At 66.5% G+C, this 112178-nt stretch carries 100 protein-coding genes, 2 tRNA genes and 3 pseudogenes (2 of these 105 only partly in view); 50 read left to right on the forward strand and 55 right to left on the reverse strand.

Annotation, left to right across the window (positions count from 1 at the left end; genetic code table 11):
- From parC to AC1Q7H_RS00290, 3 genes are all read right to left on the reverse strand, one after another.
- Positions 1-1383, reverse strand: the 5' portion of a protein-coding gene (gene parC, locus AC1Q7H_RS00280; RefSeq protein WP_492380808.1) for a DNA topoisomerase IV subunit A. 957 nt of this gene lie to the left of the window's left edge; only the first 1383 of its 2340 coding nucleotides appear in the window; its start codon is at positions 1381-1383; its stop codon lies off the left edge, out of view.
- 72 nt (positions 1384-1455) lie between these two features.
- Positions 1456-2253 (reverse strand): lytic transglycosylase domain-containing protein, encoded by a 798-nt coding sequence (locus tag AC1Q7H_RS00285; protein ID WP_013957465.1) that lies wholly within the window; start codon positions 2251-2253, stop codon positions 1456-1458.
- A gap of 115 nt (positions 2254-2368) precedes the next feature.
- The gene (locus tag AC1Q7H_RS00290; protein ID WP_013957466.1) at positions 2369-4360 is read right to left on the reverse strand and encodes a DNA topoisomerase IV subunit B; all 1992 of its coding nucleotides are present in this window, start codon (positions 4358-4360) and stop codon (positions 2369-2371) included.
- A gap of 357 nt (positions 4361-4717) precedes the next feature.
- Between AC1Q7H_RS00290 and AC1Q7H_RS00295 the strand changes: the two genes are divergently transcribed.
- Together AC1Q7H_RS00295 and AC1Q7H_RS00300 are read left to right on the forward strand one after the other, a co-directional pair.
- A complete protein-coding gene (locus AC1Q7H_RS00295; protein ID WP_492378328.1) occupies positions 4718-5929 on the forward strand; it encodes an MFS transporter in 1212 nt (403 codons plus the stop codon).
- Positions 5926-6069, forward strand: coding sequence for a hypothetical protein (locus tag AC1Q7H_RS00300; protein WP_153953659.1), 144 nt, complete (start codon positions 5926-5928; stop codon positions 6067-6069). Before AC1Q7H_RS00295 ends, AC1Q7H_RS00300 begins: the two co-directional genes overlap by 4 nt.
- A gap of 13 nt (positions 6070-6082) precedes the next feature.
- Here the strand turns inward: AC1Q7H_RS00300 and AC1Q7H_RS00305 are convergent, their stop codons facing one another.
- On the reverse strand, positions 6083-8014 hold the full coding sequence (locus tag AC1Q7H_RS00305; protein WP_211980002.1) for an ATP-binding cassette domain-containing protein: 1932 nt from the start codon (positions 8012-8014) through the stop codon (positions 6083-6085).
- A 333-nt stretch (positions 8015-8347) separates the two neighbouring features.
- On the opposite strand from AC1Q7H_RS00305, the gene AC1Q7H_RS00310 reads away from it, so the two are divergent.
- On the forward strand, positions 8348-9526 hold the full coding sequence (locus AC1Q7H_RS00310) for a benzoate/H(+) symporter BenE family transporter (RefSeq protein ID WP_211980003.1): 1179 nt from the start codon (positions 8348-8350) through the stop codon (positions 9524-9526).
- A 17-nt stretch (positions 9527-9543) separates the two neighbouring features.
- Here the strand turns inward: AC1Q7H_RS00310 and AC1Q7H_RS00315 are convergent, their stop codons facing one another.
- Positions 9544-10053, reverse strand: coding sequence for a hypothetical protein (locus AC1Q7H_RS00315; protein ID WP_211980004.1), 510 nt, complete (start codon positions 10051-10053; stop codon positions 9544-9546).
- A gap of 265 nt (positions 10054-10318) precedes the next feature.
- Between AC1Q7H_RS00315 and AC1Q7H_RS00320 the strand changes: the two genes are divergently transcribed.
- Positions 10319-10651 (forward strand): DMT family transporter, encoded by a 333-nt coding sequence (locus tag AC1Q7H_RS00320; RefSeq protein WP_010813574.1) that lies wholly within the window; start codon positions 10319-10321, stop codon positions 10649-10651.
- 2 nt (positions 10652-10653) lie between these two features.
- Positions 10654-10812 (forward strand): annotated as a pseudogene (locus tag AC1Q7H_RS00325) (transcriptional regulator); the annotation flags it as partial.
- Between the two features lie 27 nt (positions 10813-10839).
- Here the strand turns inward: AC1Q7H_RS00325 and AC1Q7H_RS00330 are convergent.
- From AC1Q7H_RS00330 to AC1Q7H_RS00345, 4 genes are read right to left on the reverse strand one after another with little or no spacing between them, the layout of a single operon-like run.
- Positions 10840-11076 (reverse strand): hypothetical protein, encoded by a 237-nt coding sequence (locus AC1Q7H_RS00330; protein ID WP_041228032.1) that lies wholly within the window; start codon positions 11074-11076, stop codon positions 10840-10842.
- Between the two features lie 32 nt (positions 11077-11108).
- Entirely contained in the window at positions 11109-11318 is a 210-nt protein-coding gene (locus AC1Q7H_RS00335; protein ID WP_018313432.1) for a hypothetical protein, read from the reverse strand.
- A 56-nt stretch (positions 11319-11374) separates the two neighbouring features.
- The gene (locus AC1Q7H_RS00340; protein WP_211980006.1) at positions 11375-12100 is read right to left on the reverse strand and encodes a polysaccharide deacetylase family protein; all 726 of its coding nucleotides are present in this window, start codon (positions 12098-12100) and stop codon (positions 11375-11377) included.
- Between the two features lie 18 nt (positions 12101-12118).
- On the reverse strand, positions 12119-13300 hold the full coding sequence (locus tag AC1Q7H_RS00345) for a glycosyltransferase family 4 protein (protein WP_211980007.1): 1182 nt from the start codon (positions 13298-13300) through the stop codon (positions 12119-12121).
- A gap of 457 nt (positions 13301-13757) precedes the next feature.
- On the opposite strand from AC1Q7H_RS00345, the gene AC1Q7H_RS00350 reads away from it, so the two are divergent.
- Complete coding sequence (locus AC1Q7H_RS00350; RefSeq protein ID WP_492380809.1) at positions 13758-14819, forward strand: acyltransferase; 1062 nt, start codon at positions 13758-13760, stop codon at positions 14817-14819.
- Between the two features lie 303 nt (positions 14820-15122).
- Positions 15123-17189 (forward strand): acyltransferase family protein, encoded by a 2067-nt coding sequence (locus AC1Q7H_RS00355; protein ID WP_492380810.1) that lies wholly within the window; start codon positions 15123-15125, stop codon positions 17187-17189.
- Positions 17190-17870: 681 nt separating this feature from the next.
- Here AC1Q7H_RS00355 and AC1Q7H_RS00360 read toward each other — a convergent pair.
- Positions 17871-18293: a hypothetical protein gene (locus AC1Q7H_RS00360; RefSeq protein WP_492380811.1), complete on the reverse strand. Its 423-nt coding sequence runs from the start codon at positions 18291-18293 to the stop codon at positions 17871-17873.
- Between the two features lie 821 nt (positions 18294-19114).
- On the opposite strand from AC1Q7H_RS00360, the pseudogene AC1Q7H_RS00365 reads away from it, so the two are divergent.
- The 8 genes and pseudogenes from AC1Q7H_RS00365 to AC1Q7H_RS00400 all read left to right on the forward strand — a co-directional run.
- Positions 19115-19183: pseudogene (locus AC1Q7H_RS00365) on the forward strand (AAA family ATPase); the annotation flags it as partial.
- Positions 19184-19352: 169 nt separating this feature from the next.
- Positions 19353-20786, forward strand: coding sequence for an AAA family ATPase (locus tag AC1Q7H_RS00370; protein ID WP_492380967.1), 1434 nt, complete (start codon positions 19353-19355; stop codon positions 20784-20786).
- A 17-nt stretch (positions 20787-20803) separates the two neighbouring features.
- Positions 20804-20968, forward strand: coding sequence for a hypothetical protein (locus tag AC1Q7H_RS00375; protein WP_492380812.1), 165 nt, complete (start codon positions 20804-20806; stop codon positions 20966-20968).
- Positions 20965-21168 carry a helix-turn-helix transcriptional regulator gene (locus AC1Q7H_RS00380; protein ID WP_492380813.1) on the forward strand — a complete coding sequence of 68 codons (204 nt, stop codon included), beginning with the start codon at positions 20965-20967 and terminating at the stop codon, positions 21166-21168. The genes AC1Q7H_RS00375 and AC1Q7H_RS00380 overlap by 4 nt, the downstream gene beginning before the upstream one ends.
- On the forward strand, positions 21168-21428 hold the full coding sequence (locus tag AC1Q7H_RS00385) for a hypothetical protein (protein ID WP_492380814.1): 261 nt from the start codon (positions 21168-21170) through the stop codon (positions 21426-21428). Before AC1Q7H_RS00380 ends, AC1Q7H_RS00385 begins: the two co-directional genes overlap by 1 nt.
- A gap of 1 nt (position 21429) precedes the next feature.
- Entirely contained in the window at positions 21430-22125 is a 696-nt protein-coding gene (locus AC1Q7H_RS00390; protein WP_492380815.1) for a hypothetical protein, read from the forward strand.
- 86 nt (positions 22126-22211) lie between these two features.
- Positions 22212-23462, forward strand: a complete 1251-nt coding sequence (locus AC1Q7H_RS00395) for a DNA cytosine methyltransferase (RefSeq protein ID WP_492380816.1) — start codon at positions 22212-22214, stop codon at positions 23460-23462.
- A gap of 79 nt (positions 23463-23541) precedes the next feature.
- On the forward strand, positions 23542-24003 hold the full coding sequence (locus AC1Q7H_RS00400) for a hypothetical protein (RefSeq protein ID WP_492380817.1): 462 nt from the start codon (positions 23542-23544) through the stop codon (positions 24001-24003).
- Between the two features lie 4 nt (positions 24004-24007).
- Here the strand turns inward: AC1Q7H_RS00400 and AC1Q7H_RS00405 are convergent, their stop codons facing one another.
- Positions 24008-24322, reverse strand: coding sequence for a hypothetical protein (locus tag AC1Q7H_RS00405; protein WP_492380818.1), 315 nt, complete (start codon positions 24320-24322; stop codon positions 24008-24010).
- Positions 24323-24395: 73 nt separating this feature from the next.
- Positions 24396-24632, reverse strand: a complete 237-nt coding sequence (locus AC1Q7H_RS00410) for a hypothetical protein (RefSeq protein ID WP_041228036.1) — start codon at positions 24630-24632, stop codon at positions 24396-24398.
- Between the two features lie 32 nt (positions 24633-24664).
- Between AC1Q7H_RS00410 and AC1Q7H_RS00415 the strand changes: the two genes are divergently transcribed.
- Positions 24665-25336, forward strand: a complete 672-nt coding sequence (locus tag AC1Q7H_RS00415) for a hypothetical protein (RefSeq protein ID WP_492380819.1) — start codon at positions 24665-24667, stop codon at positions 25334-25336.
- On the opposite strand, the gene AC1Q7H_RS00420 is transcribed toward AC1Q7H_RS00415, so the two are convergent.
- Positions 25327-25530, reverse strand: a complete 204-nt coding sequence (locus AC1Q7H_RS00420) for a hypothetical protein (RefSeq protein ID WP_441614267.1) — start codon at positions 25528-25530, stop codon at positions 25327-25329. The two genes, AC1Q7H_RS00415 and AC1Q7H_RS00420, sit on opposite strands and share 10 nt — an antisense overlap.
- 14 nt (positions 25531-25544) lie before the next feature.
- Between AC1Q7H_RS00420 and AC1Q7H_RS00425 the strand changes: the two genes are divergently transcribed.
- A complete protein-coding gene (locus tag AC1Q7H_RS00425; protein ID WP_492380820.1) occupies positions 25545-26084 on the forward strand; it encodes a DUF1643 domain-containing protein in 540 nt (179 codons plus the stop codon).
- Between the two features lie 43 nt (positions 26085-26127).
- On the opposite strand, the gene AC1Q7H_RS00430 is transcribed toward AC1Q7H_RS00425, so the two are convergent.
- The 5 genes and pseudogenes from AC1Q7H_RS00430 to AC1Q7H_RS00450 form a co-directional block, all read right to left on the reverse strand.
- Positions 26128-26946, reverse strand: coding sequence for a DUF4062 domain-containing protein (locus AC1Q7H_RS00430; protein ID WP_492380821.1), 819 nt, complete (start codon positions 26944-26946; stop codon positions 26128-26130).
- Positions 26940-27071: pseudogene (locus AC1Q7H_RS00435) on the reverse strand (Arm DNA-binding domain-containing protein); the annotation flags it as partial. The gene AC1Q7H_RS00430 and the pseudogene AC1Q7H_RS00435, both read right to left, overlap by 7 nt.
- Before the next feature lie 163 nt (positions 27072-27234).
- Positions 27235-27309: transfer RNA gene (locus AC1Q7H_RS00440), tRNA-Arg, on the reverse strand.
- A 62-nt stretch (positions 27310-27371) separates the two neighbouring features.
- Complete coding sequence (locus AC1Q7H_RS00445) at positions 27372-27602, reverse strand: hypothetical protein (protein ID WP_013957486.1); 231 nt, start codon at positions 27600-27602, stop codon at positions 27372-27374.
- A gap of 34 nt (positions 27603-27636) precedes the next feature.
- Positions 27637-28128 (reverse strand): lecithin retinol acyltransferase family protein, encoded by a 492-nt coding sequence (locus AC1Q7H_RS00450; protein WP_013957487.1) that lies wholly within the window; start codon positions 28126-28128, stop codon positions 27637-27639.
- A gap of 157 nt (positions 28129-28285) precedes the next feature.
- Between AC1Q7H_RS00450 and AC1Q7H_RS00455 the strand changes: the two genes are divergently transcribed.
- Both AC1Q7H_RS00455 and AC1Q7H_RS00460 read left to right on the forward strand, forming a co-directional pair.
- Complete coding sequence (locus AC1Q7H_RS00455) at positions 28286-28630, forward strand: hypothetical protein (RefSeq protein WP_228772366.1); 345 nt, start codon at positions 28286-28288, stop codon at positions 28628-28630.
- Positions 28631-28704: 74 nt separating this feature from the next.
- Positions 28705-29481, forward strand: a complete 777-nt coding sequence (locus tag AC1Q7H_RS00460; RefSeq protein WP_013957489.1) for a PP2C family protein-serine/threonine phosphatase — start codon at positions 28705-28707, stop codon at positions 29479-29481.
- A 39-nt stretch (positions 29482-29520) separates the two neighbouring features.
- On the opposite strand, the gene AC1Q7H_RS00465 is transcribed toward AC1Q7H_RS00460, so the two are convergent.
- From AC1Q7H_RS00465 to AC1Q7H_RS00500, 8 genes are all read right to left on the reverse strand, one after another.
- On the reverse strand, positions 29521-30837 hold the full coding sequence (locus tag AC1Q7H_RS00465; protein WP_013957490.1) for a sigma-54 interaction domain-containing protein: 1317 nt from the start codon (positions 30835-30837) through the stop codon (positions 29521-29523).
- Positions 30834-33953 carry a peptidase domain-containing ABC transporter gene (locus tag AC1Q7H_RS00470; protein WP_492380822.1) on the reverse strand — a complete coding sequence of 1040 codons (3120 nt, stop codon included), beginning with the start codon at positions 33951-33953 and terminating at the stop codon, positions 30834-30836. Before AC1Q7H_RS00470 ends, AC1Q7H_RS00465 begins: the two co-directional genes overlap by 4 nt.
- The gene (locus AC1Q7H_RS00475) at positions 33934-34686 is read right to left on the reverse strand and encodes a peptidylprolyl isomerase (RefSeq protein ID WP_013957492.1); all 753 of its coding nucleotides are present in this window, start codon (positions 34684-34686) and stop codon (positions 33934-33936) included. The genes AC1Q7H_RS00470 and AC1Q7H_RS00475 overlap by 20 nt, the downstream gene beginning before the upstream one ends.
- A 91-nt stretch (positions 34687-34777) precedes the next feature.
- On the reverse strand, positions 34778-36160 hold the full coding sequence (locus AC1Q7H_RS00480) for a beta-barrel domain-containing protein (protein WP_013957493.1): 1383 nt from the start codon (positions 36158-36160) through the stop codon (positions 34778-34780).
- Positions 36157-38769 carry an FHA domain-containing protein gene (locus tag AC1Q7H_RS00485; protein WP_492380823.1) on the reverse strand — a complete coding sequence of 871 codons (2613 nt, stop codon included), beginning with the start codon at positions 38767-38769 and terminating at the stop codon, positions 36157-36159. Before AC1Q7H_RS00485 ends, AC1Q7H_RS00480 begins: the two co-directional genes overlap by 4 nt.
- A 227-nt stretch (positions 38770-38996) precedes the next feature.
- Positions 38997-40517, reverse strand: a complete 1521-nt coding sequence (locus tag AC1Q7H_RS00490) for an efflux transporter outer membrane subunit (RefSeq protein ID WP_013957495.1) — start codon at positions 40515-40517, stop codon at positions 38997-38999.
- 365 nt (positions 40518-40882) lie between these two features.
- Positions 40883-41311: a DUF4399 domain-containing protein gene (locus AC1Q7H_RS00495; protein ID WP_013957496.1), complete on the reverse strand. Its 429-nt coding sequence runs from the start codon at positions 41309-41311 to the stop codon at positions 40883-40885.
- 57 nt (positions 41312-41368) lie between these two features.
- Positions 41369-41794 carry a DUF4399 domain-containing protein gene (locus AC1Q7H_RS00500; protein WP_013957497.1) on the reverse strand — a complete coding sequence of 142 codons (426 nt, stop codon included), beginning with the start codon at positions 41792-41794 and terminating at the stop codon, positions 41369-41371.
- A 755-nt stretch (positions 41795-42549) separates the two neighbouring features.
- Between AC1Q7H_RS00500 and AC1Q7H_RS00505 the strand changes: the two genes are divergently transcribed.
- Positions 42550-43302: a formylglycine-generating enzyme family protein gene (locus AC1Q7H_RS00505; protein WP_371827425.1), complete on the forward strand. Its 753-nt coding sequence runs from the start codon at positions 42550-42552 to the stop codon at positions 43300-43302.
- Between the two features lie 38 nt (positions 43303-43340).
- On the opposite strand, the gene AC1Q7H_RS00510 is transcribed toward AC1Q7H_RS00505, so the two are convergent.
- On the reverse strand, positions 43341-45392 hold the full coding sequence (locus AC1Q7H_RS00510) for a serine/threonine protein kinase (protein WP_492380958.1): 2052 nt from the start codon (positions 45390-45392) through the stop codon (positions 43341-43343).
- Positions 45393-45864: 472 nt separating this feature from the next.
- Between AC1Q7H_RS00510 and AC1Q7H_RS00515 the strand changes: the two genes are divergently transcribed.
- Together AC1Q7H_RS00515 and AC1Q7H_RS00520 are read left to right on the forward strand one after the other, a co-directional pair.
- A complete protein-coding gene (locus AC1Q7H_RS00515; protein WP_211980010.1) occupies positions 45865-46107 on the forward strand; it encodes a hypothetical protein in 243 nt (80 codons plus the stop codon).
- An 832-nt stretch (positions 46108-46939) separates the two neighbouring features.
- A complete protein-coding gene (locus AC1Q7H_RS00520) occupies positions 46940-48886 on the forward strand; it encodes a DEAD/DEAH box helicase (protein ID WP_041228040.1) in 1947 nt (648 codons plus the stop codon).
- Between the two features lie 82 nt (positions 48887-48968).
- Here the strand turns inward: AC1Q7H_RS00520 and AC1Q7H_RS00525 are convergent, their stop codons facing one another.
- Positions 48969-50225, reverse strand: a complete 1257-nt coding sequence (locus AC1Q7H_RS00525; protein WP_211980011.1) for an SUMF1/EgtB/PvdO family nonheme iron enzyme — start codon at positions 50223-50225, stop codon at positions 48969-48971.
- Positions 50226-50368: 143 nt separating this feature from the next.
- Positions 50369-51466, reverse strand: a complete 1098-nt coding sequence (egtD, locus tag AC1Q7H_RS00530) for an L-histidine N(alpha)-methyltransferase (protein ID WP_211980012.1) — start codon at positions 51464-51466, stop codon at positions 50369-50371.
- A gap of 520 nt (positions 51467-51986) precedes the next feature.
- On the opposite strand from egtD, the gene AC1Q7H_RS00535 reads away from it, so the two are divergent.
- The 3 genes from AC1Q7H_RS00535 to AC1Q7H_RS00545 all read left to right on the forward strand — a co-directional run bounded on the left by AC1Q7H_RS00535 (position 51987) and on the right by AC1Q7H_RS00545 (position 54123).
- Positions 51987-52688 (forward strand): TerC family protein, encoded by a 702-nt coding sequence (locus tag AC1Q7H_RS00535; RefSeq protein WP_013957504.1) that lies wholly within the window; start codon positions 51987-51989, stop codon positions 52686-52688.
- A gap of 143 nt (positions 52689-52831) precedes the next feature.
- Complete coding sequence (locus AC1Q7H_RS00540; protein WP_211980013.1) at positions 52832-53626, forward strand: thymidylate synthase; 795 nt, start codon at positions 52832-52834, stop codon at positions 53624-53626.
- Positions 53623-54123, forward strand: coding sequence for a dihydrofolate reductase (locus AC1Q7H_RS00545; RefSeq protein WP_035815758.1), 501 nt, complete (start codon positions 53623-53625; stop codon positions 54121-54123). The genes AC1Q7H_RS00540 and AC1Q7H_RS00545 overlap by 4 nt, the downstream gene beginning before the upstream one ends.
- Before the next feature lie 66 nt (positions 54124-54189).
- Here AC1Q7H_RS00545 and pmbA read toward each other — a convergent pair whose 3' ends face one another.
- Positions 54190-55557 (reverse strand): metalloprotease PmbA, encoded by a 1368-nt coding sequence (pmbA, locus tag AC1Q7H_RS00550; protein ID WP_013957507.1) that lies wholly within the window; start codon positions 55555-55557, stop codon positions 54190-54192.
- Positions 55558-55606: 49 nt separating this feature from the next.
- On the opposite strand from pmbA, the gene yjgA reads away from it, so the two are divergent.
- Together yjgA and mog are read left to right on the forward strand one after the other, a co-directional pair.
- Positions 55607-56227, forward strand: coding sequence for a ribosome biogenesis factor YjgA (gene yjgA, locus AC1Q7H_RS00555; RefSeq protein WP_013957508.1), 621 nt, complete (start codon positions 55607-55609; stop codon positions 56225-56227).
- Positions 56224-56862: a molybdopterin adenylyltransferase gene (gene mog / locus AC1Q7H_RS00560; RefSeq protein ID WP_211980014.1), complete on the forward strand. Its 639-nt coding sequence runs from the start codon at positions 56224-56226 to the stop codon at positions 56860-56862. The genes yjgA and mog overlap by 4 nt, the downstream gene beginning before the upstream one ends.
- A gap of 62 nt (positions 56863-56924) precedes the next feature.
- Here the strand turns inward: mog and AC1Q7H_RS00565 are convergent, their stop codons facing one another.
- On the reverse strand, positions 56925-57806 hold the full coding sequence (locus tag AC1Q7H_RS00565; RefSeq protein ID WP_013957510.1) for an AEC family transporter: 882 nt from the start codon (positions 57804-57806) through the stop codon (positions 56925-56927).
- 122 nt (positions 57807-57928) lie between these two features.
- Complete coding sequence (gene orn, locus AC1Q7H_RS00570) at positions 57929-58552, reverse strand: oligoribonuclease (RefSeq protein ID WP_492380824.1); 624 nt, start codon at positions 58550-58552, stop codon at positions 57929-57931.
- Positions 58553-58777: 225 nt separating this feature from the next.
- Between orn and AC1Q7H_RS00575 the strand changes: the two genes are divergently transcribed.
- Genes AC1Q7H_RS00575 through AC1Q7H_RS00585 form a run of 3 tightly spaced genes read left to right on the forward strand, consistent with a single transcriptional unit; the run spans position 58778 to position 61332 of the window.
- A complete protein-coding gene (locus AC1Q7H_RS00575) occupies positions 58778-60025 on the forward strand; it encodes a M48 family metallopeptidase (RefSeq protein WP_492380825.1) in 1248 nt (415 codons plus the stop codon).
- Positions 60022-60993, forward strand: coding sequence for a ribosome small subunit-dependent GTPase A (rsgA, locus tag AC1Q7H_RS00580; RefSeq protein WP_013957513.1), 972 nt, complete (start codon positions 60022-60024; stop codon positions 60991-60993). Before AC1Q7H_RS00575 ends, rsgA begins: the two co-directional genes overlap by 4 nt.
- A 33-nt stretch (positions 60994-61026) precedes the next feature.
- Positions 61027-61332, forward strand: coding sequence for a putative signal transducing protein (locus AC1Q7H_RS00585; protein WP_010813618.1), 306 nt, complete (start codon positions 61027-61029; stop codon positions 61330-61332).
- Positions 61333-61362: 30 nt separating this feature from the next.
- Here AC1Q7H_RS00585 and AC1Q7H_RS00590 read toward each other — a convergent pair whose 3' ends face one another.
- Both AC1Q7H_RS00590 and AC1Q7H_RS00595 read right to left on the reverse strand, forming a co-directional pair.
- On the reverse strand, positions 61363-62358 hold the full coding sequence (locus AC1Q7H_RS00590; RefSeq protein WP_013957514.1) for a CobD/CbiB family protein: 996 nt from the start codon (positions 62356-62358) through the stop codon (positions 61363-61365).
- A gap of 179 nt (positions 62359-62537) precedes the next feature.
- Entirely contained in the window at positions 62538-63236 is a 699-nt protein-coding gene (locus tag AC1Q7H_RS00595) for a pirin family protein (protein WP_211980017.1), read from the reverse strand.
- Between the two features lie 153 nt (positions 63237-63389).
- On the opposite strand from AC1Q7H_RS00595, the gene AC1Q7H_RS00600 reads away from it, so the two are divergent.
- The gene (locus AC1Q7H_RS00600) at positions 63390-64310 is read left to right on the forward strand and encodes a LysR family transcriptional regulator (protein ID WP_018311622.1); all 921 of its coding nucleotides are present in this window, start codon (positions 63390-63392) and stop codon (positions 64308-64310) included.
- 11 nt (positions 64311-64321) lie between these two features.
- Complete coding sequence (gene gluQRS, locus AC1Q7H_RS00605) at positions 64322-65248, forward strand: tRNA glutamyl-Q(34) synthetase GluQRS (RefSeq protein WP_211980018.1); 927 nt, start codon at positions 64322-64324, stop codon at positions 65246-65248.
- Between the two features lie 61 nt (positions 65249-65309).
- Here the strand turns inward: gluQRS and AC1Q7H_RS00610 are convergent, their stop codons facing one another.
- The gene (locus AC1Q7H_RS00610) at positions 65310-66812 is read right to left on the reverse strand and encodes a DEAD/DEAH box helicase (RefSeq protein WP_176844223.1); all 1503 of its coding nucleotides are present in this window, start codon (positions 66810-66812) and stop codon (positions 65310-65312) included.
- Positions 66813-67130: 318 nt separating this feature from the next.
- On the opposite strand from AC1Q7H_RS00610, the gene AC1Q7H_RS00615 reads away from it, so the two are divergent.
- Positions 67131-67277: a hypothetical protein gene (locus tag AC1Q7H_RS00615; protein ID WP_013957519.1), complete on the forward strand. Its 147-nt coding sequence runs from the start codon at positions 67131-67133 to the stop codon at positions 67275-67277.
- Positions 67278-67313: 36 nt separating this feature from the next.
- On the opposite strand, the gene AC1Q7H_RS00620 is transcribed toward AC1Q7H_RS00615, so the two are convergent.
- From AC1Q7H_RS00620 to AC1Q7H_RS00635, 4 genes are all read right to left on the reverse strand, one after another.
- Positions 67314-67445, reverse strand: coding sequence for a hypothetical protein (locus AC1Q7H_RS00620; RefSeq protein ID WP_256449251.1), 132 nt, complete (start codon positions 67443-67445; stop codon positions 67314-67316).
- A gap of 83 nt (positions 67446-67528) precedes the next feature.
- A complete protein-coding gene (locus AC1Q7H_RS00625) occupies positions 67529-69157 on the reverse strand; it encodes an acyl CoA:acetate/3-ketoacid CoA transferase (protein WP_013957520.1) in 1629 nt (542 codons plus the stop codon).
- Between the two features lie 604 nt (positions 69158-69761).
- Positions 69762-70115 carry a DUF1428 domain-containing protein gene (locus AC1Q7H_RS00630; RefSeq protein ID WP_013957521.1) on the reverse strand — a complete coding sequence of 118 codons (354 nt, stop codon included), beginning with the start codon at positions 70113-70115 and terminating at the stop codon, positions 69762-69764.
- Between the two features lie 85 nt (positions 70116-70200).
- The gene (locus AC1Q7H_RS00635) at positions 70201-71118 is read right to left on the reverse strand and encodes a LysR family transcriptional regulator (RefSeq protein ID WP_492380826.1); all 918 of its coding nucleotides are present in this window, start codon (positions 71116-71118) and stop codon (positions 70201-70203) included.
- A 179-nt stretch (positions 71119-71297) separates the two neighbouring features.
- Here AC1Q7H_RS00635 and AC1Q7H_RS00640 point away from each other — a divergent pair, with 179 nt between their 5' ends.
- The 4 genes from AC1Q7H_RS00640 to AC1Q7H_RS00655 all read left to right on the forward strand — a co-directional run bounded on the left by AC1Q7H_RS00640 (position 71298) and on the right by AC1Q7H_RS00655 (position 75802).
- Positions 71298-72653, forward strand: coding sequence for a nucleobase:cation symporter-2 family protein (locus AC1Q7H_RS00640; RefSeq protein ID WP_492380827.1), 1356 nt, complete (start codon positions 71298-71300; stop codon positions 72651-72653).
- A 29-nt stretch (positions 72654-72682) separates the two neighbouring features.
- Positions 72683-73192, forward strand: a complete 510-nt coding sequence (locus AC1Q7H_RS00645; protein WP_211980022.1) for a nucleoside deaminase — start codon at positions 72683-72685, stop codon at positions 73190-73192.
- Between the two features lie 142 nt (positions 73193-73334).
- Positions 73335-73526 (forward strand): hypothetical protein, encoded by a 192-nt coding sequence (locus tag AC1Q7H_RS00650; protein ID WP_153953661.1) that lies wholly within the window; start codon positions 73335-73337, stop codon positions 73524-73526.
- A 32-nt stretch (positions 73527-73558) separates the two neighbouring features.
- Positions 73559-75802, forward strand: a complete 2244-nt coding sequence (locus AC1Q7H_RS00655; RefSeq protein WP_211980023.1) for a phosphocholine-specific phospholipase C — start codon at positions 73559-73561, stop codon at positions 75800-75802.
- Positions 75803-75862: 60 nt separating this feature from the next.
- Here the strand turns inward: AC1Q7H_RS00655 and AC1Q7H_RS00660 are convergent.
- Together AC1Q7H_RS00660 and rpoD are read right to left on the reverse strand one after the other, a co-directional pair.
- Positions 75863-75941 (reverse strand) — tRNA-Ile (locus AC1Q7H_RS00660).
- 10 nt (positions 75942-75951) lie between these two features.
- A complete protein-coding gene (rpoD, locus tag AC1Q7H_RS00665) occupies positions 75952-78228 on the reverse strand; it encodes an RNA polymerase sigma factor RpoD (RefSeq protein ID WP_041228047.1) in 2277 nt (758 codons plus the stop codon).
- 19 nt (positions 78229-78247) lie between these two features.
- Here rpoD and AC1Q7H_RS00670 point away from each other — a divergent pair, with 19 nt between their 5' ends.
- Complete coding sequence (locus AC1Q7H_RS00670) at positions 78248-78613, forward strand: hypothetical protein (RefSeq protein ID WP_035815784.1); 366 nt, start codon at positions 78248-78250, stop codon at positions 78611-78613.
- A 95-nt stretch (positions 78614-78708) separates the two neighbouring features.
- On the opposite strand, the gene dnaG is transcribed toward AC1Q7H_RS00670, so the two are convergent.
- From dnaG to AC1Q7H_RS00690, 4 genes are all read right to left on the reverse strand, one after another.
- Complete coding sequence (gene dnaG, locus AC1Q7H_RS00675; protein WP_211980024.1) at positions 78709-80520, reverse strand: DNA primase; 1812 nt, start codon at positions 80518-80520, stop codon at positions 78709-78711.
- 201 nt (positions 80521-80721) lie between these two features.
- Complete coding sequence (locus AC1Q7H_RS00680) at positions 80722-81171, reverse strand: GatB/YqeY domain-containing protein (protein WP_013957526.1); 450 nt, start codon at positions 81169-81171, stop codon at positions 80722-80724.
- A 127-nt stretch (positions 81172-81298) separates the two neighbouring features.
- Positions 81299-81511: a 30S ribosomal protein S21 gene (rpsU, locus tag AC1Q7H_RS00685; RefSeq protein ID WP_013957527.1), complete on the reverse strand. Its 213-nt coding sequence runs from the start codon at positions 81509-81511 to the stop codon at positions 81299-81301.
- 137 nt (positions 81512-81648) lie between these two features.
- Complete coding sequence (locus tag AC1Q7H_RS00690; protein WP_013957528.1) at positions 81649-82914, reverse strand: BaiN/RdsA family NAD(P)/FAD-dependent oxidoreductase; 1266 nt, start codon at positions 82912-82914, stop codon at positions 81649-81651.
- 157 nt (positions 82915-83071) lie between these two features.
- Between AC1Q7H_RS00690 and tsaD the strand changes: the two genes are divergently transcribed.
- On the forward strand, positions 83072-84106 hold the full coding sequence (tsaD, locus tag AC1Q7H_RS00695; RefSeq protein WP_013957529.1) for a tRNA (adenosine(37)-N6)-threonylcarbamoyltransferase complex transferase subunit TsaD: 1035 nt from the start codon (positions 83072-83074) through the stop codon (positions 84104-84106).
- 64 nt (positions 84107-84170) lie between these two features.
- On the opposite strand, the gene folE2 is transcribed toward tsaD, so the two are convergent.
- The 4 genes from folE2 to AC1Q7H_RS00715 all read right to left on the reverse strand — a co-directional run bounded on the left by folE2 (position 84171) and on the right by AC1Q7H_RS00715 (position 88329).
- The gene (gene folE2 / locus AC1Q7H_RS00700) at positions 84171-84974 is read right to left on the reverse strand and encodes a GTP cyclohydrolase FolE2 (RefSeq protein ID WP_492380828.1); all 804 of its coding nucleotides are present in this window, start codon (positions 84972-84974) and stop codon (positions 84171-84173) included.
- Positions 84975-85191: 217 nt separating this feature from the next.
- Positions 85192-87108 carry a 1-deoxy-D-xylulose-5-phosphate synthase gene (gene dxs, locus AC1Q7H_RS00705; protein ID WP_211980025.1) on the reverse strand — a complete coding sequence of 639 codons (1917 nt, stop codon included), beginning with the start codon at positions 87106-87108 and terminating at the stop codon, positions 85192-85194.
- Positions 87109-87133: 25 nt separating this feature from the next.
- Entirely contained in the window at positions 87134-88018 is an 885-nt protein-coding gene (locus AC1Q7H_RS00710; RefSeq protein ID WP_211980026.1) for a polyprenyl synthetase family protein, read from the reverse strand.
- On the reverse strand, positions 88015-88329 hold the full coding sequence (locus AC1Q7H_RS00715) for an exodeoxyribonuclease VII small subunit (protein WP_492380829.1): 315 nt from the start codon (positions 88327-88329) through the stop codon (positions 88015-88017). Before AC1Q7H_RS00715 ends, AC1Q7H_RS00710 begins: the two co-directional genes overlap by 4 nt.
- 392 nt (positions 88330-88721) lie before the next feature.
- On the opposite strand from AC1Q7H_RS00715, the gene AC1Q7H_RS00720 reads away from it, so the two are divergent.
- The 3 genes from AC1Q7H_RS00720 to AC1Q7H_RS00730 all read left to right on the forward strand — a co-directional run bounded on the left by AC1Q7H_RS00720 (position 88722) and on the right by AC1Q7H_RS00730 (position 91855).
- Positions 88722-89825, forward strand: coding sequence for an aromatic ring-hydroxylating oxygenase subunit alpha (locus AC1Q7H_RS00720; protein WP_013957534.1), 1104 nt, complete (start codon positions 88722-88724; stop codon positions 89823-89825).
- Positions 89826-90032: 207 nt separating this feature from the next.
- On the forward strand, positions 90033-90956 hold the full coding sequence (locus tag AC1Q7H_RS00725) for a DMT family transporter (RefSeq protein WP_013957535.1): 924 nt from the start codon (positions 90033-90035) through the stop codon (positions 90954-90956).
- Between the two features lie 41 nt (positions 90957-90997).
- Positions 90998-91855: a sulfurtransferase gene (locus tag AC1Q7H_RS00730; protein WP_211980027.1), complete on the forward strand. Its 858-nt coding sequence runs from the start codon at positions 90998-91000 to the stop codon at positions 91853-91855.
- Positions 91856-91857: 2 nt separating this feature from the next.
- Here AC1Q7H_RS00730 and AC1Q7H_RS00735 read toward each other — a convergent pair whose 3' ends face one another.
- From AC1Q7H_RS00735 to polA, 4 genes are all read right to left on the reverse strand, one after another.
- Complete coding sequence (locus tag AC1Q7H_RS00735; protein ID WP_011615804.1) at positions 91858-92748, reverse strand: ZIP family metal transporter; 891 nt, start codon at positions 92746-92748, stop codon at positions 91858-91860.
- A gap of 121 nt (positions 92749-92869) precedes the next feature.
- Complete coding sequence (locus AC1Q7H_RS00740; RefSeq protein ID WP_211980029.1) at positions 92870-93748, reverse strand: dienelactone hydrolase family protein; 879 nt, start codon at positions 93746-93748, stop codon at positions 92870-92872.
- 158 nt (positions 93749-93906) lie between these two features.
- Positions 93907-95232, reverse strand: coding sequence for an NAD(P)/FAD-dependent oxidoreductase (locus AC1Q7H_RS00745; protein WP_211980030.1), 1326 nt, complete (start codon positions 95230-95232; stop codon positions 93907-93909).
- 157 nt (positions 95233-95389) lie between these two features.
- Positions 95390-98206, reverse strand: a complete 2817-nt coding sequence (gene polA, locus AC1Q7H_RS00750; RefSeq protein ID WP_211980031.1) for a DNA polymerase I — start codon at positions 98204-98206, stop codon at positions 95390-95392.
- Between the two features lie 4 nt (positions 98207-98210).
- Here polA and AC1Q7H_RS00755 point away from each other — a divergent pair, with 4 nt between their 5' ends.
- From AC1Q7H_RS00755 to AC1Q7H_RS00770, 4 genes are all read left to right on the forward strand, one after another.
- A complete protein-coding gene (locus tag AC1Q7H_RS00755) occupies positions 98211-99158 on the forward strand; it encodes an LOG family protein (RefSeq protein WP_228772368.1) in 948 nt (315 codons plus the stop codon).
- Positions 99159-99378: 220 nt separating this feature from the next.
- A complete protein-coding gene (locus tag AC1Q7H_RS00760) occupies positions 99379-99813 on the forward strand; it encodes a membrane protein (protein ID WP_013957541.1) in 435 nt (144 codons plus the stop codon).
- A gap of 131 nt (positions 99814-99944) precedes the next feature.
- Entirely contained in the window at positions 99945-100940 is a 996-nt protein-coding gene (locus AC1Q7H_RS00765; RefSeq protein ID WP_013957542.1) for a homoserine kinase, read from the forward strand.
- A gap of 5 nt (positions 100941-100945) precedes the next feature.
- Positions 100946-101752 (forward strand): BPSS1780 family membrane protein, encoded by an 807-nt coding sequence (locus AC1Q7H_RS00770; protein ID WP_013957543.1) that lies wholly within the window; start codon positions 100946-100948, stop codon positions 101750-101752.
- Between the two features lie 78 nt (positions 101753-101830).
- On the opposite strand, the gene AC1Q7H_RS00775 is transcribed toward AC1Q7H_RS00770, so the two are convergent.
- The gene (locus tag AC1Q7H_RS00775; protein ID WP_013957544.1) at positions 101831-102589 is read right to left on the reverse strand and encodes an IclR family transcriptional regulator; all 759 of its coding nucleotides are present in this window, start codon (positions 102587-102589) and stop codon (positions 101831-101833) included.
- 207 nt (positions 102590-102796) lie between these two features.
- Between AC1Q7H_RS00775 and sauS the strand changes: the two genes are divergently transcribed.
- The 3 genes from sauS (at position 102797) to AC1Q7H_RS00790 (ending at position 107312) form a co-directional block, all read left to right on the forward strand.
- A complete protein-coding gene (sauS, locus tag AC1Q7H_RS00780; protein ID WP_492380830.1) occupies positions 102797-104278 on the forward strand; it encodes an acylating sulfoacetaldehyde dehydrogenase in 1482 nt (493 codons plus the stop codon).
- Entirely contained in the window at positions 104275-105804 is a 1530-nt protein-coding gene (locus AC1Q7H_RS00785) for an acyl--CoA ligase (RefSeq protein WP_211980034.1), read from the forward strand. Before sauS ends, AC1Q7H_RS00785 begins: the two co-directional genes overlap by 4 nt.
- Positions 105805-106019: 215 nt before the next feature.
- Positions 106020-107312, forward strand: coding sequence for an MFS transporter (locus AC1Q7H_RS00790; RefSeq protein ID WP_013957547.1), 1293 nt, complete (start codon positions 106020-106022; stop codon positions 107310-107312).
- 43 nt (positions 107313-107355) lie between these two features.
- On the opposite strand, the gene AC1Q7H_RS00795 is transcribed toward AC1Q7H_RS00790, so the two are convergent.
- The gene (locus tag AC1Q7H_RS00795) at positions 107356-109704 is read right to left on the reverse strand and encodes a UvrD-helicase domain-containing protein (protein WP_211980035.1); all 2349 of its coding nucleotides are present in this window, start codon (positions 109702-109704) and stop codon (positions 107356-107358) included.
- Positions 109705-109923: 219 nt separating this feature from the next.
- On the opposite strand from AC1Q7H_RS00795, the gene AC1Q7H_RS00800 reads away from it, so the two are divergent.
- Positions 109924-112178, forward strand: the 5' portion of a protein-coding gene (locus tag AC1Q7H_RS00800; protein WP_013957549.1) for a valine--tRNA ligase. The gene runs 613 nt beyond the window's last position; 2255 of the gene's 2868 nt are visible here — the first part of the coding sequence; its start codon is at positions 109924-109926; its stop codon lies off the right edge, out of view.

Genomic DNA, 112178 nt, shown 5'->3' on the forward strand with positions numbered 1-112178 from the left:
CGCTTCCAGGCGCGCCAGCTGGCGCAGCCGGATTTCCAGGATGTCCTCGGCCTGGCGGTCGCTCAGGCCGAAGGCCTCGATCAGCGCCGGTTTGGGCTCGTCGCTCTCGCGGATGATGCGGATCACCTCGTCGATATTGAGCAGCACCAGCATCCGGCCTTCGAGGATATGGATGCGGTCCTCGACCTTGCCCAGGCGGTGGCGCGTGCGGCGCGTGACGGTGTTGAAGCGGAACGCGATCCACTCTGACAGGATCTCGCGCAGGCCCTTCTGGCGCGGACGCCCGTCGGTGCCGATCATGACCAGGTTGATCGGCGCGCCGGATTCCAGGCTGGTATGCGCCAGCAGCGTCTGGATGAACTCCTGCTGGCCAATGTTCTTGCTCTTGGGCTCGAACACCAGCCGCACCGGCGCGTCCTTGCCGGATTCGTCGCGCACCGCGTCCAGCACCGCCAGCATGGCGGCCTTGAGCTGCTGCTGGTCCTGCGTCAGCGCCTTCTTGCCGGTCTTGATCTTGGGGTTGGTGATTTCCTCGATCTCTTCCAGCACCTTCTGCGCCGAGGTGCTCGGCGGCAGCTCGGTCACCACCAGCTGCCACTGGCCGCGCGCCATCTCCTCGATGGTCCAGCGCGCGCGCACCTTCAGGCTGCCGCGGCCGCCTTCGTAGATCTGGGCGATATCGGACGCCGGCGAGATGATCTGGCCGCCGCCCGGGTAGTCCGGCCCCGGCATCAGCGCCAGCAGCTCGGCCAGCGTGATATTGGGATTGCGGATCATCGCCACGGTGGCCGCGGCGACCTCACGCAGGTTGTGCGGCGGGATCTCGGTCGCCATGCCCACCGCGATGCCCGAGGCGCCGTTGAGCAGCACAAACGGCAACCGTGCCGGCAACAGCTTGGGCTCCTGCATCGAGCCGTCGTAGTTGGGGGCGAAATCGACCGTGCCTTCGTCGATCTCATCGAGCAGCAGCCGCGAGATCGGCGTCAGGCGCGCTTCGGTGTAGCGCATCGCCGCCGCGCCGTCGCCATCGCGCGAGCCGAAGTTGCCCTGGCCGTCGATCAGCGGGTAGCGCAGCGAGAAGTCCTGCGCCAGGCGCACCAGCGCGTCATAGGCGGACTGGTCGCCGTGCGGGTGGAACTTGCCCAGCACGTCGCCGACCACGCGCGCGGACTTGACCGGCTTGGCGTCGGCGCGCAGGCCCATCTCGTGCATCGAGAACAGGATGCGCCGCTGCACCGGCTTCTGGCCGTCGGCCACCTCGGGCAGCGCGCGGCCCTTGACCACGCTGACGGCGTAGTCAAGGTAGGCGCGCTCGGCGTAGCGCGCCAGCGTCAGCGAATCGGCCGGCTCTTCAGGTTGAAACGTGATGTCTTGTTGTTCCATGGGTAGGCAAGAATTCGGCGCGCCACGTTGAACTGCCGGCGCGCCGGGTTGCTTGTTGTTCGGGTATGCCGGTCAGGGCATGGGGCGGCGCCCGCCGATGACCATCTTCACGCGCGGGCCGTCCGCGCTGGCGCTGGCGCGCTTGAGCACCGCGCCCTGCTGCGGCTGGTACAGCCGGTAAAACTGCAGCACGGTGCTGACATACTGCCGGGTCTCCGGGTAAGGCGGAATGCGGTTGTTGTAGCGCTGCACCGCGCCCTCGCCGGCGTTATAGGCAGCCAGCACCAGCTCCAGGTTGTTCGGGAACAGCTGCATCAGCCAGCTCAGGTAGCGCACGCCCGCGGTGATATTGGTGCGTGGATCGGCCAGCTTCTGCTCGACGGTGCGGCGCGCATCGGCGCTCACGCCGAAGCGCGCGCCGGTGTCGGGGATCACCTGCATCAGGCCGATCGCGCCCTTGGGCGACACCGCGCCCGGGTTGAAACCCGACTCCACCGCCATCACCGCCTTGACCAGCGCCGGGTCGACGTCCTGCTTGCCGGCGATCTGGTGGATCAGCGGCTCGACGGTCTTGATATTGGGATGGTTGACGACGTAGCGGTACAGCTTGTGCTGCTCCAGGTCGATGTCCGCGCCAGCGGCCGCCTGCGACTGCCGCGCCGCCAGGCGCCCGGTATCCAGCTTGCCGCCGTCCTTCATGAACAGCTTGTAGCGCGCATCGAGCTTCTGGTCGGCAAAGTGCGCCACGCCGTCGGCATCGATAAAGCCCCACAGCTCGGCATGCGCCGCCGGCACGAAGGCGAGCCCGGCCAGCGCCACGACGGCCGCCGCCGCCTTGCGCCATGGTTTGCCGGGAGTTCTCTTCGTCATCGTGCGTTCCGGATTGCTGTCAGTTGGCGACCATCGGGAATGACGGCCAGGGAAACTGGGGATTATCTACCCAATCCCCGGCCGACGCTTACCGTCCAGGTGCCGCTCACTTCCCTCAGATATCGGCCTCGACCTCGTTGCCCTTCTCTTCCAGCCAGCTGCGGCGTTGCGCGGCCTCGCCCTTGCCCATCAGCATATTCATCATCTCGACGGTCTGCGGCAGGTCGAATTCGCCCAGCGACACGGGCAGCAAGCGCCGCGTGTCGGGGTTCATGGTGGTTTCCCAGAGCTGCTCGGCGCTCATTTCGCCCAGGCCCTTGAAGCGGGAAATCTGCCACGAGTTTTCCTTGACGCCGTCCTTGAGCAGCTTGTCCTGGATCGCCAGCAGCTCGCCTTCGTCCAGCGCGTACAGCTTCTGCGCCGGCTTCTTGCCACGCGCGGGCGCGTCGACGCGGAACAGCGGCGGACGCGCCACACAGACGTTGCCGGTATCGATCAGCTTGGGGAAGTGCCGGAAGAACAATGTCAGCAGCAGCACCTGGATATGCGCGCCGTCCACGTCCGCGTCGGACAGGATGCAGATCTTGCCGTAGCGCAGGTTGGACAGGTCGGGCTCGTCGTTGGCGCCGTGCGGGTCCACGCCGATCGCCACCGCGATGTCGTGCACTTCGTTGTTGGCAAAGAGGCGGTCACGCTCGGTCTCCCAGGTATTGAGCACCTTGCCGCGCAGCGGCAGGATGGCCTGGAACTCCTTGTCGCGGCCCATCTTGGCCGAGCCGCCGGCGGAGTCGCCCTCGACCAGGAACAGCTCGTTGCGGGTCACGTCGGTGGACTCGCAGTCGGTCAGCTTGCCGGGCAGCACGGCCACGCCGGAGCCCTTTTTCTTCTCGACCTTCTGCGCGGCGCGCGTGCGCGCCTGCGCCTGGCGGATCACCAGCTCGGCCAGCTTCTTGCCGTACTCGACATGGTGGTTCAGCCACAGCTCCAGCGCCGGGCGGCTGAAGGTGGACACGAGCCGCACCGCGTCGCGGCTGTTCAGGCGCTCCTTGATCTGGCCCTGGAACTGCGGATCCAGCACCTTGGCCGAGAGCACGAACGAGGCGCGCGCAAACACGTCTTCGCTCATCAGCTTGACGCCCTTGGGCTGCAGCGCGTGCATCTCGATAAAGCTCTTGACCGCCTGGAACAGGCCTTCGCGCAGGCCGGATTCATGCGTGCCGCCGGCCGGCGTGGGGATCAGGTTGACGTAGGACTCGCGCACCGGCGCGCCGTCTTCGGTCCATGCCACCACCCAGGAGGCGCCTTCGCCGTCGGCAAAGCCTTCTTCGCCGGGATTGGCGTCGGGGTCAGCGAAATGCTCGCCCTCGAACATCGGGATCACCAGCTCGGCGCCACTGCCCTGCGCCAGCGCCTCGACCAGGTAGCCCTTCAGCCCCTGGTCGTATTGCCAGGTCTGGCGCTCGCCGGTCTTCTCGGTCACCAGCGTGACCTTGACGCCCGGCAGCAGCACGGCCTTGCTGCGCAGCAGGCGCTGCAGCTCGGCCAGCGGGATCGCGGCCGAGTCGAAATACTTGGCATCCGGCCACACCTGCACGCGGGTGCCGCTTTTCTTCTCGCCACGCTCGATCTTGCGCGAGGCCAGCGGCACGGTCACGTCGCCGCCGGAGAAGGTCAGCGTCGAGCACATGCTGTCGCGCCACACGGTCACGTCCATCTGCGTCGACAAGGCATTGGTCACCGACACGCCCACGCCGTGCAGGCCGCCCGAGAAGGCATAGGCGCCGCCCTTGCCCTTGTCGAACTTGCCGCCGGCGTGCAGCCGGGTGAAGACGATCTCGACCACCGGCACGCCTTCTTCCGGATGGATGCCCACCGGGATGCCGCGGCCGTCGTCCTCCACGCTGAGGCTGCCGTCGCGATGCAGGGTCACCAGGATCTCGGAGCCGTGGCCGCCGAGGGCCTCGTCCGAGGCGTTGTCGATCACCTCCTGCACGATGTGCAGGGGGTTGTCGGTCCGGGTGTACATGCCGGGACGCTGCTTGACCGGCTCCAGGCCCTTCAGGACCCGGATGGAAGATTCGCTGTACTGACTGGTTTTGCTCGCCATGGAGTCGCTACGAAAGTGATGGTCCCGGCTGCCACGAGGCGCACAACTGTGCACGCGCCGGGGCACCGGGCACTGCATTGTAATGGAAGCGGGCGACGGCAATCCCGCCAAAAAGGCGCTCGCCCTACCAGCCCGCGCCGGCGCCGCTTTGCCGGGCCGCCGCCACTTTTTGCCAGGGCGCCCCAACCCGGCCGGCCTCGCGGGCGGCGCAGTACGCGTTTTCCCGAGCCGGAGTAAACTCGCCACCACCCGGCCCCGGCAAGCCTGATTGCCGTCCCGGCACGGACAACAACAAGCACACACAATCCCTGTCGGCGCCGCCCTACCCGGCGGGACTGCCGCACACCGAGCCAAGACATGCAGAACCGACAACTCTCCCTGACCACCGTCCTCGTGTGCGGTGGGCTGCTCGTCACGCTTTCAATGGGCATCCGGCACGGCTTCGGCCTGTTCAACCTGCCGATCACGCAGGCCCATGGCTGGAACCGCGAGACCTTCGCCTTTGCCCTGGCGCTGCAGAACCTGATGTGGGGCGCCAGCCAGCCCTTTGCCGGGGCGCTGGCCGACAAGTTCGGCGCGCTGCGCATCATGCTGGTCGGCGTGGCGCTGTACGTGGCCGGGCTGGCGGTGATGGCACTGGCCACCAGCGGCACCGCCTTTGCCACCGGCGCCGGCGTGATGATCGGCATCGCCCAGTCCGGCACCACCTACAGCATCGTCTACGGCGTGATCGGCCGCGTGGCCAGCCCCGAGAAGCGGGTCTGGGCCATGGGCATCGCCGCCGCCGCGGGCTCGTTCGGCCAGTTCCTGATGATCCCGGTAGAACAGGGCCTGATCTCCGGCCTGGGCTGGCAGAACGCGCTGTACGTGATGGCGCTGATGGCCTGCGTGATGCTGCCGCTGGCGCTGACACTGCGCGAGCCGCGCGAAGCGGCCCACACCGGCGGCCACCACCAGACCATCGGCCAGGCCGTGCACGAAGCCTTCGGCAACCGCAACTTCCAGCTGCTGACGCTGGGCTACTTCGTGTGCGGCTTCCAGGTGGTGTTTATCGGCGTGCACCTGGCGCCGTACCTGAAGGACCAGGGCCTGACCGACCCGAAAGTCGCCGTCGTGGCGCTGGCGCTGATCGGGCTGTTCAATGTATTCGGCACCTATACCGCCGGCGCGCTGGGCCAGCGCCTGCCCAAGCGCTACCTGCTGTCCGCCATCTATGTGACGCGCTCGGTGGTGATCGCCGGCTACCTGCTGCTGCCGCTGACGGTGGCCAGCACCTGGGTGTTCGCGGCGCTGATGGGCTTCCTGTGGCTGTCCACGGTGCCGCTGACCAACGGCATCATCGCCCAGGTGTTCGGCGTGAAATACCTGTCAATGCTGTCGGGCGTGGTGTTCTTCTCGCACCAGATCGGCAGCTTCCTGGGGGCCTGGCTGGGCGGCTACCTCTATGACCGCACCGGCGGCTACAACACGGTGTGGCTGATCTCGATCGCGCTGGGCGTGGTGGCCGCGCTGGTGAACCTGCCGATCCGCGAGCAGGCGCTGGTGCGCGCGCAGCCGGCGGCGGCATGATGACAGCGGCCCGCGTCCGCGTGGCGAAGGCAGCCGGGCTGGCGGTGCTGGCCGGGCTGCTGGCGCTGGGGTTCGTGGGCTACCTGCGGCCGGGTTTTATGGTCGATCTGACCAATATGGTGTTGGCGTGGTGCGGGTGACGCAGCCAGGCGCTCACACGCCCTCGCCCTTCGACTTCGCTTCCAGCACTTCCCAGCGCTCCAGCGCTTCCAGCAGTTCCATCTCGATCTCGTCGTGCCGGGTGCCCAGCTGCACGGCCTTGGGCGCATCGCTGACATAGAGCGAACCGTCTTCCAGCTGCGCCGAGATCGCCTTCTGCTCCGTTTCCAGCGCGGCAATGCGCTCCGGCAGGCCGTCCAGCTCGCGCTGTTCCTTGTACGACAGCTTGACGGTCCGGTTGGCGCCGCGCGCCTCGCGCGAGTCCTTGCCCTTTACCGGCTCCGCCGCCTTCTGCTCCGGCTTGCGCGCGGCCTGCAGCGCCGCGCTGCGGGCCGACTGCTCGACCCAGTCGGAATATCCGCCCACCGACTCGCGCCACACGCCATCGCCCTCGGCGGCCAGGGTCGAGGTCACCACGTTGTCCAGGAATGCGCGGTCGTGCGAAACCAGGAACACGGTGCCGCTGTAGTCCTGCAGCAGTTCTTCCAGCAGTTCCAGCGTGTCAATATCAAGATCGTTGGTGGGCTCGTCCAGCACCAGCACATTGGCCGGGCGCGCAAACAGGCGCGCCAGCAGCAGCCGGTTGCGCTCGCCGCCAGACAGCGACTTGACCGGCGAGCGCGCACGTTCCGGCGCGAACAGGAAGTCGCCCAGGTAGCTCATCACATGCTTGCGCTGGCCGTTGACCTCGACCCAGTCGCTGCCCGGGCTGATGGTGTCGGCCAGCGAGCGCTCCAGGTCCAGCGCGGTGCGCATCTGGTCGAAGTACGCTACCTGCAGGTTGCTGCCATTGCGCACGGTGCCGCTGTCCGGCGCCAGTTCGCCCAGGATCAGCCGCAGCAGCGTGGTCTTGCCGGCGCCGTTGGGGCCGATCAGGCCGACCTTGTCGCCGCGCATGATGGTGGCGGTGAAGTCGCGCACCACCACCTTGTCGCCATAGGCCTTGCTGACGCCGGTCAGCTCCGACACGATCTTGCCGGAGCGGTCGGCCTGTGACACCTCCAGCTTGACGTTACCCTGGACTTCACGGCGCGCGGCGCGCTCGTTGCGCATCGCCACCAGCCGCTGGATGCGCGACACGCTGCGCGTGCGGCGCGCCTCCACCCCCTTGCGGATCCACACTTCCTCCTGCGCCAGCAGCTTGTCGAACTTGGCCTGCTCGACCTGCTCGGCCGCCAGCATCTCTTCCTTGCGCGCCTGGTAGGCGGCGAAGTTGCCGGGGAAGGACACCAGCCGGCCGCGGTCCAGTTCGATGATGCGCGTGGCCACGCGGTCGAGGAAGGCGCGGTCGTGAGTGATCAGCAGCACGCTGCCGCGAAAGCCCAGCAGCAGGTCTTCCAGCCAGCGGATCGCTTCCACGTCGAGGTGGTTGGTAGGTTCATCCAGCAGCAGGATGTCGGGCTCGGCCACCAGCGCCTGCGCCAGCGCCACGCGTTTCTGCAGGCCGCCGGACAGTGCCTCGACGCGCGTGTGCGAATCCAGCCCCAGCCGTGCCAGCGTAGTTTCGACGCGGGTGCGCAACTGCCAGGCGCCGGCGGCGTCCAACTCGGACTGCAGCCGATGCAATTCGGCCAGCGCGGCTTCGTCGTCGTGGCTCTCGGCCACACGGTCGGCGGCGGCCTCGTAGCGCACCAGCAGGTCGTGCGCATCGCCCATGCCCTGGGAGACGGCGTCGAACACGGTGATGCCCGCCTCGAACTGCGGCTCCTGCGGCACGTAGGCGCTGGTCACGCCGCTCTGGCGCGCGATCAGCCCGTCGTCCGGCGCCGACAGCCCCGCCACGATCTTCAGCAGCGAGGACTTGCCCGAGCCGTTGCGCCCGATCAAACCCACGCGCTCGCCGGCCTCCAGCGAAAAGTCGGTGTGATCGAGCAGGGCCACGTGCCCGAAGGCAAGCTGGGCGTCGGTAATGGAAAACAGGGCCATGGGAGAAAGACGAGACGACGAGAGAAAGGAGGGACGGCCTGGCAGCCAGGGCTGGCGTGGCACGGCAGCCCGCATTGTAGACGACCGGGGCCGGGCCAAGGCTGGCCCCAAAAAAGAAGGGCCCGCGCACTGCGGGCCCAAGAGTCTCTCCTCGGTGCCCTGCTCGCAAGGCACGAAACCAGCATAACAACGCCCCCCTGCCCGCTCCAGTCGGAAAAGTCCGTAAGGGAAAGCCCCGTCAACCGCGATTTCCGGACGCCGCCGCGGCAAATTGGTACGGCCAAGGCACTCATGCGAAGATGTCGGCCGTGCCAATGGCCTGCCGCCAACCTCATGACCACCGCTTCACTGAAATTGTCCGACCTGTCCGTGTCTGCGCTCGTCGCCGGGCTGGTCGCCACGCTCACCGGCTATACCAGTTCGCTGGTGCTGATGATCCAGGCCGGCCACGCCGCCCACCTGACCGATGCCCAGATCTCCTCCTGGATCTGGGCGCTGTCGATGGGCATGGGGATCACCACCATCGGCCTGTCGCTGGCGCTGCGCGTGCCGATCGTGGTGGCCTGGTCCACGCCCGGCGCCGCGCTGCTGATCGCCAGCCTGCCCGGCGTGCCCTACGCGGAAGCCATCGGCGCCTTCCTGCTGGCCGGGCTGATGATGGCCGCGGCCGGCATGACCGGCTGGTTCGACAAGCTGATGCGCGCCCTGCCGGCCAGCATCGCCTCTGCCCTGCTGGCCGGCATCCTGTTCCGCATCAGCGTGGATGTGTTCGTGCAGGCGCAGCACCAGATCGTGCTGCTGCTGGCGATGTTCGCCGCCTACCTGCTCGGGCGGCGGCTGTGGCCGGCCTATGCGGTGCCAGGGGTGCTGCTGACGGGAGCGGTGATCGCCAGCGTGCTCGGCCAGCTCGATTTCTCGGGCGTGCGGCTGGCGTTGGCGGTGCCGGTGTGGACCACGCCGGCGTTCTCGCTGTCGGCCTTGGTCAGCATGGCGGTTCCGCTGTTCATCGTGGCGCTGGCCTCGCAGAACATCCCCGGGCTGGCCGTGCTGCAAGCCGACGGCTACCACGTGCCGGCCTCGCGCCTGATCTCGATCACCGGCCTGACCTCGGCCGTGCTGGCGCCGTTCGGCTCGCACGGCGTCAACCTAGCGGCGATCACCGCCGCCATCTGCACCGGCCCGCAGGCCGACCCCGACCGCAACCGCCGGTATACCGCGGCCGTGGTCTGCGGCGTGGGCTACCTGGTCGCGGGCACGCTGGCCGCCAGCATCGCGGCGCTGTTTACCGCCTTTCCGCAAGCGCTGGTGGTGGGTGTGACCGCGTTCGCGCTGATGGGCTCAATCGCCAACGGCCTGACCGTGGCCATGCAAATTCCGGCTGAGCGCGAAGCCGCGCTGCTGACCTTCATGATCACGGCGTCCGGCATGACCCTGGCGGGTGTCGGCTCTGCGTTCTGGGGCGTGGTGGGCGGCATGCTGGCGTTCCACGTGCTGCGCCAGCGCGCCGCCTGAGCATCGCGCTTGAGGCGCTAGAGCATCAGGAAAGCCACGTCCGCGTAGCTGATATGGTCGGGCGACACGCCCCTGCGGCGCTGGAACAAGACATGCTGCAGCACGCGGTCGCGGTGGGCCGCGAAGGTTTCCGGATCCAGGTTCAAGGCCACGCGCGCGTAGTGCTCGGCCATCAGCTTGTAGACGCGATGGCGCACCTGCAGCATCTCGCTCGCCGCCTGGAGCCGGCTCATTTCCCCCATATGGTCGTCGTCCAGCTGGCGCATGCTGACCACCACCCGGGCATGCATGCCCCGATAGCGATCGACCTCCGCATGGGCCTTGCGCAACTCCTCGCGCAGCGACCGCACTTCCTGCAACAGCTTCAGGTTGTGCTGCACGCCGCGTTGGATGCGCGAGGCCTCTTCCAGTGCGTGGTCCGCCGCGGCGATGGTGTCCTGCCACGGATTCGCGTCCGGTGCGGGCTCCCCGTCCCCGGACTGCGAAGACGTCCAGGCGGACGTGCCGTCGATGCCATTGTGATGCATACCGCTCCCCTTACCCCATGCCCGCCGCCGGCATCGTGAGGTTCGTGCCGGCTTGGTCGGGCTGACTACCGCGACTGCCTTGTAGGACTTTCTTGTGCCGCGGGCCGGCCATGCGCCCGCTTGTTTTCGCCTTTATAGCCACATTCAATCCCCCATTGCCGCTTTGCACAACCACCGCAAGGGAGGGACGCGGCTTTGGCGCAACATGCGGGGGCGCTAAGATGCCGGCTTCGGCCCATTTCGGCCCACCCATTTGTGCGCTCTCATGAACGGATACCTGCTCCTCGCCCTCGCCATCGTCGCCGAAGTCATCGCCACCAGCAGCCTGAAGGCGTCACAAGGCTTTACGCGGCTGGTCCCCAGCGTGCTGGTCGTGACCGGCTATGTGGCGGCGTTCTATTTGCTGATGCTGGTGATGCGGACAGTGCCGGTGGGGATTGCCTATGCGATCTGGAGCGGGGCCGGGATCGTGCTGGTGTCGCTGATCGCGGTGGTGCTGTACCGGCAGGTGCCGGACCTGGCGGCTTGCGCTGGGATTGGTCTGATTATTGCCGGCGTCGCCGTCATTCAGCTGTTTTCGAAGACGAGCGCGCATTGATCGTGGGCGACATGCAACCCTACCTGGGTAACCTAAACCGCGTATATGCAGTTGAAGTGCTCAATGGCAAGCGCGCCCTGAGTCTGGCCATGATTCGGCGGCTGCACCGTGACCTGAAGATTCCTGCCAACGTACTGATCGCCGAGCGCAGTGAGGCGTGAGCACCGGCGCAGCGGCTGGTGCGCGTGCTAGCCAAAGCGCGCATCGATCTGCGTCCTGGCCCAGTCCGAGGCATGCTGCCATGCCTCGCCTTCGCTGAAGAACTGGCCCGGAACAAGATGGTGATCGAAGACCTTGAGCGGCGCTCCATCTGCCGCTTTCGCGCAGATGGTCACCTCACCTTGCCAGGGCCCGCCAACGCCAAGGGACGTTGCCGATGCTTCATACCAGTGGTCGCGGTAATACGTGAACCCTTGGAGATCCATGTCTTTCTCCACCAGTGAGAGCTCAGGAAATACTAGTCGTTGGCGTCGCCTGAAGTGGCCTGGTCAATCTCCCGTTTCGCGGACGCATAGGCGTTATCGATCGCGACCGATTCCGAAGGAGCAAGCGCCCCAGTGTTGTGCCGGTGTCCGTGACCGCGGATGCCATATGACCAGTCCCACTGGCCGCTCGCGTCCTTTTTGGCCTGGATTGAGATCTCTCGGCCCTTGTATTTCAGTTCCATGGCGAGCTCTCCGGAGATTGGAGGATTGTTGGGCAACGGCATGTTGTCCCGGCAGATCAGTCGCCCCGCCGCTTGTCCTCATGCCGCGTCAGGCATTTCTGCAGGAAGCGGAACAGGTTAGTGCCGCAATGCACATGGACACGCGGCAGGCCGAAAGGGTTGTCATCGGCACGCGCCAGCCCGCGCTGCGTCAGCGTGGCGTTGTTGTAGCCGGCCTCGCGCACCATTTCCCGGTGCACCGCCTGCTGTTCGCCATAAGGGTAGCAAAACGCCGTGACCGGCATCGCCACCAAGGCCTCCAGCGCTGCCTTGGAGGTTTCAATCTGCCGGCGGGCTTCCGCCAGCGGCAATGCCGGCAGGTGCACGTGGTCGACCGTATGGGCGCCAACCTCCTGGCCGAGGCGGGCCCATTCCCGCACCTCTTCGGCGTTCATCAGCGGAGCAGGCGGCACGCCTTGGCTGGCGTCCCAGACATTGCTGCCGTCGATCTGGCCGGACACAAAGTAATTGGTGGCACTAAAGCCGAACTCCGCCAGGACGGGCAGCGCATGCCGGTGGACATTGCGGAATCCGTCGTCAAACGTGATCCCGAACACTTTGCCGGTAGACTCGCCCCGAACATAGGGCATGAGTTCGCGCATCGACAGGCCGCGATAGCCCAGCCGGCGCATCCAGGCGATCTGCTGGCGGAACTGCGCGGGACTGACGGTCAGGCCACGAAACGGCGCGCCGTGGGGCGGCACGATATCAATCTGGTGATAGGTCAGGATCGGGATCGACATGACGGGCGAAGCGCGCGGTTACTGGCTGGGGCTCTGGGTCAGCGCGGCTGGCAGGGGTTGAGGCCGCGCTCCCGGCTCGAGAACCGCGTGGTACACGGCGAGTGTGCCGGCGACGAAGGTATCCATGCCAAAGTACGCCCGACTCTTTGACCGGGCAGCCTCACCCATCTCGGCCAGCCGCTCAGGCGCCGACAGGATTTGCTCCAGCCGCGCCCGTAGTGCCGCGATGTTGGCGCATGGCACCACCCAGCCGTCCTGCCCGTCGGTCACGTTCTCAGGCAGGCCGCCGGCATCGGAAACCAGTGCCGGCAGGCCCATCGCCATGGCTTCGCGGCAGGCAAACGACAACGTCTCGCTCCGCGACAGCACAAAGGCGGTATGCCCTGCCGCCAGGGTGGGGCGAACATCGTCCAGCAAGCCCGTAAAAACGACCTGATCGCCGAGTCCCAGCGCCGCGACCTTCCCCGTCATGCATGGCAAGGGCGCTTCGCCAGCCAGGATCACACGCACACCACTACGCAAGTGGGCGGGCAATTGTGCAACGGCTTCCAGCAGGTCCGTCCAGCCCTTCTCGTAGCGGGTACCCGCGGTACTGACGAAGACCGTGCATGCCGAGCCGGCACCGAAGTATCGCGCCCGCAGCGCATCGGCCTCCGCCGGCGCCGGCGGTGCAAAGTGCCCCATGTCGATGCCATGGGACACGGTGGTCACCGGCACACGGCTGTACGGGGAGGTACGCAGCTTCCGGGCGACATAGTCGCTGACCGCAATCACATGGTGGGTACCAAGGCACGCGCGCAGCCAGTTGCCGACACTGTTGCTGCGGTGATCGTTGTGCTTTGTATAGACAACGCGCGGCCGGCGCAAGGCAACCAGGCGCACGAGCATGACCAGCTTGTGATCGGCTGAACCGTTGACATGGATGATATCGAAGCGCCCAAGGGTGATGATCCGCCAGAGCGCCCACAACTCGCGCAGCCAGCGCAGGCCTCTCGGCGCAAAATCAACCGCCGCCACCTCGACGTCTGCGTGCCCACTGGCAAGCCGGAACAGACGGCTGGTCCGGGGAGCCGCCACGGTCACTTCATGTGCCGGCGCCAGCCCTGCCAGCAGGTTGATGACATAGGTGTCATGCCCTCCACCGTTTCCCCGGTGAAAGTTCGTGAACAGCACTCGCAATTCTTTCTCCACCGCCGGCATTCCTTTGTTGCCAGACTAGCATTCAATCATTACAGCAAATTACAGAACCACCCATGAGGGTTCGCCCGAAGCCCCAGCGGGCGGGTCCGCTTTGATCCACATTTTCCGCCTTCTTCGGCAAAAATCGCCAAAACAGCGGCGGGATAGCCATCACATTGCCTCGGGATTGGCAGCTACCAGCATCGCACAGCTATCGATCGTGCCACTGTCGTAACATTCCGTAACGTGTTGAGAATGCTTCTCGTTGACAGCATCTGCAAGCCGCAGATACCGTCCGTTCTAGGCCGGCCACCTCGGCACCGTGCGACTTTTCATCGAGAAGAAGCTGGCCCGCCACAACCGGCACAGCCACTTCTACTGGTCGGCCTATCGGGCCGAACTGGCTGTCTGCCCCCTAATTCGAGGGATGCACAAAACGCGGGATAAAATGGCGGCATCGGCATTCACGAGACACTCCATGCCCCGCAACCTGCAGGTCGAACTCCTACGAATTATGTGCTGCTTCGCGGTGATTATGATCCACGTGTCACCGGAATATGTGCTGACCGGCAAGCACAACCACACCGCACTAGCGCTGCAATCAGTCGTTCGGGCCGGCCTGCCGGTCTTCTTCATCATCAGCGGCTACTTCCTGCTGAACCAGCCAATCACCTCACTTCGCAAGTTCTACGCGAACAGACTGCCTGCTGTGATCGTGCCGTTCCTGATCTATGGCTACATCCACTTCTTCATGGTCCACAATATGTGGCACCTGGCGGGATCACTGCGCGTGTTTTTTGATCCGGGGCAGATCCTCGAATTTCTGCGGCTCGTCGCGCTCGGGCCAGCGTTCAACTACCAGCCGCTAATGAGCCAGCACTTCTGGTTCGTCTACTGGATCGTCGGCCTGTATATCATTACGCCGGGGCTGAAGATCCTGATGGACTCGATCACGCCGAACCGCGCTCTGCCGGCGATGTTCGCCTTGGTGGCCCTTCATGCTTACAACCTGTACGTCAGGCAGCCGGCAGTCTTCCTGCCGAGCATCAACGTCTGGCTGCTCTACTACATTGTCGGCGGGTTGCTGTTCCGGATCGATCGGGAGCGATACAAGTTCGTCGCGCTTGCGCTAATCCCAGCCATGTACGTCGTCACAGCGACGGCCACGGTCTATAGAGCCAAGCACGGACTGCCAGGAGATCTGTACGTGGACGGGCTAAACATGATCGTCCTCACCGCGGCCATCTTCTATTTCTTCAACTCTCTGACGGTCAGCAGATTCCCCAAGGCCATCACATTCCTGTCCGAGCGGACATATGGCATCTACTTGTCGCACATCTTCATCTACTATTTCTTCAACGACAAGGTGAAGGCTGTTTTCGAAAACAGCATGGTATGGGCGCTCGCCACAGGCGTGCTGGTGTTCGTGCTTGCCGCCGCGCTGGCTACGTTAGTCGACCTCCTGATCGTCAGCCCCCTAATCAGGAAAATGAAGATGCTCAGCGCTGCCAATTGCATATCCCGGCTCCGAAACTCCTGACAGGGTGCAGCGCGCAGTTTCCTCAGGCTCTACCCAGCCGACGCCATGGTCGCAGAACCTGATCCTATCCCGCCTCGCGTCGCAAAAACCAGTTGAATTGCCCTATTCGAGCGATGTGGCGAAGCCTGCAACATGCGATTCTCACCCCTTGCCGAGAAATCGGTACCACTTGCGCATTGAGCATTTTTTTTGGGGGTATGGGCGTGCGGCTTCAGGGCTGGCAAGGTGGGAAGATGGCCGTGTGCCCTAAACGTCGAGAGACATTGATACAATCGCGCGTCCCATAACAACAACCTGCCTTCCATGCAACGCAGCCTGCTTGCGGAGTCTGACGCAGCACTTTTCCAAAACACAACAACAAGCGCAGACCGGGCGGGCTTCTCCCACCCCCAATACAGACCCGACATCGACGGGTTAAGGGCAGTGGCTGTTCTGTCTGTGGTCGCCTTCCACGCCTTTCCTTACTGGATGAAAGGCGGCTTCATTGGCGTCGACATATTTTTCGTCATTTCGGGCTTTCTGATCTCCACAATCATCTTCCAGAACCTCGATAGGGGCACCTTCAGCTTCTTCGAGTTCTACGCCCGACGGATCAAGCGGATTTTCCCATCGCTGCTGATCGTACTGATCTGTTGCTATGCCTTCGGCTGGTTTTCACTACTATCGGAAGAGTTTAAGCAGCTCGGCAAGCACATCGCAGCTGGCGCTGGGTTCGTCTCAAATCTCGTTCTCTGGAGCGAATCCGGCTACTTCGACAATTCCGCTGACACAAAGCCCCTGCTCCATCTATGGAGCTTGGGCATCGAAGAGCAGTTCTATATTGTCTGGCCGCTGTTGCTATGGGTCGCGTGGAAGCGGAAGTTCAACTTAGCCACGATTGCCGCGATCATTGGACTTGCATCGTTCTATCTAAATCTGAAAGGAATCAAACACGACGCGACGGCAACGTTCTATTCGCCGCAAACGCGGTTCTGGGAACTGCTTGCAGGAAGCTTGCTGGCGTGGTTCGTTCTCTACAAGAAGCAGGACTGCCAGCAACTCGGCCTGCGCGTCGATCGTGTGCTGGCGCGCATCATCTATTCGGTCGATCGAAAGGATGACGGGACAACGCTTGCCAACGCACTGTCAGTCGCGGGCATATTGCTGCTCTGCTTCGGATTCTGGCACATCAGCAAGGAATTTAGCTTTCCCGGTAAGTGGGCGATCGTTCCCGTGATTGGGGCTGTGTTCATCATTGCCGCCGGACCGAACGGCTGGGCCAACAAGAACTTACTGTCCCACCCTGTTGCCGTCTGGGCTGGCCTGATCAGCTTTCCGCTCTACCTGTGGCACTGGCCACTGCTCTCCTTCGCCCGCATCATCGAGGCCGGCGTGCCATCCCGTGGCATTCGGATCGGTGCGGTGCTAGCGGCGATCGTGCTGGCGTGGCTGACAGTTCAGATTGTTGAGAAGCATGTCCGCCATGGTAGCTTCACGAAACTCAAAGTCTTCGTCCTAGCCTCGCTAATGACTGGCGTAGGATACGTTGGCTATGACGCCTTCGAACAGAACGGCTACAAGGAACGCTTCATCAACGTCATGAACGTCGGCGTCAACGAAGCGCTCTCGTACAACTGGTTTATAGGTTTCCGTTACGGCGAGTGCTTTTTGGACACTCAAAACGACAGAGTCAAGCACTTTGCGGACCATTGCGGATCCAACCGCGACAATCACAAATCGCTGCTGATGATCTGGGGCGATTCGCACGCTGCATCTCTGTACCAGGGATTTGCCAACAATTCCGCATCCCACAACTACAACCTTGCACAGTTCACTGCAAGCGGCTGCCCACCCATTCTCGGTTTCAATGTCAGTCAGAAGAAAGACTGCGTGAATCTGAACGAGTTCACACTAGGGAGGATCCGCGAGCTGAAACCTGACACACTCGTTATGGCCGCAAACTGGTCGATGTACGACGGGGCCAGCACCTGGGAAAAGCTCGATACGAACAAACTGGCAGCGACCATCGACGTTGTCAAACAGGCTGGCGTGAAGAATGTCATCCTCGTCGGCAGCCTGCCCGTATATACGGTCAGCCAGCCGGAGATGCTAAAGCGGGCTCATGTGTGGAGTATGATCGAGACTCGCACCTACCGAAACTTCAACCCCGCGGCGTTATCTACGACCGACCAGATTCGTGCGGTGGCGACGAGCACGAAGGTGCAATTCGTGAACCCGCTGGAATACATGTGCGACAAGAGAGGCTGCCTGCTGTCCCTGTCTGAGGACAAGGTTCTTCCCTTGTCCTATGATTACGGGCACCTCACTACAATTGGCTCTGACTATCTGGTAACGAAGTTCTTCGAGCACAACGCAATCACTGCGGAATGACATCCTCGACACGACGCAAAAGATGCGCCGTGGCTTGTCTACCGTGACTTGGCTTCCACCCGCACACTTTGGCGCCTGCACGGTGGTGGGCCAGAATGACTCCATGTGGACAAGGCAGACGTGCTGACGGACGATGCGGCCAAAGGCACTGCAGTCATGTCGTCACCTCGGCGAACGTCGATTCGGCGCGAAGCCTTGATTTACTTGGGGAAGGAGAACTTTGGCGAACTGCCGCGAACTATTCTGTGGTCCCGCCGACAGGCACCCATGGTTCCTTCCGATCAGGAGGCCGTGGCACTGAACTCCCAGTTCAGCCTAGGCACTTGGGTTTGTGATCACTGACTTTAGAAAGACTCTTGGGCCCCTCTAGCGGCAGGCTCGCCCATTGAAAGATGAACAACAACACCACCGGTAAGAGTCTTACCGGATTTTTTGAAGTCGGCCCAAAACAGACAAGGGGGTACCTTGGCTGGCGTGGAGCGACGAGCGAGGCGACCTTTCAGCCCGTTTGTCCCCTCCCCTCCTCGCATATTGGGCCTTTCTAGTCCCACATCTTCCGAGGATTTCAAATGGTGGATTCGCAACGATCCCAATGGCTTGCTCGGGCGGCGCGGATGCTAGGATGCCCCCCGAGGGTACCTCGTCTCATCCAAGGGGCAAGTACGAACTATTCACGCCACTTTAAGTGGTGCCCAGTTTTTGACCAAGACTCCGCTTAATGCTCTGATCAATGTGCCAACGCGGCAAACTCGCCGCAGTAAGAGCTTCGTCGCTCCAGAGACGTTTCATTTCCTCAAGGCTCCACTTGCCGGTTTGCTTTAGGCCACGGACACTCATAACTGTCTCGATTAATTGTTGCTCGAACCATTCCTGTACCACCTCGCGAACTGATGCGTTGGCCCCTGGAACATGCGCGTACATAATAGCCCACCGATCTACCAAGTCGGTGAACGCCATAAAATCCTCGTTGATAATAAGAAGGTTCTGCTCCATAAGAAAACGAGCCGCGCGATCCTCCAGATCAGGCGGCGTCCGACTTCCATCTGCAGCATTTACCCACTTCACCTCAGGACCATCAAACGAATCGACTGACTTCCCAGTCATTTCTCCGGATTCCGCTATAAGCGCATATATCTCCCCAGATCCCCCCCTTGCCACCCGAGGGGCGATTCCCCACTCTCTTTAAATCACCCGGACGCGACTCACCCCCCACCATCCTTAACTCATCGTTTATTATCACATCTCCGTTATTAGTGGGCCGCGCAGACGAGAATCTAAGCAGGTCCCGAATATCCCTCAAACGCTCAAGAATTTTCTGCTTGTAGTTTCTATCTACATTATGAGATCCGATACTCTCCTGCAGCAATCATATCTCCTCCGGCATGTTAAGCACGAAACTCTGAAGCCCACCGCGCCCAGTCGATTGGCTCATTATTAATCAAGAGATGAGTGCACGCTGTATTTGCTGCAACAAGACAATCCTCAGAAGAATTCTGCTCAATATAAATTACAACACGATCCGACCCAAAGATAACTCCGAACATCTGGAGCCTCGCAACACCACCGCCGCTGCGCAGAACCATCTCATAGAGCTCATTTTGATAGAGAGCTGCAATGTGGCCACCTGAGGCATAGTGTCCCGAGTCTCGGTCCACCTCGGCTTTCAGAATCCACCAATGCGCGGTAGCCCCTGAGATCGTTACATATCCCTTTGATTCTGCGTTTCGATCGAGCCATGGCCCTTGGCCCTCAACGACACGAAGAAAATTATGCTTCGTATCCGATCGAGGGTTCTCCATCCTTCCCGTGCCTGTACCTTTACTCCACGTGGAAAGCGAAAATATCTAGTATTTAAATAGCGAAGAATCCAGCGCGAGCGCATCGCTGTGCCTGGCCGGGCCGCCGACATCAGCCCGGCCACGCCCGTGACGCTGATCTGCGGCCCGAACGGCGCCGGCAAGTCCAGCATCCAGGAAGCCGTGCGCATGGCACTGGCCGGGGAGAGCGTGCGCGTCAGCCTCAAGAAGGAATACGGCCAGCTGCTGCACGACGGAACCGAATCGGGATCGATTGTGATTTCCGTCGGCCCGCAGTCCAACAGCGTGGCCCTGCCCTCGGGCAAGTCCACGCAGGGGATCCCGGCTGACCCGCGGCCTGCCGTTCGTGCTGGATGCGCAGCGCTTCGCGCACCTGGATGTCAAGGAACGCCGCGCTTTCCTGTTCGACCTGATGGGCATCAAGATCGGTACCGACCAGGTGCGCGAGCGCCTGGTGGCGCGCGGCTGCGACACGAAGAAGGCCGAGGCCGTGCTGCCGATGGTGCGCGCCGGGTTCGATGCCGCCGCCAAGGAAGCGCAGATGAAGGCCACTGCCGCCAAGGGCGCCTGGCGAGCCATCACCAATGAAACCTATGGCAGCGTCAAGGCCGCCAACTGGATCGCGCCGGCCCCGGCTGGCGGACCCGCGCCGGAAGACCTGGCCGCTACGATCGCCGAATGCGAGGCCGATATTGCCGACGCCAGTGCATCGGCTGGCGACCTGCAGCGCCAGCTGGGCGAGATCGACGCCGCGGCGCGCCAGCGCGCGCACCGTGAGCGCCAGATATCCGACTTGTCGGCCAAGGCTGATCAGCTGCCCAAAGCGCGGGAATCGGTTGAGCGGGCACAGGCAGAGCTGGACACCTTCCGCCCCAAGGTCGAGGCGCTGCGGGCCGCCGCCGGCGGCAAGGTGGCCGGCATTCCCTGCGCCTGCCCAGATTGCGGCGCCATGCTGCTCTTTCTAGCCGGCCAGCTGGCGAAGTACGAGCCGACCCAAGCCGACCCCGAAGCCGCGGCACGCCTGCCCGAGTACGAACGCAGCCTGAGCGTCCTGGCGAACGCCCTGAAGAGCCGCACGGCCGACCGCGACGCAGCCGACGCCGCGGCCAAGCAGCTTGCCCTGCTGCGCAAGGACGCCGCGGCTGACACAGGTGACGCTGACGGCGAGCTGCGCGCCAAGATCGAGGCAGAACTGAAGATTCTGCAGTCCGCGATCGGCAAGGTCAGCGAGGAACTGGAAGCCGCGCGCGCCGCGCGCCGGGCCATCGCCCAGGCCGCCGAGCAGACGGCCAAGGCTGCCCAGCACCACGCCGACGTTATCGCGTGGGAAGCGCTGGCCGAGGCGTTCGGGCCCAGCGGTATCCCGGCCGAGCTGCTGTCCGAGGCACTGGACCCCATCAACGAGCGCCTGGCCGCCGCGGCAGTCGAGTCCGAATGGATGCGCATCGGCATCGGCGCCGACATGGCGATCACGGGCGACGGTGGCCGGCCTTATGCCCTGTTCTCCGAATCGGAGAAGTGGCGCGTCGACGCGCTGCTGGCCGAGGCCATCTCGCGCCTCACCGGCATGCGACTGCTGGTCCTGGACCGGGCGGACGTGCTGATCGGCACCGAGCGCGACCGGCTGTTCTGGTGGCTGGACGACCTGTCAGCGGCTGGCGAGATCGACACCGCCCTGATCTTCATGAGCCTCAAGGCCCCGCCCGGGCAGCTGCCTGAATCCATCACCGCCTACTGGATCGAGGACCACCAGGTCGGAAGTATCAGGGAGGCCGCGTGATGGTCAGCACAACCACCATGATCCAGCGCCTGGAAGGTCTGCTGGGAACCAAAGACCTCAGCGCCTGGGAACAACAGTTTGTGCGCAGCCTCGCGCAACGCATGCACGCCGGCGAGGTGACGAAGCTCACCGGCAACCAGGTCGAGAAGCTCGACGAACTGCATGGGAGGCATTTCTCATGAACACCCAACCGCAGCGCCGGATCATCCGGCTGCCCGAGGTCACTGAGCGTGTCGGCCTGGGCAAGATCGCCATCTACGAGCGGATCAAAGAACACACGTTCCCGGCGCCCATCAAGCTGGGCCGGGCCAGCGGCTGGATCGAGGAAGAGGTCCAGAAGTGGGTGGACGAACAGATCATCGCGACGCGCGGAGGGCACTGATGCACGCCCTTTCCGCTCTCGCCAGCGACGCCGAGCTACGCCGGCAGCTGATGGCAGCCCAGCATGCCGCCGCGCACGCCGAAGAGGCGCTGGCGATCTGCCGCCAGGCACACGCTGTCATGACGCTGCAGATCGCGCAGCTGGAGAAGCTGGCGCACGAGATCAACCGGGCCGCGGTGAATCACCCGCACCAGCCGCTGTCGCGCTGGGTGAAGTTCGGGCCGATGGCTGGCCTGTTGGCATCGATCAAGGATCAATGAAATGATCGAATCGACCACACCGGCGCAGTGCCGGGACGAAGACTGGAAACTGGCGCGCTACTGCGGCCTGATGGTCGCCACGCCTAGCACGAACGAATGGGATGCGGCGCTGGCTCGCTTTGCTGACGGCATTCGAGCCATGCCTGCCGCAGCAAGCGAAGAGGCCGAGGATACCGCCTACATGATTGGTCATGCGGCGGGTCGCTCAGCCAGCCGGAGCGCAGAGCCGGTGGCGTTGACCGACGCCGCCCCTACGCCGAGCGCATCGCCTGCCGATGAGTGGGAAATCCGCGCCGATGGTCAACGCGTGCGTAAAGACCGCTGGGAAGATGGATTCCGCTCCATTGTGACCATCGTTCGCGGCCCTAGCGGCAGCTTCGAGATTCCGGAAATCATTGAAATGGTGCGTGCGCTGGTGGTGGAAGGTGAGAGCGCATCGCCTGCCGCGCCGACACTGTTTCGCTGGAAAACATCGTGGGGAGATTGGACCTACCGCACAGAGCGTCCTGCGGGATGGAAAGACCTTCGAGGCTTTGAGGCATACAGCCTCTCCGACCCCGAACAAGAGAGCGAGCCGCATGAATGGCAGATCATGAGCAATGACATCAAACGATGCTCATCGCCTGCCGCGCTGACGGATGAGCAGATTCTGGAAATCGGGCACCAGCACTTCAGGCCGGGGCACAACTCAAGCTGAACCTGTGTTTGTCGCGGCGGTGAGCGACGTGCTATCCCGCGCAGAGCTGAAGGCGGCCATGTGCTTCTAACCGGCAAGGCGCAGGCATGATCCGGCGCGAGTACAAGACGTTCGGCTTCTGCTGCGGCCTCGGCGGTGGCGCCAAAGGCTTCAAGAAAGCTGCCTCGCAGGTCGGCAACATGATCGCCACCTGGCACTGCATCGGTGGCATCGATGTCGACCCGGCAGCCGCGCGCGACTTCGAGACGCTGGTGGGCGTGCCGTGCACGGTCATGGATCTGTTCACCCGGCAGCAGTACACGGCCTTCCACGGCAAGGAGCCGCCAGCTGGCTGGCGAGAGGCCATGCCTTCCGACATCCGGCGTGCCGCCGGCAATGAGCGGCCAAACTGCGTGTTCATCTCGTCGCCGTGCAAGGGCGCCAGCGGCCTCCTCTCGGAGGCCCTGAGCCGCACGCCGAAGTACCAGGCGCTGAACGAGCTGACGCTGCGCTGCGTCTGGTTGATGTGCGAGGCCTGGAAGGACGATCCGGCCGAACTGATCGTGTTCGAGAACGTGCCGCGGCTGGCAACACGCGGCCGGCACCTGCTGGAACAGCTCAACCAGATTCTGCGCCACTACGGCTACGCCGTGAACGAGACCACGCACGACTGTGGCGAGCTCGGCGGCCTGGCCCAGAGCCGCAAGCGCTTCCTGCTGGTGGCGCGGCACATGGAGAAAGTCCCGGCCTTCCTGTACGAGCCGGAACTGCGGCGCCTGCAGGGCGTCGGTACCGTGCTTGGCCGCATGCCGCAGCCGGGCGATGCCGCTGGCGGCCCGATGCACCGCGTGCCGTCCCTGCAGTGGAAGACCTGGGTGCGCCTGGCATTTGTCGAGGCCGGCAGTGACTGGCGCAGCCTGAACCGTCTGGAGGTAGTGGACGGCCACCTGCGGGACTACCTGATCATGCCGGAACGCCGCAATGGTGCGCTGGGTGTCCTGAACTGGGATGACCATGCTGGCGCGGTTGCCGGTGAGTCGCTACCGAGCAATGGCACATTCTCCATCGCCGACCCGCGCGGCCCGGCCAATGCCGCGCAATACCAGCAGTATGGCGTCCTGCGCTGGGGCGAGGCGTCGGGAACGATCACTGCTGGCACGAACCCCGGCCAGGGTACGTTCAGCGTCGCGGACCCGCGCCACGCCGGCCCCGCCAAGCACAATAACGAGTTCCGGATCGTGCCGTGGCAGCAGGCCGCCGGCGCCGTCACCAGCGCGCACGGAACCGGCCAGTGCGTGCAGGATCCCCGCGCCTCTACGGGATTCGAGGGCGCCGGCAAGTACCGCATCACCGGCTAAGACGAGCCGGCCGGCACGGTCATCGCCCGCAGCGACACCGGCCAGGGGTGCATATGCCGTCGCTGCCCCGCGTTCGGGAATGCGCCGGGAGCGCGGCGACAACTACCTGACGGGTGGCCATTACGGCGTGGTGAGCTGGGATCAGCCGAGCGGCGCTGTTTCGGCAGCTGCTGGCCACGACAACGGCCGCTGGTCAGTAGCCGACCCTCGGCTGCCGGCGGCGAACGACAAGCTGGTCGCCATCATCCGCGCGCTGGACTTCACCTGGCATCGCCCATTCACCACGCTCGAACTGGCCGCCATCCAGTCGCTGATCGAGCCGGAGGAATACCTCGAGCTGGACGGCTTGAGCGACCAGGCCTGGCGCGAGCGCATCGGCAACGCAGTGCCGCCGGATGCTGCGCAGGCGATCGCCGAGGTGATGGGCACCACCCTGCTGCTGGCCGAGTCCGGCGAGACGTTCATGCTGTCGGCTACGCCCGTATGGGTGCGGCCGGTCGCGGTGGCGCTGTCGGTGGCACAGCAACCGGAGGTTATGTAATGCCCTATCTTCCGACCAAACCGGCCACGGCCACAAATGCGGAAACGAGAGCTATACCGAGAGCCCATTTCGAAATGCGCAGCGCTTGTCGTGCAACCTCGGCTTGGTCCTGCGCCGCCCCCGCTGCCTGCTCCGTCACCAGAAGCGCTCGTTCCTCGCGCAACTCCGCGCGCTGGCTGTCGATCCGATCGAGGTATGCACGAGCGTTCTCTAAACGCCTATCGCCGAACGTATGGCGCTCAACGTGCTGTCGGAATTCGTCCTCGCTGTGTTTAGCAATCCACTCGAGTATTTCGGCATCGGTTTCGAAGTTCGCCATGGCTTGCCTCCTATCGCTCCAAAGAAGCGTAGCACGCGAAGGAAGCAAGGCGGATAGGGATGGCGGGGTAAGCCTATTCCTCCACGCCAAGAATGACATCCACTGCGGCTCTGCCGGCAAGTTCGGCGACCAGGTATGCCCAACGCTGCGAGTACGGCCCGCCGAAGACCTTGATGCGCTTGCCAATGGCCGCGACTCCAGGCGGGCTCATAGGTCCTTCAATCTCGAACCAGACGTTGAACATGTCCTTGGACACCTTTTGGACATCGACATGGATGTCGAATCCACGGTACTCGGTCACGCGTTCCATGGCGGTCTCCAATCCATTCAAGGCATCCTAGCATGACGAAAGAACGCCCCATCCTCTTCAGTGGCGCCATGGTGCGCGCCATCCTGGACGGCCGGAAGACGCAGACGTGGCCCGTGGTGAAGCTGCCGCACAACAATCCGCTCGGCGAGTGGGAAGCCACGACCGTCGGCGGAGAAACGGCGAAGTTCGCCGACGGCACGCCGGCCCCGGAGATGACCGCGGTCTGGCACACGCGGACCGGCGATACCTTGACTTGCCGCCATGGCCAGCCCGGCGACCGCATGTGGGTGCGCGAGACATGGGCTCAGCCGGCGGCACTGGACCCGGGCCCGACCGTCTACCGCGCGGACTATCCGGCGTGCGTGCCGGCCGGCTTCGAGAACATTCCGCCGGCCGAAGGGATCACCTGGAAGCCGAGCATCCACATGCCGCGGGCGCTGTGCCGACTGCGCCTTGAGGTCACCGGAGTGCGCGTCGAGCGGCTGAACGACTGCAGCGAGGTGGACGCAATTGCCGAAGGTATTCAGCCCTATAAGGACGGGTGGGAACGCTTCCATGCTGAGCCGGCCAACACCGAGCACACAGGCGCGACCAAGGATCCGCGCCTGGCCTACAAAGACCTGTGGGAGCAGATCAATGGCGCCGGCGCATGGGATGCCAACCCGTGGGTGTGGGTGGTTGAATTCAGGAGGGTTCAGCGTTGATCCTCGATCCACGCTTTCGCCCATGCGATGCCTGCCGCGACGGCAAATTCGAATGTTGCATAGGAGCCCAGAGGCTCAGACGCCTCCAGAACGAGATGGTCCTTTTGCACCGTGCCAAAGGCTTCGAACGAACCATCAGCCAGTTGCTTCGCAAAGCCACGAACTGTGTAGTCCTTGTAGCTCTCAATGCCCATGGTGGCCCCCTGTTTTGGAGGATCGTAGCACGAAGCACCTGACCACCCAGACCTTCGACGGCGAGGCCGGCTGCATCCTGTCCGACTGCGAGCAGTACCGCTATCGCCTCTGGCGCGAGTGGGATACCAGCCGGCCGGCGCTGGGCTTCATCATGCTCAATCCGTCGACAGCTGACCACCAGGCCAACGACCCAACGATTACCAGATGCCTGCAGCGCGCGCTGGCCGGCAAGTACGGACGGCTGGAGGTGGTCAACCTGTTCCCCCTGCGCTCGACCGATCCTGACGGCCTGCTGTCGCATCCGGAGCCGCTCGGGCGGGAAGACACTACCAACGGTGCGATGATGGACGCGATCGATCGCTGCTCGATGGTGATCTGCGCCTGGGGTGCCCACAAGGCGGCGCCGGCGCGGGCGGCTGAAGCGCTACGCATCGTTCGGATGTGCGGGCGCGCATCGCTGCTCCACCACCTTGGGCTCAATCAGGATGGCAGCCCGAAGCATCCGCTCTACATCGCGGCGAAGAAGCGTCCGGCGCTATATTTGCCCAGTTAGACATCGCTAACGGGACGCGCGACTGGGCTATTTCCGAGCTTTCTCAGCTTCGGGGTCCATAAAAGCCAAGAATGCCAGCCCCTTTTTTGGTCACGAAGCTTCGCCTATACGATGCCCCGGTTACTTTCTCATTATCCATCAGGCCATGCACGGTTAGCTTCGGTGCGATATTGTGATACAAAAAACTCTGAGTCACACCGACGCCATTGCGGTTTGTGATGCCATTTGTGAGTGGGCCCCTCATCCCTTCGAATATATCCAGCAGGGTAAGTACCTTCTCTTCACCACCAGCTGCTTCAGCCGGAACTTTCACATCGACGCTATCCAGCAATTCTCGCAATGAAGGGAATTCTTCGGATTCGTCTCCCGACAGGCTGGATTCTTGCTTTCTCTGCGCGGAACCAGGCGCCTCTTTAAGTTCCACATTTTCCGCACGCAAGGCGGTAATCTCTTGGTATAGAGATTTCGTATCCTCAATATCGTCCGCAGAAATCCAACCCTTCAGTTCCCGGCTTTGAGAGAAATCCGAAAGACTTACCTTCTGCTCAAGGGCATCATCTTTCATGACGACTACAAAGGGCGCTTTCCCTTGCTCTACTGCATAGTCATACTCAAGTTTCGTATAGCTTAGATTAGAAGTCTTCTCCACAGAACCATAACGACCACCAAAAATAAGCATGTAGACGTCAGATTCATCGATCCAGCGCTTGATGATATCCATCTGAGACTTGTCCGCAGCGGTAAATAGCTTCATACGAGCCGGAATGTGGCCCGCTTTTAAGATCGCACTTACTGCGGCTTGCCGCTCATCGATCAGATCAGTAAATGTGCTGGATACAAAAACTTGCAGTTTTCTCGCCACAGCTTGCGACCATCCGGCATTACCTCGATATAGAGGCCGCCGCCGTCAAAAACCTTATAGGCCTTGTCGCGCGGCTTGGCGTTGCGGATTTTGGTATCGGTTAATGGCTCGACCGTGCGGGGCATCGCTGGGCACCGAAAATAGGGGCATTCGAAGATGCCCCTAAGGGGCTCCAAAAAGTGACGGATGCCAACGGGCGATGACGAACTTTGGCGAACGTCGATTCGGCGCGAAGCCTTGATTTACTTGGGGAAGGAGAACTTTGGCGAACTGCCGCGAACTATTCTGTGGTCCCGCCGACAGGAATCGAACCTGTATCTAGCGCTTAGGAGGCGCTCGTTCTATCCATTGAACTACGGCGAGGGACAGGACCGTCAGGATCGGGAACCGCGGGCGCGGTGATCCTGGAGACGGCCCGGAGTATATCAAAATCCGCAACTGCCCGGCTCGCCCGCGATGGTGGACCCGTCCCGGCGGCCTCGCCCGGCAAGGCGGCCGGACGATGGCAGGCGCGTCGGCCGGCCGGCATGGCGCAGGGCGCGGCGCCCCGGCCGGTGGCGGCCGCGGGCGCAACTGGCGGCGGCAGTGGCGCAACTGCGGTGGCAGGCTTGTCCGCGCAGGTTGCAACGCAGTTCCCAGTCGATCAGTCCGGACATGGCAGTCTCCTTGATTCGGTGATGGCCGCGCGCTTCAGGCGAGGCTCAGGCCCAGGTTCAGGCCGCCCAGTTGGGCTTGCAGCAGCGCGCCCAGCAGCAGCCAGCCGATGTGCAGCGCGGCGCGCGGGCGGCGCATGCATGTTTCCACTTGCTCGCTGCGGCTTTCGCCGGACAGGCACCAGGAGCAGAAATGCTCACAGTTGTTGGTCAGCAAGTGGTAGGCGTTTTCGCCCACGCGGGAACGGGCGCGTTCGACGGCCTGGCGGCCGGCGAAGCGGGCGCAGGGTTCCGGCCTGACGGCGATGCCGAAACCGGCGGCGAAGGCTTCAAGGGTAGTTTCTTCAACCGGCGCGGCTTGCAGGGAGCGGGCGAAACCGGCGTAGTGGATGACGCGGCCGGCGCCGGCATAGATCCCATGATGGGCGTAGCCGTGGCGATCGGTGACCAGGTGGGCGCCGAGCGGCAGCGGGTCGGCGAAGCGATCGTCGCCGCCGGTAGCGCGTTCTTGTTGTTCCTGGATGTTCATGGCTGGCCTCGGTCTGTCTGGTTGCTGCAGGCATTGCTGCTCTATGCCAGACCAACCGCATCAACCATGCCAACACCAGGGAGCGACGGCAGGGCAATGGTTTGGCGGGAATCCGAGGGTTTTGGAGGGGATGGACTGTCGGATGGCAGCCAACTGCATGGCGGCCGATCTGTTGGCTGGCTGGCACCATTCGCCGCGCGCGGCGAGGCCTGCCGCACCCATGCTGTGGCACGCGCCTTGCTCAATACCGGTACCGCACCCGCCCATGGCCGGTGTGCGCGGCGCCGGCGGGCAGCCGGTATTCGGGTGGATCCGCCCGTTCGTGCCCTCGTCTGCGCTGCCGCTCGGGACAGTGATCATCTTTTACGAGATCAACTACAGCTTCTATGCTGATCAGATGAACAACCAGTTCCAGAACATCGATATCCGCAACAACGCGCCAAACGCCAATATCAATGTCCTGGGCGACCAGGGCGCGAGGAACGACGGCCGGCTGATCTGATGCTGATCTGAGGGCCAGCGCCGCCGTGGCAGCGCCCCGGCTAGTCCGGGGCTTCACGCGGACCGGAGACAAGATTGGGTTTCGACTCGCACTTCCAGTGGACCTCGGCCGCATGCACGGACGTCGGGCGCGTGCGCGAACGCAACGAGGACGCTTGCCTGGACCTGCCCAGCCAGGGCCTGTGGGCGGTGGCCGACGGCATGGGCGGCCATGCCGTGGGGGACTTCGCCAGCCAGGCCGTGGTCCAGGCGCTGGCCACGTTGCCGCCGCACCCCCGGCTGGAAGACCGGGTCGACGCCACGCGCGCGGCGCTGCAGGGCGTGAACCTGGCACTGGTCGATGAAGCGGCGCGCCTGGGCGTGCGCTGCATCGGCAGCACGGTGGTGGTGCTGCTGGCGGGCGATCGCCGATGCGCCTGCGTGTGGGCCGGCGACAGCCGCCTGTACCGGCTGCGTGGCGGCCAGTTCGCCCGCCTCACGCGCGACCATAACCAGGTCGAGCGCCTACTGGCGCGCGGGCTGATCACCCCGGAAGAGGCGCGCCACCATCCCGCGCAGAACACCATCACACGCGCCGTCGGCGCGGCCCCGACGCTGGCGCCGGAGCAACTGCTGACCGAGGTGGCCGATGGCGACGTCTACCTGCTGTGCAGCGATGGCCTGAGCAACGAGGTCGACGATGACGACATCGCGGCGGTGCTGGCACAGCAGGATGTTGCGCAGGCCGCGCCGACGCTGGTGCAGATGGCGCTTGATGCCGGCGGCCGCGACAACGTGTCGGTGGTGGTGCTGCGTGCGGCGGACCCCTACGGCTCAGACAAGACGCTGGTCAATCCCGAACTGGACGCCTGAAGGCACGACCCCCAGCAGCCTCGGGCCCCCTGCCCCTTGCTACCCCTTGCCGCCTTCGGCCTGCCGGCTGGCGCGGAAGTCCTTCGAGTGGATGCCGTGCTTCTTCAGCAGCATCTGCAGGTGCGAGCGGTTCATGTCGAAGCGCCGCGCCAGTTCGGCGACGGTGCCGCCGACTTCCTGCAAGCCCCGCTCGAGGAAGGCCCGCTCGGCCTCGTCGCTGGCGGCGCGCTTGGCCTCGCTCAGCGACGTCGCCATGGTGATGTCCGCGGCTGCCGTGCCCGCGCCGACCACCGCCAGCGCGGCGGGTTTCGGCCGGATATCCTGCGGCAGATGGGCCAGGTCGGCGGTGTCGCCGGCCAGGCAGCTCAGCCGGTACAGCAGGTTGCGCAGCTCGCGGATATTGCCCGGGTAGTCGTAGTGCAGCAGGAAGTCGCGCAGCCGCGGCGTCAGCTTGAGCGGCCGGCGCTTGAGCATGCCGGCGGCCTCGTCACTGAAGTACGACACCAGCAGCGGGATCTCGTCGCGCCGCTCGCGCAGCGACGGCAGGCTGACGTGGATCACGCTCAGGCGGTAGAACAGGTCCTCGCGGAAGGTGCCGGCCTGGCTCATGCGGCGCAGGTCCTTGTTGGTCGCCGCGACGATGCGCGTATCGACCGAGATCGCCTCGTCCGAACCCACGCGCTGGATCTCGTGCGCTTCCAGCACGCGCAGCAGCTTGACCTGGCCGGTCAGCGGCAGCTCGCCGATCTCGTCCAGGAAGATGGTGCCGGTATGCGCGCTCTCGAACTTGCCGCGGCGGTCGTTGCTGGCGCCGGTGAAGGCGCCCTTCTTGTGGCCGAACAGCTCGGATTCGAGCAGGCTGTCGGGGATGGCGCCGCAATTGACCGAGATAAACGGCTTGTCAGTGCGTGAGCCGTTGGCATGGATCACCTTGGCCATCAGCTCCTTGCCGGTGCCGCTCTCGCCATCGATCAGCACCGGCAGGTCGGTCGGCGCCGCCTTCTCGGCAATCTCCAGCGCCTCCAACAACTTGGGGTTGTCGCCGAAGGTGCCTTCGAAAATAAAGCTGCGCTCCATCAATGCCTGACGGCGCTCGCGCGGCATGCGCTCGACTTCCTCCTGCGGCGGGGCGGCCTCGGCCGACGCCGCCTGCACGAAGCGCTCCTTGTGCGACAGCCCCATCACCTCGTCGCGCAGCGTGGTGGCCTGCTTGAGCAGCTTCTCGATCTCCGGCCGGTCAAGCCGCGACGACCAGCGCAGCGTGGAGCGCAGGATCTCGATCTTCTCGATCAGGCCGGCGAACGACACCGGCGAGGTGGCCGAGGCGGGGGTGGCACCCTGGTTGTATAGCTTCATGCTGCGCTCAGTTGCTTCTGCACCAGTTGGAAATACATGCCCTTGCGCTCGATCAGCTCCTCATGCCGGCCCTGCTCGACGATGGCGCCTTCATACAGCACCAGGATCTTGTCGGCCTGCATGATGGTGCTGAGCCGGTGCGCGATGATGACCGCGGTGCGCCCGCGCAGGATCTCCTGCATATTGGCCAGGATGTTGCTCTCTGACTGCGTGTCGAGCGCCGAGGTGGCCTCGTCGAACACCAGCAGGCGCGGGTCGTGGTACAGCGCGCGGGCAATGCACAGGCGCTGGATCTGCCCGCCGGAAAGCCCGATGCCACGCTCGCCCACCACCTGCTCGTAGCCCAGCGGCAGCTTGCTGATAAAGGCGTGGGCGTCGGCCATGCGCGCCACCTCCTCGATACGGCGCCGGTCTGGGCTGTCGTCGCCGCAGGCGATGTTCTCGGCGATGGTGCCCGAGAACAGCAGGTTGGACTGCATCACGTAGCCCACCTGCGCGCGGTAGAACGCCGCGTCGATCACGTTCAGGTCGTAGCCGTCCACCGACATCGAGCCCTCGGTGGGCTTGTAGAAGCCCACCAGCAACTTGGCCAGCGTGGTCTTGCCGGAGCCGCTGCGCCCGACGATGGCCACCATCTCGCCCGGCCGGATGGCGAAGCTGATGTTCTCCAGCACGTAGGGCGTGTCTTCGCCGCCGTAGCGGAAGTACAGGTCCTTCATCACGATCTCGCCCTGCAGGTCGGGCAGCATTACGCGCGACAGTACGTCCTGCGGCTTCTGCTCGGGCTCCAGGTCGAGCACGTCGCCCAGGCGCTCCATCGCCACGGCGGCATCGTTGAGCTGGCCCCATAACGCCACCAGCCCCATCAGCGGCGCCAGCACGCTGCCCATGAAGGCGTTGAAGGCAATCAGCTGGCCGATGGTGAGCTCACGCTCCAGCACCAGCGTCGCGCCCACCCACAGCACTGCGATGGTGGTGGCGGCGTTGAGCAGCTGGCTCACCAGCCCCACCAGGATATGGAAGGCCTGCGCCCGGTATTGGGCGTCCAGCGCCTTGGCGTACTTGCGCTCCCAGCGCAGCCGCACCGGGCGCTCGATGCCCATGCCCTTGACGGTCTCGGCGCCGCCCAGCGTCTCCATCAGGTAGGCCTTGGCATCGGTCGACGCCGAAAACACCTCGCGCGCATAGGTCTTGACCTTCGGCGTCACCACCACCGTCAGTGCCGCGATCGGGATCACGAAGGCGATCAGCAGCAGCGTCAGCTTGACGTTGTAGAGGAACATGATGGTGAAGTAGATAAACACCATGAGCATGTTCAGCGCCGTGGTCACCGTCGATTCGGTCAGGAAGGCGCGGATGGTCTGGTTCTCCTGGAAGCGCGCGAAGATGTCGCCGGTCTTGCGCTTGGCAAAGAACGACAGCGGCAGCGCCAGCGTGTGCTTGAAGAAGTGCGACATCATGGCGAAGTCCATGTTGCGCACCATGAAGTTGGCGAGATACGCGCGGATGGTCGCCATCAGCTGCGAGAACACGCTGGAGATGATCAGCCCCACGATCAGCAGGTGCAGCAGCCCCACGTTCTGGTGCACCACCACGCCGTCCAGGATGTTCTGGATGATCAGCGGCGGCACCACCCCCAGCATCTGGATCACGAAGGTGGCCAGGAACAGGTGCGCCAGGATCTTCCGGTACGGTGCCAGGTAGCCGATAAAGCGCAGCCACGGCGAGCGCGACACCGACAGCTGGGTCATGCTCTCGCCCGGCCTGAACAGCAGGCAGGTGCCACTCCAGCCGCGCTCGAACTCCTCCGCGCTCATCTTGCGGAAGCCGATGGCCGGGTCGGCCACCCACACCCAGCGCGACGAGATCCCGTACACCACCACGTAGTGGTAGCCCTCCCAGTGCACGATAAAGGGCAGCTCGAAGCCCATCAGCGAATCCCGCGTGCACTGCACCCCACGCGTGGTGAAGCCGAGCGATTCGCCGGCGCGTGCCAGGCTGTCCAGCGTGGCGCCATGGGTGGTCACGTTGGCCAGCTCGCGCAGCTTGCCCAGCGTCATCGGGATGCCGTAGTGCCGGCAGATCATCGCCAGACAGGCCGCGCCGCAATCCATCTCCTCGGCCTGCTCCACCAGCGCAAAGCGGCGGATCAGCTTCTCGCCCAACTCCGGTTTGGAATGCAGGTCCAGCAGCACCGGGCGCTTGCGCCGTTCGGCCAGCTTCTTCTGCCGATGCAGCTCGCGGTCCAGCACGCGGATGCGCTCTTCCAGCACCTCGCGCAGGCGCGGGTTGCGCTCCAGGATCAGCTGCACCGTCTTCTCGGGAATCACCAGCAGGCGCACGTCGGTCTCGGCGATGGCCGAGGCCAGCTGCTCCTGCCGCATCACGCAGGCGCGCTCGCCGAAGATATCGCCCTGCCCCAGCGTAGCCAGCGGGAACTCGCTGCCCTCCTCGCTGCGTACGATGCGCACCGTGCCCTGGCGCACCACATAGAGGCGGCGGTCCTCGCGCCCATCCTGCTTCAGGATCTCCTTGCCGGCCGCCACGCGCTTGACGCCGACGCTGCGCACGGCGTCTTCCAGCTCCTGCTTGTCGAGCTTGCCGCGCAAGTCGAAGAGCCGCGCGACAAAGCCGCCGGCCGAACTGATCGCGACATAGCTGGTGATAAACGCAAGCGCCGCCGGGTTGCCCGCCACCACGGGCTCGCCCACGCTGCGCGGGATCATCAGCAGCTCGGTCTTGCCCGAGGCGCGCACCGACGACTCATGGCGGTAGTCGCGCAGCAGCGCAATATCGGCAAAGACCTCGCCGGCCTTGCGCACGCCCATGCTGATTTCCTTGCCGTGCTCCTCGTTGAACACGCGCACCGAGCCGGACTTGACGACAAACAAGCCCGGCGCCGCTTCGCCGGCATTGCAGACGGTGTCGCCAAAACCGAAGATCAGCACCTGCGCGGCTTCCGCCAGGCGTGCCAGCTCCTCCGGCGTCAGCACCGACAGGATCTCGACAGAGGCAAGAAAGGCGGCCAGCGCCGATCCTGCCTCCGGCTGGTCCGGGGCAGCCGCCGCGGCGCGATCACCGGCCTGGCCGGACTCGCTAGCGGGCTTCGATGACATGTTCCTGCGCCCTGGCCATCAGCCAGTCTTCGCGCAGCAGGCGGCGCACTTCCACCGCCACCTCACTGTCCAGCGTGGCCGGGTGCTTGCTGCGCACCAGGAAGACCTCGAAGAAGGAACGGTCCGCCGCCGGGAACGGCCCCAGCAGGTCGCCCGGCTCGGCGTTGAAGACCTTGGCCTCGATATCGGTCTTGAGCGAGCCGCGCAGCACCTTGCCGATCTCGCCACCGCGCTCGCGCGTGTCGGCAATGGAATGCTCGCGCGCCATCTCGGCGAAGGCCTCCGGATCATCCTGCAGATACGAGATCAGCTCCTTGGCCTTGCCCTCGCTGTCGACCACGATATGGCTGACCTCGATGCTATCGAAGCGCGGCGAGTTGAGCGCAAAGTACGCCTGCACCGCGGCCTCGCTGCAGACCTGCTCCATCATCCGCTCCTGGTAGAGGCTGTCGGTGACAAAGGCCTCGAACTCATCCAGGCTGATGTTCAGCGCATCCAGGTAGTGGTTCATGTCGGCAGCGCGATGCAGGCCCTGCACGCGGCGGAACTGGTCCGCGCGTTCCTGGATCTCCTCGGGCGTGACCACCATGCCTTGCCGCTTCGCCGCGTGCACCGTCAGCTTGTCGCGCACGATCTGCTCGATCAGCCCTTCGAACTGCCCGGTCAGCTTGAGCAGCCGCACGAACTCCTCGACGCCGAGCACCTCGTCGTCGATACGCACAATGCCAGTCATTTTCTCGGCTCCTTTTGGCGGCCCCACGCGCTTGCGCGCCAGGCTGTCCAGATGTGCTGTGCTTGTGTTTCCCCCGACTGCCCCGGCCACGCTAGCCGGCCACCTCTCGGAACGGGTCCAGCCCCAGGTCGATCAGGCGGCGTTCGCGCACCACGATCTCCGCAGTCGCGGTCATGCCGTAACGCAACGGATACTTGTTGTCGGCCACGGCGTAGTAGTCGCGTGCCAGGCGCACGCGGCCCTCGTAGACCGGCTGCTTGTCGGGCCCGCCCGGCTTGGTGGCGGGCGAGATGAATTCCAGCGTGCCCTCGATGATCCCGTAGCGCTGGTACGGGAAGGCACTGAACTTGAGCTTGACCGGCAGCCCTTCGCGCAGGAAAGCGCGGTCACGCTCGGCGATGACGATCTTCACCACCGGGCGCGCATCCTTGGGCGCAATGCCGCCCAGCGGCGTGTTGGCCTGCACCTTGTCGCCGCGCTGGGTGGAGGTGACATCGGTGATCACGCCCGACACCGGCGCCAGGATCAGCAGGAAGTTGTCCTTGTCGATGTTCTCGAAGCGGATGCGCGCCGCCGCGTCCGCCACCAGGCGGGCGGTCTGCACCTGCAGGCGCAGCTTGTCCTCGGTGTTGGCGATCTCGCGCAGCGCCGCGTCGTACTGCACGCGCAGCCCGGCCAGGTCCTGGCCGCTGCTTTCGAGCTGTGAACTGGCCTGGGTAAGCTCGCGGCCCAGCCGCGCGTCCAGCTCTGCCAGCCGCGACTGCGCCACGCGCAGGTTGTTCTCCGCGTCCTGCGCCGCGGCGCGCTTGGCATCCACCTGCGACTGCGAAACGCCACCGCCACCCGGCAACGCCAGCAGGCGCGCGTAGCGGTCCTGCTCCTGGCGCGCGAACTCACGCGCGCGCCTGGCGTTCTCGAGGTTGCTGCGCGCTTCCTGCAACTGCGCGCGCTGCTGTTCGGCAAGCCGCGTGGTGCCTTCAGCGATACGGGTCTCGTGCTGGCGCGTAGCAACGTCGATCTGCTGCTTGAGCGCCGCCGCACGGCGTTCCATCAGCGCCTTCTTGTCGGGGAACTGCTTCCATTCGCGCTCGGAGTCTTCCAGCTTGAGCTGCGCTTCCAGCGCATTGGCCGCAGCCTCGATCGCGCCGCGCGCATTCAGGCGCGCCAGCACGTCGTCCTTGGACACGGGTTGCCCTTCGGCCACGTAGAGGTCGGCCAGCTCGCCGTCCACCGGGGCATAGAAGCGGCGCACCTCGGATTCCGGCGCCAGCGTGCCCTGCGCCGTGACAATGACATCGGCATGCCCGACGAAGGACCACACCAGCCCGCACAGCACCAGCGCGAAAGTCGTGACGATGGTCAGCAGTCCCAGGCGCGACGGCTCGGCACTCAACAGGCCAATGCCCTCGGCGCTGTGGTCTTCCAGCGCCTCGGAGAGTGGCTTGAGGCCGCCCTGGCGGGCATCGTCCTTCATGGCTGCCCCGCTTGCTGTGGCGCCGCGGCGGCCGCGGCTGGTTCCGGCGCCTTGCCGGTGTCTTCACCGCCGATCAGTTCCAGCTTGGTCTTGAGCACGGCGGGATCGAGCACGGTGCGCAATTCGCGCAGCGCGTGCCGCTGCTGGTCGGCCTCGGCGCGGATCTCTTCCTCGATCTTGGCGAGTTGCGCCAGGTCGGCGCTTTCCCCCGCGCGCAGTTGCGTGAAGATACGCATGCCCTGGCGCGCGTCTGTCTGCGCCTGCGACAGCAACCGGGCCTGCGCGCGGAATTTGGGCGAGATGCCGGGCTCGAGCCGCTGCTCGCTGCCGATCACGCCATTGCTGCGGTATTGCTTCCATGCGGCGACGGCGCTGCCCATCAGCTCCCGCGCGCGCCGCAGGGCACTGTCGCGCACGCCGTTGACGTCGGCCTCGACCGCCTTGGCGAAATGGCCGTCTTCGTCGGCATCGAGCATGGCGTAGAAGCCCAGCAGCCGGTCCTCATAGTCCTTGCTGCCGCGCGCGGACTGCAACTCGGCGTACTGTGCCGCCACCTTCTGCTTGTGCGACAGGTCGCGCGCGAGGTCGTCGGCCCAGGGGCCGCCGCTGATCTGCTTGATCCCCGCGAGCGCCGCGGCGCTGTCGCCCTGCTGCCACGCCCTGGCCGCACTGGCGTACTGGCGCACCATCTCCGGCGGCGGCAGGCGCGCGGCCAGGTGGTTGAACTGCGCCTGGAACGGCGGCGTGGCGAAGCGGCTGTCGGCCAGCCGCGCCACCAGCGGCCCGGGCCGGCGCGCGCGCAGTGCCTGCATCAGCGCGGTGTAGCGGTCCAGGTCTGACTGCACGCGGTCCAGCCCGGCCAGGCGCGGATACTTCTCGCGGTACTCGGCGATGACCGGCTGCAACGCCTCCGGGCGGTCGCGGCCGAGTTCGGCAGCGATGGTGGCGTTCAGCCGGTCGATCGCCGCCAGGTAGACCGAGGCATCGTTCTGCAGGCGGCGCACATCACTGAGCGCATCGGCATAGAGATCGCGGAACGCCGGCACATCGGCCGCGATGCGCCCGAGTGCGCGCTGGTGCGCGGTAGTGTCCTGGTTCCAGTACGCCAGCAGTTGCCGGATCGGGGCCTCGTCGGTGTAGAGGCGGATCGGCGCGTCGACGCCGCGCTGCGCGGTGAAGCGTTCGAGCCGGCCGATCCAGTCGAGCTCGGCCACCAGCGGCCGCGCATCGGCGTTGTGCGCACTGGGCTTGCGCATCCGGGCCAGCGCGGCATCGGCGCCGCTGACATCACCGGCCTTCAGCCTGGCAGCAAAATCGGGCACGTAAGCGCGCATCAGTGCCTCGGTGCCGAGGGCCTGCACCTGGGCATCGTCGGGATGACGCGCCAGGTAGTCGTCGGCGGCCTGCGCCGCGCGGGCGTGATCGCCGGCGGCAAACAAGGCCTGCACTTCGCGCTCCGCCGCACCGCGCCAGTACACGGCCGCACCCGCCACTATTGCGAGCAACAGCAACGCGCCGCCCCATCGCCCCGCGCGCCGCGTGCGTGCGGGATCGTCCAGGCCGAACAGCCTGGCGCCTTCCGCCAGCAGCAGCGCGGCACGTCCGCGCTTGCGGCGTGCCTGCGCGCCGTCGTGCGCCGCCGTGGCCGCCGCGGCCTGTGCCTCGGCCTCGGCGTTGACCTCGTCGTCCTGCTGCGCGGCATAGTCGACGCAGAAAATGTCGAGGAAGGAATCGGCCGCACCGACAAAGGTGGTGCGGTCATCCTCGTCGCGTGCGGCCGGCGCCGGGGAAGCGGCCGGCGTATCCGGTGCCGCGGCGACGGGCTGCAGCATCGAGCGCGTCGCGGTGGCATCGCCATCGCCCGTGCGCTGCACCTGCGCCTGGTAGACAAAGTGGTTGCCGCCGAAGGCGATCAGGTCGCCGTCGTCCAGCGGCACGCCGTGGTCTGCCAGGCGCTTGCCGTTGACGAAGGTGCCGTTGGTGCTGCCCAGGTCTTCCACGAACGGCACGCCACCCTTGAGGTACACGTGCGCGTGGCGCCGCGACAGGTAGTTGACCTGCTGCGGATAACTGTCGCGGTAGCGCGCGAAGGCATCGTCGGCCTTGCTGATCAGGTACGGGAAGCCGTCCACGTGCAGCGGCTGCAGTCCGACATCGCCGCGTTCGGGCACCAGCGTCACCGCCACCCGCGGCGGCTCGGGCTGCGGCGCGCGCGGCGACAGCCGGACCCGGAACGACAGCGCAGGCCCGAAGGCCACCTCATCGCCATCGCTGAGCTGCGCCGGCTGGCGCGCCACCGCCGCGCCGTTCACGCGCGTGCCGTTCTTGCTGCCGAGATCCGCCACATATACCGCGCCATGCTCGGCGAAGATGCGCGCATGCCGGCGCGACAGCGGCGCGGCCAGGTCTTCCGGGTAGGCGGCAAACGGCAGTTCGCTGCGGCCGACGGCGAACAGGTCTTCGTCGATGCGGATCTCGCCCAGCTCGGGGCGCGCGACGGGCGTCAGGAATACATCGAATTCCTGTGCCAGATCCTGAGAGAACTCCCGAGCGAATCCCTGGGCCATTTTCACCGGCATTTCCATGATCAGTGCTTCGTCAGGAGCCATGTTTCCAGCGAGCCAACAGCGCGGCTGCCGCGGCGGCAGGCCAGGGGGGTGAAGCGACTAAGAACATAGTAGGCGACGGCTAAGGCTAGTCAATCGGGCGCGGGACGCGCGGTTGGCACGGGAGCGGCACATGCAGCGGGGCAAGCGGCCGAGGCTACGGTCGCGTTGCGCAACGCGTTGCTTACGCCGGCATCACATGAACACCGCCACGGAACCTCTGGCAGCACTTATTGCACTGGATTCGAGGCCGCGTTGCGCACATCGGTATCGGGCCAGCCGCCGCCAAGCGCCTTGTACAGGGTGACGGTGTCGGCCAGGATCTGTTGGTGGACCGCCAACAACTGCAGTTGCGCGGCCAGCAGCGAGCGCTCGGTCTCGAACACTTCCAGCTGCGAGACCACGCCCTCTTTCAGTTGCGCCTCGATCTGCGCGGACACGACGCGCAGTTGCTCAACCTGCTGCTGCAACTCGATGCGCTGCTTCTTGTGCGCGTCGACATTGACCAGTGCGCTCTCCACCTCTTCGAACGCGGTCATCACGGTGCGGCCATATTCGTTTTCCACCACGCCCACCTGCGCCTCGGTGGTCTTCACGCGCGCGCGCACGTTGGGATCGAGCATCGGCAGGTTGATGCTGGGCATCAGGCCGAAGGTGAAGGACTTGAGCAGGGAGTTCAGCGCAATGCTGGCGGCGCCGCCGCTGGCGGTCAGGCTGATGGTGGGCAACTGCGCCAGGCGTGCCTGGCCGACGATGTTGTAGGCCGCCAGCACGCGGTATTCAGCGGCCACCACATCCGGACGGCGCGCCAGCAGCTGCGACGGCAGCCCGGCCGGCACCGCGGGCGGCTGCACGCGGTCCTGCAGGCGCCCTGCCGGAACCTTGAGATTGCCTGCGGGCACGCCGACCAGCGTCGCCAGCGCGTTTTCGGCCACATCGCGCGAACGGCGCAGTTCAAGCAGGTCCTTGTTGAGACGGTTGATTTCCGCCTGTTGCTGCATCACGCGGATCTTGGGCACCAGGCCATTCTGGTACATCGCCTGGAAGGTGGACAGGATCTGCCCGTTCTTGGCGACGGTGCGCGCTTGCTGCTCGATCTGCTCGTCGAACTGCAGGATCTGGAAGTAAGTGGTCGATACATTGGACACCAGCGTCAGGTAGCCGGCACGCCAGTCGGCCTCGGTCGCATTGAATTCGGCGGTCTGCGCCTGCACGCCCTTCTCGACCTTGCCCCAGATATCGATGTCCCAGTTCAGCTGGGCGGCGGCGTTATAGGTCGTGACGGACTTCTGCCCCGAGGTCTTTTGGAAGTTCGCGCTGGCGCCGATACCGATCACGGGCAGCGCTCCCGCGCGGGCCTCGCCGATCTGCGCGTTGGCCACGCGGATTCGCGCCGCCAGCACCTTGATGTCGTAGTTGCCGCCCAGTGCCTGTTCGATCAGCTTGTTGAGGTAGGGATCCTTGAAACCGTGCCACCAGTTGGGCTGCACCGCTTCGGCCGGCGACACCGTGATCGAACCCTGGCGCGTCCATTCGGCCTTGGCCGGGGTTTCCGGGCGCTGGTACACCGGCGGCCGGAAGTCGGCGCAGCCTGCCAGCAGCGCCGTGCAGACAGCCAGCGCGGTCAGCCAGGCAGTACGGTGCGGCGCGGCGGTTGACTTAACCCCGGGGGAGGCAATGATGGATTCGGACACGATGGGTTCCTGCGTGCGACGGCGGCGGGCGGGATGCACTTGAGTTATCCATGGCATGCCGGGGGCCGCGAAGTCTGTCTGTATTGTGGAGCGCGCGGACGCGCGCACCAACCCCGATATGCATGAGGTCAGCGGAAGGTGTTGTACAGTGGGTTGATCTCGAGCATCGGGTTGGAAGAGACAACCGCAGGGAGCGTGCCAGCTCCAGTGCCATGCCCGCGCGGATCACGGAAGTGCCTGTAAACACGTGGGTTTTTCATTGCCGTCGGCGCCCGCCGCGGATGCGCGGGGAGCTGCCGTCACAGCGTACTGGCGGGGCGCAGCCAACAGATTGCGCGTCGGTGTTGGATGGCACGCGACACTTGCGGAGCCGGCGAAAAAAACGTCGGCGCACGCGCGCCGCCATCACCGCAAGGTCCAGGTCACTTCACGTAGATCGTGATCTTCTTCGAATAGACCGGCGGGTTGGTGGGAATGTGCTTGTCATCCCCCATCAGCAGCTGCAGCGTATGCTTGCCAGGCGGCAGCTCGATCATGGTCTCGGTCTCCCCCGCCCCGAAATGCAGGTGATTGCGGTCGTTGGGGATTTCCTTGTCCATCGGCGGCAGATCCGCATCGACAAGCAGGTGATGGTGCCCGGTATTGGGATACTTCACGTCCTTCGGCGCCACCCCCATATTGCGCAGCCCGAACCACACCTTGAATGGCTTGCCCGCGGGCATCGTCTGCCCGTCGTTGGGCCAGCCGATATACAGGTAGGCGTTGGGCGGCGCCGGCGTCGAGCCACCCTGCACCACCGCGGACAGCAGCAGGCTGGCGGCGAAGACAGCCGCGGCAAGTAGTCTGGACATGGTGCTCTCCCCTGTTTGCTGATCGGCCTGGTTCGGCATCTGCGGCGCGTGGCACCGCTATTTCACCGTGACCGTGATCTTCTTCGAATAGATCGGCGGCTCGAACGGCACGTGCTTGGCATCGCCCATCAGCAACTGCAGCGTGTGCTTGCCGGGCGGCAGCTCAATGCGCGCATCGGTCTCGCCCGCGCCGAAGTGCAGGTGGTTCTTGTCCGAAGGGATTTCCTTGTCCAGCGGCGGCAGCTCGGCGTCGACCAGCAGGTGGTGGTGCCCGCAGCGCGGCGACTCGACGCCCTTGGGGCAGACGCCCATATTGCGCAGGCCCATGCGCACCCAGAACTTGCCGCCGCTGATGACCGTGCCATCGTGCGGCCAGATGATGTAGGCCTCGGCATTGGGCGGCGCTGCCGTCGACAGCGAAAGCGACGGCGCACCCGCCAGTGTGGCAACCGCCAGCAGGCGGAACAGGAATCGTCTGGACATACGCGGCGCCTCCCGGAAACAGTCCGAAACCCGATCACGTTGTCCCGAAAGCCCATTCTTGTTGCTTGTTGGTCAGCGCTCGGCGATTCGTCATTCAGGTTAGGTCGCAAGCCCGGAAAAAGCGAACCCGGCGCGTCGCGGCGGCATGGCGATGTCCCGCCGGAGACACAAGCGCTGTGCTATCTTGAAGCAAGCCGGTCGACGTCTCGGCAACACCACAATGCGCCCCCGCCGCATGTGCCGGCAGCTACCGGCATGCAGCGGGATCGCCGCGGCTCCAGCGAGGTGTGAAGATGTGGCGCAATCTACCAGTCGTATGCGCGGCCATGGCCGCGATGCTCGCCGCCGCGCCGCTGCCTGCGCAGCCGGCCACCGCTGCCGCTGGCGCGGCCACGGAACCGACGCTGCTCGCCGGCATCATGCCCAAGAACACCGACGAGCAGTACGAACTGAGCTTCTGGGAATCGATCAAGAACAGCAATTACGCCGGCGACTATGAGGCCTACCTGAAGCAGTACCCCAACGGACGTTTCGCGGTGCTGGCCAGGGCGCGCCTGGAGCGGCTGGCGGCATCCGCCTCCGCACCCAAGGCCCAGGCGCCCGCGCCCGCCCCGCCGCCCCGCTCCGGCACCTCTGCCGGGGGCCAGGTCACGCGACCCCCGCCCGCCCCGGCACCCGCCGCGGCAGCGCGTCCGGCATCGCCGCCTGCCACGCCACCTGCCGCGCCACCGGCAACGGCATCCCTGCGCCCGGGCATGGCGGCGGGGGGCACGGTCAGCACCACACTGCGCACCGGCGAGATCCGCGATTGCCCGACCTGCCCGGTGCTGGTCTCCTTGCCGGCGGGCAGCTTCACCATGGGCAGCAGTGCCAGCGATCCCGCCGAGAAGCCCCCGCATCACGTCACCATCGGCCAGCCGTTTGCCATCGGCCGCTATGAGGTCACGGTCGAGCAATGGAATGCCTGCGCCGACGCCGGCGGCTGCCAGCGCGTCCCCACCATCGCCGACAGCCCGAAGACCGCGCCGGCGCGCGACGTCAGCTGGGACGACGCGCAGCAGTACGTGGCCTGGCTCAGCAAGACCACCGGCAAGACCTACCGGCTGCCCACCGAGGCGGAATGGGAATACGCAGCGCGCGGCGGCACCGCCAGTGCCTACTGGTGGGGCGACCAGATGCGCAAGGGCAATGCCAACTGCAAGGACTGCGGCGACCCGTGGAGCCAGGATGCGCCGGCCGCGGTCGGGACGTTCGCGGCCAACCCGTACGGCCTGCACGACGTCAACGGCAGCGTGTGGGAATGGGTGGCCGATTGCTGGCACAGCACCTACAAGGGCGCGCCCGCCGACGGGCGCGTGTGGAACGAGAACGCCTGTGGCGCACGCGTGATCCGCGGTGGCTCCTGGCGCGAAGGGGCGAGCTACATGGTGTCGTCCACGCGCTTCAAGTACAGCCCCAGCGTGCGGCAGTCGCAGAACGGCTTTCGCGTGGCGCGCGACCTGAAGTAGCGGCTGGCGGAATTGGCAAGCCAGACAGATGGCGGCAATCAGCGCGCGCGCGTGGAGATCTGCACCAGGTCCGCGCTGATGCGGTCCCGCCCATAGGTGCGTGTCATCTGCGCCAGCGGCTTTTCCAGTGCCTTCAGGTAGTCCTTGTGCGACTCGACCTCGGCGCGCCGGCCCTCGAACAGTGGCACGGGCGTGGTCAGCAACACCACCAGCTCGGTGCCGAAGGGCCTGGCGATGATCCAGTCGCCACCGTCGCCAACCGTGGCGCTGTGGCTGGGCGGCGCCTGGTGGGCGGGCACGCGCGCGCTCGGCACCATGTGCGCCACCTTGCCGTCGGCCGCGAAGTAATCGACATAGACATAAGAGTCGCGCGCCGGCGTGCGCAGATCCAGCACCAGCGGTGACCCCTCGGTCAGCTGGGTGCCCTGGCCGCGCAGCCGCAGCGACGAAGCCGTGCCCCCTTCGCGGTAGCCCGACCAGTACGGCGCGATCAGGGTGGCCACGTCGCATTTGTCGGTGGCCAGCGGCTGGGTGTCGATCGACACGCCCTTCAGCTCATTGACACCCGGCAACGCGCTGAGCTGCTCGCGCAGCCGCGCGGCGCCCACGCTATCGGCCAGAAAGCCGCGCACGCGCAGGGTCTGCGCCTGCTGGGTGGCGGTGAGCAGCGAGCACGGCACGCCGGCCAGCATCTTCGTGACGTCGGCCATCGACAGTACTGCCGGACGGGCAGCCGGTGCGGTCGGGGTAACCGGCGCCACGGGCACAGGTGTGGCCGGGGCCTCGACGCGCGTGTCGCCGGCCGGCGCTTCGGCCTGGCGCTGCGAATGCCACGCGTAGTAGCCGATCGCCGACACGCCCGCCAGCACGGCCAGCACGCCGCCAGCCATCAGCGGCAAGGGGCGCCGCGTGGACACCACCGGCACCGCGCTCATGCCATGCAGGAAGCGCGCGACGGTGGGTGTGCGCGTTTCGCGGTTGAGCGACAGGGCCTCGCGCAGGGTCTTCCATTGCGTGCGGCTCAACTGCGGCGGCTGCGCCGGCTTGAGCCCGGCGTCGCGCGCCTGGTTGGCCGAGAGCCGCTGGTAGGGATGCTTGCCGGTCAGCAATTCATAGGTCACGCAGGCCAGCGCAAAGATGTCGTCGCGCGGGTCGGGCTCGCAATGGTCGAACATCTCCGGGCTGGCGTAGGCCGGCGTCATGCCGCCCAGCGAGCCGGGATCGAACACGGTCCGGTCGGACTCGTCAGCCGGCGGCAGGAAGCCGCGCGCAATGCCGAAGTCGATCACCTTGACCTCGCCGTTGGCGGTCAGGAAGACGTTGGCGGGCTTGAAGTCGCAGTGCACGAAGCCGCGCTCGTGCGCGTACGCCAGCGCATTGCCCATGCCGTTGACGATCGACATGGCGCGCGCCATCGGCATGCCGGTGAAGCCCGGGGCCTTGAGCACATGGTTGAGCGACGAGCCGGACAGGTATTCCATGGTCAGGAAGACCACCGGCCCGTCGCGGTCGAAGTCATAGACGGTGACGATGTTCCGGTGCGCCAGCGTCTGCGCCTTGCGCGCCTCGCGTTGCAGTGCCATCAGCGACTTGGGGTGCCCGCTGAACTGCAGGTTCAGCACCTTGATGGCGATATAGGGCTTGCGGTCCGAGGCTTCCAGCTTGCGCAGGTCGAGCGCCTTGTAGACCGTGCCCATGCCGCCCACGCCCAGGCATTCTTCCAGCACGAAGCGGCCGTTCAGCGTATCGCCCACGCCCTTGGTATGCGCCGCCTGCGGCAGCGTGCCCGGCTCGGGCGAGGTCGCATACAGCGAGCCCGTCTGCGTGCCGGCCAGGCGCGTGGCTTCGGTGGCGCCTTCGTACTGCGTGGCGCCGCGGCGCTCGATGCGCCGCATGACTTCGGCATAGACCGCGGGCGGGAACGGGAAGCGCGTGTTTTCCTCGATGACCACGCGCGCGGCCTGGCTGGGCGTGGTGGGGTCCTGCGCCAGCGCCGTTTCGAACGACGCAACAAACTCGTCGTCGGAGAGACCGCCGTTCTGGAACTTGCGGATCAGTTCTTTGAGACTGGCCACGGGATGCCCCGACATGGTTGCTGGCACGGCGCATCCCGCGATGCGGATATGCCCTGCCTTCGAGATGGATACTAGTGCGCACCCATGGCATGCGCAAACCATGCGAGGCCGGCGTGCATCACCGCGCGCGGGCGCCCTCTGCCAATCGCGTCACCTGTAGCGCGCCACTGTCGCGGCCGCGCCAACACCAGCACGCCGCCTGTTGGCCGCGGCCCGTCACCCGCGGCAGGCGGCAGGCCCCGCAGCCGGTGCGCGCGAGCCGGCATCGAAAATAAATGCCCCGTGTTTTCAGGCAGTTGCACGTCCCCAGACGAGTCGGCAACGGCGTTGGCACACTCCCTGCGTCAGTCCCTCCCGAGGGCCGGCAATTTCGCCGCCGTCTGAGCGCACCGCGCGGCGGGCCCGCGGGCAAGAACGCGGACCGCCTCACCTATACTGAAGCGTCCCGCGGCCGCATGGCCGTGGCGCCGCTTGACCGGAGACAGCCATGGCAGTGATCGTCATCAAGGATTTGCCCGACAGCATGGATCTCGACCGACAGGCCATGACCGCCATCCTGGGCGGCGGGCGCACCGCCGGCGGCCAGGCATGGCATGGCTTGCGGCGCCAGGGCGCCGCGCGCATCGTCGACTACCCGGGCGGATTGCCGGGCAACCGCTACGTGATGCCGCGGGAACAGCCGCTCGGGCGGCTGCCGCGCAAGGCCGCCGGCAAGGATGCAGACGACTGAGCGGCAACCACAACCGCCCAAATGAAAAGCCCGCCATCGCTGGCGGGCTTTGGATGCGGACGGGCCCGGACCACCTGGGTCACGCGGTCAGCAGTTCGGTCATTCTGTTCCAGGCAGGCTTCCCATGATTCCGCCCATGAAGCATGACGCGGACGCCCATCCGGACCACCCGGATAGTCGCAGGAAGACTGGCGCGTGGAGTCAATGACCGCAGTGCTCGCCGCGAACAGCGGCGCAATGCCGCTGTAGGAGGTCAAGCGGGAGCGTTTTTCGTCCGCCCCGTGCGGGCATCCTGTGAGCTCGCGCCTCCAGTATAGGCGGGGGTTTCAGCCTTGCAACCCGGCCGGGGCCGGGGCGGCGCGGGCCTGCCGGGAAGGTGACTGGCGCCTGACATATCCGGTTACGTTTTCGCAGTGCAACAAAAATTCCGTACTCTGCTATAATCCGCGCCGTGAGTTTCGCAACTGTGAGATCCGCCAAACGCCCGGCTTCCTGCCGCGGCGAATCCGCTGCCCTCCCAAGCTCTGTTTCCTCGCTGCCGGACGCCTAGTCATCACTTCATGGCCCCAGCCGCCCAGCAGAACGCACCGCTCACCTGACGTCGCCTCGTCTCCGATCCTGTTGAACAGCCTGAAACCTGAGCTGTTTGCCTGCCAGGGATACGGCCGGACCGCCTAGCGGGACCAGCCACCACCCTGCCTGCCGCCGTACTGCCAGCTGTGTCTGTCGTAACGGCCTCACCGATTGGCGCCGAAGCCTTTTTAAGACTTTGCACTGCGCCCACCCCATTTTGCTTTGCCGGGGTGCCATGCATTTATTTGACCATTCCGACATGACCCAGCACGACATTCGTGCGGAGCAAGCTATTGCCTCCGCGACCGACGCTTCGATCACTTCCGACGCTGCCCAGAGCCCGCTCGACAAGCTCGACGCCCTGCTCAACCCCAGCCCGGCAGTTGAAGAGGCCCCGGCCGTGGAAAGCGGTTTCGCCACACTTGGCCTCGATGCGGCCATCCTGCGCGCCCTCTCCGAACTGAATTACAACACGCCCACGCCGGTACAGGCCCAGGCCATCCCGGCCTTCCTGGCCGGCCGCGACCTGCTGGTCTCGAGCCAGACCGGCTCGGGCAAGACCGCCGCGTTCATGCTGCCCGCGATCCAGCGCATCAGCGAAATGCCGGCACCGCAGCGCGCGACCGAGCCCGCCAAGCGCATGAAGGGCAAGCGCCCGCGCCCGTCGCCGGCCCAGCCCGCACTGCTGGTGCTGACCCCGACGCGCGAACTGGCGCTGCAGGTGACCGAAGCCGCCGCCAAGTACGGCCGCAACCTGCGCCGCATCGTCTGCGCCAGCATCCTGGGCGGCATGCCCTACCCTAAGCAGCTGGCCGCGCTGGCCAAGATGCCTGACATCCTGGTGGCCACGCCGGGCCGCCTGCTCGACCATATCGACGCTGGCCGCATCGACCTGTCGGCCCTGCAGATGCTGGTGTTCGACGAAGCCGACCGCATGCTGGACATGGGCTTTGCCGACGACATCGACGCCATCGTCAATGCCACGCCGGCTTCGCGCCAGACGCTGATGTTCTCGGCCACGCTGGATGCGCGCATTGCCCAACTGGCCTCGCGCCAGCTGCGCGACCCGCAACGCATCGAGATCGCCGCGGCCCGCGCCGACCAGAGCCATATCGAGCAGCGCCTGCACTTCACCGACGACATGTCGCACAAGGAACGCCTGCTGGACCACCTGCTGCGCGACGCGACGCTCAAGCAAGCCATCGTCTTCACCGCGACCAAGCGCGATGCCGATTCGCTGGCCGAGCGCCTGTCCGACACCGGCTTCTCGGCCGGCGCACTGCACGGCGACATGACCCAGGGCGCGCGCAACCGCACCCTGACCGCGCTGCGCCGCGGCAACCTGCGCGTGCTGGTGGCCACCGACGTGGCCGCGCGCGGCATCGACGTGCCCGATATCACCCACGTGGTCAACTTCGACCTGCCCAAGCAGGCCGAGGACTACGTGCACCGCATCGGCCGTACCGGCCGTGCGGGCCGCTCGGGCACCGCCATCAACCTGGTGAACCACAACGACATGTTCCAGTGGAAGCGCATCGAGCGCTTCACCAACCAGCGCATCGACGCTTCGGTGATCGAAGGCCTGGAGCCGCGCCGTTCGCCCAAGCCGCGTTCCAACTTCGGCGGCAAGCCGGGCGGCGGCCGCGGTGACTTCCGCGGCAATGGCGGCGGCTACCGTGGCGGCGAACGCAGCTTCGGCGACCGCAAGTTCGGCGGCGGCGAGAACCGCACCGGCTTCGGCGAGCGCAAGTTCAGCGGCGAGAGCCGTGGCTTCGGCAACCGCCCGGAAGGCGCGCGCCCGTTCGGTGACGACAACCGCGGCGGCTTCGGCAATCGTGAAGGCGGCTACCGTGGCCAGGGCCAGGGCGGCCAGGGCGCTGGCTACCGCGGCGCCAGCGACGGTGCGCGTGGCTTCGGCAACCGCGAAGGCGGCCGCAGCTTCGGCGACGACAACCGCGGTGGTTTCGGCAACCGCGACGGCGCCGCCCCCCGCAGCTTTGGCGACAATAACCGTGGTGGCTTCGGCGACCGCACCGGCGGCGGCTATCGTGGCAACACCGGTGCCAGCACCGGTGGCAACGGCGAAGGCCGCAGCTTCGGTAACCGCGACGGCAACCGTGACGGCAATCGCAGCTTTGGCGGCGGTTTCGGCGGCAATGGCGGCGGCAACGGCAACCGCAACAGCCGCTCGCGCTACGAGCGTTGATGCGGTGGTGCGCTAAGCGCACCTGCCAGGCAGAAGAAAGGGCACCATCGGGTGCCCTTTTTTTGTTGTCGCCTACAGCCCGCTACAGCGCGCAGGTGCGAAAGCCGATGAAGGAAAGATCATCCTCCGGCAACCGCGCCCACCTTGCCCGCACATGGCGCAGCCGCGCGGGGCTGGCGAACGACACACCGCGCACCGCCTGGTGCGTGCCAAAGCGCCCCACCACCTCGCTGTCGGACGTCGCGGCGGCAAATCCCGCGTACGGCTCATAGGGCGTGGCAGTCCACTCGCGCAGCGCCCCCCACTGCAGGCCGCGGTTCTGCGTCGCGGCGAGTTCCCATTCCGATTCCGCCGGCAGGCGCCGCCCCGCCCACACGCACCACGCCTGCGCCTCGTACAGCGTGACGTGGCGCACCGCCTCGTCCGGATTGAGCGTGCGCAGCGTGCCGAAGCGCTCCACCATCCAGGCGCGCGATTCCGGATGGCGCGACCAGTAGCGCGGTGCCGAGCGTTCCTGCGTCATCAGCCACTGGCGCCCCGCTGCCGACCACCACGCCGGGTGCTCATAGCCGCCGTCCTCGACGAACTCGAGGAATTGCGCGTTGCTGACCGGTGCCATGTCCATTTCAAACGCGGGGACATAGGTGGGCTGCGGCGGCAGTTCATCCGGCCAGGCAAAGCCGTCGGGATCGCTCCAGCCGAGGGTGAAGCGACCGCCCGGGAAATGCAGGGTGCCGCCATGCCCCGCAGGCTGCACCGGACCGGCGCCGATGGCCTCCGTGGGCGCCATGCCCAGCGCCTGCAACAGCGCGGCCACGCCTTCGCCCTGGGCATCCTCATGCAGCAGCGCGCGGCGGTACGGGTACAGGGTCAGGTCGTTGTCGTCGGGCAGCAGCGCAATCCGGCGCAGCACGCCGTCGAGCACGTCGGCGGCATAGCGCTTGACCACTGCGACGTCGGGCAGCGTGATCTCCCAGCGCTCGTCGGGGCCGATGCGGTCCGGGTCGAACCACTCGTCGGCGCCGTCCAGCAGCGATTGTTCGGTCGCCACCGGCACCGGCACGCCGCCGCGGTCCACCTGGCGCACGCCGCGCAGGCACCACCACTCCGCATGCCAGGCCACGTGCCCGAGCGTCCACAACGGCGGATCGGCATCGTACTGATGCGGCACGTCCCAGGCGCGGCGCGTCTGCCCGAACGGTGCCAGCCACGCCAGCGTGCGGTTGCGCGCATCGACCAGCGCCTGCGCCAGCCCTTCGCGCGGCAGCCGGCGCGGGTCGGACCAGGTCGCCTTGCCGCCGGTGAAGTAGAGATCGGGAAGCATGGGAAAGCCGCTCATCGGGAAAGTCCGTGCAGGGAGTGAACAGTGGACAGGCAGTGACCGAAGCAGGCAACTGCTGGCCTGGCGCTCGCACGCCAGGCCGGCTGCGGCCATTATGACACTACCTGCCATCCCTGCCGGACGGCGCCCGCGCGGGCGGATCAGCCGCGCGCGTGGAACACGGCGAACCAGCCGCTCGGGTCGGTCCAGTACACCGGGTCGTCAAACCCGGCGGCTTCCAGCAAGAGCGTGAAGTCCTCCGGGCGGTATTTGTAGGAGTCCTCGGTATGGATCCGTTCGCCGGCGGCAAACTCGCGCGCGCCGCCCTGCCACTGCACGCGCACGTCGCGGCACGCCTGCAGATGCATCTGGATGCGCGATGCCGCGCGGTCGAAGCTCGCCACATGGCGCCAGTCGTCCAGCGAGAAATCCGTGCCGACGATGCGGTTCACGTTGCGCAGCACGTTGCGGTTGAACGCGGCGGTGACGCCCAGCGCATCGTCATAGGCCGACACCAGCGTGGCTTCGTCCTTGTGCAGGTCGACCCCGATCAGCACGCCGTCGCCGCGCCCGGCGGCGCCGCGCATGCGCTGCAGCAATGCCAGGGCCTCGACCGGGGCGAAATTGCCGATGCTCGAGCCCGGATAGAAGAACAGCCGCCTGCCGCGCCTGACGTTGGCGGGCAGATCGAACGGCGCGCACAGGTCGGCGCCCAGGCCCAGCATCGGGATCTCGGGATGCTGCTGCTGCAGCGACGACAGCGTCGCGCGCAGGAACTCCACCGAGATATCCAGCGCCACGTACTGCGCCGGGCGCAGGCTGCCGAAGAGCCTGGCAGCCTTTTCGCAATTGCCCGCTCCCAGGTCCACCAGCACGCAGCCGCTGCCGGCACGCGCGGCGATGGCCGGCGCCGCGCCGGCAAAGATTGCGGCCTCGGTGCGGGTCGGATAGTACTCAGGCAGGTCGGTGATGGCCTCGAACAGGCGCGAGCCCAGCACGTCGTAGAAGAACTTGGGGCTGATGGCGGCCTGCCCGGCGCGCAGCCCGGCCAGCACCTGCTCGCGCAGCGCGCCGCTGTCCTCGCGGTACTGCTGCACGAACTCCGGCTGGGGCGGCGGCCAGTGCGCGCGGCCATTGGCCAGCGCGACCAGGGCGGGCGGTGCGGCCGCATGGCCGTTGTGGTGGTTCAGGGGGGGGAGAGGTGTCTGCGGGGCTTTGTTCTGGAAGGGGGTATTCGGCGGATTCGGGACAGCCGGCATGTCGTTTCCTTGTGTGGTCGCGAATGGTCACTGCTTCACTGCGTATTCCCCAAGGCCGCGCTGTGCATGTCGTGCGCGCCGGTCTCCGCAACACCTCCCTGTGCCGTCCGGGACGCGTCGGGCGAAGCCGAACTTAAAGAATAGGCCCATCCGGGGGATCGCGCACCGCCCGATCCTCCTATGCGCCGTATGCAACACATCAAGAACCTTGAGTCAGTATCTTTCCTGATGAGCCATATCCGTTGCAGTTCGTTTATAATGCGGCCGAACGCGACCCCAACGGGTCGTGTCCCTCAAAGGGGAGTAGCTCCGGGGCCCATGCCCTTAGCACAATCGTCATTCCGGGACCTGTGTCCCCGGTTGTGCTGACCAACGGTGCGCATACCGCGCCTATGGTCGAGCAAGACCTTTGCAACCTGGTTTTCATGGTTTGCAAAGGCGGCCCCAACCCTCCCGTGCTCCAGGAATCCAGGCGAACCCAATACGCGCCCCGCGCGGATTCGTACCCTGAGGAGAGTTCATGGAGTGGTTTACCGATCTGTTCACGATGCAGTTCCTGACGGCACTGCTGTCCATCGTCGTCATTGACCTGGTGCTGGCTGGCGACAATGCCATCGTGATCGCCCTGGCGGCGCGCAACCTGCCCCCCCACCTGCAGAAAAAGGCCATCATCTGGGGTACCGTCGGTGCCGTGGTGGTGCGCTCGGCCATGACGATCGGCGTGGTCTGGCTGCTGAAGATTCCGGGGCTGATGCTGGTTGGCGGCCTGGCGCTGGTGTGGATTGCCTACAAGCTGCTGTCCGATGAAGGCGACGGCGAAGGGCACGGCTCGGGCGCCTCGACCCTGTGGGGCGCAATGAAGACCATCATCATCGCCGACGCGGTGATGGGCGTGGACAACGTGCTGGCCGTGGCCGGTGCCGCGCACGGCAGCTTCCTGCTGGTGGTGCTGGGCCTGCTGATCAGCATCCCCATCGTGGTATGGGGCTCGAGCCTGGTGCTCAAGCTGATGAGCCGCTTCCCGGTCATCATCTACCTGGGCGCGGGCGTGCTGGCGTTCACCGCGGTCAAGATGATCGTGCACGAGCCGATGATCAAGGCGTTCTTCGAAGCCAACCCGGTGGTCAACTGGGGCCTGTACGTGCTGATCGTCGGCGGCGTGCTGGGCGCCGGCTACCTGGTGCAGAAGCGCCGCGTGCAGCAACCGGCCAGCAGCCACTAAGGCGGCAAGCCGTGCCAGGCATGGCCGGGGCGCCCGCTCCTGCCATGCCGGTGAAGGGCCATCCTGAGGGATGGCCCTTTTGCTTTAAAATGCCAGCTTTGCGGGACCAGCGCCCGCGTCACTTCCGATCCCGCCCCGCGCCGATGAAACAGTACCTCGACTTCATGCGCCATGTGTACGAGCATGGCACCGACAAGGCCGACCGCACCGGCACCGGCACGCGCTCGGTGTTCGGCTACCAGATGCGCTTCGACCTGCGCGCAGGCTTCCCGGTGGTGACCACCAAGAAGCTGCACCTGAAGTCCATCATCCTGGAGCTGCTGTGGTTCCTGCAGGGCTCGACCAACGTGCGCTGGCTGCAGGAGCACGGCGTCACCATCTGGGACGAGTGGGCCGACGAGAACGGCGAACTGGGTCCGGTCTACGGCTCGCAGTGGCGCTCGTGGCCGGCCCCGGACGGCCGCCATATCGACCAGATCTCCGACCTGTTGGCGCAGATCCGCGCCAACCCGGATTCGCGCCGCCTGATCGTATCGGCCTGGAACGTGGCCGACATCCCGCGCATGAAGCTGCCGCCCTGCCACGCGTTCTTCCAGTTCTACGTGGCCGATGGCCGGCTGTCGTGCCAGCTCTACCAGCGCAGCGCCGATATCTTCCTGGGCGTGCCGTTCAATATCGCCAGCTATGCGCTGCTGACCCACATGATGGCGCAGCAGACCGGGCTGGAAGTGGGCGACTTCGTCTGGACCGGCGGCGACTGCCATCTGTACAACAACCATTTTGAGCAGGTGCAGACCCAGCTGGCGCGCGAGCCGCTGGCGCTGCCGCAGCTGAAGATCCTGCGCAAGCCCGACAGCATCTTCGACTACCGCTACGAAGACTTTGAACTGGCCGGCTACCAGTCGCACGCCGCCATCAAGGCACCGGTGGCCGTATGACGCTGCTGACACTGGTCGTCGCCCGCGCCCGCAACAACACCATCGGCCGCGACAACACGCTGCCGTGGCGCTTGCCGGAAGACCTGGCGCACTTCAAGCGCACCACCATGGGCGCGCCCGTGATCATGGGCCGCAAGACCTGGGACTCGATCGGCCGCCCGCTGCCGGGGCGCCGCAATATCGTGGTCAGCCGCAACCCGGACCTGCGCATCGAGGGTGCCGAGGTGGCGGCCTCGCTGGAAGACGCCCAGCGCCTGTGCGTCGGCGCGGAGCAGATCTTCCTGATCGGCGGCGCGCAGCTCTACGCCGAGGCCATGCCGTGCGCGGACCGGCTGGTGGTGACCGAGATCGACGCGGACGTGGAAGGCGACGCCTTCTTCCCGGCGATTGACCGCACCCAATGGATTGAAACCGCGCGCGAAACGCATCATTCGGAGGCGAATGGCTTCGACTATGCCTTCGTCACGTATGAGCGGCCGCCGTCGGACGAGTCGTAAGGCGTTGCGCGGGCAATAAAAAAGCAGGCCGGCCGGCCTGCCTTTTCTTTGGGCGGCACGCGCCGCTCACGTGCCGGCAATCGTCATCTGCTCAAGCAGGATCGAGCCGGTTTCCTTGGTGCCGCGCACCAGCGCATCCGCGCCGATGGCGACGATCTGCTGGAACATCTCGGCCATATTGCCGGCGATGGTGATCTCCTCCACCGGGTACTGGATCACGCCGTTCTCGACCCAGTAGCCCGAGGCGCCGCGCGAATAGTCGCCGGTCACGTAGTTGACGCCCTGCCCCATCAGTTCGGTCACCAGCAGGCCGGTGCCGAGCTTGCGCAGCATCGCCGGGAAGTCGTCGCCGGGCTCGGTCAGCGAGCTGGTCAGCGTCAGGTTGTGCGAGCCGCCGGCGTTGCCGGTGGTCTGCATGCCGAGCTTGCGCGCGGAATAGGTCGACAGGAAATAGCCCTGCACCACGCCGTCGCGCACCACGTCGCGGGCACGGGTGCGCACGCCTTCCTCGTCGAACGGGGCGCTGCCCATGGCGCCGGGGGTATGCGGCTGCTCGTGGATCTGGATATGCGGCGCAAACACGGCCTGGCCCAGCGAATCGCACAGGAACGTGGATTTGCGGTACAGCGCGCCGCCCGACACCGCCTGCACGAAGGCACCCAGCAGCCCCGCGGCCAGCGGCGCCTCGAACAGCACCGGGCAGCGGCGCGTGGACAACTGGCGCGCCTGCAGCCGCGCCAGCGCGCGCTCGGCGGCGTAGCGGCCGATATCCTCGGGCGCGGCCAGCGCCAGCGGCGAACGCTTGGACGAGTACCAGTCATCGCGCTGCATGCCACTGCCGCTGCCGGCGATCGGCGCGCACGAGATGAAATGGCGCGAATACGGATAGCCGCCCGAGAAGCCGCGCGTGGTCGCCAGCACGAACTGCGAATGCTGCGCCGACACGCTGGCGCCGTCGCTGTTGCGGATGCGCGGCGACACCGCGAAGGCGGCGGCCTCGGCGCGGGTCGCGATGTCGATGGCACGCTCGGCGTCCAGCGCCCACGGGTGGAACAGTTCCAGGTCCTGTGGCGCGCGTTCCAGCAGTTCTTCCTCGGCCAGGCCGGCGCAATCGTCCTCGGCCGTGAAGCGGGCGATGTTGTAGGCGGCCTCGGCGGTGGCGCGCAGCGCGGCCGGCGAGAAGTCCGAGGTGCTGGCATTGCCGCGGCGCTTGCCGATCATGACCGTGACCCCGACCACCTTGTCGCGGTTCTGCTCGATGGTTTCCACCTGCCCCTTGCGTACCGATACCGACAGGCCGCTGCCTTCGGAGATCTCGGTGGCGGCGTCGGTCGCCCCAAGTTCGCGTGCAACGCGCAGCACATCGGCGGCCATCTCGCTGAGCTGGGCCTGGGTGTAGGTGAAGTGCGCGGTCTGTTCTGCGATCTGGTCCATGCTGGGCGGGTGTCATCAAAAGTCCAAGCGGCAATCATAGCAAGATAAAATGCCGGGCATGACGCGAAATTCCCGTAATCCGAATGGCTCGCGCTTTCCCGGAGGCTTTGCGCCCGAACCGGAAGACGACGAACCGAAAAGCAAGTCGCAGCGCAAGCGCGACATGACCGCCCTGCAGGACCTTGGCGCCGAGCTGGAAGCGCTGGCCAAGGACCGCCTGGCGCGCGTGCCCATGCCCGAAGCGCTGGCCGACGCCATCCACCAGGCCCGCCGCATCAACAGCCACGAAGGCAAGCGCCGCCAGATGCAGTTCGTGGGCAAGATCATGCGCGGCCTCGAGGACGAAGAGGTCGAGGTGATCCGGCAAGCGCTGGAGGGCTTCAAGGGCACAAGCAAGGCCGAAACCGCCCGCATGCACCTGATCGAGCGCTGGCGCGAGCTGCTGCTGGCCGACGACGCGGCGCTGACGCGCTTCCTCGCCGAGCATCCCGGCATCGACGTGCAGGCGCTGCGCAACACCATCCGCAACGCGCGCAAGGAAAAGGAGCAAAGCAAGCCGCCGCGCTATTTCCGCGAGCTGTTCCAGGCGATCAAGACGGCGCTGGACGTGAAGGACGGCAAGGCCGGCGCCGCCGAGGACCAACCCCCTACCCCGGAGCCCGAGGCATGACCCAGACCACGCAGCCGGTAGTCCGCAACCATCCCGACGAACTCGTTGTCGGCTTCGTTTCGATCTCGGACCGCGCCTCGGCCGGTACCTACCAGGACGAAGGCATCCCGGCGCTGCGCGAGTGGTTCGGGCGCACGCTGACCACGCCCTGGCAGGCGGTGGAGCGGCTGATCCCGGACGAGCAGGCGCAGATCTCGCGCACCCTGATCGACCTGGTCGACGTGGCCGGCTGCGACCTGGTGCTGACCACCGGCGGCACCGGCCCGGCGCGCCGCGACGTGACGCCCGAGGCCACGCTGGCCGTGGGTACCAAGGAAATGCCCGGCTTTGGCGAGCAGATGCGCCAGGTCAGCCTGCATTTCGTGCCGACCGCGATCCTGTCGCGCCAGGTGGCGGTGATCCGCGAGACCGCCAGCCGCGCCGCGCTGATCGTCAACCTGCCCGGCCAGCCGCGCGCCATCCGCGAGACCCTGGAAGGCCTGCGCGATGCCGATGGCAAGGCCGTGGTGCAAGGGATCTTTGCTGCGGTGCCGTATTGCATCGACCTGATCGGCGGCCCCTATATGGAAACCGACGAAGCCGTGGTCAAGGCCTGGCGCCCGAAGAACGCCGTGCGGGCCAAGCCCGCGGCGTAATCTCACCAATCTCACCAATCGCCCGCAGGCGCCCGCCTGCGGGCTTCCCCCCTCCCCGCGCCTCAGCGCAAGCCCAGGTACAACCCCACCGGCACGAACACCACCGCGGCGATATTGCCCAGCAGCACGATCGACGCCACCTGGTCCGGCTCCTGCCGGAAATGGTCCGCCACCAGGAAGTTCAGCACCGCCGGCGGCAGCGCGGCAAACACAAAGAGCAGGCCACGCTGCAATTCGGTCAACGGCACCCACTGCGCCAGCAGCAGCGCCACCGCGATGCCCGTCAGCGGGCAGGCCACGGCGCCGACCAGGCCCATGCCCCAGTTGCGCAGGCTGACGTCCTTCATCCGCACGCCCAGCGCGAACAGCATCAGCGGCACGGTGGCGTCGCCCAGCAGCTTGACCGACTGGTAGACCGGGTCCGGCAGCGTGAACCATGGCCGCGCCAGCGCCAGCGCCACGCCCGCCACGGTGGCCAGCACCATGGGGTTGCGCGCGATCTGCGCCATCGACGCATGGCGGTTGACGATCTTCATACCGATGGTGAAGTGCATCAGGTTCGATGCCGCGAACAGCGCCACCGCCGGCGCCAGCCCCGCCGGGCCGAAGGCAAATACCGACAGCGGCAGGCCCATGTTGCCGCAGTTGTTGAACATCATCGGCGGCACAAAGGTGCGCGGATCGGCCTTCAGCAGCCGCGCCAGCGCCCACGCCAGCACGCCCGAGCCCAGCACCACCGCCACCGCGCAGCCCAGCAGCACCAGTTGGTCGGCCAGCACGAAATCCTTGCTGACGAAGGCCGATACCACCAGCAGCGGCGCGATCACGTCCAGCGTGGCGCGGTTGATGCCGGCCATGTCCGGATGGGCCTTGCGCCCGTACAGCCACCCGACCAGGATGATCAGAATGACCGGCGTGATGATGGAGACGATGCGCTCAAGCATGGGCAGGCGGGCGGGACGCGCCCCGGGGCAGCGCGCGGCGCCCGGCGGCGGCAACGTGGCCGCCCGGTGCGGGCGTCCCGTCGCTAGTGGTGGGTTGTTGTTCTGGGAGCCGCTGGCCCCGGTTATTGCGCGGGCGTGTCGGCGGCCGGCGCGTCGGCTGCCGGTGCAGCGCCCGGCGCGGTGTGACGGATAAAGTGCGTGCGGTAGTAGCGCAGTTCTTCGACCGATTCCAGGATGTCGGCCAGCGCCGTATGCAGCTGGCGCTTGATAAAGCCTTTGTGGATGGCCGGCTCCCAGCGCTTGCACAGCTCCTTCAGCGTGGACACGTCCAGGTTGCGGTAGTGGAAGAACGCCTCCAGCTTGGGCATGTAGCGCGCCATGAAGCGGCGGTCCTGGCAGATCGAGTTGCCGCACATCGGCGACTTGTTGGCCGGCACCCAGCGCTTGAGGAAGGCCAGCAGTTCGGCCTCGGCCTGCTCTTCGGTCAGGGTCGATGCCTTGACCTTGTCGATCAGGCCCGAGCGGCCGTGGGTGCCCTTGTTCCAGTTGTCCATGCCGTCGAGCACGGCATCGCTCTGGTGGATCACCAGCACTGGGCCTTCGGCCAGGATATTGAGTTCGGAGTCGGTAACGACGATCGCTATTTCGATGATGCGATCGGTATCCGGCTGCAGGCCGGTCATTTCCATGTCCAGCCAGATCAGGTTATTTTCACTTTTGACGGATTTGGTGGCTTGGCTTGTCATCGGGACTGCGGAAGATAGGGATTTCAGGGAAGCGGCCGCGGCGGGGCCGGGCGCGAACAATTTATAATTCTCGCATATCCGTCCGGAATGGCCGTTTGCGCACCTGCGCCGGGGCGTTTTCCGGATATCCCGGACCGCCGCCCGCCCCACCCCGGGCCCGGGGGTCCAACGGACGCCCGCCGCACAAAATGCCGGGCGCCCGCACCCACAACAAGGCTCTTGCCGATGTTCACGATTGTCTTTCTCGCCGCCCTGGTGCTGATGGTGCTGACCAGGCTCTGGCTGGCCGCCCGCCAGATCCGGCATGTGGCGCAGCACCGCAATGCGGTGCCGCCGCGCTTTGCCGACACCATCACCCTGGCCTCGCACCAGAAGGCCGCGGACTACACCATCGCCCGCACCCGGCTGTCAATGCTCGAGGTGCTGGCCGGGGCCGCGGTGCTGATCGGCTTCACCATGCTCGGCGGGCTGCAGTGGCTCAACCAGTCCTGGCTGGACACTTTCGGCCCGGGCTATGCCTACGGCGTGGCGCTGGTGGCCAGCGTGGCGCTGATCGGCGGGCTGGTCGACCTGCCGTTCTCGCTGTACGGCCAGTTCGGCATCGAGGAGCGCTTCGGCTTCAACAAGATGACGTTCGGCCTGTGGCTGGCCGACGTGGCCAAGATGCTGGTGGTGGCGTGCGCCCTGGGCCTGCCGCTGCTGCTGGCGGTGCTGTGGCTGATGGAGCGCGCCGGCTCGCTGTGGTGGGTCTGGACCTGGCTGGTGTGGATGGCCTTCAACCTGTTCCTGCTGGTGGTGTTCCCGACCTTTATCGCGCCGCTGTTCAACAAGTTCGAGCCGCTCACCGATGAATCGCTGCGCCAGCGCATCGAGGCCCTGATGAAGCGCTGCGGCTTTGCCAGCAAGGGCCTGTTCGTGATGGACGGCAGCAAGCGCAGCGCCCACGGCAATGCGTATTTCACCGGCTTCGGCGCGGCCAAGCGCATTGTCTTCTTCGATACGCTGCTGGAGCGCCTGTCGGGCGACGAGATCGAGGCGGTGCTGGCACATGAGCTGGGCCACTTCAAGCGCCGCCACGTGGCCAAGCGCATCGTCGTCACCTTTGCGCTGAGCCTGGTGTTCCTGGCGCTGCTGGGCTGGCTGGCCACGCGCAGCTGGTTCTACACCGAGCTGGGCGTGGTGCCCAACCTGGGCGTGTCCAACAACGCGCTGGCGCTGGTGCTGTTCTTCCTGGCGCTGCCGGTGTTCACCTTCCTGCTGGGGCCGCTGTCGAGCCTTTCGTCGCGCCGCCATGAGTTCGAGGCCGACGCCTTTGCCGCCGACCAGACCGATGCCGGCAACCTGGTGTCGGCGCTGGTGAAGCTGTACAAGGACAACGCCTCGACGCTGACGCCCGATCCTCTCTACAGCGCCTTCTACTACTCGCATCCGCCCGCCGCGCAGCGGATCGACCGTCTGCTGGCGCACGCATGAGCCGCGCCACGCGTCACCGCAACGCCGGCGGCGGCAGCCATGCCGGCAAGACCACCGAATCCGCGCTGATCATCGCCGCCCATGGCCGCCATTATGTGGTCGAGCTGGGGGACGGCACGCGCATGCATGCCTTCCCGCGCGGCAAGAAGAGCGACTGCGCGGTGGGCGACCATGTCAGCGTGGAACGCGCCGCCGCCGACCAGTGCGTGATCACCGCGGCCTCGCCGCGCAAGAACCTGCTGCACCGCTCCGACCAGTTCAAGTCCAAGCTGCTGGCCGCCAATATCGACCAGGTCGTGATCGTGCTGGCAACCGAGCCGGGCTTCTCCGAAGACCTGCTCGGCCGCGCGCTGGTGTCGGCCGAGGCGATGGAGATCCGGCCGCTGATCGTGCTCAACAAGACCGACCTGCCCGACCGGCTGGAAGAAGCGCGTGGGCGCCTGGCGCTGTACCGCGGGCTGGGCTACGACACGCTGGAGCTGTCGGTGCGCGCCGACCCGGCGCAGGCGCTGGCCGCGCTCAAGCCGCGCCTGGCGGGGCTGGCCAGCATCCTGATCGGGCAATCGGGCATGGGCAAGTCGTCGCTGCTGAACCTGCTGATTCCGGGCGTGGATGCGCAGACCCGCGAGATCTCGGCCAAACTTGACTCCGGCAAGCACACCACCACCTTCACGCGGCTCTATCACCTGCCGGCCGAATGGGGCACCGTGGACGGCCGCCAGGGTGCGCTGATCGATTCGCCGGGCTTCCAGGAATTCGGCCTGTACCACCTGAGCGAGGGCATGCTCGAACGCGCCTTCCCGGAGTTCCGGCCGCTGCTGACCGAGTGCCGCTTCTACAACTGCCACCATGTCAACGAGCCCGGCTGCGGCGTGCTGGCCGCGGTCGCATCGGGAGCGATCTCCGAGCGCCGCCACCAGCTCTACATGCAGTTGCTGCACGAATCCAACCAGCAGAAGCCGTGGTAAGGTAAGCGCACCTGGGTTACCCGGTGCGCTGCCATGAAACTGCTGCTGTCCGCCACTTCCCTCGTCCATGCGGCCCATTGCCGGAACGTCCTGCGGGCGGCCGGCATCCGGGCGGAATTGCGCAATACCTGGCTGGCCGGCGCGACCGGCGAGATCCCGTTCCGGGAGAGTGCGCCACAGGTGTGGCTGGTCGATGACGAGATGGAAGCGCAGGCGTGGGCCGTGCTCAATGCCGCCGCCAACCCGGCGCCGGGGCCCAGCTGGCAATGCCGCCACTGCCTGGAATGGCACGAGGCCCAGTTCGGCGCCTGCTGGCGCTGCGGCGCGGCCCGCGACTAGCGCGCCGGCCCACCGTTTTTTAAACGCCCCTCAGCCGACCCAGAGCGCCAGCGACAGCATCGCGAGCAGCAGCATCCACAGCACCACCGCGCGCCATACCAGGCCCACGGCCGACTGCAGCGTGCGCACGCCGGGCTCGGTGCCGAATTCGGGCGGCACCGGTTCCGGGCCGCCGTTGTCCTCTTCCATGCCGGGCGCGTAGTCCACGGCCGGGCCGGCCACGCTGGTGCGCAGCACCACGGTGGAATCGTCCTCGGCCAGCGGCGTGCCCAGGCGCACGCCCAGCGCCCCGCCCCCGCTGGCAAGCAGGATGCCGTTGACGGCATCGTTCCACTTGCGCGCATGGTTGCGCCAGGCGTAGACCGCATCCTCGAAGTTGCCGACGATGGCAAAGCCGATCGCCGTCAGCCGCGACGGCACCCAGTCCAGCAAATAAAAGGCGCGCGCCGCAAAGCGGCCCAGCGCGGGGCTGCGCTCGGCCGAGGGCTGGTTCCAGTGGCGGCTCAGGTATTCGGCGGTGCGGTACAGCACCACCCCGCCGGGGCCGACCGGCACCAGGAACCAGAAGAACACGCCGAACACATGCCGGTGCACGGCGACGATTGCCGCTTCCAGCGTGTGCCGCACGATCTCGGAAACCGGCATCTCGACGGTGTCCAGGCCGGTCCACTCGTGCAGCAGCGTGCGCGCGGTATGGACGTCGTCGCGGTTCAGGGCCTCGTGGATGTCGGTGAAGAAGTGGCTGAACTGGCGAAAGCCCAACGTCATGTACAGCACCAGCACATTCCAGGCGAGCGTCAGCGCCACGCTGATCGAGGCCAGCAGGTAGTGCACCACGATCACCGCCAGGGTCAGCGGCACGACCACGGTCAGCCAGGCCAGCGCGGCGTCGCGCGGCCGGCCGGTGTCGAAGGCGTGTTCCGCACGGTCGCCGAGTGCGCGCACGATCTCGTGGATCGGGTTGTTGCGGCCCAGGGCGCGGAATTGTTCAGCGATCAGCGCCAGGAGAATGGAAACAAAGGTCATCTTGGTACGGGGTGTTCCAAGGGCACGCCTGGCCCTTCCGGGCTTGCCGGCGATGTGCCGGCACAGGCGCAATGCATAGCGAGAAGATAGCACAGCGCTACCTGCCGGGGCCCGGCGCGCGGTGCAAAAAACAAAAGCCCGCCGGAAGGCGGGCTCTTGCATGCGGCAATGAACGATGCTCAGGGCAGGTCGAACACCAGTACTTCGGCGCCATCGCCGCCAGACAGCGCGACCTCGCCCACGGCTTCCAGCTTCGCTGCGTCGCCGGCTTCAAGCGCCTTGCCGTTGACCGTCACCCGCCCGCGCGCCACGTGGACATAGGCGCGGCGGCCCGGCGCCAGCGCCAGCGTGGCCGCCTCGTCGCCATCGAACAGGCCGGCGTACAGGCGCACGTCCTGGTGCACCACCACCGAGCCCTCGGCGCCGTCGGCGCTGGCCACCAGGCGCAGCCTGCCGCGTTTGTCGGCTGCGTCGAAATGCTTTTCCTCGTAGCCGGGGTCGATACCGGTCTCAGCCGGCATGATCCAGATCTGCAGGAAGTGGGTGGTGTCATTCGCGGCGTGGTTGTACTCCGAATGACGCACGCCGGTGCCGGCGCTCATGCGCTGCACATCGCCAGGGCGGATCACGCTGCCGTTGCCCATGCTGTCCTTGTGGGCCAGTTCACCCTCCAGCACGTAGCTGATGATTTCCATGTCGCGGTGGCCGTGGGTGCCAAAGCCCATACCCGGCGCGACGCGGTCCTCGTTGATCACGCGCAGTGGCCCGAACTGCACATACTTCGGGTCATAGTAGTCGGCGAACGAGAATGAATGAAAAGACTTCAGCCAGCCATGATCGGCGTAACCACGCTCTGCAGACTTTCTGATTTCAATCATTTTGATGGCCCTCCTTGAGCCTGTTTGCCCGCGAGCACTGGCTTGATAACCGTGTCGCGGCATACGTTTTCGCTTTTGATGCTAGGAAGTTTAGGGCTTGAGGCGTATATTTACGGGGATCGTCTTAGAAGCAGTCATTCAGAATTTCTGAACATGGCCCTCTCACTAGAATCCCTCGAAGTCCTGGACGCCATTGAACGCAAGGGCAGCTTTGCAGCCGCCGCCCACGAGATGGGCAAGGTCCCTTCCGCGCTGACCTACGTGGTGCGCAAGCTGGAAGAAGACCTGGACGTGCTGCTGTTTGACCGACGCCGCCACCGTGCCGAGCTGACGCCGGCCGGCCGCGCCCTGCTCGATGAGGGCCGCCACCTGCTCCATGCCGCCGATGACCTGGCACGGCGCGTCAAGCGCCTGGCCACCGGCTGGGAGGCCACCCTCACCATCGTGGTCGACGACCTGATCAACTTCCGCGCGCTGCTGCCGGTGATCCACGACTTCTATGCCGAGAACACCGCCACCCGGCTGCGCTTTTCCAAGGAAGTGCTGGGCGGCGCCTGGGATGCGCTGGTCAGCAACCGCGCCGACCTGGTGATCGGCGGCGCCTACGATGCGCCCAGCACGCAGGGCTTCCAGATCCGGCCGCTGGGCTCGATGCCGTTCGTGTTTGCGGTGGCGGCGCACCATCCGCTAGCCACCGAGGAAGGCCCGCTCACCACCATCCAGATCGCCAGGCACCGCATCGTCGCGGTGGGCGACACCTCGCGCAACCTGCCAGCACGCACCCACGGCGTCCTGGCCGGCCAGGACGTACTGGTGGTGCCCACCATGCGCGACAAGCTGGAAGCGCAGATCCGCGGGCTGGGCTGCGGCTGGCTGCCGGCGCCGATGGCGCAACCCCATATCGAAAGCGGCGTGCTGCAGGCGCGCGAGACCGTCGAGGTGCGCGCGCCCGGCAACTTCAAGGTAGCCTGGCGCACCAGCAACCGCGGCAAGGCGCTGCAGTGGTGGGCCAGCAAGCTGGAAGACCCGCGCCTGGCGCAGGCGCTGCTGCAGCAACCCGACTTCGCCGGCTGAGGGCAGGCCTCATGGTAGTGACGGCAGTACCGACGGTTGCCGGGGCAGCCGGCTATCGCGGCCGCTTCGCCCCCTCGCCCACCGGGCCACTGCATATGGGCTCGCTGGTCACCGCGCTGGCCAGCTGGCTGGATGCGCGGGCGCACGGCGGCCAGTGGCTGGTGCGCATCGAGGACATCGACATGCCGCGCTGCGTGCGCGGCGCGGACGACGACATCCTGCTCACACTGGAACGCCTGGGCATGACGTCGGACGAGCCGCCGGTATGGCAGAGCCGGCGTGAACCGTTCTATGCCGATGCGCTGCGCCGCCTAGACGCCGCCGGGCAACTCTACCCCTGCGGCTGTTCGCGCAAGGAGATCGCCGATTCGCTGGTGCACGTGCGCGAGCGGCACCAGACCCTGGGCTATCCCGGCACTTGCCGCCACGGCCTGAACGGCAAGCTGCCGCGCGCCTGGCGCGTGCGCGTGCCGGACGGCCCAGCCGCCACCCTGTGCTTCGACGACCGCTGGCAGGGCCGCCAGTGCCAGGACCTGGAAACCGAACTGGGCGACTTCGTGCTGCGCCGCGCGGACGGGCTGTGGGCGTATCAACTGGCGGTAGTGGTGGATGACGGCCTGCAGGGCATCACGCATATCGTGCGCGGCGCCGACCTGCTCGACTCCACGCCGCGCCAGATCCACCTGCAGCACCTGCTGGGCCTGCCCACGCCGGCCTACCTGCACGTGCCGGTGGTGGCCAACCAGACCGGCGAGAAGCTGAGCAAGCAAAGCGGTGCGCAGGCAATCGACACCACCGCACCGCTGGACGCGCTGCGCGAAGCCGGCACCCACCTGGGGTTGTCGAACCACGCGGAGAGTGTGAACGACTGGCTTGCGCGTGCCACCGACGGGTGGCGCCAACTGCTGGCCAGGCTGCCGCAGCCCCTGCGCGGCTAGCGTCCCTCAAAAAGCAAATGGCCCGCGCAAGCGGGCCATTTTCAGCTACGGCAGGATCAGATCAGGACTTGCGCGGCACGCCACCCAGCAGGGCAGCCACCGGCCGCTTGGGCGCCTGGCGGCCGCGGCTCAGCGCAGCGGCCACTTCATCGGCCGCCTTGGCCTGGGCGACACTGGCGGCGCTGGGCTCGTACGGGCGCGAGAAGAACGGATCATCCGAGGCACGGAACACCTGGCGGTTGGCGCTGTGCTCGTGGCGGCGCGGACGCTCTTCGCCCTCGCCGTTGCCGCGCGCGCGGCGCACGTCACTACGCTCGCGGCGGCGCTCGGTGTCGCCCTGGCGGGCGCGCTCGCCGGTCGGGTCGAAGCCTTCCAGCTTGCCGCGCGGGATGCTGCGCTTGATCAGCTTCTCGATATCTGACAGCAAGCGCTCGTCATTGCCCGGCACGTAGATCGACAGCGCATCGCCGCTGGCGCCGGCACGGCCGGTACGGCCGATGCGGTGCACATAGTCTTCGGCGCTGTACGGCACGTCGAAATTGACCACGCACGGCATGTCGGGGATATCGAGCCCGCGCGCGGCCACGTCGGTGGCGACCAGCGCGTCGATGGTGCCGCTCTTGAAGCCTTCCAGCGTCTGCATGCGCTCGGTCTGGGTCTTGTCGCCGTGGATGGCGGCGGCGTTGATGCCCTCGCGCTCCAGGTGGCGCGCCAAGCGCGAGCAGCCGATCTTGCTGTTGACGAAGACGATGCACTGGCGCGACAGCCCCTGCTCGGCGCGCTGCTTGAGCAGGTGCACGACCGCTGCCTGCTTGTGGCCGTCTTCGACCAGGTACACCATCTGGCGCACGTTCTCGTTGGTCGAGTTGCTGCGCGCCACTTCAATGGTGACCGGGTGCTTCAGGTAGCTGGAGGCCAGCCGCTTGATTTCCGGCGAGAACGTGGCCGAGAACAGCAGCGTCTGGCGATGCGCCGGCAGCAGGTTGATGATGCGCTGCAGGTCCGGCAGGAAGCCCATGTCGAGCATGCGGTCGGCTTCGTCCAGCACCAGCATCTGCACCTGCGACAGGTTGACCGACTTCTGCTGCACGTGGTCCAGCAGGCGGCCGGGCGTGGCAACGAGGATTTCCACGCCGCGGCGCAGCGCATCGGTCTGCGGGTTCATGTCCACGCCGCCAAACACCACGGTACTGCGCAGGTCGGTGTGCTTGGCGTAGCGCGCGACGTTGTCGTAGACCTGGTCGGCAAGCTCGCGTGTGGGCGTCAGCATCAGCGCGCGCACCGGGTGGCGTGCCGGCGAGGCGCTAGCATTGGCCAGCGGCAGCAGGCGCTGGATGATCGGCAGCGCGAAGCCCGCGGTCTTGCCGGTGCCGGTCTGCGCGGCGCCCATCATGTCCTTGCCTATCAGCACGACCGGGATGGCCTGTGCCTGGATCGGGGTGGGCGTGGTGTAGCCCTGCTCGGACAAGGCGCGCAGGATGCGCGCGTCCAGGCCGAAGCTGTCGAATGTCTGCACGGCGGTCTGCCCCGCGGTAGTGGCTTCTGGTGCGTTCGTAGTGGTCATGGGTATCGGTGTCTGGCGGGAGGCGAACCCGGCACAAACGGATACGCGTCTGGAACTCATCTCGCCCTGACTCTCGCCTGGCGCCGGGAGGGTTCCGGCACGGCCATGCTGGCTGCAGCATTTGGCCAAGAGAATCAAAGACTTAGATTTTAGCACCTCTGCCAGCACAGTGGGCATTCTGGCAGCGCCGTGCGCCTGGCGCGACAGTAGGCGGCGCAGGCTGGCGGGATTTCAAGAAACTGTCATATCCGCCACGCAAGATGCCGGCGGCGCGGTGGCCACGGCCGGACCGCGCACCCCCATCTCACCGAGACCTACATGGACTTCGAGCTTTTCCGCCAGACCTGCCAGCAGTTCCTGCGCACCTCCAGCCAGTTCCTTGGCCTGGCCGCGGCCGCCTGCCAGCCGGCACTGCAATTGCCGGCCCTGCCGGCCAGCCAGCCCCAAGGGCAGCAGCCCGCCTGAACTTCAGCGGGGCCACCGAAGCGGCATCCGAATCACTCAGTCGCCGCGGATGCCGTTGTCCTGGATCACCTTGCCCCACTTGCTGTAGTCGGCCTTCATTCGCGCGGCCAGCTGCTCGGGCGGCATATAAGCGGCCACCGTGCCGGCGCCCAGTATTTTCTGCTGCACGGCCGGATCGGCCAGCGCCTACTTCAGCTCGGCCGACAGCGTGGCCACCACCTCCCTGGGCGTGCCGGCCGCAAATGACAGGATTACAGGTGCAGGGGCCCGGCCTGGAACAGGCGCGCATCCATTTCGCGCAGGTCCGGCGCCACGGCCACGGGCGTTGCGCACTGGTCCAGCACATCGCGCTGCAGGTCCACGCCCGGGGCGATCTCGACCAGCGTGAGGCGGGCTTCTCCGCCTGCGCCAGCGCGCATCTCGAACACCGCGCGCTCGGTGATGTACAGCACCGGGATGCCGAGCGACGCCACATAGGGCCCGTTGAAGCTCAGGTGCGACACCTCCGGCACGATCTTCTTCACGCGGCCTTCGCGCACGATCTGCAGGCGGCCTTCGCCGGCGCGGACTTCCAGCCCGCCCGCCGTAAGCGTGCCCATGAACACCACCGCGCGCGCGCTCTGCGTGATGTTGATAAAGCCGCCGACGCCGGCAATCGATGCGCCCTCGCCTTCGCCGAACTTGCTGACGTTGACGTTGCCGTGGCCATCCAGCTCGGCCAGGCCGAGGATGGCCAGGTCGATGCCGCCGCCCTCGTAGAAATCGAACTGCGCGGGCTGGTCCACCACCGCCTCCGGGTAGGCCGAGGCACCGAAACTGAGGCCATCCGCGGGCGTGCCGCCGATGGGGCCGGCCTCGACGGTCAGCGTGAAGCCGTCCAGCCCGGCCTGGTGCGCCAGCATGCCGACCGCTGCCGGCATGCCCACGCCCAGGTTGACCACGCGCGGCGCACGGCGCGCCAGCTCCATCACCGCACGGCGCTGCACGATGGTGCGCGCGTCGAGCGGGCCGGCAGCCACCGGCGTCGCTTCCGCTTCGACCACTGCTGCCTCGCCCTGCCACGGCGTCACGTAGGCCGGGTTGTAGGACTCGGCAAACGTCATCTGATGGTTGGCGGGGTTGTCGCAGACCACCACGTAATCGACCAGGATGCCGGGCACGTGGATGGCCTGCAGGATCTCATGGTGGTCGACCAGGCTTTCCACCTGCGCGATCACGATGCCGCCCGAGTTATGGGCCGCCTGCGCCATCGCGAGCAGCTCATGGTGGAAGGCTTCGCGATGCGTGCTGAGGTTGCCGCGGGTGTCGGCAGCGGTGCAGCGGATCAGCGCGCAGTGGATCGGGAAGCTCGGGTAGAACAGGTATTCTTCGCCGCGGAAGTCGACCGCATCGACCCAGCATGCCTTGCCCCCGGCAATGGCCTGGCGCGCGCGCTCGTTGACGGCGCCGCCGTGGTAGCGCGCATCCTGCGCGGTGCGCGGGTCGACGAAGGTGTGCAGGCCGATCTTGGTCATCACGCCGGGCTTGCCGCCGGCGATGGCGCGGTACAGGTGCGTCAGCACGCCCTGCGGCAGGTTGTAGCCCTCGCACTGCTCCGCCATGGCCAGCGTGGCCAGCCGCGTGGCCGAGCGCCAGTGGCCGCCGACGATGCTGGCGGTCATGCCGGCATTGCCGAAGTGGTTCACGCCGCGCGCGCCGCGGTCGCCCTGCCCCGCCGAATACACCAGCGTCAGGTCGCGCGGCAGCCCGCTCTGCAGGAAGCGCTGTTCCAGCGCCTCGGTCACGGCCTCGGCATGGCCGGCGCCGACAAAGCCCGCGCTGGCCACGGTCCAGCCGTCCTGCACGAGTGCCGCCGCTTCGCGTGCGGTGATCACCTTCATCGCTGTCTCCGGTTTCGTTATGCCGTCCCGCTTCGGTGGCGAGACGTTTTTCGGTGCATTTCGTTTTTACGAAGCCGCCGTCGGCCCCCATGTAGAAAAGCCCCGCGTGCCGGGGAGGCAGCGGGGCTCAAATGGTAGCGGGGCAATCTGCTCGATCACCCGCGCCTTGATCTTGGCGCATCGCGCTACGGCGGGCATCCCCCAAATGTGGGCCATTGCCATGCCGCGTTGCCGGCAGGCCGCAAACGCGCCCTGCAAAGCCTGTCAATCATGGCCCTGTCACATTCCTGAAGGAATCCGGGTTTTCGCCGAGCGGGTTTTCGCCAGCTTCCGGCCAGCGGGCGAATGCGGTCTACTGGACTCACATCGACGGCTTGGCACCGCAAACGCCGGATCGCCGCAGCCGATGGTGCCTCAGAACAAGTCCAATGACCGGGAGACAGACCATGGTGACGAAGAAAGAAGACGCTTTCGTACTGAAGAACCTTCTCGCCCTCGCAGCAGTGGAAACCCTGGGCGGCGCGATTGCCCTGGGCATGGTCTTCCACCTGATCTGATCTGGCTTGCCTGCGCGCCGGCGCTGCCACGCCGGCGCCCTGCCCGCTCACTCGTCGACAATCACCTCGAAGCCGCCAAAGATCATCCGCTGGCCGTCGAACGGCATCGGATCCATGCCTTCCTTCAGGCGCGGGTCTGCCATCGCCGCCTTCATGCCGGTGTCGCGCTTCTCCCGTGACGGCCACAGGATCCACGCGAACACCACCGCTTCATCCTCCTTGCGCTGCACCGCCATGGTAAAGGACGTGACCTTGCCTTCCGGCACATCGTCACCCCAGCATTCCACCACCTTCAGCGCGCCGTGCTCCTTGAACACCGCGGCTGCCTTCTGCGCCACCTGGCGATAGGTCTCGCGAGTGGCCTGGGGAACGGCCAGTACGAATCCGTCGATATAGGACATGGGCTTCACTCCTGGTCAGATTGAATCGGGCGAATCGGATCAAACGCGCGATTGCGTCTGACTACCATAGTCCATCGCCACGCCCTCAGCGGGTGGTCCGCTGCCCACGCCGGTCGACCTCGAACACCATGTTTTCCCGGAAGCGCTGCCGCAGCCACTGCTCGGCCCGGCCCTGCGGCCGGCCCGACTTCGCCCAGATCAGGTCGACGCCGACCAGCCAGTCCGTGTACGGATAGGCCACCAGGTCCAGTTCCACCAGTTCGCCGCGCTCCAGCGCCTCTCGCACCAGTTGCCGCGGCAGCGTCGCCCAGCCCAGCCCGCTTTTCACCATCTCGACCAGCGCCAGGTAGCTTTCGGCGCGCCACACCCGCGCCGCGCGAAGGTATTCGCTGGTGGGCAGCTTGTCGGCATGCGCGCTGAAGGCCAGGCGCCGATAGGCATGCAGGTCGGCAAACGAGACCTGCTCGCGCCCGGCCAGCGGGTGTCCCGGGTGCACCACGTGCACCATGATCAGCTTGCCCAACTGCACGAAGGCCAGTTCCGGCGCGTAGTGCGGCTGCGCGAAAGCAATGCCGAGCTCGGCCTCGCCCTGCAGCACCAGTTCGCTGACATCGCCGTAGACCGGGTTTCGGATGGTCAGGTCGACATACGGAAACTCCCGCTCGAATTCGGCCAGCACCGGCATCACCGCGTGGTACGGGATCTCGATCGCCAGCGTCAGCCCGGGCGGGTTGGCATCGGCCAGGCTGGCGGCATGGGCCTGCAGTGACAGGCAGCGCTCCAGCACCGCTTCGGCCTCGGTCAGCAGCTTGCGGCCGGCCTCGGTCAGCGCCGGATTGCGGCTGCTGCGGTCGAACAGCGGCACGCCCAGGTCGATCTCCAGGTTGGCCACCGCCGCGCTGATCGTGGACTGGGTCTTGCCCAGGCGCCGCGCGGCGGCGGAAAAGGAGCCTGTCTCAACCACCAGGGCGAATACCTGCAACTGGTCCAGCGAAAAGCGCATGGTCACCCTCCCACTACCCATCGACTGAATCGATAGGTATTGATTTGTTGTACCGATGAAATTGCGGAGATGATGCCGCAACGGCCGAGGAATCACTAACCCACGCAAACCCGGCCGGCGCTGCCCGATCCGCCCTGCCAGAGGCGGAAGCGGCTTCCATCGAAAAAGGAGACAAGCCCATGAAGACCCCGACGCCGGTACACCCGGTCGATGAAATCCTGCCGCTGCGCCAACTGGCGAGCTTTGGCCTGCAGCACGTGCTGGTGATGTACGCCGGCGCGGTCGCGGTGCCGCTGATCCTAGGCAGCGCGCTCGGGCTGTCCGCGGCGCAGGTGGTGACGCTGATCAACGCCAACCTGCTGACCTCGGGCATCGCCACCATGATCCAGTGCCTGGGCTGCTGGAAGTTCGGCGCGCGGCTGCCGATGATCCAGGGCTGCTCGTTTATCGCGCTGGCACCGATGATCATGATCGGCAAGCAATACGGGCTGACCACGGTGTTCGGCGCGGTGATCGCCGCCGGCGCTGCCACGATTGCGCTGGCGCCGGTGTTCAGCCGCATGCTGCGCTTCTTCCCGCCGGTGGTGATCGGCAGCCTGATCACCATCATCGGCATCTCGCTGATGCCGGCCGCGGCCATCTGGCTCGGCGGCGGCAACCCGGGCGCGGCGGATTTCGGCAGCATGCCGAACCTGCTGCTGGGCGCGGCCACCATCGCCATCACGCTGTTCATCTACGCGCGCTTTCGCGGCTTTGTCGGCAACCTCGCGGTGCTGCTGGGGCTGGTGGCCGGCACGGCCGTCGCCATGGCGTTCGGGCTGACCGACTTTGCCCATGTCGGCAACGCGGCGTGGTTCGAGGTGAGCCCGCCCTTCGCCTTCGGCATGCCGCAGTTCGGCGTGGCGCCAACGCTGGTGATGATCCTGGCGATGCTAGTGATCATGGCCGAGACCACCGGCAACTGCCTGGCCATCGGCCAGATCGTCGGCAAGCCCTCCAGCCAGGAAACGCTGGGCAATCCCTTCCGCGCCGACGGCTTGTCGACCATGCTGGGCGGCATCTTCAACAGCTTTCCCTACAACGCCTTCATGCAGAACACCGGCCTGATCGCGCTGTCCAGCGTCAAGAGTCGCTACGTGGTCGCTGCTGCCGGCGCGATCATGGTGCTGATGGGCCTGTTCCCCAAGCTCGGCGCGCTGATCGCCTCGGTGCCGCGGCCGGTGCTGGGCGGCTGCGCCATCGTGATGTTCGGCATGACCACGGTGGCCGGCATCCAGGAACTGTCGCGCGTGAAATTCGACGGCACCCGCAACGCCATCATCGTTGCGGTGTCCGTCAGCGTGGGCGTGCTGCCGATGTCCTTCCCCGCCCTGTTCGAGCACGGCGGCACGCTCAAGCTGGTGCTGGAAAGAGGCATCTTCCTCGGCGGCATCACCGCCATCCTGCTCAACGTGCTGCTCAACGGCAGCGACGCGCAGGCCGGCACGGAAGCGCCGCTGCTGCCAGCGCAAGCCGAAGAGTCGACCCTTTCCTGATTTCTTTTCCCCAACCGGAGACCCCAAGCATGACCCGAATCACAGACCCGTCCGGCGCCGAACTGTCGCCGCTCGACCTGGAGATGCTGCGCCAGTCGATCGCGCTGTCCGATGCATCCAGGGCGCGCGGCCGCCATCCGTTCGCCGCGCTGGTGGCCGACCAGGCCGGCAATATCATCGCCAGCGCCGGCAACAATTCGATGCCGCCGGAAGGCGACCCGACCCAGCACGCGGAACTGGTCGCCGCCGCGCAGGCCGCCCGTGCGCTGCCGCCGGAACAACTGGCCAACTGCACCCTCTACACCAGCGCGGAGCCGTGCTGCATGTGCGCCGGCGCGATCTACTGGACCGGCATCGGGCGCGTGGTCTATGCGCTGTCAGAGCACAAGCTGCTGGGCCTGACCGGCGACCATCCGGAGAACCCGACCTTCTCGCTGCCCTGCCGCGAAGTGTTCGCGCGCGGGCAGCGCCAGGTGGAGGTGGTCGGGCCGGTGCTGGAGGACGAAGCCGCGGCACCGCACGCAGGCTTCTGGAAGTAGCCATCCTGCCCGCCGTCCGCCAACCCGGCGGACGGCACGGACCGGCGTTGGACATTTTGTCATCGACACGTCACCCCGCCTTCCTACACTCGCCTGCTCCGGCTCCCAGCAGCCGCCACACCCACCCAGCCAGGCGAACCCGATGCTCCCCTGCAAGCTCCCAAGAACCCTGGCCGCGACCCTGATCGCGGCGGCATTGCTCACCGCATGTGGTGGCGATGACGGCGGCGGCAACCTGTCGCCGACTGCGACGGCCACGCCGAACGCACAACCGGAACAGCCCGGCAAGAAGCCAGACAAGCGGCCCGACCCGGTGATCCGCTGCGCCCCCTGACAACGCAAGTCCCGACGCAATCCGACAAGACCATGGTCTCTCGCCGCAACTTCCTGCAAGCCGCAGCCGGCACCGGCTTCGCCGCCGCCGCGCTGGCCGCGTTCCCGCCCAGCATCCGCAAGGCCCTGGCCATCCCGGCCAACAATGCCACCGGCACCATCAAGGATGTCGAGCATGTGGTGATCCTGATGCAGGAGAACCGTTCCTTCGACCACTACTTCGGCACGCTCAAGGGCGTGCGCGGGTTCGGCGACCGCTTCACCATCCCGCTGCCCAATGCGCGCAAGGTATGGCAGCAACAGCGCTCCAACGGCGCCGTGCTGACCCCGTATCACCTGGATGGCACCAACAACAACGCGCAGCGCGCGGCCGGCACGCCGCATGCCTGGGTGGACAGCCAGCAGGCCTGGGACCACGGCCGCATGGCCAACTGGCCGACGTACAAGACCAATACGTCGATGGGCTACTTCAAGGAGAAAGAGGTCCCGTTCCAGTTCGCGCTGGCCAATGCCTTTACGCTGTGCGACGCATACCATTGCTCGATGCATACGGGCACGGACGCGAACCGTTCGTTCCACCTGACCGGCACCAACGGCCCGACCGCCGCCAACGTCGCCTTCGTCAACAATGAGTGGGATGCGATCGACGGCCTGCCCGCCTCGGCCAACACCGGCTATACCTGGACGACCTACGCCGAGCGGCTGGAAGCGGCCGGCATCAGCTGGATCTGCTACCAGAACATGCCGGACGAATGGGGCGACAACATGCTGGGCGCGTTCCAGCAGTTCCGCAAGGCCAACCTGGCGTCGGGCTTTCCGGTATCCAGCGGCGGCGCGCCGGGCGCGCCCTATGCCAACACCGGCCAGCCGCTGCCGTACCACGCCTACGATGCGGCCACCGACAACGCCGCCAACCCGCTGTACAAGGGCGTGGCCAACACCCTGCCCGGCACCAAGCCCGAGGAATACCTCGACGCCTTTCGCCGCGACATCAAGGAAGGCAGGCTGCCGCAGGTTTCCTGGATCAACGCGCCGTCGATCTACTGCGAGCATCCCGGCCCGTCCAGCCCGGTCCAGGGCGCGTGGTTCCTGCAGGAAGTGCTGGACGCGCTGACCGCCGTGCCCGAAGTCTGGAGCAAGACCGTGCTGCTGGTCAACTTCGACGAGAACGACGGCTACTTCGACCACGTCCCCTCCCCCTCCGCGCCTTCGGTGAACCCCGACAGGACGCTGGCCGGCAAGGCGACGCTGAGCGATGCCGAGATGCAGGCCGAATACTTCAACCATCCGGCGCCGCCGGGCAGCAGGACCCAGCCCGCTGCGGACGGCCGCGTGTACGGGCCAGGGCCGCGCGTGCCGCTTTACGCGATCTCGCCGTGGAGCCGCGGCGGCTGGGTCAATTCCCAGGTGTTCGACCACACCTCCGTGCTGCGCTTCCTGGAAGCGCGGTTCGGCGTGACCGAACCCAACATCAGCCCGTTCCGCCGCGCCGTCTGCGGCGACCTGACCAGCGCATTCAACTTCAAGACGCCCAACTCGGAAGCCCTGCCCACGCTGGGCGGCCGCACCACGCGCAGCGACGCCGACCAGCTGCGCAAGGCCCAGCAGGCCCTGCCCGCGGTACCGCTGCCGGTCGACATGCAATTGCCGCTGCAGGCCACCGGCACGCGCCCGTCACGCGCGCTGCCGTATGAGCTGCACACCAGCGCGCGCTGCAGCGCCGTGGGGCAGGTCGAACTGGTGTTCGCCAACACCGGCACGCAAGCGGCGGTGTTCCACGTCTACGACCGCTACCAGCTGGGACGCATTCCGCGCCGTTATGTCGTGGAAGCCGGCAAGTCCCTGACCGATACCTGGAACGTGTTCCAGGACAACGCCGGGCAATACGACCTGTGGGTGCTGGGCCCCAACGGCTTTCACCGCCATTTCCGCGGCGATACCAACCGCATCGGCGATACCGGCATCGCACCGGAGATCCGCGTCTGCTACGACATTGCCAATGGCGATGTCTACGTCGACCTGATCAACGCCGGCCGCAGGGCCTGCCACTTCAACATCCAGGCGCTCGCGTACCGAACCGATGGCCCGTGGCCGGTCACCGTCGGCGCCAACGGCGACAAATCCGTGTATTGGTCGCTGGAGGAAAGCGGTCAGTGGTATGACTTTGCGGTGACGTGCGACAGCGACCCGGCCTTCTATCGACGCTTTGCGGGACGGGTGGAGACCGGCAGGCATACGGTGAGCGATCCGGCGATGGGGTTGGTGACGCAGGATTGAGCGGTAGTTCGAGGTAAAAAAAAGGGACTGCAGGTATCAACCTGCAGTCCCTTTTCACATTGGTGGGCCTCCCGTGAGTCGAACACGGCACCAACGGATTATGAGTCCGCTGCTCTAACCAGGCATGAGCTAGAGGCCCTTGGAAGCGTTTAGTTGCCTTCCAGGAAGCTCTTCAGCTTGTCCGAGCGGCTCGGGTGGCGCAGCTTGCGCAGTGCCTTGGCCTCGATCTGGCGGATCCGTTCACGCGTGACGTCGAACTGCTTGCCGACCTCCTCCAGCGTGTGGTCGGTGCTCATTTCGATGCCGAAGCGCATGCGCAGCACCTTGGCTTCGCGCGGCGTGAGCGAGTCCAGCACGTCCTTGACGACGTCGCGCATGGAACCGTGCAGCGCCGCTTCGGCCGGGGCCAGCGTGTTGGTGTCCTCGATGAAGTCGCCCAGATGGGAGTCGTCGTCGTCACCGATCGGCGTTTCCATGGAGATCGGCTCTTTGGCGATCTTCATGATCTTGCGGATCTTGTCTTCCGGCATCTCCATCTTCTCGGCCAGCGTTGCCGGATCCGGCTCATTGCCGGTTTCCTGCAGGATCTGGCGCGAGATGCGGTTCATCTTGTTGATCGTCTCGATCATGTGCACCGGGATGCGGATGGTGCGTGCCTGGTCGGCGATCGAGCGCGTGATGGCCTGGCGGATCCACCACGTGGCGTAGGTCGAGAACTTGTAGCCGCGGCGGTATTCGAACTTGTCCACCGCCTTCATCAGGCCGATGTTGCCTTCCTGGATCAGGTCGAGGAACTGCAGGCCGCGGTTGGTGTACTTCTTGGCGATCGAGATCACCAGGCGCAGGTTGGCCTCGGTCATCTCGCGCTTGGCTTCGCGGGCACGACGCTCGCCTTCGGCCATCTTGCGGTTGACGCCCTTCAGTTCCTTCAGCGGCAGCACCACGCGCGACTGCAGGTCGATCAGCTTCTGCTGCAGCTCATGCACGGCCGGCACATTGCGCTCGACGATGGTGCTGTAGGGCTTGCCGTCGGCGACGATGGTGTGGACCCACTCGAGGTTGGTCTCGTTGCCCGGGAAGCGGGCGACGAACTCCGCGCGCGGCATGCCGCACTTGTCCACGATGGTGTTCAGGATGGCACGCTCGAGCTTGCGCACTTCGTCCACCTGGCCGCGCAGCGTGTCGCACAGGCGCTCGACATTGCGGGCGGTGAAGCGGATCCCCATCAGCTCGGCCTGGATGGCTTCCTGCGCCTTGACGTAGGGCTTGGAGTTGTAGCCTTCCTTCTCGAACGCGCGGCGCATCTTGTCGAACTGCTCGGCGATCACGCGGAATTTCTCCAGCGCGTTCTGCTTCAGCTCTTCCAGCTGGCGCGCGGAGGCACCGGCACCGGCGCCGCCTTCATCGTCCTCATCCTCGTCGGCGTCTTCCTCGTCGTCGGACTCGAGGTCCTCTTCAGCGGCAGGCGCAGCGGCGGCGGCCGGAGACTCGGCCACTTCCTCGGCGTTCGGGTCGATCAGGCCGTCGACGAATTCGTCGATCTTGATCTCGTCGTTGGCCACGCGCTCGGCATGGGCCAGGATCTCGGAGATGGTGACCGGGCAAGCCGAAATCGCCATCACCATGTCCTTCAGGCCGGCCTCGATGCGCTTGGCGATCTCGATTTCGCCTTCACGCGTGAGCAACTCGACCGTGCCCATTTCGCGCATGTACATGCGCACCGGGTCGGTGGTGCGGCCGAACTCGGAGTCCACCGTGGACAGGGCCGCTTCGGCCTCTTCCTCGGCTTCTTCCTCGCTGGTGGCGGACGGGGCATTGTCGTTGAGCAGCAGCGTCTCGGCATCCGGCGCCTGTTCGTAGACAGCGATGCCGATGTCGTTCAGCGTGGCGACCAGCGTGTCGATCGTTTCCGAATCGACCATGTCGTCCGGCAGGTGATCGTTGATTTCCGCGTAGGTCAGGTAGCCGCGCGACTTGCCCAGCTTGATCAGCGCCTTGAGCTTCTGACGGCGCAGTTCAAGCTCTTCCTCGGTGCCCTGCTGCGTCGAGGCGAACTCCTTGAGCAGGGCCTTTTCCTTGGCCTTGCGGTCCTTGGCCTTCTGCTTTTCGGTCTTCGGCGCCGCGGCTGGGGTTGCCGCCGGGCGCGCATCGTTCTCGTAAAACTCTTCAGTCACGTCGTCTGTTGTGCTGTCGTCGTGCTGCATCTCGGCCTTGGGCTTGCGGCCACGCTTTTTCGGCTCCGGCTTGATTGCCGGCGCAGCGGGACGCTCGGATGCAACGGATGCAGGTGTCGCGGCACGCGCCTTGGTTGCCGTAGTGGTGGTGCCGGCCTTGGCTTCCCCACTCTTGACGCCGGCGGCTGCCGCTCGCTTGCTCTCGACTTCGGTATTCTGCTGTTTCGCCACGGTGATACTCTTACCTTTCACTGGTGCAGATGCGGCGACCTTGCCGCTCGTACTGGCGCTCTTGCCGCTCTCGCGTGCCGAAGTCGAGGCCTTTGTCTTTTCGGATGTGCGAGTCCTGGTGGGAGTCGTCACGGCGGGCGCTTGCGCGCTACGCACGGACTTTGATGGCGCAGACCGGGCTGGTGTCTTGACTGACGCGGTCGATGTCTTCGCCGCCGTTGTTTTCACAGACGCCTTGCCGCTCCCTGATTGGGGAGCTTTAGAGGTAACCCTTTCGGTTGCTTTGGCCTTTGCCATTGGCACGCTCACTTTCACCAGAACTGGAGAGAAAGATTTCGCAATCCAAACCGGCTATTGTAGCACGCCACGCATAGCCGGCTCCCTGTCAGGTGAGGTTTTCACCTGAAAAATCAAGGCTTAAGCTCGGCAGGGCCGGGCCCAGTCCCTTATCCAACGCTTGCTGCTGTCTCCTGGTTGATGACCAGGGCACCCGCAGGCACCTCAGCCAAGTTGGCGCCGCCGGTGGATTTCCCCCACCAGCCAGCGCATGCGCTGCTTGGCCGCTTCATCGGCCGTGCCCGCCACCACCTCCGCCTGCAGGCCGTCGAGTTCGCGCCGCAGCGGCTCGGCCAGCAGCTTGGTAATGGCCGCATCGAAATCCTGTATTGCGGGTGCTTCTTCGATCTCTTCTCGCAGCACCGCGGTACGTGCCACGGCATACACCTCGGCATAGGGCGACTGGGCCAGGTGCTCGCTGAAGGCCGCAAAATTGACCTCGCCCTGCACGCTGTCGCACGCCTCCACTAGGTGCGCCAGCACTTCACTGTCGCTGCTCTCGCCGCCCAGCAGCAGCGCGCGCGCATCCTCGTCAAGCCTTGCCGACAGCGCCGGATAGCACATCAGCAGCTGGATCACCCGCTGTTCCAGCCCGGTCGGGGCCTGGCGGCGGGTGCGCGGGCGCGGCTGGGCGAAGCGGCCGACGCGGGCCGGGTCGCTGCGCAGGCCGCAGATGGCTTCGATCTCCGCGGGTGTCGTCCCCGTGGCATCGGCAAGTTCGCGCACAATCTGTAGCCTCAGGCCGCCGGCGGGCATGGCCTGCAGCAGCGGCTTGGCCTCGTACTGGGCCCGGGCGCGGCCCTCCGGCTGGCGCAGGTCCAGCTCCTCGGTGACCGACTGCAGCAGGAAGCGCGACAGCGGCATGGCATTGCGCACCTGGTTGGCAAAGGCCTCGGTGCCCTCTTCGCGCACATAGCTGTCCGGATCGTGCTCGGACGGCAGGAACAGGAAGCGGATGGTCTTGTTGTCCGCCACGTGCGGCAAGCAGGCCTCCAGCGCGCGCCGGGCCGCGCGGCGCCCGGCAGAGTCGCCGTCGAACGAAAACACCACGGCGTCGGTCTGGCGCAGCAGCTTCTGCACATGCACAGGGGTGCACGCCGTGCCCAGGGTGGCAACGGCATTGGCAAAACCGAGCTGGGCCAGCGCCACGACGTCCATATAACCTTCGACCACCAGCACGTAGCCAGTTTCCCGGATCGCGTGACGGGCCTCGAACAACCCGTACAACTCCGTGCCCTTGCTGAACAGCGGGGTCTCGGGCGAGTTCAGGTACTTGGGCTCGCCCTGCCCCATCACGCGGCCGCCGAAGCCGATCACGGCCCCTTTGGTGTTGCGGATAGGGAACATGATGCGGTCGCGGAAGCGGTCGTAGCGGCGCGGCTTGCCGTCCGCATCGCGCTTCTCGCTTTCGATCAGCAGGCCGCACTCGACCAGCGGCGCCGACACGTTGTCATCACGATAGCTGCCGAACACGGCCTCAAGGCCCTGCCAGTCATCCGGCGCATAGCCCAGGCCGAAGTTCGCGGCGATCTCGCCGGTGAGGCCGCGGCCCTTCAGGTACTGGATCGCCTGCGGCGCGCCGCGCAGCTGGCGGCGGTAGAAATCGGTGGCGCGGGTCATTGCGTCGGACAGCGCCACCGAACGGGCCTGCTGTTCCGCGCGCTGCCCGGGCGGCAGCCGGTCGCGCTCTTCCGGCACGCTCATGCCAACCGACTGGGCCAGTTCGCGCACCGCTTCCGGATAGGACTGGCCGGAAAATTCCATCAGAAAGCCGATGGCCGAGCCGTGGGCGCCACATCCGAAGCAGTGGTAGAACTGCTTAGTCGGCGACACCGTGAATGACGGTGATTTCTCGTTATGGAAGGGGCACAGCCCCATGAAGTTGGCGCCGCCCTTCTTCAGCTGCACATACTTGCCCACCACATCGACAATGTCGACACGGTTGAGCAGGTCCTGAATAAAGGATTGCGGAATCACCCGACTGACCGTCCTGAGGCATGGCCGTCCCGCGGCGGGCGGCATCTTTTAGGAATGCGTGACCGGTGCGGCGCCCGGCTGCTATCGGAATATTGTAGTGCAGCGTGATAAGGCCGCCCGGACTGCGTGACATCTCCGTGCAACTGCACCGAACCACGCGGATCCGGTGCTTATCCTGCTCGCAACCGATTAAATCAGTATTTACTTTGCTGCGAGTGCAGCCTTGACCAGGGCCGATACGGCGGTCATGTCGGCACGGCCAGCCAGCTTGCCCTTGAGCACGCCCATGACCTTGCCCATGTCCTGCGGACCGGCGGCGCCAGTGGCGGCAACGGCCTGCTGGACTTCGGCGGCGACCTCCTCGTCCGACAGCGCGGCGGGCATGTAGGCCTTCAGCACCTCGACTTCCGCCGACTCCTTGTCTGCCAGGTCATTGCGGCCCGCTTGCTGGAACTGCGAGATCGAATCCTTGCGCTGCTTGATCAGTTTCTCGACCACGGCCAGCACGGCGGTATCGTCCAGCTCCACGCGCTCATCGACTTCGCGCTGCTTGATGGCGGCCAGCAACAGGCGGATGGTGCCGAGGCGCTCCGTTTCGCGGGCGCGCATGGCGGCCTTCATGTCTTCGCTGATACGGGCTTTGAGGGACATCGTGATCTTCCAGAAAGTGGGTGGGCACTCACAGGTGGCGGCGGCGACCGCCCGCTGCAAGGCCCAGAACGCAAAAACCCGCCGAAGCGTATGCCACAGCGGGTCGGATGCAAGCGGGAGCGCCGGGTCAGTACAGCTTCTTCGGCAGCATCTGGCTGCGGATGCGCTTGTAATGGCGCTTTTCCGCGGCTGCCTTCTTGCGCTTGCGCGCGGCGGTGGGCTTTTCGTAAAACTCGCGCGCCCGCAGTTCCGGGAGCAGCCCGTTCTTCTCTATGGTGCGCTTGAAACGGCGCATGGCAACTTCAAAAGGCTCGTTTTCCTTGAGATGGATCGTGGTCATTTGGCCAGAAAATAAAGAATTTTCGGGATAAGCGGCTCTACGAAGTTCTGGATTGTAGCATCAACAATCCAACGGGGAAGTGGCGTGCAGCGGACACTTAGCGAGTGCCGCTTACTACCCTTCCAGCTATCACCAGACTATCCTTGGGCTACCGATTGCCCTGCCGAAGCAGTGCGCGATGCCTCTGCCGCGGCCTGCCCCGCCGCCACTGCGGAGGCCCAGGCCCACTGGAAGTTGTAGCCACCCAGCCAGCCGGTCACGTCCACCACCTCGCCGATGAAATACAGGCCCGGCACCTCGCGGGCCATCATGGTGGTGGATGACAGCGCCCGCGTGTCGACCCCGCCCAGCGTGACCTCGGCCTTGCGGTAGCCCTCGGTGCCAGACGGCACGATGCGCCAGCCGTTGAGCGTCGCGCCCAGCTTGCGCAGGGCCTTGTCGGTCACATCATGCAGCGGCATGGCTGCATCCACGCCCGAGGCCGCGCACCAGGCATCGGCCAGCCGCGCCGGCAGCCGTTGCGCCAGCAGGTTGCCCAGGTGCTTGCGGCTGCCGGCCTTCTGCTCCAGCAGCCAGGCGGCGGCATCCTCGCCATCAAACAGGTCGATGGCGATCGGCGTGCCGGGGCGCCAGTAGCTGGAGATCTGCAGCACGGCGGGGCCGGACAGGCCGCGGTGCGTCCACAGCAGGTCTTCGCGGAAGGCCCCGGCCGCCTTGCCGTTGCCGGTGGCGACATCCACTTCCAGCGACACGCCGGCCAGCGGCGCGAACGGCGCCCAGTCCTTGCCATCGAAGGTCAGCGGTACCAGCGCCGGCCGGGTTTCGACGATGCCCAGCCCGAACTGCCGCGCGATGCGGTAGCCAAAGTCGGTGGCGCCGATCTTGGGGATCGACAGCCCGCCGGTGGCCACCACCAGCGCCCCGGCCCGCACCGTGCCGGTGGCGGTGAGCAACAGGAAATCGTCGCCCTCGCGCCGGATCTCGGCCACGGTGCAGCCGGTCTGCCAGCGCACATGGCCGGTGTCGCATTCGGCGCGCAGCATGGCGATCACGTCTTCGGCGCTGTCGTTGCAGAACAGCTGGCCGCGATGCTTCTCGTGCCAGTCGATGCCGTAGCGGCGCATCAGGCCAAGGAAATCCTGCGGCGTGTAGCGCGCCAGCGCAGAGCGGCAGAAGTGCGGATTGGACGACAGGTAGTTGGCGGGCCCGGCCTGCAGGTTGGTGAAATTGCAGCGCCCGCCGCCCGAAATGCGGATCTTCTCGGCCAGCTTGGTGGCATGGTCGATCAGCACCACGCGCGCGCCGTTCTGGCCGGCCACGGCGGCACACATCATGCCGGCCGCGCCCGCACCCAGCACGGCCACGTCATACCGGCCCGTCCGGGCCGATGTTGCCCCGCTCATCGCACGCCTCGCGCATCCATGTGTATTGCCACCGCCAGAGAAAGGGCAGATTGTAGCGAAAAGCACGCCGCGCGCCGCTGTGCTACCCTGCGCGCTTCCTGCAACCTGTTGTTTCGACAGCCGTTTCCCTGACCGGAGACGGCCCTATGCGCTTCCCATGCTTGTCCTCGGCATCGAATCCTCCTGCGACGAAACCGGCCTCGCCCTCTATGACACCGGGACCGGCCTGCTCGCGCATGCGCTGCACTCGCAGATCGCCATGCACCGCGACTACGGCGGCGTGGTGCCGGAACTGGCGTCGCGCGACCATATCCGCCGCGTGCTGCCGCTGCTGGAGCAGGTGCTGGCCGATGCCGGCCGCACCCGCCAGGACATCGACGCCATCGCCTTCACCCAGGGCCCCGGCCTGGCCGGCGCACTGCTGGTGGGCGCCTCGGTGGCCAATGCCCTGGGCTTCGCGCTGAACGTGCCGATGGTGGGCGTGCATCACCTGGAAGGCCACCTGCTGTCGCCGCTGCTGACGCGCGAGCCGCCGCCCTTCCCGTTCGTGGCGCTGCTGGTGTCGGGCGGGCATACGCAACTGATGGAAGTGCGCGGCATCGGCGACTACACGCTGTTGGGCGAAACCCTGGACGACGCCGCCGGCGAAGCCTTCGACAAGACCGCCAAGCTGCTGGGGCTGGGCTATCCGGGCGGCCCGGAAGTGTCGCGGCTGGCCGAATTCGGCATCCCCGGCGCCTTTGCGCTGCCGCGGCCGATGCTGCATTCGGGCAACCTGGATTTCTCCTTCGCCGGGCTGAAGACCGCGGTGCTGACGCAAACCCGCAAGCTCGCCAACACCTGCGAACAGGACCGCGCCAACCTGGCGCGCGCCTTTGTCGATGCCATTGTCGACGTGCTGGCCGCCAAGTCGATGGCGGCGCTCAAGCAGACCGGGCACAAGCGGCTGGTGGTGGCGGGAGGCGTGGGTGCCAACCGGCAGTTGCGCGAGCGGCTGGACCAGATGGGCAAGCAGCGCAAGATCGACGTGTATTACCCGGACCTGGCGTTCTGCACCGACAACGGCGCGATGATCGCGTTTGCCGGCGCGATGCGGCTGCAGGCCGCGCCCGAACTGGCGCGGCACGAGTATGGCTACGGCGTGACGCCGCGCTGGGACCTGGCGGATATCCGCCTGCCTTCGGCGGCCTGAACCGGACCAAAAAAAAAAAGAGCCACCGCATGCGGTGGCTCTTTCCATTGCAGCGACAACGCGGTCAGTCGACGCGCTTGTCCCGCTCGATCACGGCATACGCGCTGTGGTTGTGGATCGACTCAAAGTTCTCCGCCTCCAGCACATACGCCACGATGCGGTCATCCGCATTCAGCCGCATGGCGATATCGCGCACCAGGTCCTCGACGAACTTGGGATTTTCATAGGCGCGCTCGGTGACGAACTTCTCGTCGGGGCGCTTGAGCAGGCCCCACAGCTCGCACGAGGCCTCTTCCTCGGCCATGCGGACCAGCGCTTCCACCGGCAGCTCGCCGGCCAGCTCCACGTCCATGGTGATATGCGAACGCTGGTTGTGCGCGCCGTACTGCGAGATCTTCTTCGAGCACGGGCACAGGCTGGTCACCGGCACCAGCGCCTTCAGGAACACGCGCGTGGCGCCGTTGCGCACTTCGCCGGTCAGCGTGACCTCGTAGTCCAGCAGCGACTCCACGCCCGACACCGGCGCGATCTTGCTGATGAAGTACGGGAAGGTGACCTCGATGCGGCCAGCCTCGGCCTCCAGCTTCTCCAGCATCTTGTCCAGCATCAGCCGGAAGCTGGCCAGCTCCAGCGGTGTGCGCTCTTCTTCCAGCAGCGCGACGAAGCGCGACATATGCGTGCCCTTCTGGTCCGCCGGCAGGTGCACGTCGAGATTGAAGGTGCCCACGGTCGGCACGATGCCGGTCGGGGTCTTCAGGGTCACGGGGTAACGCACGCCCTTGACGCCGACACGCTGGATGGGGATCTGGCGGGTGTCGGGGCTCGACTGGACGTCGGGCATGATGAAGGCGGGGTTGATGTCATTCATCTACGGTTTCCTCCAGGGTCGCGCCCAAGTGGGGCGGCACGAGCCCTTACGGTCGCGGCATTTTCGCAGTCCATCCATGCCGCGCAACGAGTGTGAAACCACGGGATCCGGCAAATGGCACGCCGGCCCGCAGCTGCGAACACAAAAAAGGGGAGTTTAAGGGAATTCGGACGCACTCGTGGTGCGAGGGCCGAATCCCCTTCGGGACAGCAGGTGATCAGGCCACGCGCGAGGCGACCGTGACCTTGGGCTGGTCCAGCCCGAAGCGCTCGCGCACCGAGCGCTCGATGCCGGCCGCGTCCAGGCCGCATTGCTGCAGCAGGTAGGCCGGGTCGCCGTGGTCGACGAAGCGGTCGGGCAGGCCCAACGTCAGCACCGGCTTGTCGATGCCGGCCTCGGCCAGCGCTTCGAGCACGGCGCTACCGGCGCCGCCCATCACGCTGCCCTCTTCCACCGTCACAAGGTAGTCGTTCTCCGCGGCCAGGCGCTTGACCAGTTCCACGTCGAGCGGCTTGACGAAGCGCATGTCGGCGACCGCGGCGTCCAGTGCCTCGGCGGCACCCAGGGCCGGGTGCACCATCGAGCCGAACGCCAGGAAGCCCACGCGATGCCCCGCGCGCGCACCGCCCTCGCGGCGCATCACGCCCTTGCCGACCGGCACGGTGGTGAGCTCGGCGGCAATGGCGGCGCCCGGGCCGGAGCCGCGCGGATAGCGCACGGCGCTCGGGCAGGTCTGGTGGAATGCCGTGCTCAGCAGCTGACGGCACTCGTTCTCGTCGGACGGCGTCATCACCATCATGTTGGGGATGCAGCGCAGGTAGGCGATATCGTAGGCGCCCGCGTGCGTGGCGCCGTCGGCGCCGACCAGGCCGGCGCGGTCCAGCGCGAACACCACCGGCAGGTTCTGCAGCGCCACGTCGTGGATCAGCTGGTCATAGCCGCGCTGCAGGAAGGTCGAGTAGATCGCCACCACCGGCTTCAGGCCTTCGCAGGCCAGGCCACCGGCAAAGGTCACGGCGTGCTGCTCGGCGATGCCCACGTCGTAGTAGCGGTCCGGGAAGCGCTTCTCGAACTCGACCATGCCCGAGCCCTCGCGCATCGCCGGGGTAATGCCGACCAGGCGCTTGTCGGCCGCGGCCATGTCGCACAGCCAGTCGCCGAACACCTGCGTGTAGGTCTTGCGCGCCGGCTTGGCCGCGGGGCGGATGCCCTCGGCCGGATTGAACTTGCCCGGGCCGTGGTACAGGATCGGGTCGGCCTCGGCCAGCTTGTAGCCCTGGCCCTTCTTGGTCACCACGTGCAGGAACTGCGGGCCGGCACCCTCGAGCGCGCGCTGGCGGATATTCAGCAGCGTCGGCACCAGCGAGTTCAGGTCATGGCCGTCGATCGGCCCGATGTAGTTGAAGCCGAATTCCTCGAACAGCGTGGCCGGCACCATCATGCCCTTGGCATGTTCCTCGAAGCGCTTGGCGAACTCCAGCACCGGTGGTGCCACCGACAGGACTTTCTCGATGCCCTTCTTGGTGGCCGCGTAGAACTGGCCGCTCAAGAGCCGCGCCAGGTGGCGGTTGAGCGCGCCCACCGGCGGCGAGATCGACATGTCGTTGTCGTTGAGCACCACCACCAGCGGCAGGTCCTTGTAGACGCCGGCGTTGTTCAGCGCCTCGAAAGCCATGCCCGCGGTCATGGCGCCGTCGCCGATCACCGCCACCGAGACGCGCTTCTCGCCCAGCGTGCGCGCGCCCAGCGCCATGCCCAGCGCGGCCGAGATCGAGGTCGACGAATGCGCCGTGCCGAAGGTGTCGTATTCGCTCTCGCTGCGGCGCGGGAAGCCCGAGATGCCGCCCCACTGGCGCAGCGTGCCCATGCGCTCGCGGCGCCCGGTCAGGATCTTGTGCGGATAGCTCTGGTGGCCCACGTCCCACACCAGCCGGTCGTCCGGGGTGTTGAAGACGTAGTGCAGCGCGATGGTCAGCTCTACCGTGCCCAGGTTGGACGACAGGTGGCCGCCGGTCTGTGAGACCGACTCCAGCACATAGGCGCGCAGTTCGTCCGCCAGGGTCTGGAGCTCGCGCCGGTCGAGCTTGCGCAGGTCTGCGGGGGCGTCAATCTTGTTGAGAAGTGCGTAGGTCATGATGTCCGTTCGGCCGGCTCTCTGTTTAATGTGTGCGCAGCACGATCAGGTCCGCCAGGTCCCGCAGGCGGTCCGCGCGCTCGCCAAAGCCGGCCAGCGCCTCGTGTGCCTCTGCGCGCAGCGTCCCGGCCAGTGCGCGAGCCGGGTCAAGTCCCATCAGCGATACATAGGTCGGCTTGTCATGGGCGGCGTCCTTGCCGGCGGTCTTGCCCAGCGTGGCGGTATCGGCAGTGACGTCCAGAATATCGTCAACCACCTGGAACGCCAATCCCACTGCCGCCGCATAGCGGTCCAGCGCAGCCAGTCCCTGGGCATCGATTTCACCACATAGTGCGCCCATGCGCACACTGGCGCGCAACAGCGCGCCGGTTTTCATGCGGTGCATGGCCTCGAGCGCCTCGCGCGTCATGGCCCGGCCCACGTTCTGCAGGTCGATCGCCTGGCCGCCGGCCATGCCGGTCGAGCCCGACGCCAGCGCCAGTTCGGCCACGAGCCGCAGCCGCGCCGCGGGCGCGATCGCCCCGGCACCGGCCAGCACGATAAAGGCCTGGGTCTGCAGCGCGTCGCCAACCAGCAAGGCGGTGGCCTCGTCATAGGCCTTGTGCACGGTGGGCCGGCCGCGGCGCAGGTCGTCGTCATCCATGCAGGGCATGTCGTCGTGCACCAGCGAATAGGCGTGGATCATCTCCACCGCGCAGGCCGCCGCGTCGCAGGCGGCCGGGGCCGCCCCGCTGACCTCGCCGGCGGCATGCACCAGCAGCGGCCGCACGCGCTTGCCGCCACTCAGTGCAGCATAGCGCATGGCCTCGTGCAGCGTATGCGGCACTGTGTTGCCATCGGGCAACGCTGCCTGCAGCGCGGCTTCGGTCCGGGCGCCCTGCGCCTGCATCCATTGGGCGAAGTCGGTCATTCGTCGTCCGCCCCCGACGCGCCGCCATTGCCACCGTTTGCACCGCTGCCTTCGCCGGCCAGCGGCTTGAGCACGTCGCCCTCCAGCACCTTGACCTGCTGCTCAACGCGCTCCAGCTTTTGCTGGCAGTAGCGCACCAGTTCGGCGCCCCGGCGGTAGGCCGCCAGCGATGCCTCGAGCGGCAGTTCGCCGCTCTCCATGCTGGCCACCAGGGTCTCGAGCTCGGCCATTGCCGCTTCGTAGGAAGCGGGCGGCGCCGGGGCCGCGGTGGTGTCGTCGGTCTGGACCGGAGCGGTCATCGTTTTTGGCATGTCTGGCCCTGGAAATATGGAATCCGGTCGAATCATAAGGAAACCCGGATGGGGAAGCCCGGATTTTACGCCAAAGCCGGCCCTTGCCCCATCCTTGCGGATCCGCGGGGCAACCTCCGATGAGTGCCTTTGGGGCATATGTGACTTGTGCGCTCGGGTCGTCTTTCCGAATGCGCCCGGTACGGCACCCAGATGACGACCCGGGTCGACTTTTTCGCTAAAAAGGCAAAAAAATCAGGCCCTTAACTTTTTGGCTCGGGTACAATCCCCCGTTCGCCGCCAGGGGTGCATGGGAGTCTCTCCCGACCTGGCGACTGTCTTTCCCAAATCGATTCAATTTTCGATGGTTGGGTTGTTCACTGCTTTCACCTGTTCATCTGGGAGTGGGGATAATGTCCAATCTCAGCACCGCGCTCAAGCTGGCGCCGGCTGATACGCAACTGCCCGTCGGCGTCTATTTCGACGAAGCGCTGCATCAACAAGAACTCGAACTGCTGTTCAGGAATGGCCCGGGCTATATCGGCCACGAGCTGATGGTTCCGGAAGTCGGCGACTACCACACGCTCAGGGCCGAGGACGAAGGCCGCATGCTGGTACGCAACGCCGCGGGCATCGAACTGATGTCCAACGTCTGCCGCCACCGCCAGGCCATCATGCTCAACGGCCGCGGCAATGCGCAGAACATCGTCTGCCCCCTGCACCGCTGGACCTACGACCTGAAGGGCGAGCTGCTCGGCGCGCCGCATTTCGACAAGCAACCCTGCCTGCACCTGAAGCGCTCGCCGCTGCAGAACTGGAACGGCCTGCTGTTCGACGGCAAGCGCGACGTGCGCGCCGACCTGGCCAGGCTGGGCGTGGCGCAGGACCTGAACTTCGACGGCTACATGCTGGACCACGTCGAGGTGCACGAGTGCGACTACAACTGGAAGACCTTTATCGAGGTCTATCTGGAGGACTACCACGTCGTGCCGTTCCACCCGGGGCTGGGCAGCTTCGTCTCGTGCGACGACCTCAAATGGGAGTTCGGCGAGTGGCACAGCGTGCAGACCGTGGGCCTGCATGCCGGCCTGAAGCGCCCCGGCAGCCCGACGTACCAGAAGTGGCACGACGCGGTGCTGCGCTTCAACGACGGCGTGCTGCCCAAGCACGGCGCGATCTGGCTGACCTACTACCCCAACATCATGGTGGAGTGGTACCCGAACGTGCTGGTGATCTCGACGCTGCACCCGGTCGGCCCACGCAAGACGCGCAATGTGGTGGAGTTCTACTACCCCGAGGAAATCGCGCTGTTCGAGCGCGAGTTCGTCGAGGCCGAGCGCGCCGCCTACATGGAAACCTGCATCGAGGACGACGAGATCGCCGAGCGCATGGATGCCGGCCGGCTGGCGCTGCTCAAGCGCGGCACCAGCGAGGTCGGCCCGTACCAGTCGCCGATGGAAGACGGCATGCAGCATTTCCATGAGTGGTATCGCCGCGCCATGGCTTACGCTGGCTAGTGCGATAACCGCACAACGCACGCAGGAACGGACCGCCACGGCGGTCCGTTTTGCTTTGGGACACGAAGTGCACTGCTAGAATCATTGTCCGGTGCCGGCCGCGCATACCGCCGCGCCAGACCGCTTTCGCGACGCGAGGCCAGCCACGAAGCCCCGCGCGCGCGCCGGATGTCTCTCCTTCCCGCTTCGCTTCACCACGCCCTCGCCATGCAATCGCTCTGGATGCTGTTCGCCGCCTTCGCCTTCTCGTTGATGGGGGTTGGCGTCAAGCTGGCATCCGATCTCTACACCACCGGCGAGATCGTCTTCTACCGCGGTCTGATCAGCGTGGTCATCATGTGGGTGCTGCTGTCCTCGCGCGGGGTCCCGGTGCGCACGCCCTACATGCTGTCGCACATCAAGCGCAGCGTGTTCGGCGTGACCGCGCTGATGCTGTGGTTCACCTCGATCTCGCTGCTGCCGCTGGCCACCGCGATGACGCTGAACTACATGTCGCCGGTATGGATCGCGCTGATCCTGGGCGCCGGCGCGGCGCTGGCCGGCACCGGCGGCAATGCCGACCGGCGCCTGGTGCTGGCGATCCTGCTGTCCTTTGCCGGCGTGATCTGCCTGTTGCAGCCTTCAGTCGGCAAGGACCAGCTGACCGGCGGCCTGGTCGGACTGATCTCGGGCATGTTCACGGCGCTGGCCTATGTCGAGGTGCGCCAGCTCGGCCAGCTGGGCGAGCCCGAGGGCCGCATCGTGTTCTATTTCTCGCTGGTCGGGATGATCGCCGGACTCGCGTGGATGCTGCTGGGCGGCACCAGCCCGCACACCTGGTACGGCGCCGGCCTGCTGCTGGCCATCGGCATCCTGGCCACGCTGGGCCAGACCGCGATGACGCGCGCCTACAAGCGCGGCAACACGCTGCTGACCGCCAACCTGCAATACGCCGGCATCGTCTTCTCCAGCGTGTGGGGCATGCTGATCTGGTCTGACCGCCTGAACTGGCTGTCTTGGCTGGGCATGGGGCTGATCATCGCCAGCGGCATCGCCACCACGCTGATGCGCGCGCGCCAGGGCACCGATGCCAAGCCCACGCCGGCCACGCCGGTCAAGTCGCCGGAGGCGGAAGTCCATCCCGAGGTGTAGCATCTCCTAAGCCCATTTCCATCGATCGCAACAGGATTCCCATGCAGAAACCGCTGATTTCCGTCACCGCACTGCAATCGCTGCTGGCCACGCCCGGCGGCTGCGTCGTGATCGACTGCAGCTTCGATCTGGCCGACCCGGCGGCCGGCCGCGAGGCCTATCGTACCGGCCACCTGCCCGACGCCTTCTACCTGCACCTGGACAACGAGCTGTCCGGCCCCAAGACCGGCAGCAACGGCCGCCACCCCCTGCCCGACGCCGACGACCTGGCGGCGCGCCTGCAGGCGCTGGGCGTGGACAACGACACCCCGGTAGTGGCCTACGATGCGCAGGGCGGCATGTTCGCCGCGCGGCTGTGGTGGCTGCTGCGCTGGCTCGGCCACGATGCCGTGGCCGTGCTCGACGGCGGCAAGGACGCCTGGGTCAAGGCCGGCCTGCCGCTGGAACACGATGCCGCGCAAGAGCCGGAGTTCCCCGGCAAGTTCCAACGCCGCAAGTCGCTGGTGCCGACCGTCGACGCCGCCGCGCTGGTGGACAACCTCGAACGCGCCACGCTGCTGGTGGTGGATGCGCGCGCCCCCGACCGCTTCCGCGGCGAGAACGAGACGCTGGACCCGGTTGGCGGCCATATCCCCGGCGCAGTCAATCGCTTCTTCAAAGACAACCTGGGGACGGACGGCCGCTTCAAGCCAGCCGAGACCCTGCGCGCGGAATTCGGCGCAGTGCTGGGCGCGCGCGCCCCGGCGCAGGCAGTGATGCAGTGCGGCTCGGGCGTCACGGCCTGCCACAACCTGCTGGCGCTGGAAGCGGCCGGCCTGGGCGGCGCGGCGCTGTATCCGGGATCATGGAGCGAATGGTGCGCCGACCCGGCGCGCCCGGTCGCTACCGGGGCCGCCTGAGATCAGCGTGACGAGGCAATGGGCGCGGCGGGCGCGATATGGCCGTGCCCGCCGTGGCTGTGACTCTCGTGCACGCCGTTGGTGATGAAGACGATCGCCGAGATGCCCGCAGCCACCAGCACCACCTGGATCGCCGACTCGCGCCAGCGCGGCTTGCGCTGCATCTGGGGCATCAGGTCGCTGACCGCGATATAGAGGAAGCTGCTGGCGGCAATCACCAGCACGTACGGGATCCAGCCGCTCAGCTGGTCGAGCAGGAAATACCCGACCACACCGCCGGCGATGGCCGCCAGGCTCGACAGCAGGTTGAAGGCGAAGGCACGCGCCTTGGAGAAACCGGCGTTGAGCAGCACGATGAAGTCGCCCACTTCCTGCGGGATCTCGTGCGCCGCGATCGCCAGCGCGGTGACCACGCCGATATGCGGATCGGCCAGGAAGGCCGCCGCGATCACGATGCCGTCGGCAAAATTGTGGAAGGTGTCGCCGACCAGGATGGTCAGGCCGCTGCGGCCCGCTTCCTCGCGGTCATGGCCGTGATGGTGGTGGTGCCCGTCGCCCTCGTGGTGGTGCGAGTGGCGCAGCAGCGAGATCTTTTCCAGCAGGAAGAAACCCAGCAGCCCCGCCAGCAGCGTGCCGAACAGCGCGCGCGGGTCGGCGCCGGACTCGAATGCCTCGGGCAGCGAATGCAGCAGCGCGGTGGCCAGCAGCACGCCCACCGAAAAGCTCACCATGCGCTCGACCACGCGGGACGCCACGGTCAGCGACAGCAGCGCCGCCCCGAAAATGCTGCCCACCCCCGAGATCGTGGCGGCGAGCAGGATATACAAAAGCGTCGAATGGATGATGGGCTCCCGGGGTGGCGGTACCGGGCGGCCCCGCCGTTCCGCCCGCATCGCGCCGGGCGGCTAACGCAACAATGTTGCAATAACTCAAAGGCCGCATTGTACGTATCCGCCGGGACTTTGCAATCCTGCTGTCGGGCGAGAGGCGCCTCGCGGCGCCCGGACGGCCGGCTCAGGCCACGCCGTGCTGCCTGAACCAGTCCAGGCACTTCTGCCAGCCATCCCTGGCGTCGGCTTCACGGTAGCTGGGCCGGTAGTCGGCATGGAAGGCATGGCCGGATTCGGGGTACACGATAAAGCGCGAGGCCTTGGCGTCCGGGTCGGACGACGCCGCCAGCGCGGACTTCATCCTCTCCACTTGCTCCAGAGGGATGCCGGTGTCCTTGCCGCCATACAGGCCGAGTACCGGGGCATGGAGCTGGCCGACCAGGTCAATGGGATTCTTCGGCTTGAGCGGGGTCGGCTCGGGCGCCAGCTGGCCATACCAGGCCACGCCGGCCTTCAGGCGCTTGCTGTGCGCGGCATAGAGCCAGGTCATGCGCCCGCCCCAGCAGAAGCCGGTGATGGCGAGGCGCGACACATCGCCGCCGTTGGCACCGGCCCAGGCCACCGCGGCGTCCAGGTCGCCCATCACCTGCGCATCAGGCACCTTGGCGATCACCTCGCGCTGCAACTCCTGGATGGTGCCGAAGCTCTGCGGATCGCCCTGGCGCGCGAACAGTTCCGGCCCGATCGCCAGGTAGCCCAGCTTGGCAAAGCGCCGGCACACGTCGGCGATATGCTCGTGCACGCCGAAGATCTCGCTGACCACCAGCACCACCGGCAGGTTCTTCTTGCCTTCGGGCTGGGCGCGGTAGGCCGGCATGCTGAAGCCGCCTGAGGGGATGGTGACCTCGCCGGCGCTCAGGCCGGCAAAGTCGGTCTTGATGGCCTGCTGGGCCATCACCGGCAGCGCGGCCGCCGCAAAGGCGGAACCCAGCGCCATCTTGACAAACCCGCGGCGGTCGAACGTCTGGCCGGGGACGAGGCTATCCACTTCCGGTTTGAGCATGCGTGTCTCCAGGATCGTTGGTGGCTGGGCCGGGATGCGGCGCCAGCGCCAGATTTTAAGCAGACATGGAGAAAACATGGGGCGGCTTTGCAGCCACCCCCGCACGCCAGCCGCCCGCGCGGCATGGTGTAGCGCGGAAAGCCCCGCCCGGGCGCGCGTCAGTGCAGCTTGACGCGCGGGCTGGTCTTGCGGCGCAGCCAGTGCGAGATGGTATCCAGTGCCATGCCCACGGCGCCGTGCAGCGCCATCACATGCATCCGGTAGAGCGACGTGTACATGACGCGCGCCATCAGCCCTTCGATGAACATCGAGCCGCCGATCAGCCCGCCCATCAGGCTGCCCACCGCGCTGAAATGCCCCAGCGACACCAGCGAGCCGAGGTCCTGGAAGGCGAACGATGGCAGCGGGCGCCCGTCCAGCCGGGCACGCAGCGCGTTGTAGAGGAAGGTGGCCTGCTGGTGCGCGGCCTGTGCGCGCGGCGGCACCGCGGTCTGCTTCTCGGGCCACGGGCAGCTGGCGCAGTCGCCGAAGGCGAAGATGTCCGGGTCGCCCTCGCTCTGCAGCGTCGGGCCGACCACGATCTGGCCCTGGCGGCTGACCGGCAGTCCCAGCGCGGCCAGCACCGGCGGCGCGGTGATGCCCGCCGCCCACACCGTCAGGTCGGCATCGATATGCTTGCCGCTGGCGGTCAGCACCGCCTGCGGCGTGACCTCGGTCACGCGCTCGCTGGTCAGGACATCGACGTCGAGCTTCTTCAGCAGCTTGGCGGTCTCGACCGAGACCCGCTCGGACAGCGCCGGCAGGATGCGCGGGCCGGCCTCGATCACGTGGATATGCACATCGCGGCGCGGGTCAAGCTGGTGCAGGCCGTAGGCGCTGAGCACGTGCGCGGTGTTGCGCAGCTCGGCCGACAGCTCCACGCCGGTGGCGCCCGCGCCGATGATGGCCACGTCCACGCGCGGCCGGCCGTCCTCGCCCACGCGCCCGCGCCCGTTCTGGGCCCGCACGCAGGCCGCGATCAGCCGCTTGCGGAAGCGCTCGGCCTGCGCCACGACGTCCAGTGCGATGGCATTCTCGGCCGCGCCGGGCACGCCGAAGAAATGCGTGACGCAGCCGATCGCCAGCACCAGCGTGTCATAAGGCAGCTCGCGCGCCGGCAGCAGTTCGGCGCCGTCCTCGTCGAAGCTGGCCGACACCGAGATGGTCTTGCGGGTGCGGTCGATGCCGGTCAGCTCGCCCAGCTGGAACTCGAAGTGATGCCAGCGCGCCTGCGCCGCGTATTCCAGCTGGTGCGTGTTGGGGTCCATGCTGCCGGCTGCCACTTCATGCAGCAGCGGCTTCCAGATGTGGGTGGGCAGGCGGTCCACCAGCACCACCTGCGCTTTCCCCTCGCGGCCGAGCTTGTCGCCCAGCTTCGTTACCAGTTCCAGCCCCCCTGCTCCCCCACCGACGACAACAATGCGGGGCGTCCTTGTTTCTGTCATGGTCTACCTGATGCGTTTTTGTGAATTCTTGCCTGAGGCGTTTGCCACAGTCTGCTGCATTGCAGCATACCTGGCAAGCCGGTAAGCCTGACTCAGCAGTCGCTTCATTCGATACCACAACGCATGGGCGGCGCAGGCTGGCTGACAGGCCGCCTCATCAGTGCGCTTCTTCCCAGTTGGCGCCGCTGCCCACTTCGGCCACCAGCGGCACGCGCAGCTGCGCCACCGAGCACATCAGCTCCGGCAGCCGCACCTTGACCAGCTCCAGTTCGTGCTCCGGCACCTCCAGCACCAGTTCATCGTGCACCTGCATGATCTGTCGCGTCTGCAGCCCGTCGCGCTCCAGCCAGGCCTGCACCGCGATCATCGACAGCTTGATCAGGTCGGCAGCGGTGCCCTGCATCGGCGCGTTGATGGCGGCGCGCTCGGCGGCCTGGCGGCGCGGGCCGCTGCCGCCGTTGATGTCGGGCAGCCACAGCCGGCGGCCGAACACGGTCTCGACATAGCCCTGCTCGCGCGCGGTCTGCCGGGTCTCTTCCATGTAGTGGGCCACGCCGGGATAGCGCATGAAATAGCGGTCGATATAGTTCTTGGCGGCCTCGCGCTCGATGCCCAGGTTGCCGGCCAGGCCGAACGCGCTCATGCCGTAGATCAGGCCGAAGTTGATCACCTTGGCGTAGCGGCGCTGCTCGCTGCTGACGGCCTCGCGCTCGACACCGAAGATCTCGCCGGCGGTGGCGCGGTGGATGTCCTCGCCGTTGGCAAACGCGCGCAGCAGGTTCTCGTCGCCCGAGATATGGGCCATGATGCGCAGTTCGATCTGGGAATAGTCGGCCGAGACGATCACGCTGCCCGGCTCGGCGATAAAGGCTTCGCGGATGCGGCGGCCTTCCTCGGTGCGCACCGGGATGTTCTGCAGGTTGGGCTCGGTCGACGCCAGCCGGCCGGTCACCGCGGTGGCCTGGCCGTAGCTGGTGTGCACACGGCCGGTCTGCGGGTTGACCATCTTGGGCAGCTTGTCGGTATAGGTGGACTTGAGCTTGGCCAGGCCGCGGTAGTCCAGCAGCAGCTTGGGCAGCGGGTAGTCCTCGGCCAGCTTCTGCAACACCTCTTCGTCGGTCGAGGGCGCACCGCTGGCGGTCTTCTTCACCACCGGCAGCTTCATCTGGCTGAACAGGATCTCGCCGATCTGCTTGGGCGAGCCCAGGTTGAACGGCTGGCCCGCGGCTTCGTACGCGGACTGCTCCAGCGCCAGCATGCGCTGGCCCAGCTCGGCGCTCTGCGCGGCCAGGCGTTCGGCATCGATCAGCACGCCGTTGCGCTCGACCTTCTGCAGCACCACCGAGACCGGCATCTCGATCTCTTCATACACGCGGCGCAGGCCCGCCGCGGCTTCCACCTGCGGGAACATCTTGCGGTGCAGGCGCAGCGTCACGTCAGCGTCTTCGGCGGCGTATTCGGTGGCGCGCGCCAGGTCGATCTGGTCGAAGCCGATCTGGCTGGCGCCCTTGCCGCACACCTCTTCATAGGTGATGGTCTTCAGGCTCAGCAGGCGCTCGGCCAGGCTGTCCATGCCATGGTTGCGGTGCGAGGCCAGCACGTAGCTCTGCAGCATGGTGTCGTGCGCCACGCCGCGCAGCTTCACGCCATGGTTGGCAAAGACATGGACGTCGTACTTGAGGTTCTGGCCCAGCTTCGGGCGGCTGGCATCTTCCAGCCATGCGCGCATGCGCTCCAGCACGAACTCGCGCGACAGCTGACCGTGGTCGGGCAGCCCGGCCACGTCCGGGCCACGGTGCGCCACCGGGATATAGCAGGCCTCGCCCGCCACGACCGACAGCGAGATGCCGACCAGCTGTGCCTGCATCGGGTCCAGCGAGGTGGTCTCGGTGTCGATCGCCACCAGCGGCGCGGCCTCGATGCGCCGCATCCAGTCTTCCAGCTGGGCTTCGGTGCTGACCGTCTGGTAGCGGATCTCGGTCGGCGCGGCCTCGTCCGCTGCCGGTGCCTCGGCTTCGCCGGCCGTGGCCGGCGCATCGAACAGGCCGCCTTGCGCGGGGGCGGCGGCCGCGCGGGCGCGGGCCTGGGCGCGGGCATCGGGCAGGCTTTCACCGGTCGCTTCGCGCAGCCAGGTCTTGAAGCCGTAGCGCGAGAAAAACGCCACCAGCTTGTCCTTGTCCTCGCCGATTTCGCGCAGCGCGTGGAAGTCCGCCACCGCGGCGGAGAGGTCGCAGTCGGTCTTGACCGTGACCAGCTGGCGCGCCATCGGCAGCCAGTCCAGCGTATTGCGCAGGTTCTCGCCCACCACGCCCTTGATGCCGGGAGCGGCGGCCATCACGCCGTCGAGCGAGCCATGCTCGGCCAGCCATTTGACCGCGGTCTTGGGGCCCACCTTGGGCACGCCCGGCACGTTGTCCACCGCATCACCGATCAGCGACAGGTAGTCGATGATGCGCTCGGGCGGCACGCCGAACTTGGCCACCACGCCAGGGGGATCGAGCACCTCGCCGCTCATGGTGTTGACCAGCGTGACCTGGTCGTTGACCAGCTGCGCCAGGTCCTTGTCGCCGGTGGACACCACCGTGCGCACGCCCTGCTCCGTGGCCTGGCGCGACAGCGTGCCGATCACGTCGTCGGCCTCCACGCCGTCCACCACCACGATCGGCCAGCCCATGGCGCGCACGGCCTCATGGATCGGCTCGATCTGGCGCGCCAGGTCTTCCGGCATCGACGGGCGATGTTCCTTGTAGGCCGGATACATGTCGTCGCGGAAGGTCTTGCCCTTTGCATCGAACACGCAGGCGCTATACTCTGCCGGGTAGTCGTTGCGCAACTTGCGCAGCATGTTGATCATGCCGTAGATTGCCCCTGTGGGCAGACCCTCCCCATTCCTCAGGTCCGGCAGAGCGTGATAAGCGCGATACAGATAGCTCGATCCGTCGACGAGCAAGAGTGTTTTTGGACTATCCGACATTCCCATGGACTCAAAATTGACTGGTGCCGCTGCAGGCGGTGCCTCGACCGCCCCCCTTGCTGACCCGGATGTTTCCGACATTTCCGGCGATACCGTGCAACCCCCGCCGGAGGCTGCTTCCGAGCACGCCGCGGCCATCGCCGCGGCGGCCGATGCTGCTGCCGCGGGCCATCCGCCCGAAGTTGCTGCTGAAAAGGCCGCTGCTGCGGCCGCGCGCGCCAATCCGCGCAAGATGATCCCCAGCCTGCGTGCGCTGGCCGACGAAGACCGCGCTACCGCAAAGAAGGCGCGCGCCTCGTGGCAAATGTTCACGATTATGGCAGAGTTCATCGAGGCCACCGAGTACCTCTCCGAGATCCGCCCGGCCGTGTCGATCTACGGCAGCGCGCGCCTGCGCGAGGATTCGCCGTACTACCAGCGCACCATCGAGATCGCCCGGCTGTTTTCGGACGCCGGCTTTGCCGTGATCTCGGGCGGCGGCCCGGGCATCATGGAAGCGGCCAACAAGGGCGCGCACGCCGGCAAGTCCGCCAGCGTCGGCCTGAACATCGAACTGCCGCACGAGCAGCAGGGCAATCCGTACCAGGACATTGCCATGCGCTTTCGCCACTTCTTCACGCGCAAGGTCACCTTCGTCAAGAATTCGGACGCCTTCATCGTGATGCCGGGCGGCTTCGGCACGCTCGACGAACTGGCCGAGGTGCTGACGCTGGTGCAGACCGGCAAGTCGCGCTCGGTGCCGGTGGTCATGTTCGGCAGCCGCTTCTGGAAGGGCCTGCTGGACTGGTTCCGCTTCACGCTGCTGCCGATGGGCCTGATCGCCGAGCACGACCTGGACCTGATGAAGATCGTCGACGAGCCGCACGAAGTGCTGGAAGCGGTCTACGACTACTACGAGCAGCGCGGCGGCGACAAGCCGATCCCGCCCAAGGAAGAGATGTTCTACCTCTAAGGCATGGGACGCCAGGCGCGCGGCGCCAAGCCACGTACCCGGCACCCGGCGCCCGTTGCGCAGGTGCCCCCCGGGGCACGGCGGCGGCCTGCGCACGGCAGGAATTGCTAGAATGGAACCTGTCCGTCTGCCAAGCCCGGCGCCGCCGGGTTGCAGTCCAACCGCCGCATGCCGCGGCGCTGCGCGCAAGCTGCGCCGCAGCCCCGCACAGGAGCACCTGATGACCTCCCCCTCCACCGCCCGCTCGGTCCGGCCCACGCGGTCTTCCGCCGTGGCCGGCGAGCCTGAATCGCCTGCCAGGCGGTCCGTGTCCAGCCTCGCCGCCGTGGCGGCGGCCGCGCTGGCGCTGGCTTCCGGCTGGGCCGTCGCGCAGGAAAGCAATGCGCTGACGCAGCAGGAACTGAACCAGATCAACAACCAGCCGATCGCCCCGGCGGCCAAGTCGCAACTGAACCAGCCGCGCCAGCCGAGCTTCCAGCTCAATGAACGCGATGGCACCCAAGTGCGCGAGTACCGCGACAAGGGACGGGCCACCGATATCCAGGTCAAATCGGGTTTCGGCACCAAGTACGAGATGAGCAAGCCGGAAGACAGCTCGCCCAAGATCCGCGAGCACGATGTCAACCGCGTGCCTTCGGTCAACCTGAAGTTCTGACCTCGCTTGCCCACGGCCTGGCGTAAGCCCCAGGCCGCGCCGGCCCTCCGGCAGTGTCATGCCGCGGCGGCGGCCCGGACTTTGTCCGAAACTGGTGCCCGCCGCTTTCCGATTCGCTTCACACAACGAGTATGGCCGTATTCACCACGGTCTCGCAGGACGAGATCGCCCACTGGCTGCTGGATTTCAACCTTGGCGAAGTGCGCGAGCTGCGCGGCATCGCCTCGGGCATCGAGAACAGCAATTTCTTCCTCACCATGGAGCACGATGGCCAGACGCGCCAGTACGTGCTGACCATTTTCGAGCGGCTCACGTTCGCGCAGCTGCCCTACTACCTGCACCTGATGGCGCACCTGGCCGAGCGCGGCATCCGCGTGCCCGCGCCGATCCCGGCGCGCGACGGCGAGATCCTGCGCCCGCTCAAGGGCAAGCCTGCCACCATCGTCACGCGCCTGCCCGGGGCGTCGCAGCTGGCGCCCGACGCGCAGCACTGCGCTGAAGTGGGCGACATGCTGGCACGCATGCACCTGGCCGGCCAGGACTATGCGCGCCAGCAGCCCAACCTGCGCAGCCTGCCCTGGTGGCAACAGACCGAGCCTGAGATCCTGCCCTTCCTGGATGCCGGCCAGCGCGGGCTGCTGCAGCAGGAGATCGCCCACCAGGCCGCCTTCTTCGCCAGCGCGGACTACGCCGGCCTGGGCGCAGGCCCGTGCCACTGCGACCTGTTCCGCGACAACGCGCTGTTCGAGGAAGACGGCAGCGGACGCCACCGCCTGGGCGGCTTTTTCGACTTCTACTTCGCCGGCAACGACAAGTGGCTGTTCGATGTGGCGGTCACCGTCAACGACTGGTGCATCGACCTGGCCAGCGGCGAACTCGACCCCGCGCGCACGCAGGCCCTGCTGCGGGCTTATCATGCCGTGAGGCCGCTGACCGCCACCGAGGCCGCGCACTGGCAGGACATGCTGCGCGCGGGTGCGCTGCGCTTCTGGGTGTCGCGACTGTGGGACTTCTACCTGCCGCGCGAGGCCGACATGCTGCAACCGCACGACCCAACCCATTTCGAACGCATCCTGCGCCGGCGCATCGGCGCGGACCCTGCAAGCGCCCCGCTCCCCTGGATCTGATCCGTATGCAACTACTGGAAGTCCCTGCCAAGGAAGGTTACACCTGGTTCCGCCAGGGCATCTGGCTGTTCCGCAAGAACCCGCTGACCTTCCTGATGCTGCTGTTCGTCTACCTGATCGCCGCGCAGCTGGCCATCGTGGTGCCGCTGATCGGCATCATCGCGCTGCTGGTGGTCACCCCCGGCCTGTCGGTCGGCGTGATGACCGCATGCCGCGACGTGATCCAGAACAAGCGGGTGATGCCCACCGTGCTGCTGGCGGGTTTCCGCGCCAACGGCAAGGAAGCCACGCGCAACCTGCTGGTACTGGGCGGCATCTACGCCGGGCTGGTGTTCGTGCTGGGGCTGATCGCCGGCTCGGTGGTCGACATGAGCGCGCTGGTGCCGATCGTGCTGAAGGAAGAAGCGCCGACCGCCGAAGCGGTGCGCCAGCTCTACTACGCCATGCTGATCGGCGCGCTGCTGTACACGCCGATCGCGATGATGTTCTGGTTCGCGCCGCTGCTGGCGGCCTGGCACGGCGTGTCGCCGGTCAAGGCGCTGTTCTTCAGCTGGACCGCGTGCTGGCGCAACCGCGGCGCGTTCTTCACCTACGCGGTGCTGTTCGCGATGCTGCTGGTGGCGATCCCGTTCTTCCTGGAGGCGGTGTTCAGCGCCTTCGGCGCGGAGACGGTGCTGTCGTTCCTGGTCACGCCGTATTCGCTGCTGATGCTGGCGATCCTGTACTGCTCGTTCTATGCGACGTACCGGGGCTGCTTCAACGTGACGCCGCCGGGGGTGGACCCGGCCGCGCCGGCAGCGCCGGGCGCTTGAACAGGCAAAAAAACCGGCAGCGTGCCGGTTTTTTTGCCTCAATCGATCAAGGCCCGCGCTTGCCTCTCGCGTCACGGGCTATTCGCAGAACGTCTTCACCATCTCGTCCGCTGCCAGGCGCAGGTCCGGCACGAATCCCATCAGCTGGTCCATCGTCATGCGCGCCATTGGCACCTGCACGGCAATCGCCGCGCAGGCGCGGGTCCGGTTGCGCATCACCGGCACCGCGACCGCGATCATGCCTTCCAGGTTTTCCTGATTGTTGACCCCCAGGCGCCGCTGCCGCGTCTCGGCCAGTTCCGCGTGCAAGGCCTCGGCATTGGTGATGGTGTGCGCCGAGTGCGCGCGCAGCGGCAGGCTGGCAACCAGGCGCTGGCGCTGCGCGCTCGGCAGGAACGCCAGCAGCAGCTTGCCGCTGGCGGTGCAGTGCAGCGGCACCCGCGAGCCCGGCTGCAGGTGCATGCGCAGCGGCCATTGCGTTTCCACGCGGTCCAGGTAGACCACGTCGTCACCGGACAGCATGGTCAGGTTGCAGGTCTCACCAATCTTGTCGACCAGTTGCTGCAGGATCGCATGGCGCGCCGCCGCCGGACCTGCCTGCATCAGCACATTGACGGCCAGCTGCCGCACGCGCGATGAGCACTCGTAGTGGCGGTTGCCAGCCGTGCGCGACACCAGCCACGTGCTTTCCAGCTGCTTGAGGATGCGGTGGACGGTCTGCTTCGGCAACTCGATCGCCTGCACGATGGCCGCCAGCGACAGGGGTCCGTCGGCCGCGGACAGGATCTCGAGAATGCGGAAGGCGCGCACCGCGGCGGCATTCGAGTGATTGCTCATGGATCAAATTTAAAGGATTCCGGGACGCATGGCCGTCCCGAAAATTGAATTCTGGATCGCACCCCAGCTGCGCACTCGCGAAAGCGCACAAATTGGGACGGCCTGTCTACCCCGCTTCACTAGATTCGATCCAGGGCCGCCGATGGTGCCGCGAAGTGCACGACAAAGCGCGGTGGCCCTAACCGTCCAAACCGCGGAGTCGAATCCATGAGTGTGCAAATACTGCATCGCCGGCAGTCCAACAATTCCGATTTGCCCCTACCGACGGCATCCCTGCCCACGCAGCCAGCGCAAGCCGCGGCCGAAGCCGTCGCTGCGGTCGTGGCCCGGGCCAGGCAGGCGCAGCGCGAGTTCGCGCGTGCCGACCAGGCCACCGTCGACACGGCAGTCGCCGCTGCGGCGTGGGCCATCATGGAGCCCGCGCGCAACCGCCAGCTGGCCGAGCGTGCCGTCGCCGACACCGGCCTGGGCAATGTCGACGACAAGATCCGCAAGAACCACCGCAAGACGCTGGGCCTGCTGCGCGACCTGCATGGCCGCAAGACGGTAGGCGTGATCGCACAGGATGCGGCAGCCGGCATTACCGAGATCGCGCGGCCCGTGGGCGTGGTGGCGGCCATCACCCCGTCGACCAATCCCGCGGCCACGCCGGCCAACAAGATCATCAACGCGCTCAAGTGCGGCAACAGCGTGATCGTGGCGCCGTCGCCGAAGGGGCAGGACACCTGCGCGCTGCTGCTGTCGTTCATCCACGCCGAGCTTGCCCGCGCCGGCCTGCCCGCCGACCTAGTCCAGATGCTGCCCGCGCCGGTCTCGAAGGCCGCGACGGCAGAGCTCATGCGGCAGGCTGACCTGGTGGTCGCGACCGGCTCGCAGGCCAACGTGCGCATGGCCTACACTTGCGGCACGCCGGCTTTCGGCGTGGGCGCCGGCAATGTGGCATCGATCATCGACGCCAGCGCCGCGCTGGATGACGCGGCCGCCAAGGTGGTGCGCTCCAAGACCTTCGACAACGCCACCAGTTGCTCGTCGGAGAACAGCCTGGTCGTGCTCGACGCCGTCTACACGCCCATGCTCGACGCCCTGGCGGCGGTCGGCGGCGTGCTGCTCACGGCTTCGGAGAAAGCGCGGCTGCAGGCGCTGATGTGGCGCGACGGCAAGCTCGCCGGCACCTTCACGGGACAGAGCGCGGCCCGCATTGCCGAACTCGCCGGGCTGGAACGCGTGCGCGCGCTGCAGCCCGCGATGCTGCTGGTGGAAGAAGCCGGCGTCGGCAGCGACTACCCCTTCTCTGGCGAAAAGCTCTCGCCCGTGCTGACGCTCTACCGCGCCGCCGACTTCGCGGCGGCGGTCGAGCGCGTGGCGAGCCTGTACGCCTATATGGGCGCCGGGCATTCGGTCAGCCTGCATTCGTCCAACCCGCGTCATGCGCTGCAGCTCGGGCAGGAACTGCCGGTGGCGCGCGTGATCGTGAACCAGGCGCATTGCTTCGCCACCGGCGGGAATTTCGACAACGGCCTGCCGTTCTCGCTGTCGATGGGCTGCGGCACCTGGGGCGGCAACAACTTCTCGGACAACCTCGGCTGGCGCCAATTCCTGAACATCACCCGCATCGCCGTGCCCGTCGCCGAGCACGTGCCCGATGAAGCGGACCTGCTGGGCGATTACTTCGCGAGGGTCGGCAAATGAACGCGCGCACGGAACCCGAAGTGTTCGACACGCTTGCCGCGCTGATGGCCGTGCGTGCCGCGCAGTGGCCCGACAAGCCCTACCTGTTGTCCCCGGACAGTGGCCATGCGCTCACGTTCGGCGCGCTGGCGGCCGACGCCGGCATGCTCGGCCGCCGCTATGCGGCAGCCGGCCTGGGCAGCGGGCAGACGGTGTCGGTGTATCTGCCCAACGGCGAGCAGACCGCGCGGCTCCTGCTCGGCACCATGGCTAGCGGGCTGGTCGTCAACCCGATCAACCTGCTGTGCCAGCCAGCGCAGCTGCGCTACATCCTTGCGCATTCGGATACCCGGCTGGTCTTCACCTGGCCCGACGGAGAAGCCGCCATCCGCGAGGCCCTGCGCGAGACCGGGCTGGACGTGCCGGTGATCGTCACCGCGCCCGACGCCAACAGCCTGCCGGCACTGCCCGCCACGCATGACGCTGCGTCGCCACTGCCCCCACCCCAGCCGGACGCGCCCGCGCTGCTCATGTACACGTCCGGCACCACCGGCACGCCCAAAGGCGTGCTGCTGACGCAGCGCAACCTGATGGCCAATGGCGCCAACGTCAGCCGCGAGCACTGCCTCGGGCCGGCCGACCGGGTGCTGGCGACGCTGCCGCTGTACCACATCAATGGCCTGGTCGTGACCGCGATCGCGCCGCTGGTGCATAGCGGCTCGGTGGTGATGCCGATGCGCTTTTCCGCCGGCGCGTTCTGGCAGGACAGCGCGCGCCACCGCTGCACCTGGCTGAACGTGGTGCCGACCATCATCGCCTACCTGCTGAACGATCCGCACGGCCAGGCCCCGGCCGGCGTGCGCTTCTGCCGCTCGGCCTCGGCGGCGCTGCCGCCCGAGCATCACCGCGCCTTCGAGGCGCGCTTCGGCATCGGCGTGATCGAGACCATGGGCATGACCGAGACTGCCGCACCGGCGTTCAGCAATCCGCTCGACCCGGGCCGGCGGCGCATCGGCAGCATCGGCCAGCCTTCTGGCACGCGCGCACGCGTGCTCGGTCGCGACGGCAAGCCGGTGCCTGACGGACAGGTCGGCGAGATCGTGCTGCAGGGCGAGAGCGTGATGGCGGGCTACTACAAGGCGCCGGACATCACGCGCGAGGCCTTTACGCACGACGGCTGGCTGCGCACGGGCGACCTCGGCTACCGCGACGCCGATGGCTATTTCTACATCACCGGGCGCGCCAAGGAACTGATCATCAAGGGCGGCGAGAACATCGCCCCGCGCGAGATCGACGAGGCGCTGCTGCGCCATCCGGCCGTGCTCGAAGCCGCGGCGGTCGGCGTGCCGGACCCGGCCTACGGGCAGGAGATCGTCGCCTACGTGGTCATGCGCGAGGCCGCGCACTGCGACGACGCGGCGCTGCGCGCGCATTGCCTGCGCGAGCTGGGCCGCTACAAGACGCCGAAGGAGTTCCGCTTTATCGCCGAGCTGCCGCGCGGCCCGTCCGGCAAGGTGCAGCGGCTGAAGCTGCTCGACCACGTCTGAACCTTCCCTCCCTTTCCACAACCCTAGCCAAGGAGCCTGCCCGACCAGAATCCACCAGACCAGGAGACACGACTCAAGACTGCAGACAGATTGCTCAAGGACGGGGCAGCGCGGCCGGCGCCGCGCCCCCGGCGCGCCGCAAGCGCATGGCTACGGACCGTGCGCCGGCCGCCGCCCCGTCAACACCACGCGCGCGCCGCGCATAGGAGGTGGTTATGAAGCAACGCATCAAGACCCGGCACATGATCCTGGGCGTCATGTGCCTGATGTATTTCATCGCCTATATCGACCGCGTCAACATCTCGGTCGCCGCCCCCCTGATCCGCGAGGAAATGGGGCTGACCACATCGCAGCTGGGGCTGGTGTTCTCGGCCTTTGCCTACCCCTATGCCGCCATGCAGATCCTCGGCGGCTGGATGGCCGACAAGTTCGGGCCCAAGAAGGTGCTGATCGTGCTGTCACTGATCTGGGGCGTGGCCACCGTGCTGACCGGCTTCGCGGGCAGCGTGCTGATGCTGGTGGTGTTGCGCTTCGTGCTGGGAATCGGCGAAGGCGGTGCATTCCCGACCGCGACGCGCGCCTTCACCTACTGGATGCCGGTGGCGGAGCGCGGTTTCGCGCAGGGCATCACCCACAGCTTCGCGCGGCTGGGCGGTGCGATCACGCCGCCGATCGTGCTGGTCATCGTGGCCGCCGCCGGCTGGCGCGAAGCCTTCATCGTGCTGGGCGCGGTCAGCCTCGGCTGGACCTTGCTGTACGCCTTCTTTTTCAAGGATTCGCCCGACAAACACCGCCGCGTGACGGCGCAGGAGCTGCAGGAAATCGGCTACCGGCGCGGCGATAGCCAGCAGGCAGCCAAGGTGGCCACGCCGTGGCGGCGCCTGTTCCGGCGCATGTGGCTGGTGACCTTCGTCGACTTCTGCTACGGCTGGTCGCTGTGGGTCTACCTGACGTGGTTGCCCTCGTACCTGAAGGAGGCGCGCGGCTTCGACCTGAAGCAGCTGGCCTTGTTCACGGCATTGCCACTGATGGCGGGCGTGGTCGGAGACACGCTCGGCGGCGTGCTGTCGGACCGCATCTACCGGCGCACCGGCAACCTGCGCCTGGCGCGCGGTTCGATCCTGTTCGTGGGGCTGGCCGGCTCGCTGATGTTCATCGTGCCGATGACCTCTACGGGCGATGCCGTCAACGCCGTGATCCTGCTGTCGCTGTCGTTCTTCTTCCTGGAGCTGACCAACGCGGTGCTGTGGAGCCTGCCGCTGGACATCGCCGGCAAGTACGCCGGCACCGCGGGCGGCATGATGAACACCGGCTTCGGCGTAGCCGGCATGGTGTCGCCGGTGGTATTCGGCTACCTGATCGAGCGGACCGGCAGCTATGACCTGCCGTTCATGATCTCGGCGGCGCTGCTCGGGGTTGGCGCGCTGGCCTCGCTGTTCATCAATCCGCTGCTGACGGTGGACAGCCCCGACGAAAAGGCTGGCGAGGTCCGCCACGCCCTGCCCTGAGCCGCCCGGGGCGCGGCATGGCGCGCAGCGAAGCCGGACCCGCTCAGTCGATCGCGTCCAGCTTCGCCACCGACAGCGCCAGCCACTTGGCGCCGTTGCGCTTGAAGTTGATATTGGCGCGTGCGTCCGTGCCTTCGCCTTCCAGCGCGGTGATCACGCCTTCGCCAAACTTGTTGTGGAACACCGACTGCCCCACCCGGAAGCCGGTGCCGGCCTCGCGCTTGGCATCGGCATAGCCATTGCCGTTGTCCATGCCGCCGGTGGGGCGCGTGCCGGTATAGGGCACGTCCTCGGGCTTGCGGAACCAGTCGCGGCCCCAGGCGCTGTCGCGCTCCTGGCGGCGCACGCCGCCGTAGCCCTGCGCCGGCGGCGTCAGCCACTTGAGCGAGGCCTCGGGCAGTTCCTCGAAGAAGCGTGAGCGCACGTGGTAGCGGGTCTGGCCGTGCAGCATGCGGCTTTGCGCGAACGACATGTAGAGCCGCTTGCGCGCACGCGTGATCGCCACGTACATCAGGCGGCGCTCTTCTTCCACGCCGTCCGGGTCCATCATGCTGTTCTCGTGCGGGAACAGGCCCTCTTCCATCCCGGTGATGAAGACCACGTCGAATTCCAGCCCCTTGGCCGCGTGCACGGTCATCATCTGCACCGCGTCCTGGCCGGCCTGGGCCTGGTTGTCGCCGGCTTCCAGCGAGGCATGGGTCAGGAACGCGACCAGCGGCGTCATCACCACCGGCAGCGCTTCCGGATCCAGCACCTGCTGGGCCTGGTCGCCGTCGGCCAGTGCCGGGGCGGCGGGGCTGCGGTCAACCGGAATCACCGCGGCCAGCGCTTCCAGGCCGTAGCCTTCCTCGACCACGAAGGCCTGCGCGGCGGTCACCAGTTCCTGCAAGTTCTCGATGCGGTCCTGGCCTTCCTTCTCGCCCTGGTAGTGGGTGATCAGGCCGCTGTGGTTGATCACGTACTCGACGGTCTCGGCCAACGTCATGCGGCGGGTATCGTCGCGCATCTTCTCGACCAGGCGCGTAAAGGCCGCCAGCTTGCTGCCGGCCGCGCCGGGCACGTAGGCCACCGCCTCGGCCAGCGCGCAGTCGTACTGGCGCGCCATGTCCTGCAGCACTTCCAGCGAGCGCGCGCCGATGCCGCGCGCCGGGAAGTTGACCACGCGGCCAAAGGCGGCATCGTTGCGCGGATTCTCCAGCAGCTGCATGTAGGCCAGCGCGTGCTTGATTTCGGCGCGCTCAAAGAAGCGCAGGCCGCCATAGACGCGGTACGCGATGCCGGCCGAGAACAGCGCATGTTCGATCACGCGCGACTGCGCGTTGCTGCGGTACAGGATGGCGATCTCGGCGCGGCTGGCGCCCTGCGCGATCTGGTCGCGGATCTCCTCGATGATCCAGGCGGCTTCCTGGCCGTCAGAGCCGCCCTGGAACACCCGCACCGGCTCGCCATGGCCGGCGTCGGTGCGCAGGTTCTTGCCCAGGCGGCGCGCGTTGTGCGAGATCAGGTGGTTGGCCGAATCCAGGATATGCCCGTGCGAGCGGTAGTTCTGCTCCAGCTTGATCAGCCGGCGCACGCGGAACTCGTGCTCGAAGTCGCGCATATTGCCGACGTTGGCGCCGCGGAACGCATAGATGCTCTGGTCGTCGTCGCCGACGGCAAAGACTGCGGCCGGGTTCAGCGTGCCGTAGCCGGCCAGCAGCTTGAGCCACTGGTACTGCAGCACGTTGGTGTCCTGGAACTCGTCGACCAGCACGTGGCGGAAGCGGTGCTGGTAGTGCTGGCGGATGGCGTCGTTGTAGCGCAGCAGCTCGTAGCAGCGCAGCAGCAGCTCGGCAAAGTCGACCACGCCCTCGCGCTGGCACTGCAGGTCGTAGGCCGCATAGAGGTCGACAAAGCGCTTGTTGAAGTCGTCGTTGGCCTCGACGTCGGCCGGGCGCAGGCCCTGCTCCTTGGCATTGTTGATGAAGTACTGCAGGTTCTTGGCCGGGTACTTCTCATCGTCGACGTTGAGCGACTTGAGCAGCCGCTTGAGCGCCGAAAGCTGGTCCTGGCTGTCCAGGATGGCAAAGGTCTGGGGCAGGCCGGCGTCGCGGAAATGCGCGCGCAGCATGCGGTTGCACAGGCCGTGGAAGGTGCCGATCCACATGCCGCGGGTGTTGATCGGCAGCATCGACGACAGCCGCGTCTGCATTTCCTTGGCGGCCTTGTTGGTAAAGGTCACCGCCAGGATGCCCGCCGGTGAGACCCGGCCGTTCTGGATCAGCCAGGCGATGCGCGTGGTCAGCACGCGGGTCTTGCCGCTGCCCGCGCCCGCCAGGATCAGCGCCGGCTCGTCAGGCAGGGTGACGGCGGCTAGTTGTTCGGCGTTCAGGTTGGCAAGCAGGTCGGACATCGGATGAGCCTTGTGGATTGACGGCAATTATACCGGCGGGCCCTGTCGCGCAAGTCACATCCGGCGGGGCCGGATGGCCAGGAAATAGGCACCAGCCTGCCACCCCCGTATAATTTAACGTTTTACTGGCGCAATGCCGGCCGCCGACGGCCGCCGCCGCGCCAGGCGCAGGCCGAAGCACCCTGCGACGACCCCCGACGCCAATATCCACATCCCAGCATGACCGCCCAAGACCAGTCCCTCGCCAAAAGCTTCGAACCCGCCGCCATCGAGGCGAAATGGGGCCCCGAGTGGGAGAAGCGCGGCATCGCCCAGCCGACCTTCGACCCTGCCCGCCCGGACTTTGCGATCCAGCTGCCGCCGCCCAATGTGACCGGCACGCTGCATATGGGCCACGCGTTCAACCAGACCATCATGGATGGCCTGGCGCGCCATGCGCGCATGAGCGGCGCCAATACGCTGTGGGTGCCGGGCACCGACCACGCCGGCATCGCCACCCAGATCGTGGTGGAGCGCCAGCTCGAGTCGCAGGGCGTGTCGCGCCATGAGCTGGGTCGCGAGAAATTCACCGAGAAGGTCTGGGCCTGGAAGGAAGAGTCGGGCTCGACCATCACCCGCCAGGTGCGGCGCATGGGCGCTTCGATCGACTGGAGCCGCGAGTACTTCACGATGTCGCCCGAGATGTCGAAGGCGGTCACCGAAGCCTTCGTGCGTCTGCACGAACAGGGCCTGATCTACCGCGGCAAGCGCCTGGTCAACTGGGACCCGGTGCTGGGCACCGCGGTGTCGGACCTGGAGGTCGACAGCGTCGAGGAAGAAGGCTCGCTGTGGCATATCCACTATCCGCTGGTCGAGGCTGACACCAAGGGCGGCCTGACCCACCTGACCGTGGCCACCACCCGCCCCGAAACCATGCTGGGCGACGTGGCCGTGATGGTCCACCCGGAAGACGAGCGCTATGCGCACCTGATCGGCAAGTTCGTGCATCTGCCGCTGACCGAGCGCCAGATCCCGGTGATTGCCGACGAATACGTCGACCGCGAGTTCGGCACCGGCGTGGTCAAGGTGACCCCGGGCCATGACTTCAACGACTATGCGGTGGGCCAGCGCCACAACCTGCCGCAGCTGTCGATCCTGACGCTGGACGCGAAGATCGTTGCCGACGCCCCCGCCGCCTACGCCGGCCTGGACCGCTTCGACGCGCGCAAGGCCATCGTCGAGGACCTGGACAAGCGCGGCCTGCTGGCCGAGGTCAAGAAGCACAAGCTGATGACCCCGCGCAGCGAGCGCACCGGCAGCGCGATCGAGCCGATGCTGACCGACCAGTGGTTCGTCGCCATGAGCAAGCCGGCGCCGGAAGGCACCTTCTACCCGGGCCGCTCGATCGCCGAGGTGGCGCTGGAAGCCGTGCAGAGCGGCGAGATCAAGCTGGTGCCGGAAAACTGGATCAGCACCTACAACCAGTGGCTGGGAAATATCCAGGACTGGTGCATCTCGCGCCAGCTGTGGTGGGGCCACCAGATCCCGGCGTGGTACGACGATGCCGGCAACTGCTTTGTCGGCCGCACCGAAGACGAAGCGCTGGCCAAGGCAAGGGCCGCCGGCAGCACCGGCAGCCTGCGCCGCGAGGAAGACGTGCTCGACACCTGGTTCTCGTCGGCGCTGGTGCCGTTCTCCTCGCTGGGCTGGCCGGGAGAAACGCCCGAGATGCATCACTTCCTGCCGTCGTCGGTGCTGGTGACCGGCTACGACATCATCTTCTTCTGGGTGGCGCGCATGGTCATGATGACCAAGCACTTCATCGGCAAGGTGCCCTTCCATACCGTCTACGTGCACGGCCTGGTGCGCGATTCGGAAGGCAAGAAGATGAGCAAGTCCGAGGGCAACACGCTGGACCCGGTGGACCTGATCGACGGCATCGACCTCGACACGCTGCTGCAGAAGCGCACCACCGGCCTGCGCCGCCCCAAGGACGCGCCCAAGATCGAGAAGAAGACGAAAAAGGAATTCCCCGAGGGCATTCCCGCCTTCGGCGCCGACGCGCTGCGCTTCACCTTCGCGTCGCTGGCCACGCTGGGCCGCAACGTCAACTTCGATACCGGCCGCTGCGAGGGCTACCGCAACTTCTGCAACAAGCTGTGGAACGCGACCCGCTTCGTGCTGATGAACACCGAGGGCCATGACTGCGGCATGGGCCCGTGCAACCACGACTGCGGCCCGGACGGCTACCTGGATTTCTCGCAGGCCGACCGCTGGATCGTGTCGCTGCTGCAGCGCGTGGAAGCCGAGGTCGAGAAGGGCTTTGCCGAATACCGCTTCGACAATATCGCCAACGCGATCTACAAGTTCGTCTGGGACGAATACTGCGACTGGTACCTGGAGCTGGCCAAGGTGCAGATCCAGAACGGCACCGAGGCCCAGCAGCGCGCCACGCGGCGCACGCTGCTGCGCGTGCTCGAGACCGTGCTGCGCCT

This window comes from Cupriavidus sp. GW823-FHT06D04, assembly GCF_058795055.1.

Coding starts and splice junctions, on each gene's coding strand:
- AC1Q7H_RS00595 (WP_211980017.1), bottom strand. CDS start 63,236: ATGATTGAAATCAGAAAGTCTGCAGAGCGTGGTTACGCCGATCATGGC.
- AC1Q7H_RS00510 (WP_492380958.1), bottom strand. CDS start 45,392: ATGTCGGGGCATCCCGTGGCCAGTCTCAAAGAACTGATCCGCAAGTTC.
- AC1Q7H_RS00360 (WP_492380811.1), bottom strand. CDS start 18,293: ATGACTGGGAAGTCAGTCGATTCGTTTGATGGTCCTGAGGTGAAGTGG.
- AC1Q7H_RS00790 (WP_013957547.1), top strand. CDS start 106,020: ATGAAGCAACGCATCAAGACCCGGCACATGATCCTGGGCGTCATGTGC.
- AC1Q7H_RS00625 (WP_013957520.1), bottom strand. CDS start 69,157: ATGAAGGTGATCACCGCACGCGAAGCGGCGGCACTCGTGCAGGACGGC.
- AC1Q7H_RS00410 (WP_041228036.1), bottom strand. CDS start 24,632: ATGGAACGCGTGACCGAGTACCGTGGATTCGACATCCATGTCGATGTC.
- rpsU (WP_013957527.1), bottom strand. CDS start 81,511: ATGACCACGATCCATCTCAAGGAAAACGAGCCTTTTGAAGTTGCCATG.
- AC1Q7H_RS00415 (WP_492380819.1), top strand. CDS start 24,665: ATGACGAAAGAACGCCCCATCCTCTTCAGTGGCGCCATGGTGCGCGCC.
- AC1Q7H_RS00575 (WP_492380825.1), top strand. CDS start 58,778: ATGTTCACGATTGTCTTTCTCGCCGCCCTGGTGCTGATGGTGCTGACC.
- AC1Q7H_RS00655 (WP_211980023.1), top strand. CDS start 73,559: ATGGTCTCTCGCCGCAACTTCCTGCAAGCCGCAGCCGGCACCGGCTTC.
- AC1Q7H_RS00355 (WP_492380810.1), top strand. CDS start 15,123: ATGCAACGCAGCCTGCTTGCGGAGTCTGACGCAGCACTTTTCCAAAAC.
- AC1Q7H_RS00590 (WP_013957514.1), bottom strand. CDS start 62,358: ATGACCTTTGTTTCCATTCTCCTGGCGCTGATCGCTGAACAATTCCGC.
- AC1Q7H_RS00585 (WP_010813618.1), top strand. CDS start 61,027: ATGAAACTGCTGCTGTCCGCCACTTCCCTCGTCCATGCGGCCCATTGC.
- yjgA (WP_013957508.1), top strand. CDS start 55,607: ATGCCGGGCATGACGCGAAATTCCCGTAATCCGAATGGCTCGCGCTTT.
- AC1Q7H_RS00725 (WP_013957535.1), top strand. CDS start 90,033: ATGCAATCGCTCTGGATGCTGTTCGCCGCCTTCGCCTTCTCGTTGATG.
- AC1Q7H_RS00645 (WP_211980022.1), top strand. CDS start 72,683: ATGACCCGAATCACAGACCCGTCCGGCGCCGAACTGTCGCCGCTCGAC.
- mog (WP_211980014.1), top strand. CDS start 56,224: ATGACCCAGACCACGCAGCCGGTAGTCCGCAACCATCCCGACGAACTC.
- AC1Q7H_RS00635 (WP_492380826.1), bottom strand. CDS start 71,118: ATGCGCTTTTCGCTGGACCAGTTGCAGGTATTCGCCCTGGTGGTTGAG.
- AC1Q7H_RS00465 (WP_013957490.1), bottom strand. CDS start 30,837: ATGAAGCTATACAACCAGGGTGCCACCCCCGCCTCGGCCACCTCGCCG.
- AC1Q7H_RS00295 (WP_492378328.1), top strand. CDS start 4,718: ATGCAGAACCGACAACTCTCCCTGACCACCGTCCTCGTGTGCGGTGGG.
- AC1Q7H_RS00470 (WP_492380822.1), bottom strand. CDS start 33,953: ATGTCATCGAAGCCCGCTAGCGAGTCCGGCCAGGCCGGTGATCGCGCC.
- AC1Q7H_RS00290 (WP_013957466.1), bottom strand. CDS start 4,360: ATGGCGAGCAAAACCAGTCAGTACAGCGAATCTTCCATCCGGGTCCTG.
- AC1Q7H_RS00390 (WP_492380815.1), top strand. CDS start 21,430: ATGATCGAATCGACCACACCGGCGCAGTGCCGGGACGAAGACTGGAAA.
- AC1Q7H_RS00490 (WP_013957495.1), bottom strand. CDS start 40,517: ATGCCATGGATAACTCAAGTGCATCCCGCCCGCCGCCGTCGCACGCAG.
- pmbA (WP_013957507.1), bottom strand. CDS start 55,557: ATGGACCAGATCGCAGAACAGACCGCGCACTTCACCTACACCCAGGCC.
- orn (WP_492380824.1), bottom strand. CDS start 58,552: ATGACAAGCCAAGCCACCAAATCCGTCAAAAGTGAAAATAACCTGATC.
- AC1Q7H_RS00330 (WP_041228032.1), bottom strand. CDS start 11,076: ATGGATCTCCAAGGGTTCACGTATTACCGCGACCACTGGTATGAAGCA.
- sauS (WP_492380830.1), top strand. CDS start 102,797: ATGAGTGTGCAAATACTGCATCGCCGGCAGTCCAACAATTCCGATTTG.
- AC1Q7H_RS00335 (WP_018313432.1), bottom strand. CDS start 11,318: ATGGAACTGAAATACAAGGGCCGAGAGATCTCAATCCAGGCCAAAAAG.
- AC1Q7H_RS00315 (WP_211980004.1), bottom strand. CDS start 10,053: ATGCATCACAATGGCATCGACGGCACGTCCGCCTGGACGTCTTCGCAG.
- AC1Q7H_RS00610 (WP_176844223.1), bottom strand. CDS start 66,812: ATGACCACTACGAACGCACCAGAAGCCACTACCGCGGGGCAGACCGCC.
- dxs (WP_211980025.1), bottom strand. CDS start 87,108: ATGACCTACGCACTTCTCAACAAGATTGACGCCCCCGCAGACCTGCGC.
- AC1Q7H_RS00400 (WP_492380817.1), top strand. CDS start 23,542: ATGCGCCGGGAGCGCGGCGACAACTACCTGACGGGTGGCCATTACGGC.
- AC1Q7H_RS00455 (WP_228772366.1), top strand. CDS start 28,286: ATGGCGGCCGATCTGTTGGCTGGCTGGCACCATTCGCCGCGCGCGGCG.
- AC1Q7H_RS00515 (WP_211980010.1), top strand. CDS start 45,865: ATGGCAGTGATCGTCATCAAGGATTTGCCCGACAGCATGGATCTCGAC.
- AC1Q7H_RS00450 (WP_013957487.1), bottom strand. CDS start 28,128: ATGAACATCCAGGAACAACAAGAACGCGCTACCGGCGGCGACGATCGC.
- AC1Q7H_RS00545 (WP_035815758.1), top strand. CDS start 53,623: ATGACGCTGCTGACACTGGTCGTCGCCCGCGCCCGCAACAACACCATC.
- AC1Q7H_RS00760 (WP_013957541.1), top strand. CDS start 99,379: ATGACCTCCCCCTCCACCGCCCGCTCGGTCCGGCCCACGCGGTCTTCC.
- folE2 (WP_492380828.1), bottom strand. CDS start 84,974: ATGAATGACATCAACCCCGCCTTCATCATGCCCGACGTCCAGTCGAGC.
- AC1Q7H_RS00710 (WP_211980026.1), bottom strand. CDS start 88,018: ATGACCGACTTCGCCCAATGGATGCAGGCGCAGGGCGCCCGGACCGAA.
- AC1Q7H_RS00480 (WP_013957493.1), bottom strand. CDS start 36,160: ATGAAGGACGATGCCCGCCAGGGCGGCCTCAAGCCACTCTCCGAGGCG.
- AC1Q7H_RS00690 (WP_013957528.1), bottom strand. CDS start 82,914: ATGAGCGGGGCAACATCGGCCCGGACGGGCCGGTATGACGTGGCCGTG.
- AC1Q7H_RS00305 (WP_211980002.1), bottom strand. CDS start 8,014: ATGGCCCTGTTTTCCATTACCGACGCCCAGCTTGCCTTCGGGCACGTG.
- AC1Q7H_RS00755 (WP_228772368.1), top strand. CDS start 98,211: ATGGACTCAAAATTGACTGGTGCCGCTGCAGGCGGTGCCTCGACCGCC.
- AC1Q7H_RS00765 (WP_013957542.1), top strand. CDS start 99,945: ATGGCCGTATTCACCACGGTCTCGCAGGACGAGATCGCCCACTGGCTG.
- AC1Q7H_RS00565 (WP_013957510.1), bottom strand. CDS start 57,806: ATGCTTGAGCGCATCGTCTCCATCATCACGCCGGTCATTCTGATCATC.
- AC1Q7H_RS00300 (WP_153953659.1), top strand. CDS start 5,926: ATGATGACAGCGGCCCGCGTCCGCGTGGCGAAGGCAGCCGGGCTGGCG.
- AC1Q7H_RS00615 (WP_013957519.1), top strand. CDS start 67,131: ATGGACTTCGAGCTTTTCCGCCAGACCTGCCAGCAGTTCCTGCGCACC.
- AC1Q7H_RS00495 (WP_013957496.1), bottom strand. CDS start 41,311: ATGTCCAGACTACTTGCCGCGGCTGTCTTCGCCGCCAGCCTGCTGCTG.
- AC1Q7H_RS00475 (WP_013957492.1), bottom strand. CDS start 34,686: ATGACTGGCATTGTGCGTATCGACGACGAGGTGCTCGGCGTCGAGGAG.
- AC1Q7H_RS00535 (WP_013957504.1), top strand. CDS start 51,987: ATGGAGTGGTTTACCGATCTGTTCACGATGCAGTTCCTGACGGCACTG.
- AC1Q7H_RS00285 (WP_013957465.1), bottom strand. CDS start 2,253: ATGACGAAGAGAACTCCCGGCAAACCATGGCGCAAGGCGGCGGCGGCC.
- AC1Q7H_RS00720 (WP_013957534.1), top strand. CDS start 88,722: ATGTCCAATCTCAGCACCGCGCTCAAGCTGGCGCCGGCTGATACGCAA.
- AC1Q7H_RS00795 (WP_211980035.1), bottom strand. CDS start 109,704: ATGTCCGACCTGCTTGCCAACCTGAACGCCGAACAACTAGCCGCCGTC.
- AC1Q7H_RS00770 (WP_013957543.1), top strand. CDS start 100,946: ATGCAACTACTGGAAGTCCCTGCCAAGGAAGGTTACACCTGGTTCCGC.
- AC1Q7H_RS00375 (WP_492380812.1), top strand. CDS start 20,804: ATGATCCAGCGCCTGGAAGGTCTGCTGGGAACCAAAGACCTCAGCGCC.
- AC1Q7H_RS00680 (WP_013957526.1), bottom strand. CDS start 81,171: ATGTCCCTCAAAGCCCGTATCAGCGAAGACATGAAGGCCGCCATGCGC.
- AC1Q7H_RS00380 (WP_492380813.1), top strand. CDS start 20,965: ATGAACACCCAACCGCAGCGCCGGATCATCCGGCTGCCCGAGGTCACT.
- AC1Q7H_RS00500 (WP_013957497.1), bottom strand. CDS start 41,794: ATGTCCAGACGATTCCTGTTCCGCCTGCTGGCGGTTGCCACACTGGCG.
- AC1Q7H_RS00395 (WP_492380816.1), top strand. CDS start 22,212: ATGATCCGGCGCGAGTACAAGACGTTCGGCTTCTGCTGCGGCCTCGGC.
- AC1Q7H_RS00445 (WP_013957486.1), bottom strand. CDS start 27,602: ATGTCCGGACTGATCGACTGGGAACTGCGTTGCAACCTGCGCGGACAA.
- AC1Q7H_RS00735 (WP_011615804.1), bottom strand. CDS start 92,748: ATGCGGGCGGAACGGCGGGGCCGCCCGGTACCGCCACCCCGGGAGCCC.
- AC1Q7H_RS00540 (WP_211980013.1), top strand. CDS start 52,832: ATGAAACAGTACCTCGACTTCATGCGCCATGTGTACGAGCATGGCACC.
- AC1Q7H_RS00745 (WP_211980030.1), bottom strand. CDS start 95,232: ATGACAGAAACAAGGACGCCCCGCATTGTTGTCGTCGGTGGGGGAGCA.
- AC1Q7H_RS00320 (WP_010813574.1), top strand. CDS start 10,319: ATGAACGGATACCTGCTCCTCGCCCTCGCCATCGTCGCCGAAGTCATC.
- AC1Q7H_RS00420 (WP_441614267.1), bottom strand. CDS start 25,530: ATGGGCATTGAGAGCTACAAGGACTACACAGTTCGTGGCTTTGCGAAG.
- AC1Q7H_RS00485 (WP_492380823.1), bottom strand. CDS start 38,769: ATGGCTCCTGACGAAGCACTGATCATGGAAATGCCGGTGAAAATGGCC.
- tsaD (WP_013957529.1), top strand. CDS start 83,072: ATGCTTGTCCTCGGCATCGAATCCTCCTGCGACGAAACCGGCCTCGCC.
- AC1Q7H_RS00600 (WP_018311622.1), top strand. CDS start 63,390: ATGGCCCTCTCACTAGAATCCCTCGAAGTCCTGGACGCCATTGAACGC.
- AC1Q7H_RS00785 (WP_211980034.1), top strand. CDS start 104,275: ATGAACGCGCGCACGGAACCCGAAGTGTTCGACACGCTTGCCGCGCTG.
- egtD (WP_211980012.1), bottom strand. CDS start 51,466: ATGCCGGCTGTCCCGAATCCGCCGAATACCCCCTTCCAGAACAAAGCC.
- AC1Q7H_RS00740 (WP_211980029.1), bottom strand. CDS start 93,748: ATGCTCAAACCGGAAGTGGATAGCCTCGTCCCCGGCCAGACGTTCGAC.
- AC1Q7H_RS00520 (WP_041228040.1), top strand. CDS start 46,940: ATGACCCAGCACGACATTCGTGCGGAGCAAGCTATTGCCTCCGCGACC.
- AC1Q7H_RS00715 (WP_492380829.1), bottom strand. CDS start 88,329: ATGCCAAAAACGATGACCGCTCCGGTCCAGACCGACGACACCACCGCG.
- gluQRS (WP_211980018.1), top strand. CDS start 64,322: ATGGTAGTGACGGCAGTACCGACGGTTGCCGGGGCAGCCGGCTATCGC.
- AC1Q7H_RS00350 (WP_492380809.1), top strand. CDS start 13,758: ATGCCCCGCAACCTGCAGGTCGAACTCCTACGAATTATGTGCTGCTTC.
- rsgA (WP_013957513.1), top strand. CDS start 60,022: ATGAGCCGCGCCACGCGTCACCGCAACGCCGGCGGCGGCAGCCATGCC.
- AC1Q7H_RS00650 (WP_153953661.1), top strand. CDS start 73,335: ATGCTCCCCTGCAAGCTCCCAAGAACCCTGGCCGCGACCCTGATCGCG.
- AC1Q7H_RS00640 (WP_492380827.1), top strand. CDS start 71,298: ATGAAGACCCCGACGCCGGTACACCCGGTCGATGAAATCCTGCCGCTG.
- AC1Q7H_RS00310 (WP_211980003.1), top strand. CDS start 8,348: ATGACCACCGCTTCACTGAAATTGTCCGACCTGTCCGTGTCTGCGCTC.
- AC1Q7H_RS00505 (WP_371827425.1), top strand. CDS start 42,550: ATGGCGGCGGGGGGCACGGTCAGCACCACACTGCGCACCGGCGAGATC.
- AC1Q7H_RS00630 (WP_013957521.1), bottom strand. CDS start 70,115: ATGTCCTATATCGACGGATTCGTACTGGCCGTTCCCCAGGCCACTCGC.
- AC1Q7H_RS00385 (WP_492380814.1), top strand. CDS start 21,168: ATGCACGCCCTTTCCGCTCTCGCCAGCGACGCCGAGCTACGCCGGCAG.
- AC1Q7H_RS00730 (WP_211980027.1), top strand. CDS start 90,998: ATGCAGAAACCGCTGATTTCCGTCACCGCACTGCAATCGCTGCTGGCC.
- AC1Q7H_RS00340 (WP_211980006.1), bottom strand. CDS start 12,100: ATGTCGATCCCGATCCTGACCTATCACCAGATTGATATCGTGCCGCCC.
- AC1Q7H_RS00525 (WP_211980011.1), bottom strand. CDS start 50,225: ATGAGCGGCTTTCCCATGCTTCCCGATCTCTACTTCACCGGCGGCAAG.
- AC1Q7H_RS00345 (WP_211980007.1), bottom strand. CDS start 13,300: ATGCCGGCGGTGGAGAAAGAATTGCGAGTGCTGTTCACGAACTTTCAC.
- polA (WP_211980031.1), bottom strand. CDS start 98,206: ATGTCGGATAGTCCAAAAACACTCTTGCTCGTCGACGGATCGAGCTAT.
- AC1Q7H_RS00405 (WP_492380818.1), bottom strand. CDS start 24,322: ATGGCGAACTTCGAAACCGATGCCGAAATACTCGAGTGGATTGCTAAA.
- AC1Q7H_RS00775 (WP_013957544.1), bottom strand. CDS start 102,589: ATGAGCAATCACTCGAATGCCGCCGCGGTGCGCGCCTTCCGCATTCTC.